Below are 115,343 nucleotides of genomic sequence, written 5' to 3'. Positions count from 1 at the left end.
CCAACGGCACCTACAGCTGGCAGCTGACGGCCCGGGCGCAGGACGGCGAGGGCGCCCTGATCGGGATCCGCGGGGAGACGTCGGTGAAGGGGACTGTGAAGATCAGCAAGTCCAAGGGCTGAAATCACCGCAAAAGGGATCTTTACCTCGTAACGATCACAGTGTTACGGTCCCATTGCATTGCTGATCAGTTCGAGAGCAACACCCTCGAGCTGCCTTTCAGTCTGCATACGGGACACCGGCCTGCCCCGTCCGAGCTACGCGCTGACGCCTCTCGAACGGAGCTACACCTGTGCCCCTACGACGTCTTCGCCTCTGGGCCCTCCTGATCCTGGCCACCGTCACGGCCGGTCTGCTCAACGCCGTACCGGCGGCCGCGACCACTGTGGCCAGGGCAAACACCGCGACCACCGCCCGACCTGGATCACTGAACGACCCGAACCTGCACTTCGCCGGCCGCTGGGACACCACCGATCCCAGCACCTACGTCGGCAATTGGGAGTCCCCTTACGTCGAGGCCACTTTCACCGGTACCACGGTCAAGGCCACGGTACGCGACGCGGTGACGGTCTACGCGAGCGTCGACCACGGGCCGATTCAGACCCATTCCGGGGTCTCCGGCACGGTCGACCTGACCCCGACCCCGCTGTCGCCCGGGCGGCACACCGTATGGCTCTCGTACCGCACCGGCGAGATCCCCACCTGCGCCACCTGGCCGTTCCCGTGCGCGACGTTCCAGGGATTCACCTTCGACCGGGGCGCCCGCACCCTGCCGCAGCCGCGCCGCAAGCTGGTCGAATTCATCGGCGACTCGATCACTGTCGGATACGGCACGGAGAAGACCACGGTCGATTCCTACAGCTGGCTGCTGGGTGAGCAACTGGGTGTGGACCACACCAACATCGCCCGCTCCGGAGCCTGCCTCGTGCAGCTGACGAACTGCTTCGGCCTCAACGAGAACTGGGACCGCACGACCATCGGCGGCACCACCGACTGGGACTTCTCCCGGTACGACGCCGACGCCGTCGTGATCAACCTCGGCACGAATGACGCCGGCCGGGGCGTGAGCAACGACGACTTCCAGGCGCAGTACACCCGGCTGCTGGAAGAGGCCCGGACGAAGTACCCGGCCGCCCACCTGTACGCCTTCCAGAACCTGCGGGGGCGCTACCCGGCGCAGACCCGGGCCGCGGTACAGGCGCGCAACGACGCCGGTGACCCGCTCGTCCACTTCATCGATACCGAGAACTGGCTCACCGCGGACGACTACGTGGACGGCGGACACCCGAACGAGGCCGGTCACGCAAAGATCGCCGAGCGACTGGTGCCGATCCTGGCCCCGGACCTGGGCATCACGGTTCCCGGGGTGCCGACCGACCCGAACATCGAGTTCACCGGCCGCTGGAACACCCAGGACCCGGCCGCGTACGTGCCCAGCTGGGTCGGCGCGTACCTCACCACCCGTTTCACCGGTACCTCGGTCACGCTGAACCAGCGCAACACCATTGACTTCTGGGCCAGCATCGACGGCGGGGACGACGTCTACTTCGCCGGGGTCAAGGGGCCGGTCGACATCACCCCCACCCCTCTGGCCGAGGGTGAGCACACGCTACGCATCTCCTACCGCAACGTGGTGGGCTCGTACAAGGGCGATGCGGTGTTCCAGGGCCTCACCCTCGACCCGGGCGCCCGCACCCTGCCGACCCCGGGCCGCCGCAAACCGATCGTCGAGTTCGTCGGCGACTCCATCACGATGGGCACGACCTCCTCGAAAACCACCCTCACCTCGTACGGCTGGCTGGCCGGGGAACGACTCGGCGCCCGGCACACCCACATCGCCTGGGGAGGTGGGTGCCTCGTGGCTGCCGCGGACGGCTGCACGGGGGTCTCTCAGCAGTTCTTCCGCAGTGGTACCGATCCCTGGGACTTCGGCACGTACCAGGCCGACGCCGTGGTGGTGAACCTCGGCACCAACGACCTGAGCCACCATGTCGCGCCGGAGGAGTTCCAGGCCGTCTACACGCAGTTCCTCCAGGACCTGCGCGCCGTCTACCCGCGCTCCGAGATCCTCGTACTGGGAACCTTCTCGGGACGCTACCTGCCCGAGACCCAGGCCGCCGTCACTGCGGCCGGCGACCGTCACACCCGCTACGTGGACACCACCGGCTGGCTGCCGAAGGAGGGCCTGACCGACGTGGTGCACCCGAACGACCTGGGCCACCGGCTGATCGCCGACCAGCTGACCCCGATCCTGCGAAAGGCACTGGCCTAGACTGTGTTACCGGCGGGTGTGGAGCCTCCCACCCGCCGGAGCACGACCAGGGGCGTGCGGTAGTGCACCACCACCCGCCCACCGAGATCGTCCACGGCCCGGGCCACCTCGTCCGCCTCGTCCGCACTCCAGTCGCTGAAGGTCGTGAACAGGTCGTGCACCTGGGCACGGTCGAACGTGATCGCCCAGGCGAACTCCTCGACCAGGACCCGCTCGAAGAACCCGCCGGCCTCCAGGGCATCGACCCAGGCCGCGGTCGCCAGTTCCCCCGGACCGGGCCGCGGCGGACCCGGCGGACGGCGCTCCACGACCTGGGCGACCCGCTCGCGGAACGGCATCACCGGCACCGATGGATCACCGAAGACGTTGCACCACATCGCCAGATGCCCGCCGGGAACCAGCGCAGCGTGCAGTTTCGGCAGAACCACCCCGAGATCGAGCCAGTGCACCGCGGTGACGATGACGGCCAGATCGAAAGCGCCCTCATCCAGTCCGGTCTCCTCGGCAGCGCCCAGAATGAGGGACGCGTCGGGGCACCGCTCGCGCAGCAGTCCCGCGAGCGCGGGGCCGGGTTCGACGGCCGTGACCTGCGCGCCGGCGGCGAGCAGCCGGCGGGTGGCCAGACCGCTCCCGGCTCCCAACTCGACCACCCGCGTACCGGGCGAGAGCCAGCCGTGGGTGCCCCAACGCGTCCACAATTGGTCGGGGTAAGGCGGCCGACTGCGGTCGTAGAGCGCGGCGTGGGCATCGAAGTGCAGTGGGCATCGAAGTGCAGTGGGCCAGGCACACACTCATCGTAATCGAACGGCGACGGATCGGACGTTTTCACCTGGCATGGCATGATGTGCGGGCTTTTACGCCGCCATCCGCCAGCAATCCATGACCGTCAGGGGCCCGTTCGTGCAGCCGTTGGAAGCCTCCGATCCATCGTCGATCGGCCGGTACCGCATCACCGGGCGGCTGGGCCAGGGAGGCATGGGGCGTGTCTATCTCGGGAGCACGCCGGGTGGCCGTCCGGTGGCGGTGAAGGTGATCAACACCCAGTTCGAGGAGAACCCGGACGTCCTGAACCGGTTCCGGCGTGAGGTCGAAATCCTCCGGACGGTGCGTAACGCCTTCGTCGCCGCGCTGATCGACCACAACGTGACCGCCACGCCCTACTGGATGGCCACGGAGTACGTGCCCGGCCCCACCCTGGCCGCGGCCATCCGCGACCAGGGCCGACTCGACGCCGACGTCACCCGGGGCCTGTTCGCGGCCCTCGCCGAGGCCCTGGTCGACATCCACGCGCACGGCATCTGCCACCGCGATCTGAAGCCGCAGAACATCATTCTCTCGGTGACCGGTCCGCGGCTGATCGACTTCGGGATCGCGCGGGGTGAGGACCAGGAAGGTCTCACCCAGACCGGGATGACGGTCGGCACTCCTGGGTACACGGCCCCCGAGGCCCTGCTCGGCCACGAGATCGGACCGGCCGCAGATATTTTCGCACTGGCCGCGACCATCGCGAAGGCGGCCACGGGCCGCGCCCCGTACGGCGGGGGCAGCGGTTTCGCCGTCAGCCGGCGCAGCATGAGCGGCGAGGTCGACGTCACCGGGGTGCCCGACGACCTGGCCACCCTGATCCGTGACTGCAGCAACCCCGACCCTGCGGCCCGCCCCGGGGCCGAAGAGATCGTGCTGCGGTGCCGACCGGAGACGGGCTTGATCGAGAACCAGCGCTATCAGCAGATAATCGCAGGCGCGAGGGCGACTCCCCCGCCGGAGCCCTCGCGGGTGACGGCACCGCCCCCGGCGCTAGGAGCCACCCGGGCCTACTCCGCCCCGTCCGTTCCATCTGCCTCGTCCGCTACATCTGCCTCACCGGCCCATGGCCGCCGACCGTGGCTGGTCGGCACCGGGCTGCTGGCGGTCGTTCTGGGGGTGGCGCTGATCGGGACCTGGCTCGTCGGTGGGATCGGCGCCGATGCGGACGACAAGGCCTCCGGCAGCCCGACCAGCTCGGCCGGTCCGGCCGACGTCACGCCGGCCGGCTCCGAAGGGCCGGCCGGGACGCTCCCGCCGGTCCAGACCCTGACCGGCCCCGACGGCAATTGTCTGGCCGCCCCCGGCAGCCTGGCCAACGGTGACCTGCCCACGATCCAGCCGTGCGACGGGTCCGAGCTGCAGCAGTGGACCTTCACCGCCGAGAATGGCCTGAAGACCGGCAACCTGTGTCTCGACCTCGGCGCCAACGAGGTACAGAACGGGCTCACGGTGCAGCTGTGGGAGTGCAACGGCACCCGGGCCCAGATCTTCGAGGCGGTCGGTGACGAGGTGCGCAACCCGTGGTCGGGGCGCTGCCTGACCACGACGACCAACGAGCCGGCGGCCGGTGACCCGCTGATCATGTGGGACTGCAGCGGCGGCAACCTGAACCAGGTCTGGCACCTGCCCGGGTGAATTCGCGCGCCGGGTGCAACATCCCTGGTCCCCGGCGCGTCGAAGGCCCATGTCCACCCCACTGATCGTGATGACGGCGCTGCTGCCCCTGGTGGCGACGCTGTTCCTCGGGTTCGTGGTCTTCGTGTTCGTGCGCGTCTTCACGTCCGGCAGCGCGACCCCGCTGGCCACGCATCCCGACGACCCCGGCGTCCCGGTTCACCTGTACGCCCGGCTCACCCGTCCCGGCACGCCGCGGGGCCCGCGCGCCCGGTTCGACAGCACACTGTCCGGCCGGCTGACCCTGGCCGGTGAGGCGATGTACTGGGACCCGGACGAAGGGCCACGCTGGGCGACCCCACTGACCTCGATCACGGTGCACACCCTCACCGGGGCCATGTCGTTCGCCGGTGATCCCGGTCTGCAGATCGAGATCGCCGGTTCCGGCCACTGGCTGCTGACGGTCTCGGACAAGCCGATCAACCGGATCATGGGTAACGACGCCAAGCGCTACCGGGAGGCGCGGCGGGCCCGGGAACTGGCCGCGCTGCTGGTCCGGCGGGGTGCCCGCGGCGCGACGGCCTGAAGCATGGAGAAATTCGCGGGGAAGTCCGTGAAGCGATTCGTGTGGAAAGGCGGCCCCGGTGACGCGGCCCGAGGATGGAGGGCATTCCCCGGCCCCCGTCCGGGGAAGGGAACGACGGCGCACCAGGGAAGGTCAGCCGGGCATGTCCACGGAGCAGGAGCACGACGAACAGCATGACCAGAAGCCTGACCAGAAGTCTGGTCAGGAGCCGGACCGGCCGGGCGGTGACCGGACCGGCGACCAGCAGACCGGTGCCCGGCGGGCGGACGCACTGATCCAGCCACCCCGGCTACGGACGGGTGAGGACCGGTCCGCGTCCCGGCTGGAGCTGTTCTTCGACCTGGCCTACGTGCTGGTGGTCGCGGAACTCACCCAGTCCTTCGCGCACGACCTGACCTGGCACGGAGCCGGAGTCTTCGCCGGGCTGTTCACCGTGGTCTGGTGGTCGTGGGTCACGACCACGCTCTACTCCAACCGCTTCGACACCAACGACGTGCCCTACCGGCTGGCGAAACTGGGCCAGACGTTCGCGGTCGCCGTGATGGCCGCGGCCTCCTCGAGCGCCACCACCTCGGGCTCCGTCTACTTCGCGGCGGGTTATCTCGGCTCGCAGGGGTTGCTGATGGCGCTGTACGTCCGGGCGCACCACCATGTCCCGGACGCCCGCCGCACCCTGGACCTCTATCTCGGCGCGACAGCCGTCAGCGTCGTCCTGTGGTCGGTCTCGCTGGCCGTCCCCGGCCCCACCCGCTACGTCCTGTGGGCCGCCGGCCTGCTGATCGAGGCCACCGCACCGTTGCTGGCGACCCGTTTCGGCAACCGCATCCCGTTGCACGAGCAGCACCTGCCCGACCGGTTCGGCCTGTTCGCCATGCTCGTCCTCGGTGAGTCCGTCGCCTCCGTCGTGGTCGGTCTGCACGACACCGCATGGCGCGCGGCGTCCTTCACCACCGCCGCGATCGGGTTCGTGATCACCGCGGCCCTGTGGTGGACCTACTTCGACCTGGGCGGGGCCGCGAGCAAGCACCGCATCCTGCAGAAGAACGACAACCGGGCCTCCAGCACCCATGACCGGTACGTCTACGGTCACCTGCCGCTGTTCCTCGGTCTGGCGAGCGTGGGTGTCGGTGTCCAGGAGTACGTGCTGCATCCGGTCGGCGACCTCTCCCCCGGCGGCCGGGCGGCGCTCTGCGTAGGGGTGGGGTTGTTCGTCGCCGGAGTCGCCCTGGTGATGGCCGGGTCGGCCGGACGCTGGAGCGCGGCCTGGCCGTGGCCGCTCGCGACGCTCCCCGTCGTCATCGGCATCAGTCTGCTGCCGCTGAGCCCGACCCTGACCGCTCTGGGCCTGGCGGTGGCGATGATCGCCGGGGTGGCCGCCGGTACCTGGCAGCAGCAGCACGGCCACATCGCGACCACCGAGACCTGAACCGGACGGTCACGAGCTGACCGGCGGACCCGCCGAAACCCCCTCACACGACGCATTCAGGGTGCAGTGGCCATAATGGCCCAGTGCTGTGCCGATGCCATCCGCAGGCGCGGGACGGCCTGGACAGTCCCTCGTCCGTTCCTCCCGGCCGAGGGACGACGATCGGGCCGGCCGCCGGCCCGGTCGAGAACGGACCGGACCGGTCAAGAACGGCATTCTTACGGCCGATGTCCCGATGAACGGACCGTCAGAAAGGCTCGGGGTGTGATCGAGGTGAACCAGCCCCGTGACGGCAAGCCGTCATCCCCCACACCTCCCATACCTCCCCTGTCTTCCACTGCCACGGGGCTCAGCCTCGGTGAGGAACGCACGCGCCTGGCGCAGGAGCTGGCGGCGCTGGACGACGCCGTCGGGCTGGACCCGGCCCGCGCCCTGGAGCGGGCCCGCGGACTTCAGGAACGGGCCGAGGAACTCGGTGATCACCACGCCACGGTGAGCGCGTTGCTCTGGCAGGCCGAGGCCCACCAGAGGGACGGGGAGCCGGCCGCTGCCGCAGCCATCGTCAACCAGGCCCGGGACGCGCACGCACCGCTGGCAACGGAGCACACCGTGCGGGCGTCCTGGCTGACGGCCCGCATCTACACCGATCTCGGCGACCGGCCGACGGCACTGGAACATGCCATGGATGCGGTCGGCGCATTCAACGACGAGGTCTCGCGCCGGCTGCGCACCCGGGTCCTCATCAAGGTCGCCGACCTGCTGGACGAGCTCGGCGCCCACGACGACTCGATGATCTGGTACGCCCGGGCCGAGGAACTGGCCACCGGTGACGGGCGCATGCACATGCTGGTGGTGAACAACCGGGCCTACAGCACGCTGGAGTCCGGTGACGGCGACGCCGCGCTGGAACAGGCCCGTCTGCTGATGTCGCTGAGCCGGCACTACGGGCGCCCGCTGAACGCCGACGCCCTGGACACGGTGGCGCGCATCCATCTCCTGCGCGACGACCCGGCCGCGGCCTCCGAGACGGCCCAGCAGGCCGTCGACGCCGCCGAGCAGCTGGAGGTGAAGGTCGGCGACGCGCTGCCCGAGTACCTGCTCACCCTGGCCGTGGCCCAGCGGGGTCTGGGTGAGGCCGAGCTCGCCGCCAAGACGCTGGGCCGGGCCCGTGACCTGATCGGCCCGGAGGCCTACGGCCGCACCAGGGCACGCATTCTCCAGGAGGAGGCCGAGGTGCGGGCCGCCCTGGGTGACTACCGGGCGGCGTTCGAGATCCACAAGGAGTTCTACGAGGCCGACCAGGAACTGCTCTCCCAGCAGCGGGAGGCCCAGGCCCGGGCCCGCCAGACCATTTTCGAGACGGTCACGGCCCGGGAGGAGGCGGCGCGCTACCGCGAGGAAGCCCGCCGCGACCCGCTCACCGGCCTGTGGAACCGCCTCTACGTGGAAGAACGTCTGGGTGGACTGCTGCGCGACCAGATGGTGTCGTCCGGCGTGCTCAGCGTGGCACTGCTCGACCTCGACCACTTCAAGACCGTCAACGACACCTTCTCGCACGAGGTCGGGGACGAGGTGCTGCGGACGGTCGCCCGGCTGCTGGAGGACGCGGTGGCACCGGTCGCGGTCACGGGTTCCTTCGCGGCCCGGCTGGGTGGCGAGGAGCTCCTGCTCATCCTCAGTACCGGCCACCGGGACGAGGCCCTGCGGATCACCGAGTCGCTCCGGGCGTCCGTCGAGAACTACGGATGGACGCCGATCACCCCGGGGCGTGTCATCACGCTGAGCGGAGGAATGGCCACGGCCGTTCTCGAGGACACCCGGTCCTCCCTGCTCGCCCGCGCCGACGCGCAGCTCTACGCCGCGAAGTCGGCCGGGCGCAACCGGATCTGCACAGACTTCTCCACGGGCCCCCGGGACTGATCGGGTCGTCGCCCGATGATTTTTGCCCACACCCACGGTCTGAACCCGTATGACCACGACACGACCTGATCCCCCGGCACCCCCGGTGGTCTCCCGCGAGGAGTGGCAGGGGGCGCTCGGTGAGCTGCTGACCGAGGAGAAGAAGCTGACCCGGGCGCTCGACGCCCTGGCCGCCCGGCGACGGCGCCTGCCGATGGTGGCAATGGCCGGGTACACCTTCGCCGGCCCGGACGGACCGCTGAGGCTGGAAGACCTGTTCCTGGGCCGCTCCCAGCTGGTCGTCTACCAGTACATGGACGCCGGCCCCGACCACCTGTGCTTCGGGTGCGCATCGATGATGGACAACGTCCCCCGGCTCGAGCACCTGAACCAGCGCGACATCAGCTGGTGGATGGTCTCGAACATGCCCCTCGAACGTCTCCACACCCTGCGGGAACGGTTCGGCTGGGAGTTCCCGTACGCGTCCTCTGCTCAGACATCGTTCAGTGCCGACTGCGGCGCGGGCGACGGGTTCGGGCTGAGCGTGTTCCTGAAGACGCCCGCCGGCGTCTTCCAGACGTACTTCACCACCCAGCGGGGTGCGGACCGGATGCGGTTCGACTTCAACATGATGGATCTGGCGCCCTACGGACGGTCCGAGACCTGGGAGAACTCCCCCGAGGGCTGGCCGCAGACACCGCCCTACGAGTGGTGGCGCCCGCACGACGAGTACTGAGACCGGCCGGGGCCGTGCAGGTCGGAGGGGAGCGCGGCCCCGGTTTTCAGGCCTGCACCAGATTCAGGCCTGCACCAGATTCACGCCCGCCTCGCGAACAGCCTGTGCATCGGCCGGGTCCAGACCGGAGTCCGTGACCACCAGCGACAGCTGCGGCAGTTCACAGACCCGGTACATGCCGAACCTCCCGTACTTGGAACTGCCCGTCACGAGCACCGATTCGGTAGCGCTGGCCATCGCGGCCTGCTTGACGGCGACCTTGTCCGGGTAGGGCGTCGTGACACCACGCCGCAGATCCCACGAGCTGCTGGAGATGAAGGCCACGTCCAGGGCGATCCGCTCGAGGATCGCGGTGGCCAGAACCCCGACGCTGGAACGGTTCTGTCGATCGACCGCACCCCCGACATGAATCACCTCGAGGTCGGCCTCCGACGCGAGCAGCTCGTCGACGACGGCGAAATCGTTCGTGACGACCGTCATCCCGCTCAGCTGCACCAGGTGCGGCACGAGCTGGGCGAGCGTGGTGCCGGCGTCCAGGTACACGGTCATCCGGTCGGTGAGCACCTCGGCTGCGGCGCGGGCGGCCATGGCCGCCTTGCCGGCCGGCTCGACCATGGCCTTGTCGTGACGTGAGGCCTCGGCCTGAAGGTGCCGGGTGGCCCCGGCGATGCGGACACCGCCGGGCACCGGCACGACCCGGCCCTCCCGCTCGAGGGTCGCGATGTCGCGGCGCACGGTCATGTGCGACACCTCGAGCAGGTCGGTGAGCTGGTGCACCGACAGCACGCGCTCGCGCTGCAGGTGCCGCAGCAGCAGCTCACGGCGCTGGTCGGGGATCAGCGGGGTTTCGATGAGTTCCTCGGACATGTTGTCGCCCAGTCCATCAGATCACCGCGCTGAGTACCACCACACCGGCCAGACCGATCAGCGACTGGATGCTGAGCATCAGCGTCCAGGTGCGGAACGTCTGCTTCACGCTGAGCTGGTAGTACTCCTTGAAGAGCCAGAACCCGGAGTCGTTGACGTGCGAGAGCATCACCGATCCGGAGGCTGTGGCCAGCACCAGCAGTTCCGGTGACAGGGTCGGGTCGGCAGCCAGCAGCGGCGCCACGATGCCGGTGGCGGCCGTGGTGGCGACCGTGGCCGAGCCCAGGCAGATGCGCAGCAGCGCGGCGACGACCCAAGCCAGTACCACGGCCGGGATCGACCAGCTGCCGGCGTGGTCGGCGATGATCGCATCCACCCCGGTGGCGGTGAACATCTGCTTCAGCGCGCCGCCCGCACCCAGGATCAGGATGATGGGGCCGACGGCGGCCAGACCCTTGCCCGACATCTTCTGCAGCTGGCCGGCGGAGAAACCGCTGCGCCGGCCCAGGGCGAAGAACGCGAAGACCACCGCCACCAGCAGCGAGATGATCGAGTCGTTGAATGCCTCGAACACGTTGTAGGGGGCGGTGCCCTCGGCGGTGTTCGCCGTGCCGATCGTGCCGATGAGCATGAGCACCGGCGGCATCAGCACCGAGATCAGGCTCAGGGCCAGGGAGACCGGGTGGCCCGGCCGTTCCGGTTCCACGTCGGTGACCGGGGCCGGGCCACCGTCCAGGTCCGGCGCCGGTCCGAACCAGCGCCGGGCGAACCGGGTGAACAGCGGACCGCAGACGATGGCCGTGGGCACGGCGATGATCAGACCGTAGGCGATGGTCAGACCGGTGTTGGCCCCGTAGGCGCTGACCGCGGCGGTCGGTGACGGGTGCGGAGGCAGCAGCCCGTGCGACACGTAGAGGCCGGAGGCCAGCGGCAGACCGACCCAGAGCAGGTGCACGTTGCGGCGCCGGGCCACGGTGTAGACCAGCGGCGCGAGCATCACGAAACTGACGTCGAACAGGTGCGGCAGACCGATGATCACGGCCGCGACGCAGATCAGCGACGGGATCCAGGCGACCGGGCGCTGACCGAGGAACGAGTCGACGATCTTGTCCGCACCGCCGGAGCCGAGCAGCAGACTGCCGAGGATGACGCCCAGACCGATGGTCGGGGCGGTACCGCCGAGGATGGCACCGACGCCGTCCTTGAACGCGTCGATCACCTCACCCGGGGTGAGGCCGTTGACCAGGCCGAGCGCGATCGCGGTGATCGACAGGGCGAGGAACGGATTCAGTTTCGCCCGCGTGATCATCAGGATCAGCACGACGACGGCCGCGAACGCCCAGAGCAGGGAGACGATCTCGGAGCTCATGCGCGCAGACCCCGGGTGTAGGCGTCGACCAGGTCGGCGTCCGCGTCGGCCAGGTCCTCGAACGTGATCAGCTCGCCGGCCCGCACCTCCCGCGCCAGGGTGGTGTGCGCGGCGAGGTAGAACGGCGCCGTGTTCTGCGGAGCTTCGGTCGTGGGCAGGAGAACTGGCTCCACACCGTCGATCTCGTGGTGGTGGCCACCCATGTGCAGCACGGTGCCCCGGGCCAGGTCGGTCCGCGCCCGCCCCGCCATCACCGCGTTCTGGCGCGGTGCGGCGACACCCGAACCAATGCCCAGCCGTACCGCCGCGAGCAGCGAGACCGGCGTCTCCACACCCATCACGTGATAGGGCAGGTACAGGCAGGCGTACTTGCCGTTCCTGCTGACCACGTGCCCCTTGCCCTCCAGCAGCTTCCAGGTCTCCGGGTCACCCGTGCGTACGATCGCGAAGACACCCCCACCGAAGCTCGCCTCGTCGGGCCTCCTCAGCACGGTGAAGACGTCCACCACACCGGTCTTCGACAGGATGCCGCCGTCCTCGCGCAGCGCGTAGATGTCGGCCAGCTCACTGATCCGGGCCAGCGGGTAGTGCATCGACTCGGTGTCGGGGACGAAACCGCCGTGGGTGGTGACGACAGCCATCTCACAGGGGTCAGCGGCCGCCCTGAGCTTGAGCTCCCGGACCGTCTGCGCCCTCTTCGTGAGCGTCTCACCGGCACTGGTGCCGAGCGTCATCAAGTTCGGCAGGTCACCCGCAGCAATCGTGGTGTCGAGGTAACGGATCTCCTCGCCGTCCAGCACCACGTCGTACTCACCGGACTTGCCGACCGCGACGATCTCCAGGCCCAGCGTGCGGACCCAGCTGACCAGGGACAGCAGGTTCGCGGGCTGGTCGCCGTCCGCGGGGGTGTAGACCACACCGTTCTCCGCTGCGACCCGGGCCAGTTCGACACCGGTGACCGAGTCGACCTCCTTGCTGACCATCGCGACATGACGGCCGGCCAGCAGGGCGGCACGGGCCATCCGGTATCCGTGGGCCGGGCTGCCGGTGCCCTCGACGAGGACGTCGTACCGCTCGGGGTCGAGAAGATCGGCGCCGGGGACGATGACGGTCGCGGCGGTGGCGTTCCGGACCTCGTCAGCGGTGCGGCAGATCGCCAGGTCGTCGTAGCCGAGCTCGACACACAGCGCGTGCACCTTCTCGACGTCGACGTCGCACAGCAGCGAGGGGCGCAGGGCGTCGATGAGAAGGGTCTGGGCCAGAAGGGTGCGACCGAAGCCGCCGCCTGCCCCGGAGAGGGCGTAGCGGACGACAGCCGGTTCGTGCTGGGACAGCAGCAACCCGAGGTTCATGGTGTTCCTAACCAAGGTCGTTCGGGCCGCCGAGGGTGTTGGGCCTCGACGGTGAGGTGTGGCGAGACGCTAACCACGATTCACATAAGCGTCAACTGATGTAACGTACTTTCACACATTGTCTCAGCGACTTCTGGAGGGACGCGTGCTCGGCGCCCTGGCCGATGACTTCACCGGCGCGACTGACCTGGCGATGGCGCTGGTCGCCCGCGGTTTCCGCACCGTGGTGTCGATCGGCGTACCCAGCCACGAGCGGCTGACCGCTCTGCCCGACCAGGCCGACGCGGTCGTCATCGCTCTCAAGACCCGCACCATCGAACCGTCGGCAGCCGTGGCGGCGAGCCGTAACGCGCTGCGCGGACTGCGCCAGATGGGTGCCACGCGCATTTACGACAAGTACTGCTCGACGTTCGACTCCACGCCGGCAGGGAACATCGGGCCGATCCTCGACGCCCTGGCCTCGGATCTGGGTACCTCGCTCACCGTCGTGGTGCCCTCGTTCCCCGCCGCCGGCCGCACGGTCGTCGACGGTCAGCTGTACGTGCACGGCACACCTCTGGGCGAGAGTCCGATGCGTCACCACCCGCTCACCCCGATGACTGATGCGGACGTACCCCGACTGCTCGCCGCGCAGAGCACGGCGAGCGTCGCGCAGGTCGGTCTGGAGACGGTGCGGTCGGGCGACCTGCGGAGCGCTCTGGAGTCCCTGCGAACAGGGGACGAGGTGGTCGCCGTGGTCGTGGACGCCGAGACCGAGGACGATCTGGTCCGCATCGCCGCCGCCACCAGCGACCTTCCGCTGATCACCGGAGGTTCCGGCCTGGTGCTCGGTCTCAGTGGTCCGGGGTCACCGCCCGTCCGGCTGTCCGCCCACGGCGGACCCAAGGCGGTGCTCGCCGGCAGTGCGTCGGCGGCCACCCGGGGCCAGATCGCGCACGCCCAGGCTCTGATGCCGCATCGTCGGCTCGACATCGCCGCGCTGCGCGCGGATTTCGAGGGTGCCATGGCCGGGCTACGGGCCTGGGCCGTGCAGGAGTGGCAGCAGGACGGCGAGAAGCCGGTGCTCGTCTACGCGGTCGGGGAACTGTCGGACGTGCAACCGGCGGCGCCGGGCGAGGTTCCGGCGTCGGACCTGGTCGAGCGGGCCCTGTCCCGTCTGGCGGCGGAGTTCGCCGACGCCGGCTGCCGCCAGATGATCGTGGCCGGCGGCGAGACCTCCGGGGCCGTGGTCTCGGCCCTGAACGTGCGGGAACTCGTGATCGGCCAGCCGGTCGCCGCGGGAGTGACCTGGACACAGGGCGACTCGCGCGGACGGGTGATGAATCTACTGTTGAAGTCGGGCAATTTCGGGGACGAGGATCTGATGAGCGGGGCCTGGGCGGTGCTGGCATGAGCAGTGTGCGGCCGGACGGGACGACAGCACCGGGGCGGACAGCACCGGGGCAGACAGCACCGGGGCAGACGGCGCCGGGGCAGACGGCGCCGGGGCAGACGGCGCCGGACGAGGCCACGGCCCGGGCCGAACTGGTCGAGACCGGCCGTCGGCTGGTCGAACTCGGCCTGAGTCCGGGCACGTCGGGCAACATCAGCGTGCGCGTCGGTGACCGGATGCTGATCACCCCGACGAACGAGTCGATGGGTGCGCTCGACCCCGCCCGCCTGGCAGTGCTGGACCTGTCCGGAAAGCATCTGGAGGGCCCGAAGCCGTCCAAGGAGTTCACCCTGCACCGGGCCTTCTACCGCCGCGCCCCCGACGCCGGCGCGGTGGTACACCTGCACAGTGTGAACGCCGTCGCGGCCGCCTGTCTCACCCCCTGGTCCGAGGCCAGCGCTGTCGCCCCGATCACGCCGTACTTCGTGATGAGGGTGGGCCAGACCCCCCTCATCGGCTATGCCCCGCCCGGCGACATCGCCCAGGCCGAGGAACTGGAGGCCCTCGACCTCCCCTTCCGGGCGGCGCTGCTGGCCAATCATGGATCGGTGGTGGCCCAGCCCACCCTGTCAGCCGCTATGAACGCCGCCGTGGAACTGGAGGAAGCCTGCAAGCTGACCCTCCTCACCTCCGGCCGGTCCCCCCGCCTCCTCACCACGGCCCAGGCCGAGGCGCTGGCCCTGAAGTACGGCAGCTACTGGGCCTCCGCCAGCTGAAGCCTCATGAGCGACCCCCACCCGTTCGGCGGCATCAGACACGACCATGAGTCACCCCGCCAGTAACGGCCGCACCTCCTGGCCGAGGAAGCGGATGAAACCCTCGAGGTCGGGCTCGTCGGACGTGGGCTGCAGGATGACCGTGGTGCAGCCCAGAGCACCGAGGCGGAGCACGTCGGCCGCGATCGTGGCCGCGTCGCCGGCCACCCCGTCGCCGGGCCCCGGCGAGCGCCCCCAGACCGGGAGTTCGGCGTCCACCCGGGCCTGAGCGTCGGGACCGGTCGCCGCAATCTGCCCGACCGTGATCTCGTGCGGGGCGAGCGCACCGGCCTTGGCCTCGGTTCCCAGGCCGTCGCGCACGAGCTGCACCCGTCGGCGGATCGACTCGTCGTCGCCGGCCCAGCTGAGCATCGTGGCGTCACCGACCTCGCCGGTCAGCGTCAGCGTCTTCGGGCCCTCACCACCGACATACAACAGCGGCACGGGGCTCAGCGGCCAGTCCAGCGCAACGTCGGTGAGTTTCACGTACGTGCCGTCCACGGTGACCTTCTCGCCGTGCAGCAACCGGCGCAGCGCGGTCGAGTACTCCCGCAACAGGGTGAGCGGCGAGGCCGGGCGATTGCCGACCTGTCCCATCCAGTCCTGCACACCGTGACCGACACCCGGCATGAGACGACCGGGGAACATCCGGGACAGGGTGGCGATCTCCATCGCCGTGAGCGCCACGTTGCGCAGGGGGGCAGGCATCAGGCCGATGCCGACCCGGATGTGCTCGGTCCAGGCCAGGGCCGCTGCAGCAGTGGCGACCCCGCTCTCCTTGAAGCAGTCCTCCCAGACCCACAGCTCGTCCAGCCCCGATTCCTCGGCGGCCCGGACCACGGAGCGGAAACGCTCGGGAGGAACGACCGGCACGAAGGCGATTCCCAGACGGGGCGGTGTCGCACTGGTGTTCTCAGCAGTCGAGGTCATGACCGACATCATGCCCCCGGCCACCGACAGTTCTGGAACCACCGCCCAGCGCCAAACGACGATCGGCTCCCGGCGTGATGCCGGAAGCCGATCGTCAGTGCCTGAATTCGCGGAATCTCAGCGAATGATCCGGCGGGCCCGCAGAGAGGCCAGAGCCTCTTCCAGGATCGCCTGGCCGTCCGCATCGCTGCGACGCTCCTTCACATACGCGAGGTGCGTCTTGTAAGGCTCGTTGCGGGGCGGCGACGGCGGCGTGGTGCGGTCCTGCCCTGCGGGGAAACCACAACGGGGGCAGTCCCAGGTCTCCGGGGGCTGCACACCCGCCTCTTCCGAGAAACTCGGCTTGGTCTCGTGCTTGTTCGCGCACCAGTAGGAAACGCGGAACCTGGGGGCCGTGTCGCCCCGCTCCGCCTCTCCCATCGGCCCGGCGCCAACTCGGCTACCGCGGATAGCGTTGCCACTCGCCACCGTGAATCCTCTCCTTCAGTACCCGGACTCGCGCCGGTTGCAGTTATGTCGTTCAGAACGCGTCGGGGAAGAACCTGTAGATCAGGTTGAGCAGCACGATCACCACTGCCCAGGTGACGCCGATCGCGATCGTGAAGCGATTGAGGTTGCGCTCGGCGACCCCGGAGCTGCCCATGCTGGAGGACATGCCACCACCGAACATGTCCGACAGCCCACCGCCCCTCCCCTTATGGAGAAGGATCAGCAGCGTCAGGATGAGGCTGGTGATGACGAGAAGCACCTGAAGGCTCAGGCGTAGCACGGACACGACGCGGACCTCTATCTCGTTGCTCGATCTGGGAAGCACTTTGAAGTCACAGCGTAGGCGATGCGCGGCCCCTGATCGGACAGATCGGAGGCCGCGCGCCGCCGGACACGCGGTTTTTACCAGACCTGAGCGTCAGACTCAGGCTGTCTTATGGTCCCGATAGCGGACAATTGACGCGAACTCACCCGGATCGATCGCGGCGCCGCCGACGAGTGCACCGTCGACATCTTCCTTCGCCATGATCCCGGCCACGTTCTGCGCCTTGACCGAACCGCCGTACAGGACCCGGACGGACGCCGCGACATCGGCCGAGTAGAGCTCGCCGATCCGCTTCCGGATCGCCGCACAGACCTCCTGCGCGTCGTCCGGGGTGGCGACCTCGCCGGTGCCGATCGCCCAGACCGGCTCGTACGCGATCACGAGCGACGCGACCTTGTCGGCGGGAACGCCGGCCAGGTCGGCGTCGAGCTGGGCCAGGCAGTGCTGAACCTGCCGACCCTCCTTGCGCACCTCGAGCCCCTCACCGATGCACACGATCGGGATGAGGTCGTGCTTGATGGCCGCCTTGGTCTTGGCATTGACCACGGCGTCGTCCTCGTGGTGGTACTGCCGGCGTTCGGAGTGGCCGACCACCACGTAGGTGCACTTCAGCTTCGCGAGCATCGCCCCGGAGATCTCTCCGGTGTACGCGCCCTTGTCGTACTGCGACAGGTCTTGTGCGCCGTACTTGAAACCGAGCTTGTCCCCGTCCACCAGGGTCTGCACGGAGCGCAGATCGGTGAACGGTGGGATCAGCGCCACCTCGACGACGTCGAAGTCGTGCTTCGCGTCGTCGAGGGTCCACGCCAGCTTCTGCACCAGATGAGCCGCCTCGAAGTGATCGAGGTTCATCTTCCAGTTACCCGCCATCAGCGGGGTGCGGCTCTTCTCGTCGGACTTGGCCATCAGCTCTCCAGGACAGTGAGGCCCGGAAGGGTCTTGCCCTCCAGGAATTCCAGGCTCGCACCGCCGCCCGTCGAGATGTGACCGAAGGCCTTCTCGTCGAAGCCGAGCGTGCGCACCGCCGCGGCCGAGTCACCGCCACCGACGACGCTGAACGCCGACGAGTCGACGAGCGACTGGGCCACCGCACGGGTGCCGTGGCTGAACGCCTCCAGCTCGAAGACGCCCATCGGGCCGTTCCAGAAGACCGTCTCGCAGTCCGCCAGCTTGGCGGCGAACAGCTTGCCGGACTCCGGGCCGATGTCGAGTCCCAGACGGTCGGCCGGGATCGCGTCCGCGGCGACCACGTCGTGCTCGGCATCGCCCGCGAAGGCCGTGGCCGCGACCACGTCGACGGGGAGCACCAGCTCGACGCCCTGCTCCTGCGCCCGCGTGATGTAGCCGCGGACGGTGTCGAGCTGGTCTTCCTCGAGCAGGCTCTTACCGACCTCGTGGCCCTGGGCCTTGAGGAAGGTGAACACCATGCCACCGCCGATCAGCAGCCGGTCGGCCGTGTTCAGCAGGTTGTCGATGACGCCGAGCTTGTCGGACACCTTCGAACCGCCGAGAACCACCGCGTAGGGCCGCTGCGGGGTCTGCGTCAGGCGCTTGAGCACCTCGACCTCGGCCAGCACCAGGCCACCGGCGGCGTGCGGCAACTTCTGCGCGACGTCGTAGACGCTGGCCTGCTTGCGGTGCACGACGCCGAAGCCGTCGCTGACGAAACCGTCGGCCAGAGCGGCGAGCTGGTCGGCGAACGCGCCCCGCTCGGCATCGTCCTTGCTGGTCTCCCCCGCGTTGAAACGGAGGTTCTCCAGCACCAGCAGTTCGCCGTCACCGAGGGCGGCGACCGCGGCCTGCGCGGACTCGCCCACGGTGTCCTGGGCCAGGGTGATGGTCACCCCGGGCAGCAGCTCCTTGGCCCGCTCGACCGCCGGGGCGAGGGAGTACTTCGCCTCCGGAACGCCTTTCGGCCGGCCGAGGTGGGCCACGACAATGACCTTCGCGCCCGCGTCCAGGAGTCGCTGCCAGGTCGGCAGCGACGCCCGGATCCGGCCGTCGTCCGTCACCGCGCCGGTTTCCTTGTCCAGCGGCACGTTCAGGTCACTGCGGACCAGGATGCGCTTGCCGGAAAGGGTTCCGAGCTCGGTAGTGAGGTCGTCGATGGTCTTCATGAAAATCAGAGACCGGTACCGACGAGCACCACGGCGTCGACGAGGCGGTTGGAGTAGCCCCACTCGTTGTCGTACCAGCCGACGACCTTGACCTGGTTGCCGATGACCTTGGTGAGGCCGGCGTCGAAGATGCACGAGTGCGGGTCGGTCACGATGTCGCTGGAGACGATCGGGTCCTCGGTGTACTTGAGGATGCCCTTGAACGCCTCGGTCTCGGAAGCGGCCTTGATCGCGGCGTTGACCTCTTCGACCGTGGTCTCACGAGCGGTCTCGAAGGTCAGGTCGGTGGCCGAGCCGGTCGGGACCGGGACGCGCAGCGCGAAGCCGTCGAGCTTGCCCTTCAGGGCCGGGATCACCAGGCTGATGGCCTTCGCGGCACCGGTGCTGGTGGGCACGATGTTGAGCGCGGCGGCGCGGGCGCGACGCAGGTCCTTGTGCGGACCGTCCTGCAGGTTCTGGTCCTGCGTGTAGGCGTGGATCGTCGTCATGAGGCCCTTTTCGATGCCGAACGTGTCGTTCAGCACCTTCGCCATCGGGGCCAGGCAGTTCGTCGTGCAGGAGGCGTTGCTGACGATGTGGTGCTTCGCCGGGTCGTAGTCGGTGTGGTTGACACCGAACACGATGGTCAGGTCCTCGTTCTTGGCCGGGGCCGAGATCAGGACCTTCTTGGCACCACCGTCGATGTGCGCCTTGGCCTTGGTGGCGTCGGTGAAGAAGCCGGTGGACTCGACCACGACGTCCACGCCGAGGTCCTTCCACGGCAGATTGGCCGGCTCACGCTCGGCCAGAACCTTGATGGCCTTGCCGTCCACGACGATGTCGTCACCGGAGACGCTCACCTCGGCGTCCAGACGACCCAGGATCGAGTCGTACTTGAGCAGGTGGGCGAGCGTCTTCGTGTCGGTGAGGTCGTTGACGGCAACGATCTCGATGTCCGCACCGGCCGCCCGGGCAGCGCGGAAAAAGTTACGGCCGATACGGCCGAAGCCGTTGATGCCAACGCGAACAGTCACTTGTCGTTTCCTCTCGTCAGCCACAGAGCGCCGGGAGGCCCGACGCCGTTTTGTGGTGTGCAGCACTTACCCTACGCGGTGCATTTCGGGAAAGGGTGTCCAGACAGCACCCTGTCGGGTCCCACGTCCGGACCCGGGATTTCAGGGTGATCAGGGGGCCAAAGGTCCATGAATGAAGGACGTCGGTCATCTGGCGCGCCGATGGCTCCGGTGCGCGTCTGGTCGCCTTTGAGATACCTGTCAAGGACTTTCAGGCGTCGAGCATGTCCGGCGTCAGGTTCGCGTCGGTGCCCGGTACCCCCAGGTCGGAGGCCCGCTTGTCGGCCATCGCCAGAAGTCTGCGGATCCGGCCGGCCACGGCGTCCTTCGTCATCTGCGGCTCGGCCAGCTGACCGAGCTCCTCCAGGCTGGCCTGCTTGTGCGCCAGGCGCAGCCGGCCGGCGGACCGCAGATGCTCCGGGACCTCGTCGCCGAGGATCTCCAGGGCCCGCTCCACCCGCGAACCGGCGGCCACGGCGGCCCGGGCGGAGCGCCGTAGGTTCGCGTCGTCGAAGTTGGCCAGGCGGTTCGCGGTGGCCCGCACCTCGCGACGCATCCGCCGCTCCTCCCAGGCCATCACCGCGTCGTGTGCGCCGAGGCGGGTGAGCAGGGCGCCGATCGTGTCGCCGTCGCGGATCACCACCCGGTCCACGCCGCGCACCTCACGGGCCTTCGCCTGGATGCCGAGCCGACGGGCGGCACCGACCAGCGCGAGCGCGGCCTCCGGGCCCGGGCAGGTCACCTCGAGGGCGCTGGAGCGACCCGGCTCGGTGAGCGACCCGTGGGCCAGGAACGCACCCCGCCAGGCGGCCTCGGCGTCGCAGGTGGCGCCGGAGACGACCTGCGGCGGCAGCCCGCGGACAGGTCGGCCGCGGCCGTCGACCAGACCGGTCTGGCGGGCCAGTGACTCACCGTCACGAATCACCCGGACCACGTACCGGCTGCCGCGTCGCAGGCCGCCCGGTGCCAGCACGACGATGTCGCTGGTGTGGCCGAACACGTCGCTGATGTCCTTGCGCAACCGGCGAGCCGCGTGGGCGGTGTCGAGCTCAGCCTCCACGACGATGCGGCCCCCGACGATGTGTAGCCCTCCGGCGAACCGGAGAGTTGCCGACACCTCGGCTTTACGGCAGCAGGGTTTAGTGACCTGTAGCCGACTCAATTCGTCTTTGACCAGTGCCGTCAATGCCATGGACAGCATCTTGCCACCGTGCGCAAGCATGGTTCGTGCGCTTGTGAAATGCGCCGGACGGGAGCCGTGCGAACGCCCGTCCGGCGTCAGCCCTTCGCCCCGGAGCAGCTCACCTGTTCGGGACGATCGCCCCACTGAACAGGTCACGGTAGGCGGCGGCCAGGCGCAGCGGGTCGTGCCGGGGCGTACCGTCACCGATCGCCACGTCGCGGCTGACGACGACCGCCCCCATAGCCCGTGCCACCCGCTCCAGTGACGCCGCGTCCTCGATCTGCGAGGGGTCCACCAGGACGGCGTCGATCCGCAGGTCGGGGGCGTGCGCGGCGAGCACCTCGAGGTGGTTCTCGGGCGAGAAGCCATCGGTCTCCCCGGGCTGCTGCCCCAGGTTCAGTGTCAGGCAGATCCGGGCCTCGGTCCGCGCCAGGGCCCGGGCCAGTTCGGGCACCAGCAGGTGCGGGAGCACGCTGGTGTACCAGGAGCCGGGGCCGAGCACGGCCCAGTCGGCGTCCCGCACCGCCTCGAGCACCTCCGGCCGCGCCGGTGGGTCGTTCGGGCTCAGCTGCACCCCGATCACCCGTCCCGGCGTGGTCGCCACCGCGACCTGACCACGCACCGTGGTGAGGCCCGCGGGGTCGTCGGGGTCGATGCCGAGCACCGTGCCCTCGATGTCCAGGGGCACCGCCGCCATCGGCAGTACGCGTCCCCTGGCCCCCAGCAACCGGGCCACCCAGTCCAGCCCGCTGACCGGGTCGTCGAGCAGTTCCCAGAGGGTGACGATCAGGAGGTTGCCGAGGGCGTGGTCGTTCATGGCGCCCGCGCTGGCGAAGCGGTGCTGCAGCACGTCGCGCCACAGCAGCCCCCATTCGCTGTCGTCGCACAGAGCCGACAGCGCCATCCGCAGGTCACCGGGCGGCAGCACGCCGAATTCGCGCCGCAACCGCCCCGACGAGCCGCCGTCGTCCGCCACCGTGACCACGGCCGTCAGCCGGTCGGTCAGGTGCCGCAGCGCCGACAGCGACGCCGCCAGGCCGTGCCCGCCGCCGAGCGCGACGACGTTCGGGCCCCGGCCGGAGGAGGTGGGGCTCACTCGCGCCCCAGGTCACGGTGCACAGCGGTGACGGCCACCCCGTCGCCCTCCAGCTTCTGGGCCAGGAGCTCGGTGATCGCCACGGAACGGTGCTTGCCCCCGGTACAGCCGACGGCGATCGTGGCGTAGCGCTTGTTCTCCCGCACGTAGCCGGCCAGCACCGGCTGCAGGGCCAGGGCGTACCGGTCGACGAACTCGGCGGCACCCTCCTGCCCCAGCACGTAGTCGGCCACGTCGGCGTCCAGCCCGTTGTGCGTGCGCAGTTCGGGCACCCAGAACGGGTTGGGCAGGAAGCGCACGTCGGCCACCTGGTCGGCATCCAGCGGCAGGCCGTACTTGAATCCGAACGACATCAGCAGGATCCGGATCGCCGGGTCTCCCTCGTCGCCGAACATCGCGATGATCTTGCTGGCCAGCTCGTGCACGTTCAGGCGCGAGGTGTCGATCAGGGTGTCCGCGTTGCCCCGCAGCTCACCCATCACCTTGCGCTCGGCGCGGATACCGTCCAGCGGCGCGCCGTCGCCCTGCAGCGGGTGCGGGCGGCGAACCGATTCGAACCGGCGCACCAGGGTCTCGTTGGTGGCGTCGAGGAACAACAGGCGGGTGCGGATACCGCTGTTCTCGGCCGTGGACACGGCATCGGCCAGGGCGCTGAAGAACGAGCGCCCCCGCACGTCGACCGCCACTGCGATCCGCCGCACCCGGGGCTCGGCCGAGCCCGCGAGCATGGCCAGCTCGGCGATCAGCTGCGGCGGCAGATTGTCGACGACGTACCAGCCGAGGTCCTCGAGGGCCTTGGCGGCAGTGCTCCGCCCGGCCCCGGACATGCCGGTGATGATGAGCAGTTCGGACGTGGTCGCCGAACCGGTCTGCTCCGTGCGACGCTCCGCACGGCCCTCCGGCTCCGTCGGCCCGTTCGCCTCCGGGGTGGTCGTCACCTTGAGCTCTCCAAACCTGTCGGATATCTGTCGATGTCGTGCCGGATTCGTGGGGGCTGGTCATTATTGCGCCCCTCTGGTCCGGCTCGTGCAGGAGGGCCCGGCTGGCCCTTGACCGGCAGGACTTCCGGTACTGGACCGGTGGGTCCCCTGGTGCGTCGCGACCACTCTTAGCCGATTCCTGGGTCCCGGCAGAACCGGCCGATCGGTGCCGGCGCCCTCCCTCGAGCGGTGGAGAGTCGATGCTCAGCCCTCAGGAAGGATCACGAGCACCTCAGTCGAGCAGTTCCCCCGTGGCCATGTCGATCGCGGGACGATTCTCCGGGACCGTACCCACCCCGGCGGTCCCGGGGTTCGCGGAGTTCTCGGGGTTCAGGCTGTCCACCACCGACTGGGCCACCTTCGGCCCCACGCCCTGCACCGAGGCGATGGCCTCGACGGAGGCCGCGCGCAGCTTCTTCACCGATCCGAAGTGCGTCAGCAGCGCTTTCTTGCGGGCCGGCCCCAGCCCGGGCACGGTGTCCAGCTCGCTGGCCGTCATCGCGGTGCTGCGACGCTGGCGGTGGTGGGTGATCGCGAAACGGTGCGCCTCGTCCCGCACCCGCTGCAACAGGTACAGCCCTTCGCTGGAGCGGGGCAGGATCACCGGCATCTCGTCGTCCGGGATCCAGACCTCCTCGAGGCGCTTGGCCAGACCGCACAGAGCCACGCCCTCGATGCCGAGCTCGGCCATCGCCGCCGCGGCGGCCGCCACCTGGGGGGCACCACCGTCGACCACGACCAGGTTCGGCGCGTAGGCGAACTTCTTCGGCCGGCCGGTCTGCGGGTCGATGCCCGGCGGCACGCCGTCCTCCTCCAGTGACGGCGCCTCGTCGAGGATCTCGCCGGTGGACGGGTCGGCACCCGCCGCCGACGCGGCTTCCTCCTCCTTCTCCCCCAGATACCGCCGGAAGCGCCGGGTGATCACCTCACGGATCGAGGCGACGTCGTCGGAGGTGCCGTTCAGGCCCTTGATCGTGAACTTGCGGTACTCGGACTTCTTCGCCAGCCCGTCCTCGAACACGACCATGGACGCGACCACGTTGGAGCCCTGGATGTGCGAGATGTCGTAGCACTCGATGCGCAGCGGGGCGGAGGGCAGCTCCAGGGCCTCCTGGATCTCCTGCAGGGCCTTCGAACGGGTGGTGAGGTCGCCCGCCCGACGGGTCTTGTGCAGGGTCAGGGCCTGCCCGGCGTTGCGGGCCACCGTCTCCATCAGCGTGCGCTTGTCACCCCGCTGCGGCACCCGGACCTCGACCCGGGATCCCCGTAGACCGGCCAGCCAGCTCTCCACCTCGTCCAGCAACGGCGGCTCGTGCGGCACCAGCACCTCGCGCGGCACCGCCTCGCCGTTCACGTCGCCGTAGACCTGCTGCAGCAGGTGCTCGACCAGGTCGGCGGTGGTGACGTCCTCCACCTTCTCCACCACCCAGCCGCGCTGACCGCGGATCCGGCCGTCGCGGACGTGGAACACCTGCACGGCGGCCTCGAGCTCGTCGTCGGCGAGCGCGAACACGTCGGCGTCGGTGCCGTCGGCCAGCACCACCGCGTTCTTCTCCATGGCCCGGGACAGGGCCTGGATGTCGTCACGCAGCCGAGCCGCCTGCTCGAACTCCAGGTCGTGCGAGGCCTGCAGCATGTCGCGCTCGAGGCGCTTCACGTAGCGCTCGGTCTTGCCGCCCATGAAGTCGCAGAAGTCGTCGGCCAGCCGCCGGTGCTGCTCGGGGGTGACCTTGCCGACGCACGGCGCCGAGCACTTGTCGATATAGCCGAGCAGGCACGGGCGCCCCACCTGCCCCGCGCGCTTAAACACACCGTTGCTGCACGTACGCACCGGGAAGACCCGCAGCAGCAGGTCGACGGTCTCGCGGATCGCCCAGGCGTGCGCGTACGGCCCGAAGTAGCGGGTGCCCTTGCGTTTGGCCCCGCGCATCACCTGCACCCGCGGGAACTCGTCGCCCATGGTCACGGCCAGGTAGGGGTAGGACTTGTCGTCGCGGTACTTCACGTTGAACCGCGGGTCGTACTCCTTGATCCAGGAGTACTCCAGCTGCAGCGCCTCGACCTCGGTGTTCACCGTGGTCCACTCCACGCTCGCCGCGGTGAACACCATCGTCTGGGTGCGCGGGTGCAGCCCGGCCGGGTCGGCGAAGTACGAATTCAGCCGCTGCCGCAGGCTCTTGGCCTTGCCGACGTAGATGACCCGCCCGGAGTCGTCACGGAACCGGTAGACACCCGGTTGCTCGGGGATGGTTCCGACGGCAGGTCGGTACGTCGATGGATCAGCCACGGCCACCACACTAAGCGCCCCCACCGACAGTTCTGTCCCGCCGTCCGCGGACGGCGGGACAGGAGAAGACCCCGCCAAGATTGTCGGCCCCCGTCCGTAGGCTCCGGCCGACATACCGGACACGGCCGACGGGGAGCCCGGACAGTGACCACCACCACCGCGAAAGAAGCTCTGCCCCCGTCATATCTGCTGTGGGTGAGTGGAACCGTGGTCTCCGTCCTGGGTAACGGCGTGCTCTACTTCGCGCTCGGCTGGACCGCGACCGGCCACAGCGGTGCGCTGGCCGGGCTCATCCTCACCGCGATCAACCTGCCGCGAGCGCTGTTCCTGCTGATCGGCGGGGCCCTGGGCGACCGGGTCGGCGCCCGCCGGGTGATGATCACCGGCGACGCGGTGATGCTCGGCATCTGCCTGCTGTTCGCGCCGGCCCTGCACCTGTCCGGCCCGGCTGTCTGGCTCCTGCTCCTCACCGGCCTGGTGCTCGGCCTCGTCGACGCCTTCTACCTGCCCGTCTCCGGCAGCATGCCCCGTCTGCTCGTCACCCCCGGGCAACTGCCCCGGGCGCTGGGCCTGCGCCAGGCCGGGGGTCAGGTGGCCCAGCTGGTCGCGGGGCCCGTCGGCGGCCTGCTCGTGGTGACGGTCGGGCTCTCCGGGGTACTCCTGCTCGACGCGGTCACGTTCGCCGCCGTGTTCGCCGTCCTGCTCCTGATCACCCCGGTGAGCGACCACGTCCCGGCCACCGGGAGCCTTGCCGCGGCCGCCCTCGACGGCCTGCGTCTCAGCCTGGCCGACCCGGTGCTGCGCACGATCCTCATGCTGACCGGGGCCGTCGCCGGCCTGGTCCTGCCCACGTTCTCGATCCTCGTGCCGCTGCTGGCCCGGGACCACGGCTGGGGTGCCCGCGGCGCGGGCCTGGTCGTGGGCGCCCAGGCCCTCGGCACGATCGCGGTGGCCCTGCTGATCGCCCGGCCCTGGCCGTCCTCGGCGCCGCCGTGTCCGGAACGGGCACCGGCCTGTTCGCCGGGCACGCCTCCCCCACGGTCCTGGGCGCCACCCCGTCGACGCATCTGTCCCGGGTGCAGGCCGTGCTCGTGATCGTCCAGACCCTGACCCTGCTCGCGACCAACAACGTCCTCGGGGTACTTGCCGACGCCGTCGCCCCCACGCCCGTCACGGTGCTGGCCGCATCACTGCTCCTGCTCAGCGGCCTGCTGGCGCTCTCCTCACGCCCGTTCCGGCAGGTGTGAGCGATGGCCACCGGGCACCCCGGGCACCCGGACTCACCCCTTCCGGGTCCGCAGCATGCGGGCGACCTCGTCCGCCCGTTCCGCCAGGGTCTTGGCGACCACCGGCGCCACGTCGCCCGCTGCGGCGGCCTCGGTCACCCGCGCCACGTAGGCCTCGTCGATACCGAAGACCGGGAACAGGTCGCGCGAGAGGTGCAGCGCCGGGATCATGCCGCCCCGGTGCAGAGTGGGCAGCAGGGCCAGGTACCGCTCGGAGTACCCGGCCAGCACGGCCTCCTGACCGGGGCGCCAGAAGGCGGAGCTGACCGCTGCGATGGCGGGGAGGGGAACACTCCGGTCGACCAGGGCCTGCCAGACCGTCGCTTTCGCCTCCGGGTCGGGAGCGGCCGCGCGCACCGTCATCGCCCGCATCCCGGAGTCCGGGTCCGGGTCGCGGTCCAGAAGATCCTGGACCGGTGCCGTCGTGTCGCCGCCCAGCTCGGACATGCGCACGAGGGTCCGCCAGGCCAGATCGATGTCGTCACCGACCTCGCCGAACAGGGCCTCGGGATCACCGGTGACGCGGGCCAGGGTGCGCAGCGCCGCACGCCGCCGGGCCGGTTCGGCCGCCAGACGACGGGCGACCTCCGCCACCTGCGCCTCGATCGCGGCCCGGTGGGCCGCCGGGGCCCAGTCACCGGCCACGTCACCGGCCAGGTTGAGGTAGGTCCCGGCCAGGACGGGCACCGTCTCCACGTCGAGCACCGCCACCAGACCGGCCACGGCCTGCGCGGCGCTCATCTCACCGGTGACCAGGGCATCCCACAGACTCGCGACGGCGACCGCGCGCGCGATCGGGGTGGGCAGTCGCCCGGCCGCGGCCGGGTCAGCCGGGCGGGTGGTGGCGAAGGTCAGATCGTCGTCGTTGACCAGGTAGAAGTCCGCGTCACCGGGCAGGTCGAGCGGCGTCCGCGCGGAACTCACCTCGACCAGGGCACGGTGCGTGCGGGTCAGGCCGTTCTCCGGGGCCAGACCGGACCGGTAGGCGCCGACCGCGAGCACCTGCGGTCGGGGTGACCCCTCCGGCCCCCGGCCGACCAGCACCGGCTGTTCCCCCGAGGTGTCCAGGGTGAAGTGGTCGGTGCCGGCCGTGCCCAGCCAACCGTCCCGCCACGCGCTCAGGTCCTGGCCGCTCGCCGCGGCCAGCTCGTCGATCAGGTCCTGGAGTGTGGTGTTCTGCCAGGCGTACTTCGCGAAGTAGGCGGCCGTCCCGGCCCGGAAAGCCTTCTCCCCGACGTAGACCTGCAACTGCCGCAGCACCGACGCACCCTTGGGGTAGGTGATCGAGTCGAAGATCGACGTCGCCTCGGCCACGTCGCGGATCGGCTGGCGGATGGGATGCGAAACCGGGCCCTGATCGGCGAGGTAGGCAGCGAGCTTCCCGGCCGCCAGGTGCCGGGCCCAGGCGTCGGTGTACTCCGTGGCCTCGCTCGCGGCCCAGTTGCAGGCGAACTCGGCGAACGACTCGTTCAGCCAGAGGTCGTCCCACCAGCGCATGGTGACGATGTTGCCGAACCACATGTGCGCCATCTCGTGCAGCAGGACCCGGGCCAGCTGCTCCTTCTCGACCGGCGTCGGATCGCTGCGGCGCAGGAATCCGTCGTTCCAGGTGACGCAGCCGAAGTTCTCCATCGCGCCACCGAACTCCGGAACGAACACCTGGTCGTAACGGGCCTGCGGGAAAGGCATCTCGAACTGCTCGCCGAAGAACCGCAGTCCCTGGGCGGTCACCGTGAACAGTTGCTCGGCCTCCCGGTCCAGCACCGAGGCCAGCGACCGGCGGCAGAGCAGGCCCAGGTCGTACCCGTCGACCTGGCGCCGCACCTGGTGGAACGGCCCGGCGTTGACCACCGTGTTGTAGGGCGAGAGCGCGGGCGTCGGGTCGAACTCCCAGACCCGCGGCCCCGGCGAGCCCTCCGGCCCTTCCGTCCCGGACACCCGCGCAGTGCCCGAATTGCTGGTCACCGTCCACTCCGCCGGTGCGGTGACGGTGAACGTGTGGGGCGCCTTCAGATCGGGCTGGTCGAAACACGCCCACACCCAGCGCGCCTGGTCCGGCTCGAACGACGTCCACAGGTAGACCTCACCGTCGGCCGGGTCCACGGCCTTGTGCACGCCGGCGCCGTCCCGGGTGTTCATCTGCTCGCACTCCACCACCAGCGTGTTCTGCGCGGCGAGGTCGTCCAGCGGCAGTCTGCCCCCGGAGGCCGGGCCCAGCGCCCGGCCGTTGAGCGTCGCGCCCAGCACCGTCGCCGCGGCGTCCACGAACGTGGCAGCACCCGGAGTACGGCAGGAGAAGGTGATCGTCGAGGTGGTGCGTACCCGTGGCCCGGTCGGCAGGCCGGTGAGATCCACCGCGATCTCGTACCTCTCCACCCCGAGCAGGTCCGCGCGTTCCTGGGCTTCCCCCTGTGTCAGGCTCTTCACGACCAGCGACTCCACGAGAATCCTTCCGACGGACGATCCGGACATTCCCCATCCTGGACGTTCCGCGACCGAACCACCCACCGGACTCACCCGCGTCCCCCATTTTCAGGTGCGGAAGTGTCGGCCGGAAAGGTATCGACCACCCCGTTGGTCCCCCGCGACTCGGCATCTGGGCCCGTACCTCGTAAACTTGTGCGTCGGCCGCACGTGAGAGGCGCTGCAACGGGCACTGCCACCAACAGAGCCCGCCACGCTCACCGAGGCTCAGAACACAGAAGGGCGCCCCTCTCAGAACATGTCGATTCCGTGTCGGAGTGGGGTTGCAAGATGGCTGAAGATCGAACCCGTGCGCTGCGTGATCTGCTGGACAGCAGGATCGCCGTGCTGGACGGTGCCTGGGGCACGATGTTCCAGAACGCGAAACTCTCGCCGTCCGACTATCTGACCGAACGTCTGGCGAATCATCCGAAAGACGTCACCGGCGATCCGGACCTGCTGAACATCACCGCACCGCACGTGGTGCTCGACGTACACCGCCAATACCTGGCCGCGGGCGCCGACATCACCACCACCAACACCTTCACCGCCACCAGCATCGGGCAGGCCGACTACGGCCTGGAGTCCATGGTGCGCGAGATGAACCTGGAGGCGGCGAAGCTGGCCCGCCAGGCGGCCGACGAGGCGGAGCGGGAGACGGGCGTACGACGATATGTCGCCGGCTCGGTGGGCCCGCTGAACGTCACGCTGTCCCTGTCGCCGAAGGTGGAGGACCCGGCCTACCGGGCCGTCACGTTCGACCAGGTGCACGACTCGTACGCGGAGCAGATCGAGGCCCTGCGCGACGGCGGCGTCGACCTGCTCCTGGTCGAGACGATCTTCGACACGCTGAACGCCAAGGCCGCCCTGGCCGCAGCCCGCGACGTGGCGCCCGACCTGCCGATCTGGTTCTCGGTCACGATCGTCGACATGAGCGGGCGCACGCTCTCCGGGCAGACCGTCGAGGCCTTCTGGCGCTCCATCGAACACGCGAACCCTCTGGTCGTGGGCGTGAACTGCTCACTGGGGGCCGCCGAGATGCGTCCCTACGTGTCCGATCTGGCGCGGCTGGCGGGCACGTACACGGCGAGCCACCCCAACGCCGGCCTGCCGAACTCGTTCGGTGAGTACGAGGAGACCCCCGACGAGACCAGCCACCTGGTGGGCGGCTTCGCCCACGACGGCCTGGTCAACGTGGTCGGCGGCTGTTGCGGCACCACGCCGGCGCACATCGCGAAGATCGCCGAGGCGGTCAAGGGCCTCAAACCCCGTCCGCTACCTCAGATTCCGCACCAGAGCCGGTTCAGCGGCCTGGAGCCGATGAACATCACCGACACCACCGGCTTCGTGATGATCGGCGAGCGCACCAACGTCACCGGCTCGGCGAAGTTCCGCCGGCTGATCGAGGCCGACGACTACCAGACCGCGGTCGAGGTGGCCGTGGAGCAGGTCCGCGGCGGCGCGAACGTGCTCGACGTGAACATGGACGCCGACCTGCTCGACAGCGAGCAGGCGATGGTCACGTTCCTCAACCTGATCGCGACCGAGCCCGAGGTGGCCCGGATCCCGGTGATGGTCGACAGTTCCAAGTGGACGGTGCTGGAGGCCGGTCTGCAGTGCCTGCAGGGCAAGGGCATCGTCAACTCGATCAGCCTCAAGGAGGGCGAGGAGGTCTTCCTCGACCACGCCCGGCAGATCCGCCGCTACGGCGCGGGTGTCGTGGTGATGGCGTTCGACGAGACCGGTCAGGCCGACACCGCCGACCGCCGGGTCGAGGTGTGCGGGCGGGCCTACGACCTGCTCACCCAGAAGCTGGGTTTCCCGGCCGAGGACATCATCTTCGACCCGAACGTGCTGGCCGTCGCGACCGGCATGAGCGAGCACAACAACTACGCCAAGGCCTTCATCGAGTCGCTGCCGCGCATCAAGGAGCGCTGCCCCGGCGCGAAGATCAGCGGCGGTATCTCGAACCTGTCCTTCGCCTTCCGCGGCAACAATGTGGTCCGCGAGGCAATGAACTCGGCGTTCCTGTTCCACGCGGTGCGCGCGGGCCTGGACATGGGAATCGTCAACGCCGGGCAGCTGGCGGTGTACGAGAACATCCCGAAGGACCTGCTCGAGCTGATCGAAGACGTGCTGTTCAACCGGCGGGAGGACGCCACCGACCGCTTGGTGACGTTCGCGGGCTCGGTGAGCGGGTCGGGCACCAAACGGGTGGTGGATCTCTCCTGGCGGGAGGCCTCCGTCGGGGACCGGCTCAGCCACGCGCTCGTGCACGGCATCGTCGACTTCATCGAGGCCGACACCGAGGAGGCCCGGCAGGAGTTCCCCCGGCCCCTCGAGGTGATCGAGGGCCCGCTGATGGACGGGATGAAGGTCGTCGGTGACCTGTTCGGCGCCGGCAAGATGTTCCTGCCCCAGGTGGTGAAGAGCGCCCGGGTGATGAAGCGCGCCGTCGCCTACCTCGAGCCGTACATGGAGGCCGAGAAGGCAGAGGCCCTGCGGCTCGGCAACGTGCCCACCGGCCGCGCCAACCAGGGCAAGGTCGTGCTCGCCACCGTCAAGGGCGATGTGCACGACATCGGCAAGAACATTGTCGGGGTGGTGCTGGGCTGCAACAACTACGAGGTCATCGACCTCGGCGTGATGGTGCCGGCGGCGAAGATCCTGGAGACCGCGATTGCCGAGAATGCCGATGTGGTGGGCCTTTCTGGCTTGATCACACCGTCGCTCGACGAGATGGTGAACGTGGCCGAGGAGATGCAGCGCAAGGGCATGACGATGCCGTTGCTCATCGGCGGGGCCACCACCTCACGCCAGCACACGGCCGTGCGCATCGCCCCCACCTACGAGGGCGCCACCGTGCACGTGCTCGACGCCTCCCGGGTCGTCGGGGTCGCGTCCGCGCTGCTCAGCCCTACTCAGTCCACCGGATTCCTCGCCGAGACCCGCACCGAGCAGGAACGCCTGCGGGTGGCTCATGCCAACCGCCGCGCCAACCCGCTGCTGCCGGTCACGCAGGCCCGGCTGAACGCCGAGAAGGTCGACTTCTCCAATCTTCCCACCCCCACGTTCACCGGTCTGCGCACCGTCGACGCCGACCTCACCGAACTGCGGGGCCTGATCGACTGGACCTTCCTGTTCCTGGCCTGGGAGATCAAGGGCAAGTACCCGGCCGTCCTGAAGGAGCCGGTGGCCCAGGAACTCTTCGACGACGCGAACACTCTTCTGGACGAGATCATCTCGGCCGGGCACTTCACCGCCCAGGGCGCGTACGGCTTCTGGCCGGCCCACACCGAGGGCGACGACATCGTGCTCGAGGGCGGTGTCCGTTTCCCGATGCTGCGCCAGCAGACGGTGAAGCCCGAGGGCCGTCCCAACCGGGCCCTGTCCGACTACATCGGCCCCAGCGGTTCGGGTGATCACCTGGGCGGTTTCGCGGTGGCCATCCAGGGCGCGGAAAAACTCGCCATGTCCTATGAGGCCCAGAACGACGACTACCGCGCGATCATGGTGAAGGCCCTCGCCGACCGACTGGCCGAGGCCTTCGCCGAGCAGATCCACCTGCAGGCCCGCCGGGAGTGGTTCGAGCCCGACGCCCAGCCCCTGCTGGAAGACCTGCACGCCGAGCGGTTCCGCGGCATCCGCCCTGCGCTCGGGTACCCGGCCTCCCCCGATCACAAGCTCAAGGAAGAGCTTTTCGACCTTCTGAAGGCCGACCAGATCGGAATCACGCTGACCGAGAGCTGGGCCATGAGCCCTGCCGCCGCCGTCAGCGGCCTGATCTTCGCCCATCCGGAGGCCAAGTACTTCACCGTGGGCCGGATCGGTGCCGACCAGGTGGCCGACTACGCCGCTCGACGGGGACTGACCCAGTCCGAGACCGAGAAGCTGCTACGCCCGAACCTCGCCTACGACCCCAAGTAACACGACACGGCGACGGGCCCGGGCCGGGTCCGTCGCCAGCAGTTCCCAGAGTGCATCCGCAGTGCACGGGTTGTGCCCTCGTACACCCCGGCACCGGGCCTGTCACATGGCACCTGTCCTGCGGATGGCCGCCGGGCGGTGCAGCAGCCGGTCCCGGCAGGGCACCAGGAGCACCTTGTCTGCCCGGTTCCCGCGGATGACTATTTCCAGGACCCCTTCGGCCAAGGTGAGGTGCCCATGGAAGTCCTGATCATCCTGCTCGTCGTCTACGTCGTGTACCAGTACTTCAAGTAGCCACCGGACCGGTCAGGGCGGATGCTCTTGAGCCCCAGGAGTTTCCGCCTTCAGCTCCGCGTCCGCATCCGTGGGCGGCCCTCACCGCTCACACACCGCGCGGATCGTGCCTCTGCGGTCGCAGGTCAACACCCCCACAGCCCCACCCCGAACACCTGCACCCACGATCCGCCGAAGCTCCGAAATGGTGGACGTCGACGAGCTTCTCGTCGACGTCCACCGCTCGGTCTACGGTCGGGTCGCGAAGGCCACGACCCGTCGCAGCTTGTCGAAGTCCTCCAGGGCCGCACGCCCCTCATCCTGCAGCGAGGCCAGCGCCAGGTCATTCCCGTCGTTCGGGGTGGTGACGGCCTCCTCGTACAGGCCTCGTTCCGCGGCCGCCCACTCCGGGCGCTCCTCGACCACGACGTCCTCAAAGCCGGCATCGGTCAGGTCCCGCCGCAGATCGAGCCGCCGGATCCGTTCCGGCACCCGGGCATCGCCCGGATCCGTGGCCAGCCAGGTGGTGAGCACGAGCCGGCCCCCACGGCGCAGCACCCTGCGGAATTCAGCGAGCGCAGCAGCCGGCGGACCGGCGAGCTGGATCGAGTCGGTGCACAGCAGGGCATCGACCGACTCCGTGGACAGACCGGTGCCGGTCAGCGTGCCGAGCCAGAACTGCGCACGGTCGGTGTCCAGGTACGGTGAGCCGGGCCAGCCGGTGTTGGCCGGTGTGCCGTGCGGGGCGTCCTGCGCAGCACTCGGGCTGTCGCCGTTCGCCCGCGGCCCCGGTAGACCGGTCCGCGCCGGCCTCCCCAGATCAGCTGCTGTCACTTCCCGCCCCAGCCGGCGGGCCGCCGTACGCCGGGCCTGCCCGAGCGCGACGGCGGAGAAGTCGACCCCCGCCAGCCGCGCATCCGCCCGCCGGGCCACTTCGATCCCGTAACCGCCCCGGCCACAAGCAATGTCGGCCAGCAAAGCACCCTCGGTCAGGGCCAGCCCTTCGGTGACCTCGTCCAGCGCCCCGAACGGCAGCACGCCGACCGGACCGAAGTCGGCCGGCATTCCGAGGCGGCGGGCCAGGATGGCGTCCTTGACCGGTGACATCTGCATGTCGGAGTACCAGCGGTCGTAATAAGCGCTCCCGCGTGAGGACGGGCTGACGACGGTGGACTCTGTTACGGATGCTTCTCGCACCGCTACAGAGTGCCCGAAAAAGCCGCCAAAGGGACACCGGATGAGTGTGTTCTTCGCCGTTCGTCCGTGAGCGGCTGGCAGAATCCCGCGGTGTGCTCCCCGACCTCTGGCCGCTGTACGGACTCTCCGTCGTCACACCACGCCTCGAGCTACGCCTTCCCCGCGAGGAAGAGATCGCCGAGATAGCGGAGGTCGCCGGCCAGGGTGTGCATCCTGCGGGTGAGCGTCCGTTCCTGACGCCATGGACGGACGGTTCCCCGGCGGACCGGGCCCGGAACGTGCTGCAGTCGCACTGGCGTGACCTCGCGGCCTGGGACGTGGCGTCGTGGGCGCTGAATCTGGGGGTTTTCCTGGCCGGACGGCCGATCGGCCTCGTGGGCCTTCGCGCCCAGGACTTCCCCGTGGTCCGGGAGGTCACCAGCGGATCGTGGCTGGGCCTGCCGCACCAGGGCCACGGCTACGGAACCGAGGCCCGGACAGGCCTGCTCGTGCTGGCCTTCGATCATCTCGGCGCCACTGCGGCGCTGACCGAGGTGTTCCCGGACAACCGCGCGTCTCAGGGTGTCTCCCGCAAACTCGGCTACCGGCCTGACGGCATCCGCGTGGACGCTCGTGACGGCGAGGCGCTGATCTCCGATCGGCTCCGCCTGACCGCAGAAAGCTGGCGTGGAGGCACCCGCCCCGCTGTCCAGGTCACGGGGATGAACTCCTGCCGAGCCTCGTTCGGCCTGACCCGGCCCGAGCTCGACCGGTCCTGAGCCGCACCACGCCGGCCCTGCGGCCCCCCTCTGCCGACTGCTGCTCAGGGACGAGGTGTCTTCGTGCCGGAGACACCCCGTCCCGCCCGAGCTAACGACGCCGCGGACTCACCGAATCCGAAGCGTCCAGATCGACCCGCTTGGATGCGGCCCGGGCCGGGGACACCACCTTCTTCGCCGGGGCCTTCTTGGCTGCGGGTGCTTTCTTCGCCGCCGTGGTCTTCGCCGTCACGCTCTTGGTGGCCGTGCTCTTGGCCGCTGCGCTCTTGGCTGCCGTGCTCTTGGCTGCCGTGCTCTTGGCCGCTGCGTTCTTGGCCGGAACCGCCTTACTGGTGGCGGACTGGCCGACACTCGTGATCGTCGCGGCGACCGACCGGGACTTCTTGATCTCCGCCCCGCGGCCCTCGATCGCGTTCGGGTTCTCGATGTCGAGGAGATCGGCGAGGAAGCGGCCCGTGTGGCTCTCCGGAACCGTCGCGACGTCTTCCGGCGTGCCCTCGGCGACCAGGGTGCCGCCGCCGCTACCGCCCTCAGGACCGAGGTCGACGATCCAGTCGGACGACTTGATCACGTCGAGGTTGTGCTCGATGACCAGGACCGAGTTGCCCTTGTCCACCAGTCCCTGGAGCACTCCCAGCAACTTGCGGATGTCCTCGAAGTGCAGACCCGTGGTCGGCTCGTCCAGCACGTAGATGCTGCGGCCGGTCGAGCGCTTCTGCAGCTCGCTGGCCAGCTTCACGCGCTGCGCCTCACCGCCGGACAAGGTCGGCGCCGACTGGCCCAGACGCACGTACCCGAGGCCGACGTCCACCAGGGTGCGCAGGTGCCGGGCGATCGCCGGGACGGCCTCGAAGAACTCGGCTGCCTCTTCGATCGGCATGTCCAGCACGTCGGCCACGGTCTTGCCCTTGAAGTGCACCTCGAGGGTCTCCCGGTTGTACCGGGCTCCCTGGCAGACCTCGCACGGCACGTAGACGTCGGGCAGGAAGTTCATCTCGATCTTGATGGTGCCGTCGCCGGAGCACGCCTCGCAGCGGCCACCCTTGACGTTGAACGAGAACCGGCCCGGCTGGTAACCGCGGACCTTGGCCTCCTGGGTCTGCGCGAACAGCTTCCGCACGTGGTCCCAGACCCCGGTGTAGGTGGCGGGGTTCGAGCGCGGGGTACGGCCGATCGGGCTCTGGTCGACGTGGACCACCTTGTCGAGGTGCTCCAGGCCCTTCACCGTCTTGTGCCGGCCGGCCACCTGGCGGGCGCCGTTCAGCTTGTTGGCCAGCACGGTGTAAAGGATGTCGTTGACCAGCGTGGACTTGCCGGAGCCACTCACCCCGGTGACCGCCACCAGACAACCCAGCGGGAACGAGACGTCCAGGCCCTTGAGGTTGTGCTCGCGAGCTCCCACCACGGTCAGCTGACGCTTCGGGTCACGCGGGCGCCGGACCTGTGGGACCTCGATCTCCTTGCGGCCCGACAGGTACATGCCGGTCAGCGAGGTGGGGTGCTCGTACAGCTCTTTCACGGTGCCGGAGTGCACGACGTAACCACCGTGCTCGCCCGCGCCCGGACCGATGTCGACCGCCCAGTCGGCGGCACGGATCGTGTCCTCGTCGTGCTCGACGACGATCAGCGTGTTACCCAGGTTACGCAGACGCGTGAGAGTGTCGATCAGGCGCCGGTTGTCGCGCTGGTGCAGACCGATACTCGGCTCGTCCAGCACATAGAGCACACCGACCAGCCCGGACCCGATCTGCGTGGCCAGCCGGATGCGCTGCGCCTCACCACCGGACAGTGTGCCCGCAGCCCGGTCGAGCGACAGGTACTCCAGGCCGACGTCGAGCAGGAAGCCGACGCGGGCGTGGATCTCCTTCAGCACCTGGTCGGCGATCTGCTTCTCACGACTGGTCAACTCGAGCGAACCGAGGAATTCTGCGGCCTCACGCAGCGGCAGCGCACAGACGTCAGCGATCGACCGGCCACCGACCGTGACGGCCAGCACCTCGGGACGCAGGCGGCTTCCCTTACAGACGGGGCACGGGATCTGCCGCATGAAGCCTTCGTACCGCTCGCGACTCCAGTCCGACTCGGTCTCCGAGTGGCGACGCTGGATGAACGGGATGACACCCTCGAAACCCGTGGTGTAGGAGCGTTCCCGGCCGAAGCGGTTCTTGAACTTCACGTGGACCTGGTAGTCCTGCCCCTCGAGCAGAGCCGTCCTCGCCCGCTCCGGCAGGGCCCGCCACGGAGTGTTGACGTTGAACCCGAGGTCTTTGCCCAGGGCTTTCATCAGGCGCAGGAAGTACTCCGCCGAACCCTGCGTCCACGGGATGATCGCTCCCTCGGCCAGGGTGAGATCCTCGTCGGGCACCAGCAGCTCGGCGTCGACCTCGAGCTTCGTGCCGATACCGGTGCACTCGGGGCAGGCACCGAACGGGTTGTTGAACGAGAACACCCGCGGCTCGACGTCGTCGATCGCGATCGGGTGCTCGTTGGGACAGGCCATCTTCTCGCTGAAGCGCCGTTCCCGGTCGGGCGCGCCCTCGGGCTCGTCCACCAGGTCGGCCACCACGATCCCGTTGGCCAGCAGCAACGCCGTCTCGACGGAGTCGGTGAGGCGCTGCTTGGAGGAGGCCTTGGCCGCCAGCCGGTCGACAACCACCTCGATCGTGTGCTTGTAACGCTTGTCGAGCGTGGGTGAATCGGCGAGCGAGACCACCTTGCCGTCGACCCGGGCCCGGGAGAATCCCTTGGTCTGCAGGTCGGCGAAGAGGTCGACGAACTCGCCCTTACGCGCCCGCACGACCGGGGCGAGCACCTGGAAGCGCGTGCCCTCGGGCAGGTCGAGCAGACGGTCGACGATCTGCTGGGGCGTCTGCTTGGTGATCGGCTCACCACAGATCGGGCAGTGTGCCCGCCCGGCCCGCGCCCAGAGCAGGCGCAGGTAGTCGTACACCTCGGTGATGGTGCCGACGGTGGACCGCGGGTTACGCGATGTCGACTTCTGGTCGATCGAGACAGCCGGTGACAGCCCTTCGATGAAGTCGACATCGGGTTTGTCCATCTGGCCGAGGAACTGCCGGGCGTAGGCGGACAGCGACTCGACGTACCGGCGCTGTCCCTCGGCGAAGATGGTGTCGAACGCCAGGGACGACTTGCCCGACCCGGACAGACCGGTGAAAACCACCAGTGCGTCACGAGGAAGATCGAGCGAGACGTCCTTCAGGTTGTGCTCGCGGGCTCCGCGAACGATCAGTCGGTCACTCACGCAGGCCATGCTAGGTGCCCCCACCGACAGTCTTCGCGTCGAGCGGGCACGCCAGCGAGAACACCGGTGCGCAAGGTGCGGCATTGACAAGATTTGCGGAAGTGAAAACCGGACCGGCCCACGTCGCCAGTCACCTCGTCCTCCGGCCCGCTGTTGCCCGACGGCCTGCCGGGGATGGCAGGGTATGGCCATGGTCTACAACGGAGAAGTCACCCCCGGAGGGCCCGCAGACGTCCGCGAGCTCCCCGACGCGGTGATCCGGAAGGCGAGCGTCTCGCCCCAGGACAACAACGCGTACCTGATCACCTGCCGGCAGACCGGCGACCAGCTGTTGATCGACGCGGCCGACGACGCCGGGCGCGTACGCACACTGATCGGTGAGGGTGGCGGCCCACTGCGCGGCATCGTCACCACGCACCAGCACTGGGACCATCACCGGGCACTGCAGGAGATCGCCGAGGTCACCAACGCCCCCACCCTGGCGGGCGAGGACGACGCCGACGAACTCCCGGTCAAGCCCGACGTACGACTGCGTCACGCCGACGCGGTGACCGTGGGCGAACTCACTCTCGACGTCGTGCACCTACGGGGCCACACGCCCGGTTCGGTCACGCTGGTGCTCACCAGTTCGGACGGCAGCGTGCACGCTTTTACGGGCGACAGCCTTTTTCCTGGCGGAGTAGGGAACACGTTCGACAACAAGGAGAACTTCGCGACCCTGATCAGTGACGTCGAGGAACGCCTCTTCGACGTCTATCCGGACGAGACCTGGATCTACCCGGGCCACGGCAAGGACACCACGCTCGGCGCGGAGCGCCCGAGCCTGCCCCAGTGGCGCGAACGCGGCTGGTAGCAGATCAGCGGGTCAGTAGTCGCAGCGCAGCGTCCATTCGCGCTGCGGCTGCTCCCAACCCCACTCCATCGTGCTGAGCCGGAAGACCGAGCCACCGACCCGCGCCATCTCGTACTCACCGTCGGCGAAGGTCGGGAAAGGTATGTTGCGACCGAAAGTGCCGATGCTGCGCCCGATCCCCCATCGGCCAGGACCGACCCGGTAGAACTCCCCATCACCGCCGTACAGCAGCGAGCTCTCGCGCACGACGATCCGGCAGTCGTCCGTCCCGGTCTCCTTCAGCGTGGTGAAGGAGGTCTGGGTGAGTGCCGCGATGCCCATGAAGAACGGCAGGGCCAGCGCAACGACGAGCGGCAGGTGCTTCCGGCGGGCAGGAAAGCCGGCGAGGCCTGCGAACGCCGCGGCGATCAGCCCCAGCGCCAGCCAGGTGCCGCTGACGACCCGGTCCCCGAACATCAGGATCAGCCCCGCCCTCCCGGAGATGATCCAGGCCACCACGGCCACACCCAGAAGAATCCAGGCCGTGCCCACCCGAACCCGACGGGGAGCCACCGTTACGACCGCGGTGTCTTGCATGTCCGGATCATTCCATCCCGTGGGTGCAGCGCGGGTACCGAACGATCGGATTCAGCGGATGAAGCTGAAGAGCCGGCGTGAGAAGTCCATCGGCACCGGGTCTCCGCTGTAGCGCACGACCCCCATCGCGGCCTGCTCGCCGCCCTCCCTGGTCTCGTAGGCGAGTTCACTGAATCCGGCCTTCGCGAACCAGCCCCGGACGGTGTCGTTCAGATCGCCGATGTCATCGTCCCGGCCCCGCGACCAGATCAGCGTGGCCCCAGGACGGCAGAACGCGGGAGCGGCCCGGATCAGACCCTCCAGATCCTCGTCGGTGAGGTTGCCGAAGATGCCCACCATCAGCACCAGGTCGGCGGGGACCAGACCGGCGTACGCCTCGGCCGCACCCGCATCGGCGGTGAGGACCTTGATCCGCAGCCCTCGTTCACCGACCGCTGTGCGGGCCCGGGCGGCCAGCTCCGGGTGTAGTTCCACCAGCGCACCCTCGACCCGGTCGGCGTCGGGGCGGGCGGACAGCACGCCGATCAGATCGCGACCGTCTCCGGCGCACAGACTCACGGCCGTGATCGGCTCGCCGGGTCTGCCGTTCAGGGCTTCCGTGATGTGGTGGCGGACCCGCGACAGCCTCCAGGACAGGGCCGAGTCAGGGTCGCTGTAGACGTCGTGCCAGGAGACATAGTCACGCATCGCTCTACTATCCTCCCCCATCGGCGAACCCTCGCTACGAAAAGGTCGTATCATTGATCCATGACTGCGTCCCCGGAAGCCACGCGCCGCGGCCCCCACACCGACGACGACCTGCTGCGGACAGCCATGATCGAGGCTGCGGAGAAGCTCCTGGCCCGCTCCGAAGATCAGGACATCGCAACCCGGGCCGTGTGTGAGGCGGTCGGCGTTACCCAGCCCCGCCTGTACCGACTCTTCGGCGACAAGCGCGGCCTGCTCGACGCGGTGGCCGACGCGGGCTTCGAACGCTACGCGCGGCACAAGGCCCAGCTGGAGCAGACCGGTGACCCGGTGGTGGACCTCCATACCGGCTGGGACGACCACATGGACTTCGCCGGCGCCAACCCCGCGCTCTACCAGCTGATGTTCGCGCCCCGTCCGCACTCCCACAGCCAGGCTCGCCGCCAGATCCTCGCCTTGCTCGAAGCCTCCCTCCTGCGCTGCTCAGCGATCGGCGCCCTGCGCATCGACGTGAACCATGCGGCCCAACTGATCCTTTCGTCCAATGTCGGCGTCGCCCTCAGTCGCATCGCCGAGCCGGACCTCTTCGACGAAGGCCTCTCCCACCGGGCGCGCGATGCCGCCTTCGGCGCGGTGCTCGCCCTACCGGCCACGAGTGCCACCGAAGACCCCGTCAGTGATGCCGCCCGACAGCTTCACTCCCAGCTCACTCTCACCGGCAGTGAGGCACTGGAACCGGCTGAGGAGTCCCTCCTGGAACGCTGGCTGGAGCGCATCGTCGAACGCTCGGGGCGGGCGCGCCCGGAAAATACCTAGAAACGGAGGTTTCCGGCCAAACTCCCGGAGGAAAGAGAGGGCCCTCCGGGGGCTGGAAGAGCTTCCAGAGCCCGGGGAAGCAAAACTCCGCGGGCACGGTTGGCCACGTACGGCGTTACCGGCACGGCACGCGGCAGATCGAGAGGCAGAATCCTGATGGCAGTAGCTGACAGTGGCACGATCGAGCTCGGTGGCAAGAAGGTGCACCGGCTCGGGTACGGCGCTATGCGCATCACCGGTGACGGCATCTGGGGCCCGCCCCAAGACCACGACGCGGCGGTCCGCGTGTTGCGCCGGGCCGTTGAGCTGGGCGTGAACTTCATTGACACGGCCGACTCGTACGGACCGTACATCTCCGAAGAGCTGATCCGGGAAGCCCTGCACGACGGCTCGGGGTACGGAGACGTCGTCATCGCCACGAAGGGCGGCCTGACCCGGAGCGGGCCGAATGTCTGGCCACCGCTGGCGCGTCCGGAATACCTGCGCCAGTGCATCCTGATGTCGCTGCGGCGGCTGGGTCTGGAGCAGATCCCGCTCTGGCAGCTGCACCGTATCGACGCCAAGACGCCGCGCGAGGAAACCTTCGCCGAGGTGAAGAAGTTCGTCGACGAAGGGCTGGCCCTGCAGGTCGGCCTGTCCGAGGTCAGTGTCGAGGAGATCCGGGCCGCGCAAGACGCCGGGCTTCCCGTGGCCTCGGTGCAGAACCGCTACAACCTGGGAGACCGCCGGGCCGAAGAGGTGCTGGACTACTGCGAGCAGCAGGGCATCGCGTTCATCCCCTGGGCTCCGGTCAACGCTGGTTCCCTGGCCCGTCCGGGCGGCCCGCTGGAGAAGGTTGCCGGGAACCACCCGGGCACCACCACGTCACAGCTGGCACTTGCCTGGCTGCTGCGCCGCTCCCCCGTGATGGTGCCGATCCCGGGCACGTCGTCGGTCTCCCATCTCGAGGAGAACCTCGGTGGGGCGGACATCACGCTCACCGATGAGGAGTTCCAGACGCTCGCCGACGCCATCTGACCGTCCGGGGAGACCCACAGAACGGAGAACGCCGGCAACTGTCGGCCGTCGGCGTCCTCCTTTCTGTTCGCAACGGATCATGGGAGCCCGGCGAGGAACTCCTCCGCCGTCGTCGGCACCGAGAACATCGGAAAGTCGAAACGTAGGGCGTTCTCGTGCTCTTCGGCTGACGTTGCCGCCATGCAGTCGGACAGTGTGATCACCCGGTACCCGTTCTCGTAGCCGCTGCGCATCGTCGACTCGACGCAGCAGTTGGTGAGGAAACCACCCAGGACGACGGTGCGGATTCCTTTGCTGCGCAACATGAAATCCAGGTTGGTGCTGGCGAAGGTATCCAGACCCCGCTTGCCCTCGACCACGATGTCGCCGGCCTGTGGGGTCAGGTCGTCGACGATCGCGGCACCCCATGATCCCTTGATGAATGCCTTGCCGTCGACGACGCCCTTCAAGATCCCGTAGGGGTGCGAGCTGATCTCGTTGTAGCCCTCGGCGAAGCTGATGGGCGCGTGCATCACCGTGATCCCGGCGGCCCGCGCGGCCTGGGCCACGGCCTTTGTCTTCTGCAGCATCCCGGTGTCGGCCATCACCGGCGCGACCGCCTCGTGCAGCACGCCACCCTGGCTGGTGAAATCGTTCTGGTACTCGATGAGGACAAGAGCGGTGCTGGATGGGTCGATGGGCATGACGACTCCTTCGGCAGCTTCATCGGGCCGGGATTTTCTTCGTCCGTGGTGACAACCATAGGTGGAGGATCGGCGTGTTGTGGGGAGACAGGGCAGGAACACACCAGGCGGGGGCGCGAGATCATGACCAGGACGGTCGGTGGAGCTAAGGCGGGGGCGGCGGCCATGGGGGTACGGAGCGGAGCCATCATCGTGGCGGCGCTGGTGTCGGTGGCCGCGCTGGCGGCTGCGGCGTGGGGTGCCAGCAACTCGGGAGGCACCTCCACGAGCCGTCCGGTCGTCACGACGCCGGTGACCACACTGCCGGGAGTCAGGGCGGCGACGCTCTCGGACACCGGTTTGGGTGATCTGAAACTTGGTGTCAGCCTCAAGAAGGCGAAAGCTTTGGGCTTCGTGGGGAACCGGGCCAACGAGGCCGGCGAGCCATGCAGCCAGTACACAGGCAAGAAAGGCATCAAGTACCTCTGGTTCACTCAGGGCCACCTGGCGATCATCGACATCCCGAAGAGGACGAGGATGAACACCGGGATCGGTATCGGTAGCACCTTTCAGCAACTGCACGACGTCTACGGAGACCGGATCGGTCCCGACGACGGAAACGCCAGGATCTATGTCAGCGCGCCGGAGGCACCCGTGAAGGCTCAATACCGGATCGGACTGGATACCGAGACGGCCTTCCGTGACTCAAAGATCGTCGAGATCGCCCTGCAGTCGACCGATGCCGCATGCTACGAGTAGGCATGAGCAGCGCTGGGCACCTCGGTATCCCCGCTGCCTCCTGGGTTGCGGAGCCCGGGGCCCGGCACAAGGTCATGGCCAGGGACGTCGACGTGGATGTCAGCAGAGTGGACACCGCCACAGCCGCCATCACCGACCTTCCCCAGGACATGATCGGTGGATCGGGTGTTCAGGGCCTGCCCTCGTTCGAGGAGTACGTCTCCGCGCGGCTGCCCGCTCTGCTCCGCCTGGGGCACGCTCTGACCGGGAACCCTCACGACGCCAGTGATCTCGTCCAGGACGTGTTGGAGAAGGTCGGGGTGCGCTGGGGCTCCCTCGAGCGGCGGGGCGTGAGTGTAGACGCGTACGTGCGCCGGGCGATGGTCAATGCCCGCACCAGCCGCTGGCGTCGACGACGGAAGGAGACGCTGGTCGCCGACGCACCCGAGGCTCCCGCCGACGGTGAGGCTCCGCATGACCGGTTCGACGACGAGCCGCTCTGGAAGGCCCTGCGGGAACTGCCGGAGAAACAGCGCGCGGTTCTGGTGCTGCGCTATTACGAAGGACTCAGCGAGTCCGAGATTGCCGAGACGCTCGGTATTTCCGGGGGCACGGTGAAGAGCCACACGTCCCGGGCGATGAGCGCTCTCCGGCGGACCCTCGACACACCGGAAAGAGGCCTCCGATGAGCCAGAACGGCCTCGAAGAACGGCTGTCGGCACTGCTCGGTGGCAATGAGCTCGACCTGCTGGCCCGCGACGGTGCGACCAGTACCGTCATGGACGGTGTGCGCCGTGCCCGGCGACGGCGCCGAGCGATGCAGGTGGCGGTTCCGACCGTGCTGGTAGTAGGCACTATCGCGGCCGGGGCGACCTTCCTGCCCCGATACCACGAGCAAGCTGCCCCCACCCTGCCCTCCTCGAAGGTTCTGAGCGGCAACGGTATCGGCGGTCTGACGCTCGGCATGAGTATCACGGACGCGCGGGATGCCGGACTGATCGGTCGAGAGACCACGGTGCCGGGCGGACGGGCGGCTTCCTGCGCCACCTATGACGGTCATGGATCGATCGAACAGATCCTTGCTCAGGACGACACGGTCGCGGCCATCACGGTCGACGCCTTCGCGGAGACCCCAGCCGGCATCAACATCGGCGACACGTACGGCGATCTGCGCAAGGCCTACCCGGACGCGCCGGATGAAAACGCGGGCACCGGAACGACTGTGCTCCAGGTCCCGAACATGGGCGGGGCCGGGTCTAGGGCTAAATCCGGGTCCGGGGCTGGGGCTGAGTCCGGGGCTGGGAGTCAGTACGAGTTCACCTTCGAGGCCACGGGTGGCGAATCGGCCGCCGGTTCCGGGGCCGACCCGCTTCCCTCGTCCACCCGTATCACCGCTCTGGCCCTGAGTAGCGGAGACAGCGGTCTTCAGACATGCCGTCTTTGACGATGCCCGGCGGGCTCAGCTGGGCACGCCGTCCCACACGGTCACCTGGACGGACAACTCGTCGGGCCGGTCCGATCCCTCACCGATCCGGAGCCACGCGACCCGGTCATCGGACGTCTTCAAACAGAACTGGTCGCCCGGGAACACGTCGAGCGACGGGAAACCCGGCTGACCGGAGGCAGCCCGTGAGGCGCAGCGGGCGGCCGCGCCCTGGGGCAGACCCTGATCCATGTACAGCTTGCCGTCGACGGGCGACAAGCCCGTCTTCTGATCCCAGTAGACGTCGAGCGCGCTCGACGTCCGGCTGGTTCGCGGTGTTGCCGTGGCTGCTCTTTCGTCAGCCTCGTCGACATCGATGCCAAGGCCGCCGGCAATGGTCATCGGGCCGTCGAACAACACCACCGGGCGGGTGGTGGCGGCGGGGATCTCCACGTCCGGGGAACCAGAAGGGGTGGGCCGCCAGAGCGGACGACCGGTGGCCGCGGGCAGGGTTCGGTCGTCGGCCGGGGCCTCGCCGTTCACGAGCGCCATCGAGCCCCAGGCGATCGCGCCGAGTACTCCGACAGTCCCAATGGTGACGACAATTTTTCTGAAACGGGCTGGTTCGTCGGGTGCGTAGTTGTCTGGCCCTGAAGGTGCTGAGGACGTCACGCGTCAATTCCCCCGATGGTCTGGAGCTTCGTCGAACACTGTCGTAGGGGCACTGCTGTAGGGGCTCACAGAGATCGGCCCGGCCGGCCGCCCCGGGGGTGAGATCGGGACGGCCGACCGGGCTGCTGACCGGATCGGACCGCGGGTGGTCCGGGCCCGGTCGTCGAAAGGCGGCGCCGACCCCGGAAGGGACCGGATCAGATACCGCCGGATCAGATACCGCCGGAACCGGCTACGCCGGGCCGGTTTCAGTTGATGGTGATGGTGATGCTGTTGCCCACCGCGCTGCCGTTGATGCTGGCCGTCACCAGGTAGTCGCCCTTCACCTTGAACTTGAGGCGTACCTTGGCCTCACCACGCCGGTCCGAGGTGTCGGTGTCGGAGTAGGTGGCCCCACCGCCGATCTTGACAGCCTGCACGGTGACGTCCAGACCCGGCTCGAGACCCGTGAGGCTGAACCGGACCTGCTCCTTGGCCACGGCCGAGGTCGGGCCCGAGAGCATCGCGTTCGGCACCACGAAATCGCTGCGGGCGCTCTCCTTCAGCGCGCAGTCGACCGTGCGAGCCCGCACCCGGTTCCGGCCGGAACCGGTGGTGGCCGGGCCGGAAGCTGTGGTCTGGCCGGGCCCCAGCGTGGCGAAGGGTGCCCCGTTGACGGTGATGGCCGTCGAGCACCGCGGATCGGCATTGCCCAGGGTGACGGTGAGCGTGGAGTTGTTGTCGTCCACGCGCACGGCCGAGGCGGAGATGGACAGTGGCACACCCGACGGATAAGCGTAGGCCGCCCCTCCGCCGATGCCGACAATGGCGAGTATCCCCACCACGGCGGCTTTTCGATTGATCCTGCTGAAGTTCATGACTCGCTGGTCCCCTCTGGTACGGGAGGCAGATCGGAGGCGATGGTCATCCCCCGACGACGGATGAGGTCTTGCAGGCACTCAGCGGCTCGGTGCTGCTGGTGGCCGGCTTCACCATGGGCTGGTTCAGCACGACCGGGATCTGCCCGGCGTCGTCCTCGACGACCGGGGTGGACATCACGACGTTCACCGTGCGGGTCTGCCCCGCTGCGATGGGCACGCTGAGGCGCCACACCGGGTGGTTATTGTCGAGACCGGTCACCGGAATGACCGTCGACCCGTCGAGCTGGGTGAGCACGGCGCTGCTCCCCACCGGGCCGTAGATGTCCAGAACGATCCGGTTGCTGCCGTCACGCGTCGCCTGGCCGGTGAAACCCCGCTGTAGGAGGTCTGTCCGAACGTTGACGTAGGACGGCAGCCCTTCCCCGTCCTTGGGAGCCGTGTTGTCCAGGGTGACCGCGATCTGACCCACCCTGGCGCTGTTCGTGCAGGTGCCCGGGTCGTACTTGGTGTCCACCTGCAGATAGGCGTCCATCTTGTTGCCGCCGCCGTTGTTGATGACGGTCATGGCGAACGGTCCGGGGTCACCCGGAATGGTGCCGGAGATGCTGAGCTGCTCCAGCCGGGCCTGAACCTCGTCGTCGTCGGCCCAGAGCAGGAGCCGCCGCTCACGGATCGGCTCGCGCAGCGATGTGATCAGCGTGGGCATGCTGAACTCTCCGCTGGAGAACTTACCGAAGACCGCCTGGACGAGCTCGGTGGTCACGGAGTCAACCACCTGCGGATCGTCCCAGCGGGCGTACACGCCCTTGCTCAGGAAGTTCCCGGCGTTCGACGAATCCACCGTCACACCGCGAACTTTCACCGGACCGGTGGCGGCGAGCAGGGAGGCGACCACATTCTGGTCGACACCGGCGACGAAGTCGGCCCGCTGCTGCGTGCGCTCGTTCCAGCCCTTGGCTGCGAGCTCGCCGGTGTGCGGAAAGTGCGGGCTGGCGTTGAACCCGGCCCACTCGGTGAGGTCTTTGCCGTAGTGCTCGCGCAGGTTCTCCGGCACCACGCTCGACCGGATGGCCGGGCCCCGGTCGAGCGCGGAGCGGGACTGCGCATCGGCCAGCACCATACGACCGTGGTCGGTCTTCAGTTCGGCGAAAGCACCGACCAGACCGCCCGTGCCACGCGCCTCCGCGTCCTGCTGGAGCAGCACGATCCAGGTCTTCTGGCCGTCAGAACCGAGCATGCCGGGCAACTGCTGGAGCAGGGGCACGGCGTCGGCGAACGGGCCGCGAGCAGATTCCAGCGCGGAGCTGAGAGTGGAGACGCCGTCGGCCACCTCGGGACGCAGCGGGCCGGGATCGATCTCCCCCACCTTCACGGCCCCGGAGGAGACCGCGGCGGACAGAGCGGGCATGGCCTCGGCGACGTCCTGGATCGCGGCCGTGTCGAGCTGCCCCTGGTTCCCGGCCGCGCCGGTGGGCCGCAGCTTCGGCAGGGCGGTCTCCAGCGGACGGGCGGACTCGGTGATGTCGTTCATGACCGCGCTGACCTGACGCGCGGCGTACAGGTCCCGGCCGAGCAGGGGAACGTAGGAGGCCGCTCCCCAGACCGGGTCGGACGTCAGGCTGCGAGCGCGCTGCGCGTCTTCGCGCACCTGGGTGAGCGTCTGGCCCGCGGCGACGAGGTCGTACGCCTCGAGCTGACTCTGCAGCAGCTTGCCGTCGGTCTTCAGTGCCTCGACGGCGACCCGGGCCTGCTGGGCGCGTACGGCCAGCCAGGTTCCGGCGGCCCCGAGGCAGAGCACAGCAAGAACCGCCACGACGACCCCTGGTCTGCCGAACCGGCCGAAACGACCCAGTCTGCCGACAGGCAGCCTGCGGCCCTGACGCTCTTCGCTCACTCGCCGCCCCACGGCGCGAGTCTGACACAGAGTGAAGGAACAGACACTCCCGGTCGAACCCTATGGGCCGAACGTCGGAGGTGCCATCAACAGCCCGCGACGACACAGGGTGACAAGCCGGACATCCGGCAGCCCTGTGAACAGGCGAACGAGCGAACCCGATTCCTCTCCGGAACCGGGAGGGGCACCGTCATCCCGACGGACGCCTCCGCGTCCATCAGTGAACAGCCACACCTGCGGTCACCACCAGTCACCAGTAGGGGTGGCCACACGGTCCCATGGGGGGCGAACGGCGGCAGGAACCACGTCGTTTGTTACATCGGTGAACCGCTTCACCATTCCCTCTCCCGTTGCGGCCCTCCGGCACCCTAATCTGCGCTCAGGGATGTGACTGAGAGGAAGATCGTTCATGACGGACGGCACTGGCCGCGGTGAGGTACTCGACCTGCTGGTGATCGGCGGCGGGGTGATGGGCCTGTTCACCGCCTATCAGGCGAGCCGTACCCGCTCCCGGGTGGCGGTGGTGGAGGTCGGTGAGATCGGCGACCCGATGACGGCGTCGTTCGGCCGCACCCGCTCCTACCGGCGGGACTATCTGGAGGCCGGCTACACCCGGTTCGCCGACGAGGCGATCCGGCTCTGGACGGAGTTCGAGACCGCCACCGGGGCCAACGTCTTGGTGCGTTGCGGGTGCATGAACATCGCCAGCACCTCGATCACGCCCGATCTTGACCACACCTACGCCACGCTGAGCACCACGGTGCTCCGGAGGTTGGGCATCCCGGTCACCTCGTACGACACCGCGGGCATCGCCGCCGAGTATCCCTATCTCAAGGCTGATCTCGGCGATCTGGACCCGGTCGGCGGTCTGGTCGACCTGCGCACCGTCACCCGGACCCTTCAGCAGTCACTCCAGGACGTCGGGGTGGCGGTTCACGAGCGCACCTCGACCACGCAGATCGCCCAGGCCGACCCCGACGCCTCAGCCGACGGGCTGGTGACGGTCACGACCTCGGCCGGCACCTTCACCACCCGATCACTGGTGATCACGGCCGGGCACGGAACCAACGACGTGCTGGCCCTGCTGCCGGGCAACCAGCTGCACGTGCCGATCACGAAGGACCGTCCCAGCGAGGCGAAGTACTTCACGCCCACCCCGCAGACGCGGCATCTGTACACGTCCGACCGGATGCCGGTGATGGCGTACCTGGACACCGGGATCTACCTGCACCCGATCGTCGAGGGCGTGATCGACGCCGTGAAGATCGGCTTCTACAACCCGCCGGACATGCCGCGGGGCACCACGAGCATCAACAGCGTGGGCGACTTCGTCGAGCAGTGCATGCCGGGCCTGCTGGAGGCCGCATCGGTTCCCGTGACGGACGTCGACGGCTGCGACTACGACCTGGTCGCCGACGACGACTTCGTGCTGGGCGCCGTACCCGGTTTCGCCAACGTCTTCGTCGGCGTCGGCTGGCGCGGGACCGGCTACAAGTACGCGCCCTGGGTCGGGCGGGTACTGGCCGAACTCGCGTGCCAGGAGGGAACCGTCTACGACGTGGCCCGTTTCGCCCCCAGCAGGTTCGTCACCGCCTGAAACCTCTTCCCAGACAGGACTGAGCCATGACCCGACCGAGCTCCCGCACCTTTACCGAGCGACTGGCCGACGGCGTGATGATCGGCGCCGAGGGCTACGTCTTCGAACTCGAGCGCCGCGGCTACATCAAGGCCGGCCCGTACGTGCCCGAGGTGATCCTCGACGACCCGGACGCCCTGCGGCAGCTGCACCGCGAGTTCCTGCGGGCCGGCGCCGATGTGATGGTGGCGCTGACGTACTACGCGCACCGGGAGAAACTGAAGGCCGTCGGCCGGGACGGGCAGCTGGAGGAGCTGAACCGCCAGGCCGTGCGTATCGCCAACGAGATCGCCGCCGAGGGCGGTGCTCTCGTGGCCGGGAACATCTGCAACACCTGGTCGTACGACCCGGCGAACCCGCAGGCCTCCGGCGCGGTGGTGCGCGAGCAGTACCGCGAGCAGCTGACCTGGGCCGTCGACGAGGGCGTGGACTTCGTGATAGCCGAGACCAACGACTTCGTCGGTGAGGCGCTGATCGGCCTGGAGGTGTGTCAGGAGCTGAACCTTCCCGCCGTGGTCACCTTCGCCAGCGTGCAGCCGGAGAAGACCTACGACGGCTACGACTACATCGACGCGTGCAAGCGCCTGGCCGATGCCGGCGCGGCCGTGGTCGGGTTCAACTGCTCACGGGGGCCCGAGACGATGATGCCGATGCTCGAGAAGCTGCGTGCGGCGGTCGACATCCCGATCGCCGCCCAGCCGGTGCCCTACCGCACGAGCCCCACCACCCCGGCCTTCGAGTCCCTGGAGTCACCCGGTGGTGGCCGGGCCTTCCCGATCGCCCTGGAGCCGTACGCGCACACCCGTTTCGAGATGGCCGACTGGGCCCGGCGCGCGGCCGATCTGGGTGTCTCGTTCGTCGGGATCTGCTGCGGCGGAGCACCGCACTACGTCCGCGCGATGGCCGAGGCCCTGGGCCGCGAGACGCCGGCCAGCCGCTACTCCCCCGCGCTCGACCTGCACCCGGTGCTGGGCACCCCGGCCGACCACTCCGCCCAGGACGTCATGGGTGACTGGAGCGCGGCCACCCCGGCCTGAGAGAGCCCCCACGATCGCGACTACCAGGGGACGCCCACCACGACGGCCGTGGTGGGCGTCCTTAGTAGTCGGTGGCGGGGTCGGGGAGCAGGATCAGCTCGGCCTCGGCCTCCCAGCGGTTGCGGGTGTCGTCGGTGTGGTGCGGCAGGCAGGCGAGCACGACGTGGAAGGGCACGGGCGGTCGGTCGTACCAGGTGTCACGCGCGGCCGGCGTGCCCCACTCCCGGGCGGCCGAACGGAAGAACTCGACGAGAGCGGCGAAGTCGGCATCCGGCCCGTCGATCAGCACCTGCTCGGGTTCCTTCAGCATCAGCACGTGCCCGGCCTGGTGCGGCATCCAGTCCAGATCGGCCAGGCAGTCACCGAAGGCGTCCCAGGTCTCCGGGAAGAACCAGGGAAACTGCAGCGCCGCCGCGAACTCGTCGAACAGTCCCTGCCGCGTGCGGCACTTACGGCCCCGTACGGCGCGGACCACGAGACCCGCTTCCGACCACCCACGCTGGGCCAGGGCGTGGGATCTCTCGTCGGCCGGGCGGAGCAGCGGGCGGAAGGTGTCCTCCGTCCGCAGCAGGATAGGCGAGGGCTTCATCAGGGTCATGCTCTCAAGCCGACCGCCCTCACGAGGCACGGACGCACGGAGCTCACCGGCAATAGTTCTACGCGTTGGCCGCCTGCATACCGCGCAGCTCCTTCTTCAGGTCGCGGATCTCGTCACGGAGCCGGGCTGCCAGCTCGAACTGGAGCTCGGTGGCAGCGGTGTGCATCTGATCGGTCAGCTGCTGGATCAGGTCGGCCAGGTCGGTGGCGGGCACGTTCTCCACACCGGCCGCACGGGCCTTGGCCCCGGCGGCACTGCTCATACCCGGCACCGGTGCCTTGCCCCGGCTGCGCTGCCGACCGCCGCCCCCGAGGAGCTCTTCGGTGTCCTCGTCCTCGCGGGCCAGAAGGTCAGTGATGTCTTGGATCTTCTTGCGCAGCGGCGTGGGGTCGATGCCGTGGGCCGTGTTGTAGGCGACCTGCTTCTCGCGGCGGCGGTTGGTCTCCTCGATGGCGAATTCCATGGACGGGGTGATCTTGTCCGCGTACATGTGTACCTCGCCGCTGACGTTACGGGCGGCGCGGCCGATCGTCTGGATCAGGGAGGTGGACGAGCGCAGGAAGCCTTCCTTGTCGGCGTCGAGAATGCTGACCAGCGACACCTCGGGCAGGTCGAGGCCCTCACGCAGCAGGTTGATGCCCACGAGCACGTCGAACTCGCCCTGACGCAGCTCCCGCAGCAGCTCGACCCGGCGCAGCGTGTCGACCTCGGAGTGCAGGTATCGCACGCGCACCCCCTGCTCCAGCAGGTAGTCGGTGAGGTCTTCCGACATCTTCTTGGTCAGTGTGGTGACCAGGACGCGCTCGTTCTTCTCCGACCGGTCGCGGATCTCGCCGAGCAGGTCGTCGATCTGGCCCTTGGTCTGCTTGACCACGATCTTCGGGTCGATCAGGCCGGTCGGGCGGATGATCTGCTCGACGAAACCGTCGGCCCGGCCCAGCTCGTACTTGCCCGGGGTGGCCGAGAGATAGACGGTCTGGCCGATCCGGTCCTGGAACTCCTCCCACTTCAGCGGACGGTTGTCCATCGCGCTGGGCAGGCGGAAGCCGTGGTCCACCAGCGTGCGCTTACGCGACGCGTCACCCTCGTACATCGCACCGATCTGCGGCACGGTGCTGTGCGACTCATCCAGCACCAGCAGGAAGTCGTCGGGGAAGTAGTCGAGCAGACAGTTCGGCGCGCTGCCGGAAGGCCGGTCGTCCATGTGGGACGAGTAGTTCTCGATGCCCGAGCAGGAACCGACCTGACGCATCATCTCGATGTCATAGGTGGTGCGCATGCGCAGCCGCTGGGCCTCCAGCAGTTTGCCCTGCCGCTCCATCTCTTCCAGCCGGTCGGCCAGCTCGGCCTCGATCCGCTCGATCGCCCGCACCATCCGCTCCGGCCCGGCGATGTAGTGCGAGGCGGGGAAGATGTACATCTCTTCCTCCTCGTGCACGATCTCGCCGGTGAGCGGGTGCAGCGTGTAGACCCGGTCGATCTCGTCACCGAAGAACTCGATGCGGACGGCCAGCTCCTCGTACATCGGGATGATCTCGACCGTGTCACCGCGCACGCGGAACGTGCCCCGGGTGAAGGCCAGGTCGTTGCGGGAGTACTGCATCTGCACGAACTGACGCAGCAGGTCGTCGCGGTCGAGCTGCTGCCCGACCTTCACCCGCACCATCTGGTCGATGTACTCCTGCGGGGTACCCAGGCCGTAGATGCACGAGACCGTGGCGACCACGACCACGTCACGCCGGGTGAGCAGCGAGTTGGTGGCCGAGTGCCGCAGCCGCTCGACCTCCTCGTTGATCGAGGAGTCCTTCTCGATGTAGGTATCGGTCTGCGGGACGTACGCCTCGGGCTGGTAGTAGTCGTAGTACGAGACGAAGTACTCGACGGCGTTGTTGGGCAGCAGCTCCCGGAACTCGTTCGCGAGCTGCGCCGCGAGCGTCTTGTTCGGTGCCATCACCAGGGTGGGCCGCTGCACCTGCTCGATCAGCCAGGCCGTGGTGGCCGACTTACCGGTACCGGTGGCACCGAGCAGCACCACGTGCTCCTCGCCTGCCTTGACCCGCTTCGTCAGCTCAGCAATGGCCTTGGGCTGGTCGCCGTTCGGCTGGTACTCGGACACCACCGTGAACGGTGCGACCGTGCGCTTCAGATCGGTGACTGGCCTCATGACGAATACCGTAAGCGCAGCCACCGACAGTCTTGTTCCCGGCTGGTCCCGGCGCGCTACCTCAGCGGCTCGATGTGGTTGCGCCAGCAGGCATCCACCTGCGCGAGAGTGGTCGCGAGCGAGCCGGAGTTGTCCAGCACCACATCGGCCACCTCGGCCCGCTGTGCGTCCGTGGCCTGTGCAGCGATCCTCGCCCGGGCGTCGTCCCGGGTCATGCCGCGGTCGTCGACCAGCCGACGGATACGTTCCTCCTCCGGCGCGAACACCACCATCACCAGGTCGTACTCGGCCCGGTGATGGTTCTCCACGAGCAGCGGCACGTCGTGCACCAGCACCGCGTCCTCGGGGGCGGCGTGCACGATCTCGTCCATCCGCGCCGCCACCCTGGGGTGCACAATCGAGTTCAACCGGGCGAGCTTCTTCTCGTCGGCGAACACGATCTTCCCCAGCGCGGGCCGGTTCAGCGTGGCATCGTCCCGCAGGATCTTCTTCCCGAAGGTCGCGACGATCTCCGCCAGGCCACTGGTGCCCGGCTCGACCACCTCCCGGGCGATCAGATCAGCATCGAGAATGATCGCGCCAAGGTCGGAGAGCCGCCGCGAGACCGTCGACTTACCGGCCCCGATGCCCCCCGTGAGAGCGGTTCGTACCATGACCGCAGTTTAGATGGCGACGCCCCGGTCGGACGGCGAAGGTCCGGGCAACACCCTCCCCCAGCCGGAAGGCCCGGCCCCTCCGAAGAGGGAACCGGGCCTTCCTGAGCTAGGGACTACACCCTGAGCAGGACCTACTGGATCAGCGGTCAGTTGCCGCCGGTCAGCTTCTCCCGCAGAGCAGCCAGCGCCTCGTCGGTGGCGAGGGTACCCTCGGCCGCCGCCGGCTCGCTGGAGTAGCTCGAGCTGGAGCCCGACGAAGAGGAAGACGACGAGGACGAAGAGGCCGCAGCCTCGTCGACACCGGCGGCCTGAGCCTCGGCCTCGGCCGCGCTCGCCTCCTCGATCTGCTTACGGTGGGCTTCCCAGCGCTCGTGGGCCGCGGCGTACTGCTGCTCCCACTCCTCACGCTGCTTCTCGAAGCCCTCGAGCCAGTCGTTGGTCTCGGGGTCGAAGCCCTCGGGGTACTTGTAGTTGCCGGCCTCGTCGTACTCGGCCGCCATACCGTAGAGAGCCGGGTCGAACGTCTCGGCGCCCGCACCGGAGCCGGCCTCGTTGGCCTGCTTCAGCGAGAGGGAGATCCGACGACGCTCCAGGTCGATGTCGATGACCTTGACGAAGATCGGGTCGTTGACCTGGACGACCTGCTCCGGGATCTCCACGTGGCGCTCGGCCAGCTCGGAGATGTGGACCAGGCCCTCAATACCCTCGTCGACGCGGACGAACGCACCGAACGGCACCAGCTTGGTGACCTTACCCGGGACGACCTGACCGATCGCGTGGGTACGGGCGAACTGCTGCCACGGGTCTTCCTGGGTCGCCTTCAGCGACAGGGACACGCGCTCGCGGTCCATGTCGACGTCGAGAACCTCGACCGTGACTTCCTGGCCGACCTCGACAACCTCACCCGGGTGGTCGATGTGCTTCCAGGACAGCTCGGAGACGTGGACCAGACCGTCGACGCCGCCGAGGTCGACGAACGCACCGAAGTTGACGATGGAGGAGACCACACCGGAGCGGACCTGGCCCTTCTGCAGCGTCTGCAGGAAGGTCTGGCGCACCTCGGACTGGGTCTGCTCGAGCCAGGCACGGCGGGACAGAACCACGTTGTTGCGGTTCTTGTCGAGCTCGATGATCTTGGCTTCGATCTGCTTGCCGACGTACGGCTGCAGGTCACGGACGCGGCGCATCTCAACCAGCGAGGCCGGGAGGAAGCCGCGGAGCCCGATGTCGAGGATCAGACCACCCTTGACAACCTCGATCACCGTACCGGTGACGATGCCGTCTTCTTCCTTGATCTTCTCGATCGTGCCCCAGGCGCGCTCGTACTGAGCCCGCTTCTTCGAGAGGATCAGGCGCCCCTCTTTGTCCTCCTTCTGGAGAACAAGAGCCTCGACCTCGTCGCCGACGGTAACGACCTCGTTGGGGTCGACGTCGTGCTTGATCGAGAGTTCGCGCGAGGGAATGACGCCCTCAGTCTTGTAGCCGATGTCGAGCAGCACTTCGTCGCGATCAACCTTGACGATCGTCCCGGAGACGATGTCGCCGTCGTTGAAGTACTTGATGGTTTCGTCAATGGCGGCGAGGAAGTCGGCCTCGCTACCAATGTCGTTGATCGCGATCTGCGGCGTACGAGCCTTCTCGGCCGTGCTGGTGGTCATAAAGTAGGGGCTCCGATGCGGACTGTTTATAGATGGGACATGGATGTGGGCGCAGCCACCCCGGCTCCCGGGATCCACCCGAATTTCTCCGGTTGATCTCGCTAGTCAGAAAGCCCAGTTGCGCCTTCCCTAGCCTATCGCTCACAGGAAGGCAGGGCAAAGCCGCACCCTCCGCGACACGCCCGGGCTCGGGACGCACGCCGACCTGAGCAACCCCCGACCCGCACGTTCTGGCGCCCGGTGCGCTTGGATGCTCCGCGTGAGCACAAGCGATCTGCGTTCGGCCGGCTACCGCGAGGCCGGGGCCGAGGAGAGTGCGCGCGCCGGCCGCGCCTGGTGGGACGAGAACGCCGCCGAGTACCAGCAGGAACACGGCACCGATCTGGCCGGCCGGCTGATCTGGGGCCCGGAACTGCTCGACGAGGCCGACGCCCGGCTGCTCGGTCCGGTCGCGGGCCAGGACGTGCTCGAGGTGGGTGCGGGCACCGCCGACAGCTCGGCCTGGCTGCGCTCGGTCGGGGCCCGCGCCGTGGCGACCGACATCTCGGCCGCGATGCTGCGCCGCTCGCCCGATCACCCCGACGGCCCGCCGCCCCGCCTGGTCTGCGACGCGAGGGCGCTCCCGTTCGCCGACGCCTCCTTCGACATCGTCTTCACCGCCTACGGCGCTCTCCCCTTCGTCGCCGACCCCGAGCGCGTCCACGCCGAGGTCGCCCGGGTGCTGCGGCCGGGCGGACGCTGGGTGTTCTCCGTGACCCACCCGGTGCGCTGGGCCTTCCCCGATGACGGGGGCGAGCCCGGCCTCACCGTGAGCCGCTCCTATTTCAACCGCACGCCCTATGTGGAGACCGACGACTCCGGCGCCGTCAGCTACTCCGAGCACCACCGCACGATCGGCGACCGGGTGCGTGAACTGGCCGCCGCCGGCTTCCGGCTGGTCGATCTGGTCGAACCGGAATGGCCGGACGATGTGCAGCGCGTGTGGGGCGGGTGGAGTCCTCTGCGGGGCTGGCTGATCCCGGGCACGGCCATCTTCGTCAGCGAGCTGCAGAACTGAGTCAGCGTGTGCATTCCTTGCCCTGATGACGCAAGGAATGCACACGCTGAGCCGAATCCCGGGGAACACCTGGCGCCCTAGCCTGCTATCTCCGCGTGGGTGGTGCGGCTGTCGCCGGGGCGTGGCTGGTCAGTGAGCCGCCTCGTGCCAGGACCGGCCGACGCCGACCGAGACGTCGAGGGGCACGTTCAGCTCCGCAGCGCCGGCCATGGCCTCGCGCACCAGGGCCTCGACCTGCTCCCGCTCCCCCGCCGACACCTCCAGCACCAATTCGTCGTGCACCTGGAGCAGCATGCGCGACCGCAGGCCCTCCTCACGGAGCTTGCGGTCGACCTCGAGCATGGCGACCTTGACGATGTCGGCGGCCGAGCCCTGGATCGGCGCGTTGAGAGCCATCCGCTCGGCCATCTCCCGACGCTGCCGGTTGTCGCTGACCAGGTCGGGCAGGTAGCGGCGGCGGCCCAGGATGGTCTCGGTGTAGCCGGTGCGGCGGGCCTCGTCGACGACCCCGCGCAGATAGTCGCGCACCCCGCCGAAACGGTCGAAGTAGTCTTCCATCAGCGTCTTCGCCTCGTCCACCGGGATGTTCAGCTGCCGGGACAGGCCGAACGCCGAAAGACCGTAGGCCAGGCCGTAGCTCATGGCCTTGATCTTGGATCGCATCTCGGCGGTGACGTCGGCCGGCTCGACCGAGAAGACCCGGCTGCCGACGAAGCGGTGCAGGTCTTCACCGCTGCGGAACGCCTCGATCAGGCCCTCGTCGTTCGAGAGGTGGGCCATGATGCGCATCTCGATCTGCGAGTAGTCGGCGGTCAGCAGGCACTCGAAGTCCGGCCCCACGACGAAGGTCTCGCGGATACGGCGGCCCTCTTCGGTGCGGACCGGGATGTTCTGCAGGTTCGGGTCGGTACTCGACAGGCGCCCGGTGGCCGCGATGGTCTGCAGATAGGTGGTGTGCACCCGGCCGTCGTCACCGACCGCCTTGAGCAGGCCCTCGACGGTCTGGCGCAGCTTCGTGGCGTCGCGGTGGCGCAGCAGGTGGGCCAGGAACGGGTGCTCGGTCTTGGCGAAGAGGTCGGCCAGCGCCTCGGCGTCGGTGGTGTAACCGGTCTTGGTGCGCTTGGTCTTCGGCATGTCGAGCTCGTCGAACAGCACCACCTGGAGCTGCTTGGGCGAGCCGAGATTGATCTCCTTGCCGATCGCCGCGAAGGCCTGCTGGCCGGCGTCGGCCACCGCCGCGGCGAAGTAGCTGTCGAGGGTGCCCAGGGCGTCCTGGTCGATGGCGATGCCGTGGTGCTCCATCACGCGCAGCACCCCGAGCAGCGGCAGCTCGACGTCGGTGAGCAGGCCGGAGGCGTTGCGCGCGGCCAGATCGGACTGCAGCGCGCCCCACAGGTCGATGACCGCACGGGCCCGCACCATGGCCAGATCGCCCTCGTCGGGGCCGGCCGTCTCGTCCATGTCGAGCGTGAGCTGCTCGTTGACCGGCGCCTCCTCGGCCTTCAGCGCTCGGCCCAGGTGCCGCACCGTGAGGTCGGCCAGGTCGTAGCTGCGCTGATCGGGCAGGCACAGGTAGGCGGCGAGCGCGGTGTCGCCGATGATGCCCTCGACGACCAGGCCGCGGTCGGACAGCGCGGTGAGCGGGCCCTTGGCGTCGTGCAGCACCTTGGGCCGGGAGGCGTCGGCGAGCCAGGTGGTGATGGCGGCGAGCGCTTCCGGATCGGCCTCGACCAGGTTCACGAACGCGGCCGGGCCGGGCTTGCCGGGCGAGGGCTCGGGAGCCGCGACGGCCAGGCCGGTGGCGTCGCCGTGGCCCGCCTTCCACGTACCGAGCACCGTGATGCCTACCGGCACGGCGGTGTTCGCCTGCAGCCAGGCTCCGACGGCCTCACCGGTGAGCTTCTCGCCGACCAGGTCGAAGCCCTCTTCGGCCTCGGGCTCAGGCGTGGCCAGGGTGGCGAACAGGCGCTCGCGCAGCACCCGGAACTCCAGGCCGTCGAACACCTGGTGCACCTCTTCGCGGTCCCAGCCGGGCAGCCGTAGGTCGGCCGGGCCCAGCGGCAGGTCGAGGTCGCGGACCAAGCCGTTGACCTGGCGGTTGATCAGCACCTGGGGCAGGTGGTCGCGCAGGCTCTGCCCGGCCTTGCCCTTGATCTGGTCTGCGCTGGCGACGATGCCGTCCAGGTCGCCGTACAGGCCGACCCATTTGGCGGCCGTCTTCGGCCCCACCCCGGGGATGCCGGGCAGGTTGTCGCTGGTCTCACCGACGAGCGCGGCCAGGTCGGGGTAGCGCTCGGGCAGCAGGCCGTATTTCGCCTCGACCGCGGCGGGCGTCATGCGGGAGAGCTCGGAGACGCCTCGGGTGGGGTACAGCACCGTGACGTTGTCGCGGACCAGCTGGAAGGTGTCGCGGTCGCCGGAGCAGATCAGCACCTCGTACCCGGCGTCGGACGCCTGGGTGGAGAGGGTGGCCAGGATGTCGTCGGCCTCGTAGCCGGGTTTCTCCAGCATCGGCACGCGCAGAGCGGCCAAGACCTCTTTGATCAGCGAGACCTGCGGCCCGAACTCTTCCGGCGACTTGGACCGATTGCCCTTGTACTCGGCGTAGGTCTCGGTGCGGAAGGTCTGCCGGGAGACGTCGAAGGCCACGGCGACGTGATCGGGCGCCTCGTCGCGCAGCACGTTGATCAGCATCGAGGTGAAGCCGTAGACAGCGTTGGTCACCTGGCCGGTGGCCGTGGAGAAGTTCTCCACGGGCAGCGCGTAGAACGCGCGGTAGGCCAGGGAATGACCGTCGATCAGCAGAAGCCGTGGGCGGGTGGCAGATGCCCCCGGGGTCGTTGTCTCGCTCACGTCTGACACCCTATGGCCCATGTCCGACAGTCTTGGTGTCCCGACGGCAGGCGACGCCGCTGCCCTGGACTTCTCCTCCGCCCTGACCGACAAGATGGGCATCGTGATCACGCAGATCAGTGCTGAGCGCACGGTCGCCACGATGCCGGTCGAGGGCAACACCCAGCCGTTCGGCCTGCTGCACGGCGGCGCGTCCGCGGTTCTCGCCGAGACCGTCGGGTCGATCGCCGCCAACATGCATGCGAGCACCATGGGCATGATGGCCGTGGGTCTGGAGATCAGCGCGACGCACCACCGCGGTCTGCGCTCCGGCACCGTCACCGGTACCGCGCAGGCCGTGCACCGCGGCCGCAGCACCGCGACCTACGAGATCGAGATTCTCGACGAGAGCGGCAAGCGGGTCTGCACCTCGCGGCTCACCTGCATGTTCCTGCCGGACCCGACCAAGAGCTGAAATTGCGGACGAAGTAAGCCCTTCCGGCCCCACCTCACCTTCCCGCCCACCCGGGTGGGCGGGCCCGCGGGCGACCTGCGCGCCCGGGCCTCCCCCGCGTCCCCTTGCTTCGTGCCGGACGACCAGGTGACCCGAGAGCCCCAGGTCTCCCGCGCGTCCCCTGTTCAGGCCGTGACCGGTGCCTCGTCGACCGGACCGCCCACAGGTCCCTGCCGACGGGCCCGGGCGCGCAGTGAGCGTCGCCGGGCCAGCAGGTTCTCCAGGGCCCCCCGCTGGGCGTCGGCGCCGGCCAGACGACGGCGCAGGGCCGTCGGAGTGGAGGCGCGGCGCAGCAGGACCGGCGCGAAACCGAGGCGGGCGAAGTACCGGTGCGTCTCCTTGGCCCAGGGCGGCACCCCGGCCACGACCTGTTCGACCCCCAGCCGCTCGGCGTGCCCGGCGACCTGGGCCAGCATCGCCCGAGCCACCCCGTGCCGCCGGTCGGCCTGCGCCACGTAGAACTCGTCGATGGACAGCGCGGTCGAGCCGGTGAGCACGTTGAGCGTGGTCTCACGCATCACCAGGAACCCCACGGCCCGCTCCCCCGAGCGCGCCACGAGCACCTCCAGCGCACCGCTACCGATCGCCTCGACCAGTCGCTCCGCGGCCTGGCCGGCCTGGCCGGACGGGCCGGCGTGCGGCGCCCGGACCGTGCGCGGGCCCTCCGCCGCGGAGGCCTCCCAGAGGGCGAGGATCTCGCCGACGTCGTCCACCGACGCCCGTCTGATCTCGACCGCCCGCCGGATCTCGACCGGTTCTCGGGACACCTTGGCCTCCTGGCCACCCGACCGGGAATCGTGCCCCGGTCTCCACGACGCCATCACACCCGGCGCCGGGTCGCGGCATCACCACGACCGAGCCACATCATGGCGAACTGCGGCGAATCAGGCGGATCGAATCGAGAAAATCTCAGCCCGCGAGATCGCCGCCACTCATCCATGCCAGTGAATTCCGCCTGGCCCGATGTTTTCTTCGACGCCTGTCGGATAAATTCATCGTGGGTCGGGAAAACGGCCCGGGAATGCCGTGAGGCCGGGTCCCGATCGGGGCCCGGCCTCACGTGTTCTGCTCTGCCCGTTCGTCAGGAAATAACCTCAGCCACCGAGGTAGGCCTTGACGATGCTGTCGTCCTTCAGCAGTTCCCGGGCAATGCCCTCCTGCTTCAGGTGACCCGATTCCAGCACGTACGCGTAATCCCCGATCCGCAGGGCGGCGAGCGCGTTCTGCTCCACCACGAGAACCGTGGTGCCCTGGTCACGGATGGTGCGGATGGTGTCGAAGATCAGGTCGACCAGAACCGGCGCCAGACCCATCGAGGGCTCATCGAGCAGCAGCAGTTTCGGGCTGCCCATCAGGGCCCGACCGACGGCGAGCATCTGCTGCTCACCACCGGACATCGTGCCGGCCTTCTGGTGGATGCGTTCCTTCAGGCGCGGGAAAAGGTCGAGCACCCGCTCCTTGTCGGCCTCGATGCCCGCCTTGTCGTTGCGCAGGAAGGCACCGAGCTCGAGGTTCTCCTCGACGCTCATCTTGGGGAAGATGCGCCGGCCCTCGGGGCTCTGGCAGATGCCGTGCCCGACGACCTTGTGCCCGGGGATACCCACGAGCGACTTGCCGTCGAAGACGACGGTGCCGGTACGCGGGCGCAGCAGACCCGAGATGGTGCGCAGCGTGGTGGACTTGCCCGCGCCGTTCGATCCGATCAGCGTGACGATCTCGCCCGGCTTGACCGAGAGCGAGACACCCTTCACCGCGGCGATGTTGCCGTAGTAGACGTGCAGATCGGTGACGGTGAGGAGGTCCTCGCCGGCCTTGCGGACTCCGGGCTGTGCCGGGGCCGCATCCGTGGGGGTGCTCACAGGTCGCCTCCGTATCCCTCTTCGGTACCGGTCTTGCCCAGGTACGCCTCGATGACCCGCGGGTCGGACTGGATCTCGGCGGGCAGACCCTCGGCGATCTTGGCGCCCTGGTCGAGCACCGTGACGCGCTCGCTGACCTTCATCACGACGCTCATGTCGTGCTCGATCAACAGGATCGAGACGTCGCGGTCGTTGCGCAGCTTGCGGATGAACTCGACGAACTGAGCCGACTCCTGCGGGTTCATGCCGGCCGTGGGCTCGTCGAGCAGCAGCACCTTGGGCCGCAGGGCCAGTGCCCGGGCCACCTCCAGACGACGCTGGTCACCGTAGGAGAGGTTGCGGGCGTAGTCGTCGGCGGTCTTGCCGATGCCCATGTAGTCGAGGAGCTCGCGGGCGAACTCGCGGGCCTCCTTCTCCTCCCGGCGCTGGCGCGGGGTGCGCAGCACCGTGCCGAAGATGCCCGACTTCAGGTGGCTGTGCATCGCCACCATCACGTTCTCCTCGGCCGTCATCAGGTTGAACAGCCGGATGTTCTGGAACGTGCGGGCCAGGCCCTGGGAGGCGATCTTGTGAACCGGCAGACCGGTCACGGTCTTGCCGTCCAGCGTGACGTTGCCCGTGGTCGGCCGGTACAGGCCGGTGAGCACGTTGAAGAACGTCGTCTTGCCGGCGCCGTTGGGGCCGATCAGGCTGACGACCGACTTCTCGGGCACGGTGAACGAGACGTCGTTGACGGCCGTCAGGCCACCGAACTGCACGGTGATGTGGTCGGCCTGCAGGGCAGGCGTGGCCTCCGCCACCGGGGTGGTCGGCTCGGACGCGGTGGTGGTCATTTCTTCGTTCCCTCCGCCGCGGTGTCCTCGGCTGTGCCTTCCATCTCGGCGCCCAGCGACTCGATCTCGCCGCGTTCGGGCTCCTGCAGCACCTGCTTGGTGCGGGTCTCGGGGATGAGACCCTCTCGCCGGAACAGCATGAACAGCACCAGCACCGCACCGAAGATCAGGAAGTTGTGCGACGCGAAGTTCACGTTCGAGCCGGTGGCGTCGTTCCAGACGTTGCCCAGCTGGGCCAGGCCGGTGGAGTTGATCCAGGCCAGCACCAGGGCGCCGACCGTGACACCCCAGACGTTGCCCATACCGCCGAGCACCACCATGGCGAGCAGCGTGATGGAGACCGAGAAGTTGAACCGGTCAGCCAGCACACCACCCACGTGCGTGGCATAGCAGACGCCACCGATACCGCCGAAGGCCGCGCCGACCGCGTAGGCGGACAGCTTGATCCGCATCAGCGGCACGCCCATCATGCTGGCGGCCAGCTCGTCCTCTCGGATGGCCAGCCAGGCCCGGCCGAGCCGGCCCTCACGGATGCGCAGCGAGACGAACATGGCCAGCGCCAGCAGCAGCGCGAACACGATGAACTTGAACGTCAGGTCGAACGTGCCGATGGTCGCGGGCACACCCGGGATCAGCTGGAACGGGCCGGTCGGGATCTGGTCGATACCGGTGATGCCCTTGGTGCCGTTCGTGATGTTCCACTTGCCGTCCGGGCCCACACGCTCACCGTTACGGAAGACCTCCGGCAGGATCTCGCCGAAGCCCAGGGTGACCAGCGCCAGGTAGTCGCTCTTCAGCCGCAGGGTCGGGGCCCCGATGATCACGCCGGCCAGGGCGCAGACCAGCGCCGCGATGATCAGCACCAGCCAGAAGTTGATGTGGATACCGCGATCCTGGCCGGGCAGCGGATGCCCGAAGATGTTGATGCTCAGGTCGGCCCAGGCCGGTGTGACCTGGTTGGCGAACGGTGCCATCAGCCAGCCGGCGACGTAGCCGCCGATGCCCCAGAAGGCCACGTAACCCAGGTCGAGCAGGCCGGAGTAGCCGACCACGATGTTCAGGCCGAGCGCGAAGATCGCCCAGATGACCGCCTCGTTGACGGCCGTCATCGGGAGCCAGTTGTTGTAGCCGGTGCGGAACTCGCCGTTGGCGTCCGGCAGGATCCACTGGTTGAACGAGAAGACGACGATCGCGAGGATCAGGAAGCCGAGCGGCCAGCCGAAACGGGACGCGAACGAGGTCTTGGGAGCGGGGGGTTTCACCACCGGCGGGGCGGCGGGAGTTGTGGTCGACATCGGCTACACCTTCTCGGTCGTCGGCGAGCCCAGGATGCCCTCGGGCTTGAACACCATCAGCAGGATCAGGACGGTGAACACGACGGTCATCGACCACTGCTGGCCGAGGAGCATGCCGTCGTTCAGGCTGGACAGGATGCCGAGCAGGAAGCCACCGAGCACCGCGCCCTGAAGGTTGCCGATGCCGCCGAGAACCGCTGCGGTGAAGGCAATCAGACCGAGCCGGAAGCCCAGGTTGTAGTTGCTCGTACCGACGGACTGCAGGTACAGCAGACCGGCGGCGCCGGCCAGACCGCCACCGAGCGCGAAGACGAAGGTGATCGTGCGGTCGACGTCGATACCCATCAGGCGGGCGGCGTCCTGGTCCTGGGCCACGGCGCGCATCGCCTTGCCCGCGCGGGTGCGCTGGACGATGTAGACCATCAGGAGGAGGAGCGGGATGGTGATGGCGATGACCGTCACGGTCGTGTAGGGCACCCGGACGTCACCGATGTTGAAACCGTCGTCACCGAACATCGTGGACCACTGCTTGGGCGCCGAACCGGTCATGAACTGACGCTGGCCGAACCACTGGTACATGAAGCTCAGGCCGACCGCGGTGATGAGGGGCGCCAGCTTGGGGGCCCGGCGCAACCGGCGGTAAGCCACCCGTTCTGCGGCCACGTTCACCAGGGCTGCCGCGGCCATCGAGATCAGCAGGGCCAGCGCCACCGCACCGACGGCGCCGAAGCCGAACGAGTCGACGTTGAACACGCTGACGCAGACAATGCCGGACAGCACCGTGGCCAGCATGAACAGGTCACCGTGGGAGAAGTTGATCAGCTCGATGATGCCGTAGACCATCGTGTAGCCGAGGGCGATCAGCGCGTACAGCGCGCCGTTGCCGGCTCCGGCGACGATCAGGGACGCGAACTCCTGGGGACTCTTGATCGCCTCGTACAGCACCCAGACGACGACGGCTGCGACCAGCAGCAGTCCCAGGGCCGATACGGCGGTCTCCCGAGGAAGCCGTCGTGGCTTCACCTCGGACGCGGCTATCGCGGTTTGGGTCATGGATGGCTCTTTTCGCGGATGGCGAGGGGTACGGGCGGACTGGGAGCCTGACGCGGACCGGGTGGGGAGCCTCCATCCTGGAGACCCCCCACCCGGGTGGAGCGTCAGGTCACTCGACCGGCTGGGCCTTGAGGAACTTCTGCTCGCCGTCCTGCTCCTGCAGCACGGAGATGTCCTTGGCCGTGGTGTCGCCGGTGGCCGGGTCGATCTTGATGTCCTTACCGGTGGCCGAGTCGGCCGCCGGGATGGTCACGCCCGCACCCTCGAACACGGCGTCACGGACGCCCTTCTTGGTGCCGTCCGAGTTCTTGATGGCCTCCAGGATGACCTGGACACCGGCCACGCCGTAGAGCGCGTAGCTGGTGCGCGGCCCCTGGCCGTACTTCTCCTCGTACTTCTTCAGCAGGTCGGCGGCCGCGCCACCCTGCTTCTGGAGCTGCTCGGTGGCCAGACCCGCGAAGGTCGCGTAGAGGCCGACAGCCTGCGGCTGCTTGTCCAGGGCCGGGTAACCGGTCCAGCCGTCCGGGACCATCATCTTGATCTTCTCGTTGTCCCCGAGGACCGAGACCTTGTCCTTCAGCAGCTGACCACCGTTGAGGTCGTAGATGCCGCCGACGTAGATGCAGTCGGGGTTCATGCCCTTGATCTTCTGGAACAGGGCGGTGTAGTTCGGGGCCTTCTCGTCGTACGCCTCGTTACCGAGGATCTTGATGCCGTTCTTCTCGGCCTGCGTCTGGAAGGCCTTCGCGATGCCCTGACCGTAGGTCTGGTTGTCGTTCAGGATGTAGCAGCTGGTGACCTTGAGGTCTTCCTTGGCGAAGTCGGCCGCCGCGGTGCCCTGGTAGTCGTCAGTGGTGACCACGCGAGCGAAGCTCTTCTTGCCGCTCGGCGCGTAGAGCTCCGGCTCGCCCGGGTCCCAGGTCTTCGTCAGGCCGGGGTTGGTGGCGGCGTGCGAGACCTGCAGCATCGGGCCGTTCGGGTCCTGGTTCAGCACCGGGGCCTCGAGCTTCGAGCAACCGGAGTTGAACTCACCCATGACCGCGACCTCGGTGTCCGAGGCCACGTGCTTCTGGGCGTTCGCCGTACAGGTGGCGGCGTCCCACTGGCCGGCCGTGGCCGTGGAGTTGTCGTACTTCTCGAGCTTGATGGTGTAGTCGCCGACCTTGTTGCCGATCGACTCCAGGTACAGCTCGATCATGTTGTTGGTGTCGGTCGAGGCGTCCGCCGAAGCTCCCTGCAGCGGGAGGTCGGTCGCGATGGTCAGGGTCTTGCCTCCACCTGACTCAGCCCCGTCAGACGAGCCGCCACCACACGCAGCAATGCCAAGCGTGGCAACCGCGACGATGGCCAATGCGCGAACCGGTTTCCCCATGTCCTACCTCTTCCCCACGGCCTGAGCCGATCGCTCTGACGCTGATGGGTGGGGAAATTACCACTGCGATGTGACGCCGGAAGGGTGGTTGTTCTCGCCAAAGGTCAAGGCTCGGCAACGATTCCCGGCGCTTTGACGCTTTTGGCGGATGGCGTTCGGTCAGAACACCTTTAGGAGGTCCCCATGTTTCCGGAAGGTTTCCGGCTTGAGCAATTCTTTGAGCTGCCCGAAACAAAGGTTTTTAGGACGGATTGAAAGTCCGTTCGGGCAACCACGCAGGGGAACAGTCCATTCATCCCACCAATTCAAGGGTCCTAACGGGCGGGCAAAGCAGAACGTCCCCGGGATCTGAAGATCCCGGGGACCACTTCTGCGCCGAGTGGTCGGCGCTCGCGCGATGTGAATCTGGTGGAACGGATTGTCACCGGAGCGATATACACGCCCGGGCGTGTCCCGCCCGCCGTCGGCCGACCTCAGCCGTCGGTGCCGGACGCGATGACCGCGGAGGCCACGTCCTTCATGGTGAGCCGCTTGTCCATCGAGGTCTTCTGGATCCAGCGGAACGCCTCGGGCTCGCTCAGTCCGTACTTGGTCTGGAGCAACCCCTTGGCCCGGTCGACGAGCTTGCGGGTCTCGAAGCGCTCGGCCAGGTCGGCGACCTCGGCCTCGAGCGCCGCGAGCTCGCCGTGACGGCTCGCCGCGATCTCCAGCGCGGGCACCAGGTCGGCGGCCGTGAAGGGCTTGACCACGTAGGCCATGGCGCCCGCGTCACGGGCCCGCTCGACCAGCTCGCGCTGGGAGAAGGCCGTCAACAGCACCACCGGCGCGATCCGGGCGCTGACAATCCGCTCGGCCGCGGAGATGCCGTCCAGGACGGGCATCTTGATGTCCATCACGACCAGGTCGGGCCTGTGCTCCGTCGCGAGCTGCACGGCCTCCTCGCCGTTGCCGGCCTCGGCCACGACGTTGAAGCCGTTCTCGCGGAGCATCTCGACGATGTCCAGCCGGATCAGGGCCTCGTCCTCGGCGACGAGAACCGTTCGTTCCTTGGAAGTGGCCGGCGCGGGGACGTCGGCCGCGCTGGGCTCGGGCACCAGCAGGCCGGACCCGTCCGGGGTGGTTTCAGTGGATGAGTCGCCAGCAGTCATAAAGCTCAGGGTAGCTATCCACAGGGCGTCAGGAGCAAGCAGGTCGGCAGCTGTCGGGCATGGTCAGTGTCACGTCAGCCTCACCTCAACCGTCACGTCCGCCGTTCGGGCAGCCGGGCAGCCCGGCCCCTAGCTCGGCCCGGCTTCCGTTAAACTCACCCTCGCGGCGGAACGAAGAGGTCTTTCGTACCGCCCTGCCCCCTGCCGGGTTGGTGGAATGGCAGACACAGAGCACTCAAAATGCTCCGTCCGAAAGGGCGTGCGGGTTCGAATCCCGCACTCGGCACAGCTGAGGCCCGCTCCCCCTGGGGGAGCGGGCCTCATGCGTGTCCAGCGGTGGTCAGACCGTTGATCAGGCCTTCGACGACGCGCGACGGTAGGCCGGGGCGACACCGCTGACGGCGTCACCGATCCGGTGCACGCGCATCGCGTTGAGCGAACCCGGGATGCCCGGAGGGGCACCGGCCACGATGACGACCAGGTCGCCCTCGGAGCACTTGCCCGACTTCATCAGTTCCTGGTCGACCTGGAGCACCATCTCGTCGGTGTGCTCGACGACATCGGTGAGGTAGGTCTCCACGCCCCAGACCAGGGTGAGCTGGGCGCGCACGGCCGGGTCGGGCGTGAAGGCCAGCAGCGGGATCGCCGAGCGCAGCCGGGCCATCCGGCGGGCGCTGTCACCCGACTGGGTGAACGTGACCAGGTACTTCACACCCAGCAGACGGCCGGCCGTGGCGGCGGCCAGGGTCACGGCGCCACCGGTGGTGGACGGCTGCGTGCCCAGCGGCGGGATCCGCTCCAGACCGTGGTCCTCGGTGCTGGTGATGATGCGGCCCATCGTCTGGACGGCCTCCAGCGCGTAGTTGCCCACGCTGGTCTCACCGGACAGCATCACCGCGTCGGCGCCGTCGAGGACGGCGTTGGCGCAGTCGGACACCTCGGCCCGGGTCGGGCGCGGCATGTCGATCATCGACTCGAGCACCTGGGTGGCGACGATGACCGGCTTGGCCAGGCGGCGGGCCAGCGAAACGGCCTGCTTCTGGACGATCGGCACGTCTTCCAGGGGCAGCTCGACGCCCAGGTCGCCCCGGGCGACCATGATCGCGTCGGAGGCCCGGACGATCTCGTCCAGGTTCTCGATCGCCTGCGGCTTCTCGATCTTGGCGATGATCGGGAGGCGGACGCCTTCCTCAGCCATGATCACGCGGACGTCCTCGATGTCCGCGGCCCGCTGGACGAACGACAGGGCGATCATGTCGGCGCGGAGCTTCAGACCCCAGCGCAGGTCTTCCTTGTCCTTCTCGGACAGGGCCGGGACGCTGACCAGGGTGCCGGGCAGGTTGATGCCCTTGTTGTTCGAGGCCTTACCGCCGACCTCGACGGTCAGGACGACGTCGTTGCCCTTGACCTCCTTCACCCGGAGGCTGAGCTTGCCGTCGTCGATCAGGACGACGTCCCCGGCTTTCACGTCGCCGGGGAGGCCTTTGTACGTGGTGGAGCACCGGTTCACGTCACCCAGGATGTCGTCCGTGGTGATCGTGAACTCGGCCCCGTTGACCAGGGTGACCGGACCGTCGGCGAACCGGCCGAGGCGGATCTTGGGTCCCTGGAGATCGACCATGACACCCACCGCCCGGCCGGAGGCCTCGGCAGCTGCCCTGATCTCTGTGTACATCTTCTCGTGGTCCGCATACGAGCCGTGGCTGAGGTTGAGCCGGGCGATGTCCATCCCGGCGTCGACGAACTCAGCTAGACGGCCTTGCGTAGACGGGCCCATAGTGCAAACCATTTTGGCGCGGCGCATGTCACAGAGCTTAGCCGGGAGCCCGGCGGGAGATTCATGCCCCGGTCGACCTCTTGCCGATGTCGCAAAGACCTTCATCCACTGGTCATCCGGCCGTAGACGTCCGGCCGATGTTCGGCCGGCGGTGGTGGCCCGCCCTCGGGACGAGCACGCGTACCCCGGTCACCCATCAGGGGTGCCGGGGTACGCGTCCTCCATCCATCAGACCGTCAGAGGCCTGGCGGTCGGTGGGATGGCCGTGGGAAGCGTGGTGGACCCGGACAGCCAGGTGTCCACCCCGGCGGCGCAGGAGCGGCCCTCGGCGATCGCCCAGACGATGAGCGACTGACCCCGGCCGGCGTCACCGGCCACGAACACCCCAGGAACGCTCGACATGTAGTCGTTGTCACGCGCGATGTTGCCGCGCGGGTCCAGGTCGACCCCCAGCTGCTCGACCAGGCCGGGCTTCTCCGGGCCGGTGAAGCCCATCGCGAGCAGCACCAGCTGGGCCGGGATCTCCCGCTCGGAGCCCTCGACCGGCGTGAACCGGCCCTCCTTGAACTCCACCTCGACCAGCTTGAGCGCCCGCACGCGACCGTTCTCGTCGCCCAGGAACTCCTGCGTGCTGGTCGCGTAGACCCGCTCGCCACCCTCCTCGTGCGCCGAGGCGACCCGGAAGAGCATCGGGTAGGTCGGCCACGGCTGACCGGGCGGACGCTCCTCGGTAGGACGCGGCATGATCTCCAGCTGCGTGACCGAGTTCGCCCCCTGGCGCAGAGCGGTGCCCAGGCAGTCGGCGCCGGTGTCACCGCCACCGATGATGACGACGTCGAGGCCGTCGGCGCGGATCTGGCCCTCGACCTCCTCGCCGAGCGCCACCCGGTTGGCCTGGGGCAGGTACTCCATGGCCTGGTGGATGCCGCCGAGCTCACGACCGGGAGTGGGCAGGTCGCGCGCCGTGGTGGAACCGACGGCCAGGACGACCGCGTCGTAGCGGTCGCGCAGCTGCTGGCCGGTCAGCTCGGTGCCGACGTCGACGCCCGGGCGGAACCGGGTGCCCTCGGCCTCCATCTGCGCCAGACGGCGGTCGATGACGGCCTTCTCCATCTTGAACTCGGGGATCCCGTAGCGCAGCAGCCCGCCGATCCGGTCGGCCCGCTCGTACACGGCCACGGTGTGCCCGGCCCGGGTGAGCTGCTGGGCGGCAGCCAGCCCGGACGGACCGGAACCGATCACGGCCACGGTCTTGCCGGTCAGGCGCTCCGGCGGCATCGGCTGCACCCAGCCGTTGTCGAAGGCCTTGGCGATGGTGGTGACCTCGACCTGCTTGATCGTCACCGCGGGCTGGTTGATGCCCAGCACGCACGACGACTCACAGGGCGCCGGGCAGAGCTTGCCGGTGAACTCCGGGAAGTTGTTCGTCGAGTGCAGCCGCTCGATCGCCTCGCGCCAGTCGTCCCGCCAGACCAGGTCGTTCCACTCGGGAATCAGGTTCCCGAGCGGACAGCCGTTGTGACAGAACGGGATACCGCAGTCCATGCACCGGCCGGCCTGGCGCTGGAGCTGCCCGGAATCGGTGGACTCGTAGACCTCTTTCCAGTCCATGAGCCGGATCGGGACGGGCCGGCGGGCCGGCAACTCACGCTGGCGGGTGTTGAGGAACCCCCTCGGGTCAGCCACGGGAAGCCTCCATGATTCGCGACCACACCTCGTCGGAGTCGAGGTCGAGTCCTTCTGATTCTGCTTGTGTACGAACCGACATGACCCGCGCGAAGTCACGCGGCAGAACCTTGGTGAACCGCGTCAGCGCGGTGTCCCAGTCCTGCAGCAGGCGCCAGGCCACCGCCGACTCGGTCTCGTCGCGGTGCTTCTGCACCAGCAGGCGCAGCCGCTCGGAGTCGGCCCCCTCGACCGGCACCAGGTCGACCATGTCCGGGTTGACCCGGCCCGTGCGCAGGTCGAGCACGAACGCCTCGCCGCCGGACATGCCGGCCGCGAAGTTCCGGCCGGTGCGGCCGAGCACGACCACCACGCCACCGGTCATGTACTCGCAGCCGTGGTCACCCACGCCCTCGGCGACCACGGTGGCACCGGAGTTACGCACGCAGAAGCGCTCGCCGACCTGGCCGCGCAGGAACATCTCGCCGCTGGTCGCGCCGAAGCCGATGACGTTGCCCGCCACGATGTTCTGCTCGGCCGAGTAGCTGGCCGCCGCGTCGGGCCGCACGATCACCCGGCCACCGGACAGGCCCTTGCCGACGTAGTCGTTGCCGTCGCCGAGCAGCCGCAGGGTGACCCCGCGCGGCAGGAAGGCACCGAACGACTGCCCGCCGGAACCGGTCAGGGTGATGTCGATCGTGTCGTCGGGCAGGCCCTTCTCACCGAAGCGCTTGGTCACCTCGTGGCCGAGCATGGTGCCGACCGTGCGGTTGACGTTGCGCACCGGCACCTCGAACTTCACCGGCTCGCTGCGCTCGAGGGCGTCGGCCGCCAGCGAGATCAGCGAGTGGTCGAGGGCCTTCTCCAGGCCGTGGTCCTGCACCGTGGTGCGCTTGCGGGACGGGCCGTACATCGCCGTCGGTGAGGCCAGCAGCGGGCTGATGTCCAGGCCGGACGCCTTCCAGTGCTCGACCGCGGCGGTGGTGTCGAGGGTCTCGACCTCACCGATCGCCTCTTCCAGCGAGCGGTAGCCCAGTGCCGCCAGGTGCTCGCGGACCTCCTGTGCGATGTACTCGAAGAAGGTCTCGACGAACTCCGGCTTGCCGCTGAACCGCTCGCGCAGCTCCGGGTTCTGGGTCGCGATGCCGACCGGGCAGGTGTCCAGGTGGCAGACCCGCATCAGGATGCAGCCCGAGACCACCAGCGGGGCGGTGGCGAAGCCGAACTCCTCGGCCCCGAGCAGTGCGGCGATGATCACGTCCCGCCCGGTCTTCATCTGGCCGTCGGCCTGCACCACGATCCGGTCGCGCAGCCCGTTCAGCACCAGCGTCTGCTGGGTCTCGGCAAGGCCGAGCTCCCAGGGCGCGCCGGCGTGCTTGAGGCTCGTGAGCGGGGCCGCACCGGTACCGCCGTCGTGACCGGAGATCAGCACCACGTCGGCGTGGGCCTTGCTCACACCGGCCGCGACCGTTCCGACCCCGACCTCGGCCACGAGCTTCACGTGCACGCGGGCTTCAGGGTTGGAGTTCTTCAGGTCGTGGATCAGCTGGGCGAGATCCTCGATCGAGTAGATGTCGTGGTGCGGCGGCGGGGAGATCAGGCCGACGCCCGGCGTGGAGTGCCGGGTGCGAGCCACCCAGGGGTACACCTTTTGACCCGGGAGCTGGCCGCCCTCACCAGGTTTCGCGCCCTGCGCCATCTTGATCTGGATGTCGTCGGCGTGCGTCAGGTACATGCTGGTGACGCCGAACCGGCCCGAGGCGACCTGCTTGATCGAGCTGCGGCGCTCGGGGTCGAGCAGCCGCTCGACGTCCTCGCCGCCCTCACCGGTGTTCGACTTGCCGCCGATCCGGTTCATCGCGATCGCCAGGGTCTGGTGCGCTTCCTGCGAGATCGACCCGTAGGACATGGCCCCGGTGGAGAACCGCTTGATGATCTCGGTGGCCGGCTCGACCTCGTCCAGCGGGACCGGCGTGCGCCCGGCCTTGAACGTGAACAGCCCACGCAACGTCATCAGGCGCTCGGCCTGCTGGTCGATGCGGGAGGTGTACTCCTTGAAGATGTCGAAACGCCGGTTGCGCGTGGCGTGCTGCAGGCGGAACACGGTGTCCGGATTGAACAGGTGCTCCTCGCCGTCGCGGCGCCACTGGTACTCACCACCGGTGGGCAGACGCTTGTGCAGGCCGCGCTGGCCGTCGGCCGGGTAGGCCATCGCGTGACGGGCGGCGTTCTCCTGCGCGACCACGTCGAGCCCGATGCCGCCCAGCTGCGAGGTGACGCCGGTGAAGTACTGGTCGACGAGCTCCTGGGAGAGGCCGATCGCCTCGAACACCTGGGCGCCGCGGTAGGAGGCGACCGTAGAGATGCCCATCTTGGACATCACCTTCAGTACGCCCTTGCCCAGGCCCTTGATCACGTTCTGCACGGCCTTCTCCGGCGTGATGCCGTCGATGACGCCGTGGCGGACCAGGTCTTCCGCGCTCTCCATGGCCAGGTACGGGTTCACCAGCGCGGCGCCGAAACCAATCAGCAGCGCCACGTGGTGAACCTCACGCACGTCACCGGCCTCGACGACGAGACCGACCTGGGTGCGGGTCTTCTCGCGGATCATGTGGTGGTGCACGGCGCTGGTCAGCAGCAGCGACGGGATCGGCGCCAGGTCGGCGGTGCTGTCGCGGTCGGACAGCACGATGAAGCGTGCGCCCGCGGCGACCATGGCCGAGGCCTCGACACAGATCTCCGCCAGCCGCTCGGCCAGCGCCTCGCCGCCGCCGTCGGCCCGGTACAGGCCGTGGATCCGGCCGGTGGCGTAGCCGGGCAGGTCACCGTCGTCGTTGACGTGCACGATCTTGGCGAGCGCGTCGTTGTCGATCACCGGCGAGGGCAGCACCAGCTTGCGGCAGTGCGCCGGGCTGGCCGAGAGCAGGTTGCGCTCCGGGCCGATCGTGGTGGTCATCGCGGTGACCAGCTCTTCGCGGATCGCGTCCAGCGGCGGGTTGGTGACCTGGGCGAACAGCTGGGTGAAGTAGTCGAACAACAGCCGCGGGCGCTTCGAGAGCACGGCCACGGGGGTGTCGGTGCCCATCGAGCCGAGCGGCTCGGCGCCGGTCTTGGCCATCGGCGCGACGATGAGCTTGAGCTCCTCCTCGGTGAAGCCGAAGGTCTGCTGGCGGCGGGTGACCGACTTGCGCGTGTGCACGATGTGCTCACGCTCGGGCAGGTCCTGCAGGCGGATGCGGCCCGCGTGCAGCCACTCGTCGTAGGGGTGCTGACCGGCGAGGGCGGTCTTGATCTCCTCGTCGTCGACGATGCGGCCGTGCTCGGTGTCGACGAGGAACATCTTGCCGGGCTGGACGCGGCCCTTCTTGACCACGGTGGCGGGGTCGAGGTCGAGCACGCCGGCCTCGGACGCGAGCACGACCAGGCCGTCGTCGGTGACCCAGTAACGCCCCGGGCGCAGGCCGTTGCGGTCGAGGACGGCGCCGATCAGGGTGCCGTCGGTGAAACAGACGTTGGCGGGACCGTCCCACGGCTCCATGAACATGGAATGGAACTCGTAGAACGCGCGGCGGGCCGGGTCCATCTCGGCGTGGTTCTCCCACGCCTCGGGGATCATCATCAGCACCGCGTGGGGCAGCGAACGACCACCCAGATGGATCAGTTCCAGCACCTCGTCGAACGAGGCGGTGTCGCTGCCCTCGGGGTCACAGATCGGGAAGAGCTGGTCGAGGTCGCCGGGGATGACGTCACTCTTGAGCGTGCTCTCCCGCGCCCGCATCCAGTTGCGGTTGCCCTTGACCGTGTTGATCTCACCGTTGTGCGCCATCATCCGGAACGGGTGCGCCAGCGGCCACGACGGGAAGGTGTTCGTGGAGAACCGCGAGTGCACGATGGCCAGCTCGGAGGCGTACCGCCGGTCGGACAGGTCCGGGAAGAAGGGCTCGAGCTGACCGGTGGTCAGCATGCCCTTGTAGACGATGGTGCGGCAGGACAGCGACGGGAAGTAGACGCCGGCCTGGATCTCCGCACGCTTGCGCAGCCGGAACGCACGGCGTTCCAGGGCCATCCCGACCACGCGGCCGGGGGTGGAGGCCACGAAGACCTGCCGGAACACCGGCTGGCAGGCCGCCGCGGTGGCGCCGACCAGGCCCGGGGTGATCGGGACGTCGCGCCAGGCCAGCACGGCCAGACCCTCTTCGGCCGCGATCCGGTCGATCTGTGCGGTGGCGGTGGCCCGCTCCGCATCGTCCTGCGGGAGGAAGGCCGTGCCCACGGCATAACTGCCCTGAGGCGGGAGCTGTACCCCGAACTGCTCTTTCAGGACCTCACGGAAGAACGCGTCGGGAACCTGGGTGGTGATGCCGGCGCCGTCGCCGGTGTCGACCTCGGCGCCGACGGCGCCGCGGTGGTCCAGGTTACGCAGCGCCGTGAGGGCGGCCTCGACGATGTCGTGACCGGGCTCTCCACGCATGGTCGCGACGAAGGCGACGCCACAGGCGTCGTGCTCGTGCTGACCGTCGTAAAGGCCCACGGGTTCGGGCCGGGCGGAGTACCGCCGGTAAGGGGAGACCATGATCTGCACCTCGTGGTCGCTTGGGGCTCAGAAGCGGGGTAACGACCCGTGTGCCATGTCGATGATCACCGCGATGAGGGTCAAGCGAGCCGCAAAGATGATCCGCGCAGGGGGACGCCTATGGCCCTCGGGTTGTCGACACTGTAACGGGTCGGTACGGCATTTCGAAACCTTTGTGAAACCTGCGACTTCGCCGATTTTCCCGGCCCATCATGCCCCATTCACCTGGGGCGATGCCGGGCCTGGCGGTCACCTGACGATCAGCTTCGTTTCACGGCTGTTTCGCCGTAAGACGTACGGTGCAGACCCGTTCCCTCACGCAAACAATCCGGTTTACTTGCCGGATTCCGGGACCGCGGTCCTGACCTCGTCGCCGGCGTCCTTGCCGTCGGACGTCGCCCGGCTCTCGGTCTTCGCGCCCTCACCGGCGTCCGCGCCCACAGTGATGGTCTCGTCCGTCGTGGTTCCGGTCGCATCCCCGTCGACGGGCCCGCCCTCGGGAGCCGGGTTCCGGTACAGGGTGGTGTCGCGACCGGGCCGGAGCCGGGACGAGATGATCAGGTAGACGAGGCTGCCGGTGAACAGAAGGATCGATGTCCACACGTTCAGTCTCAGACCTAGGATGTGGTTCGCCTCGTCGATGCGCAAGGTCTCGATGTATCCGCGCCCGATGCAGTAGGTCATCACATAGAGTGCGAAGACCCTTCCGTGGCCCAGCTTCCAGCGGCGATCCACCCAGAGGATGAACAGCGCGGCGAGAATGTTCCAGCCGCACTCGTACAGGAAGGTCGGTTCGAAGTAACCCTTCACCACCGGGTCACCGGCGGCGTTGCGGATGGCCTGGCCGGCCCCGGTGTCCCACTCGTAGATCTTCAGGGCGAACGGGTTGTCCTCGCTCAGCGGCTTGCCGTAGAGCTCGTTGTTGAACCAGTTGCCCCAGCGGCCGAAGGCCTGGGCGAACAACAGCCCGGGGGCCAGCGCGTCGGCGAACACCGGCAGCCGGATTCCCCTGCGGCGGCAACCGATCCACGCCCCGATACCACCCAGCGCGATGGCGCCCCAGATCCCCAGGCCGCCCTCCCAGATGTACAGGGCCTTGACCGGGTCACCGTTCTCGCCGAAGTACTGCTGCGGCGAGGTGATCACGTGGTAAAGACGCCCGCCGATCACCCCGAAAGGCACGGCCCAGGTGGCAATGTCGAGCACGACCGTGGGATCTCCCCCGCGTGCCTTCCAGCGCACCTGGGCGGTCCAGATCGCCAGGCCGATGCCGATGAGGATGCAGAGCGCATAGCCCCTCAGCGGCAGCGGGCCCAGATGCCAGACGCCCTGGTCCGGGCTCGGGATCGACGCCAGCACAGCGGCGTTCATCCGACGGCCTCCATGTCTTGGATGATTCAGCTAGGGGTGTGGTTCAGCTGCGGGAGGGTTGACCGGCGCGGACGCCCTCGGCCAGCGAGGCGGCCACGGTGGCGACCGCGCGGACGCCCTCGGCCGGGCTCGAGGCCGATGCCAGAGCCCGCACGAAGGCCGACCCGACGATCACTCCGTCGGCGAAACCGGCCACCTGGGCGGCCTGTTCGGCCGTGGAGACGCCGAGGCCGACACACAGCGGCAGGTCGGTGGCGGCTCGGGTGCGGTGCACCAGTACCTCGGCGGCGTCGTTCACGCTGGAGCGGACGCCGGTGACGCCCATGGTGGAGGCGACGTAGACGAAGCCCCGGCAGGCGGCGGCGGTCATCGCCAGGCGGCCGTCGGTGGAGCTGGGAGCGACCAGGAAGACCCGGTCCAGACCGTGCTCGTCGGAGGCCTCGATCCACTCACCGGCCTCTTCGGGGATCAGGTCCGGGGTGATCAGACCGGCTCCCCCGACGTTCGCCAGGTCGGCGGCCATCCGCGCCACGCCGTAGCGGTCGACGAGGTTCCAGTAGGACATCAGCAGGGCGGGCGCCCCGGCCCGGGCCACGGCCCCGGCGGCGGCGATCGCGTCACGCGGGTGCGCGCCACCGGCCAGGGCGGCCTCGACAGCGTGCTGGATGACCGGCCCGTCCATCAGGGGGTCGCTGTACGGCACACCGATCTCGACGATGTCGACACCGGCCTCGACCATGGCCACCATCGCGGCGACCGAGGTCTCGTGATCGGGGAAACCCACGGGCAGATAACCGATCAGGGCGGCCCGGCCCTCGGCCCGCGCGGTGGCGAGGACCGACGAAACGCTGCTCACAGTTCGTCCTTCAGCTCGTCGGTGGCCACCACGCGCTCGGCCTCGGAGGCGACCAGATCGGGCGCGGAGACCAGGCCGAACCAGCGGGCCGCCGTGTCCACGTCCTTGTCGCCCCGGCCGGAGAGGTTGACCAGCACGATGCCGCCCTCCCCCAGCCGCTTGCCCTCACGCAGGGCACCGGCCAGGGCGTGCGAGCTCTCGATCGCCGGGATGATGCCCTCGGTGCGGCACAGGAGCTGGAACGCATCCATCGCCTGGGTGTCGGTGACCGGTTCGTACCGGGCCCGGCCGGACTCGGCCAGCCAGGCGTGCTCCGGGCCGACTCCCGGGTAGTCCAGGCCGGCCGAGATCGAGTGACTCTCGATCGTCTGGCCGTCCTCGTCCTGCAGGATGAAGGTCCGGTTACCGTGCAGCACACCGGGTGCGCCGCCGGTGATCGAGCTGGCGTGGCGCCCGGTCTCGACCCCGTCGCCGCCCGCCTCGAGGCCGAGCAGCTCCACCTCGGGGTCGTCGAGGAAGGCGTGGAAGATGCCGATCGCGTTGGAGCCGCCACCGACGCAGGCCGCGACCACGTCGGGCAGCCGGCCGGTCAGCTCGAGCACCTGTGCGCGCGCCTCCTCACCGATGATCCGGTGGAACTCGCGGACCATGGTGGGGAACGGGTGCGGGCCGGCGACCGTGCCGAGCAGGTAGTGGGTGGTGTCGACGTTCGTCACCCAGTCGCGCATCGCCTCGTTGATCGCGTCTTTCAGGGTGCGCGAGCCGGCGGTGACCGGGACCACCTCGGCGCCGAGCAGACGCATCCGGGCGACGTTGAGCGCCTGCCGCCGGGTGTCTTCCTCGCCCATGTAGACCACGCACTCGAGGTCCATCAGCGCGGCGGCGGTGGCCGTGGCCACGCCGTGCTGACCGGCCCCGGTCTCGGCGATCACCCGGGTCTTGCCCATGCGCTTGGTCAGCAGGGCCTGCCCGAGCACATTGTTGATCTTGTGCGAACCGGTGTGGTTCAGGTCTTCCCGCTTCAGCAGCACCCGGGCGCCGCCCGCGTGCTGCGCGAACCGGGGGGCCTCGGTGAGGATGCTGGGTCGGCCGGAGTACGTGCGGTGCAGGTGGTCGAGCTCGGCGATGAACGCCGGGTCGACCACCGCGGCGCCGAACGCGGCGTCGAGCTCGTCCAGGGCGGCCACGAGGGCCTCCGGCACGAACCGGCCGCCGAAACGGCCGAAGTACGGGCCGACGGCGTCACGCAGACGGGCGGAGGTGGGCAGAGAGTCCGTCATCGCTTTCAGTTCTGTTCGAAGGGGTGACCCGGGAAGAGGGTCAGGAGCGCCCGGCCCGCAGGGCGGGGTGGGACCCGGCGGCGACCAGGTCGGCGACGGCACCACGCGGGTTGTTGCCGACCACGAGGCTCTCACCGACCAGCACCGCGTGGGCGCCGGAGCGGGCGTAGTCGAGCACGTCGTGCGGACCGCGCACCCCGGACTCGGCGACCCGGACGATGCCGCTGGGGATCTTCGGCGCGAGTTTGGCGAACGTGTTGCGGTCCACCTCGAGGGTCTTCAGGTTGCGGGCGTTGACGCCCACCACCCGGGCGCCGGCATCGACCGCGCGCTGCACCTCTTCCTCGTCGTGCACCTCGACCAGGGCGGTCATGCCGACCGAGTGAACCCGCTCGATCAGCGAGACCAGAGCCTCCTGCTCGAGCGCGGCCACGATCAGCAGGATCGCGTCGGCACCGGTGGCCCGGGCCTCCCACACCTGATAGCTGGTGAACACGAAGTCCTTGCGCAGCACCGGCACGTCGACCGCGGCCCGCACACTGGCCAGGTCTTCGAGGCTGCCGCCGAAACGGTGCTTCTCGGTGAGCACGCTGATGACGGAGGCGCCACCGGACTCGTACTCGGTGGCCAGACCGGCGGGGTCACCGATCTCGGCCAGGGAACCCTTGCTCGGGCTCGACCGTTTCACCTCGGCGATCACCTTGACGGTGTCGCCGTGGCGCAGAACCGATTCCGCCGGCTTCGCCGAGGGCAGTTGTGCGGCCCGTTCCTGGAGCTTCTCCAGGGGTGTGGTGGCCTGGCGTTCTTCCAGGTCAGCTTTTACCCCGACGAGGATCTGATCGAGCACAGTCACACAAGGCTCCCTCGTCACGCGGCGGTGTCAACCCGTCGATGGTACCTATTCCCAGAGGGTGCTCCGGCCCCTACCGTCCGCCATGACTCGCAGGTCCCGTCTGATATGGACCGTTTCGCCCGAGCCGATCAGCGGCCGATCAGTGGCTGATCCGCCACCGATCCATCACCGGATCGGTCACGGAGCGAGGAACTCCCACCCGGGAATGTTCCGCAGCACCCCGAAGAGGATAAGGCCGAGAACGACCGCGACCGGCCCCCAGAGCCGGATACCCGCACGTAAGCGCCCTTTCGGGTCACCTGCGAACAGGGTTTTCGTGCTTGAGGACGAGGTTCCCGGCGCGGGGCCGCCGGTGCTCCCGGGGAGGGGGCCCGTGGGGAGGGCGCCGGGGTCGGCGAGGCGCCGGAACCAGCGCACCCAGAGCACGACGGCCACCGGCGCCACGAGCGTCACCAGCAGGTTCGAGGACAGCGCGGCCGGTACGTCGCCGTGGGCCAGGTCGTGCACCGCCCGCAGACCGCCGCAGCCGGGGCAGTACACGCCGAGCAGCGCACGGAACGGGCAGCCGGGATAGTGCCCGGGACGATTCGGGTCGACAACCGCCAGGTACCCGGTGGCTGCGCCGGTGACGGCGGCGACGACCAGCGGGCGCACCAGGTGCCGGGAGGGCCGCCAAGGCCGCTCCGGTGCGCTCACAGGCCGTCGCACGACGTTCACGGACGAGTCACGGTCGGCCGGGACGGGTCACGCACAGGACGACCGTGTTCGGAACCGACCACAGCCGGCACGGCACGGCACCGTTCGACACGTCCCGGCACGGCACCGTTCGACACGTCCCGGCACGGCGCGACATGGCTTGTCTCGACACGGCTCGCCCCGACACGGCTCGCCCCGACACCGCCGGTCCCGACACCGCTCGTCCCGACACCGCTCGACTCAGACCCGGATCACGACGGTCTTGGCGGCCATGTCGTGCCAGCCCTGCCGGCGGCCGCTGGAGTCGAAGAACGGCGAGAGGTACACGACGATCTGGCCGATACCGCAGAAGAGGCCGCCCGCGAACGGGATCAGCCAGCGCAGGAGGGCCGGGACCCAACCGGGCACCTGGCCGTCCTCGACCTTCACGACCCGTACGCCGAGCACCATCTTGCCGACCGTGGCACCCCGTGTGGCGATCATGGTCACCTGGTAGATCAGCGGGATCAGGAAGGCGATGGCATAGAACGCCAGACCCATGACCGTCTCGCCCGCACTGGTGCCGTCCATGGTCGTACTGGAGTCCAGGCTGTCGTCACCCGACCAGATCGCGAGCCCCAGGAGCACGAACAGGATGGCGAAGATCACCGACAGGAGCACCCCGTCGATGAGCTGCGCCGCGAGCCGGCGGCCCATCGAGGCGAACTCGATGTTCGCGGGGATGTTGCTCGCGTTGTTCTGCATCGGGTTGCCGTACGCCCCGTAGACAGGCGGCTGCCCGTACGGGTTGGAACCGTAGGCCCCCGGCTGCTGACCGTACTGACCCGGCTGGCCGTACTGACCCGGCTGCTGCTGGCCGTACTGGCCGGGCTGCTGCTGGCCGTACTGGCCGGGCTGCTGCTGGCCGTACTGGCCGGGCTGCTGCTGGCCGTACTGGCCGGGCTGCTGCTGGCCGTACTGGCCGGGCTGCTGACCGTACGGGGGCTGGTGGCCGGGCGAACCGTACTCGGGCGGACCCGGCTGCTGGGGCTGACCCGGCTGCTGGGGCTGGCCGTACTGACCCTGCCCGTACGAGGGCTGGCCCGGCTGGTTCTGCCCGTACTGCGGCGGCTGGCCGTACGTCGGCTGCTGCCCTGCGGACTGCCCCGGGTGCTGTGCCGGGTCGCCCTGCTGTTCCGGATTGCCGGATTCGCCGTTGTTCGGGTCGCGCGGCGGGTTCGAGCCGTACTCGGACATCGTCACCTCATCGTCGGTGCGGGCCTACCTGGCCCCGGTCGACACGCAGGCTACCGGCGGGTCGGCCCGGTTCGTCCACCGGCGGGTGACCGCCCTCCTCCGAGGAGGAGGGCCCGGACCGCTTGCCCTGTCACTGCCCTGTACCTGCCCTGTCACTGCTCTGTTCGCCAGGTCTTCTCCCCGGCCAACGTCAGCGGTCGGCCGGAGGTGCCCGCCCGGCCCGATGCGGTCCGATGTCTCAGTGGCTGGAGTGAGGCTGAGCGCCGAACCCCATCGCCCCGAGGACCTTGCCGACCACGGGACCGACCACGACGGCGATGACCATGCCGACGATGAACAGCCACAGGTACTCGTTGATGCCGAAGCCGACGGCGATGGTCGCCAGCAGCGAACCGATCAGCACGACCACGACCGCGACCCAGGCCGCGACCGAGTGCCCGTGGCCGTACGGGTCGTGGAAGTCCTGCTCCGCAGGCTTCGGGTGTTGTTCCTTGGTGCCCGCCATGACGTCCCCTTTCAGACGGCCCACATTCTGTCAGCTCTCTTCAGCTCAGGCCGGTAGGGACGATATCGGTTCGCCTCCACCGGGTCGCGGTGCACCCCGTTCGGGCGAGCCGCGACGTCAGTCGTCCCGGTTGTCCGTGCTGTCCGAGGTGAGGTCCTCGCCGCGGTTCTGGGCGTCCCAGACATCGGCCGAGCTGGACCAGCCACCGGCGGCGGTGGCGCCGGCCGCCGCGTCCGGCGTCGTGGTCCTCGCGCCCTGGCGCTCGAACCGGCGTCCGCCGACCGGCCACGACCGGCTGCCCACGACCCCGAGTAACCCGGCCAGCGCGATCACCACGGCACCGGCCACGTGGATCCAGCCCCAGCCGTTCAGACTGATGTTCAGGTCGAAGCTCTCGGCCAGGTCGCCGCCGAGGCTGAGGGTGTCGCGCAGCGCGTCGGAGGCCGCGCCCTGCGGATCGCTCATCGTGCGTACCCCGCTGACCGCGAGCGCGACGCCGCAGACCAGCACGCCGACGGGGATCACGAACCGGGCCAGGCGTCCGGCGATGGTCAGGACCAGGGAGGCGGCCGCGACCGCGACGGCGACGGCCGTCCCGGCGGGGGCGGCCTGGCCGCCGGTGATGTCGATGTCCCCGAAGGTGGCCAGCGCGGCCACGTTCACGGTGCCCCAGGGACGCGATCCCCCCAGCAGCACCAGACCGGCGCCGAGCAGTCCGAGCAGCACGACCGTTCGCCGCCCGGTCAGGGCCCGGGGACCGCCCGGCCGCCCCGGTGTGACCGATCCCGGGACCTGCGGAAGCTGGACCGAACTCATGCGGGAGTCCCGTCGTCCTCAATCGTGGCCCGGACCGGCCGGACCGTGGTGGCCACGTGGACGGCGCGCAGGACGGCGGCCGCCTTGTTGCGGCACTCCTCGTCCTCCTTCTCCGCCACCGAGTCGGCCACGATGCCCGCGCCGGCCTGCACGTGGGCCACGCCCTCGCGCAGCAGGGCGGTGCGGATGGCGATCGCGAAGTCCATGTCGCCGGCCACGTCAAGGTAGCCCACCACCCCGCCGTAGATGCCGCGGGTGACCGGTTCCAGCTCGTCGATCAGCTGCATGGCCCGGGGTTTCGGGGCGCCGGAGAGCGTGCCGGCGGGGAAGGTCGCGCGCAGCACGTCGAAGGCGGTGCGGCCCGGGGCGAGCTCCCCCTCGACGGTGGAGACCAGGTGCATGACGTGGCTGTACCGCTCGACCTCCATGAAATCGACCACCTCGACGGTGCCCGCGGTGCAGACCTTGCCCAGGTCGTTGCGGGCCAGGTCGACGAGCATCAGGTGCTCGGCGCGCTCCTTGGTGTCGGCGAGCAGTTCCACGGCCAGGTCGTTGTCCTCGCCCGCGGTGGCCCCGCGCGGGCGGGTACCGGCGATCGGGTGGGTGATCGCGCGCCCGCCGGTCACCTTCACCAGCGCCTCGGGGCTGGAGCCGACCACGGCCAGCTCGCGGCCCGCGGAGTCCTCAGTCCGGTAGAGGTACATGTAAGGGCTGGGGTTGGACGCCCTTAGCACCCGGTAGACGTCGATCGCGTCGGCCGGGCAGTCCAGGTCGAAGCGCTGCGAGATGACCACCTGGAACACCTCGCCGTCGACGATGGCGCGCTTGCCCGCCGCCACGGCATCCAGATAGTCCTCGCGGCGGGTGCGCTCGCGGGGCTGCACCTTCTTCGGCGCCGGCTCGTGCACCGCGACCGTGCTGGGGGCGGGCTCGGCCAGCTGGCGGGTCATCCGGTCCAGGCGCGCGACGGCGTCGGCGTGGGCCTCGTCCACCCGCTCGTCGGTGCCGTCGTAGTTCACCGCGTTGGCGATGAGCATCAGGGTGCCGTCGGTGTGGTCGAGCACGGCCAGGTCGGTGGCCAGGCTCATGGCCAGTTCCGGCACCTCGAGCTCGTCCTGGGGCGCGTTGGGCAGCTTCTCCCAGCGGCGCACGGCCTCCCAGCCCACGTAGCCGACCATGCCGCCGGTCAGCGGCGGCAGCCCGGGCAGGCGCGGGGCCCGCAGCGCCTCGACCGTGTCGCGCAACGCGACCAGCGGGTCGCCGCCGGTCGGGACGCCGGCCGGCGGATCACCGATCCAGTGCGCCACGCCGTCCCTCGACGTCAGGGTCGCCCGGCTGGCGGCACCGATGATGCTGTAGCGCGACCAGACCCCGCCGTGCTCGGCCGATTCGAGCAGGAACGTGCCGGAACGGTCGCCGGCCAGCTTGCGGTACACACCGATCGGGGTCTCGCCGTCCGCCAGGAACCGCCGCACCACCGGGATCACCCGGCGGTCGGCGGCCAGGCGCCGGAACCCGTCCAGGTCCGGCCAGGTGCCACCGAAACCCAGATCGGTGGGGATGTCGGTGGGGCGCTCGCTCGTGGCGGTCACGCGGGTGACTCCTCGCTCTGGGAAGGGTTCTGGGAAAGGTTCCGGGAAGCGTTCGGGGTGAGGACCGGTCCGGTGACGACCTTGAGCCGGTCGGCGTCGAAGCAGGTGCGGTCACCGGTGTGGCAGGCGGCCCCGACCTGGTCGACCGTGACGAGCAGCGCATCGCCGTCACAGTCCAGCGCCACCGCCTTGACCCACTGCACGTGCCCGGAGGTGTCGCCCTTGCGCCAGTACTCCTGGCGGCTGCGGCTCCAGAACGTCACCCGGCCACTAGTCAGGGTGCGGTGCAGGGCCTCGTCGTCCATCCAGCCGACCATCAGCAGCTCGCGGGTGTCCCACTGCTGGACGACGGCGCAGACCAGGCCGTCGGGATTGCGGGTCAGGCGGGCGGCGAGGCCGGGGTCCAGCGGCGAGTTCTCAGCCGGTTTCTCAGAGGTCGCACTCACCCGGCCAATACTGGCACCGCTCCCGGGGCAGCCCGTGCCACCCCACCCCGAGGCTCCTCACCGGTCCCGGCACCGGTCCGGGAGGTTGCGATTTGGTCGCGGAACCACCTACGCACAGTCTTTTCACATCCCGTTGACGTGCATGGAGGCATCCGTTCACTGAATGATGTCGGGATGCCCACCTTGCTGCACATCGGTGCCCCGAAAACGGGGACGACCGCCATTCAGGCGTCCCTGGAGGATCTCAAGCACCACACCGAGGGTGGGCTGGAGATGTACGGCCTGAGCATGCCCGGCACACCGTTCGAGCAGGCCAAGGGGGCACTGGCGGCACTCGGTCAGGGCACCGGCTGGCAGGCCAGCGACCATCCGGTGAAGGACCGTCACTGGCAGCGGCTGCTGCTCCAGGTCTCGGCGGCGCCGGGGCTGCGGTTCGTGTCCAGCGAGTACCTGTGCGAGGCGTCGGAGGAGTCGGCGCAGCGGATCGTGGACGACCTGCGCGAGCACAGTTCGGACGACGAGGTACGCGTGGTGCTCACGCTGCGCCCGCTGACCCGGATCATGCCCTCGGCGTGGCAGCAGTACCTGAAGAGCGGCCACCAGCTGCCCTACCCGAAGTGGTGCCGGGCGATGCTCTCGTCCCCGCCGAAACGGGGCGTGACACCGTCGTTCTGGCGTCGCCACGACCAGGGCGACGTGTTGCGTCGGTGGGCTGCCGCGGTGGGGCCGCAGAATGTCACCGCGGTGGTGCTCGACCCGGCCGACCGCGGTCTGCTGATGCGCACCTTCAACGATCTGCTGGGTCTGCCCACCGGCACCCTCACCGATGGCGCGGCCGGACGGCAGAACCGGTCGATGTCGGCGGCCGAGACCGAGCTGTTCCGGCGGCTCAACGTGCAGCTGCGCGAGCGTGACTTCCCCTGGAAGGACTACGCCGACCTGATCCGTTACGGCTCGATCCTGCGCACGGTCGAGCTGATGCCTTCCGAGGGCGGCCCCGCCGTGCGCACCCCGGACTGGGCCGTGCAACGCGCCGTCGAACTCGCCACCGGATACCAGGAGACCATCGGCGACCTGGAGAAAGCCGGGATGACGGTGATCGGCGACCCCGCCCTGCTGACCGAGGCCTACGCCGGGGCCGACGAGGAGCGCCCGGCTCCCGACCTGGTGTCGATGGACACGGCCGTGCAGGCCATCCTCGGTGTCGTGTCCCGCTCCAGCACCGGCAACGCGTTCTTCCCCGACGAGGTGGCCCAGGGTCTCGGCGAGCAGGAGGGTCTGCCCGGCTCGCAGCGCACGGAGAAGGAGATCGTCCGCATCCAGGACCTGTCCTCCCGCGAGATCAGCGAGGTCCTGGCCACCCGGCTGCGCAAGGGCGTGCGCAAGCAGTACCGCACCCAGAGCCGCCGGATCCGGCGCATCGCCGCCCGGGGCACCCTGACGCCGCAGCAGAAGGCCGCGGAGCTGGAGCCGCTCGAGGAAGAGTCTTCCACCCGCTCCGCGACCGGTCACGGCACCGATCAATTCGGATGATCCGCGGCGGGCGCGTCGCTAACGTTGTGTGGATCATGAGCATCACACCGGTCCGCCAGGTACGTGCCCTCCACGACGACGAGCGCATCACGGTCTATCAGGCCTACGACTCCGCCATCGCCGAAGCAGCCCTGGCCGCAGGACGTTTCGTGCCGCCGTTCAAGACGGAGCGCATGACCTGGATCAAGCCTTCGTTCCTCTGGATGATGTACCGCTGCGGATGGGGCCGTAAAGCCGGCCAGGAGCGGATTCTCGCGATCCGGATCACCCGGGCCGGTTTCGAGCAGGCCCTCGCCCAGGCCTGCCTGAGCCACTTCGAGCGCGACGTGCACAACACGCAGGACACCTGGAAACGCCTCACCCGGGAGCGGCCGGTGCGGGTGCAGTGGGACCCCGAACGCTCGCTCTCCCTGGCCCCTCTGGAGCACCGCTCCATCCAGATCGGCCTCGGTGCCCCGGTCGTGCCGGACTACGTGGACGGGTGGACGACGGGCATCACCGACGTCACCCCCCTCGCCCACGCGATCCACGCCCGGGTGCGGGCCGACGACCTGGACGGCGCCCGGGCCCTGCTGCCGGCCGAACGCCCCTACCCGCTCCCCGCGGCGATCGCCCGGGACCTGCGCGTCACGGGATGAGGTTTTGCCACCCGGTGGATCCGGGTGACGGTGGCCTGGTTCATCCGTGGGCCGGCTGAGACGTCTGGCTGCGCCAGGACGCGTACATGCGCTGGTAGGGCTCGCAGCGTTTCAGCAGGTCGGCATGATGGCCGACGTCGGCGACCTCGCCGTGGGCGACCACCACGACCAGGTCGGCGGCCTCGGCCGTGCTGAGGCGGTGGGCGATCGTGACCGAGGTGCGGCCCCGGGTGACGCCGTCGAGGGCGGCCTGCAGCTTCACCTCGGTGGCGGGGTCGACGGCGGACGTGGCCTCGTCGAGCACCAGCAGGTCAGGGTCGGCCAGGTAGGCACGGGTCAGGGCCAGCAGCTGCCGCTCCCCCGCCGACAGTGACTCGCCCCGCTGCCCGACCGGGGTGTCCAGGCCCCGCGGCAGACCCTGCGCCCAGTCCAGCAGGCCGAGCTCGCGCAACGCACCCTCCACCTGCTCACGGGTGGCGCTCTCGCTGCCCCAGGCGATGTTGTCGGCCAGGCTCAGGTCGAACAGGAATCCTTCCTGCGGCACCATCACCACCCGCGAGCGCAGGTTGGCGAAGGTGATGCGGCGCAGGTCTTCCCCGTCGAGGAGCACCCGCCCGTCGGCCGGGTCCATCAGGCGGGTGAGCAGTTTCGCCAGGGTGGTCTTGCCGGAACCGGTCTCGCCCACCACCGCGACGCGGGCCCGCGGCGGGATGCTCAGGCTGACATCGCGCAGCACCGGCTCGCCCTCCGGGTAGGCGAAGGTGACGTGCTCGAACTCCACGGCGATCGGCCCGCGCGGCAGGCTCACACCCTCCTCGCCCGGGTCGACGATGTCGGCCGGGGTGTCGAGCACGCCGATCACACGCCGCCAGCCGGCCGCGGCGTTCTGCAGCTCGTTCAGCACCTCGGTACCCATCTGCACCGGCGTGGTGAACAGCTGCACCAGGAACAGCACGGCCAGCAGCTCGCCGAGGGTGAGGCCGCCGTCCACGCCCAGGGCCGTACCGGCCACCACGACCGCCGCGACCACCAGGCCGGACATCAGCACGCCACCGGTGAACGAGACCGCCACCAGCATCTGGGCCCGCACGGCCGAGTGCTGATGAGCCTCGATCGCCGTGTCGATGCGCCGCTGGGTGCGGGTCTGCACCGCGTAGGCGCGAATGGTATCGGCGCCGACCACGGCCTCGGAGATCGAGCCCAGCATCTCGCCGACCCGCTCGCGCACGGTGCCGTAGGCCACGGACACCCGGCGCTGGATCGGCCGGACGATGATGAACAGCGGCAGGAAGCAGGCCCAGACCAGCAGGGTGAGCTGCCAGGAGTAGACGGCCATCACGATCGTGGCGATGAGCAGCTGACCGGCCGACAGCACCAGCAGCAGCCCACCCCACTGCACGAACGTCGAGATGGTGTCGACGTCGCTGGTCACGCGCGCGACCAGGGCGCCGCGGCGCTCGCTGTTCTGGGTCAGCACCGACAGGTCGTGGATGTGCCGGAACGCCTTCACCCGCAGCGTCGCCAGCCCGGCCTCGGTGGCCTGGAACAGCCGCACGTTGCTCACGTACGAGGCCACCGCGGTCAGCAGGACGGCACCGGCGACCACACCCACCAGGCGCAGCACCAGGCCCAGCCGTACGCCGTCGTCACCCGAGATCCCGGAATCGATGGTCTGCTGCACGGCAATCGGCACGAGGATCCGGCCACAGGTCGCGACCAGGGCCAGCAGCAGGGTCAGCCAGACGCCCCGCACCAGCTCCGGGGAGATCTCCGCGCCGCGCCGCAGCACCTGCCAGGCACCCAGGCGGTTACCGGTCAGGCCGGGGCGGCGGGCCGGGGTACCGGCGACCGCAGCGCCGGTGCCGCTGCCGGTGTCCGCGTCTGTGCCTGTGTCTGTGTCTGTCGTCGTGCTCATCGCCGTGTCATCCCCGTGAGGTCGTCCAGGTCTTCGTCGAGATCTCGAGCTCGGTCATCGGGCTGGTCCTGGAGCTGGTCGCCGGCCGCCGGTCGGGGTTCCGGTGCCTCGTCCTCCTCGTGGTCGTAGGCCGTGACGAGCCGTCGGTACCCCTCGCTGCGGACCAGGAGCTCGGCGTGTGTGCCGCGGTCGGCGATGCGGCCGTTCTCCAGGTAGGCCACCTCGTCGGCCAGGGCGATCGTGGCGCGGCGGTAGGCGATCACCACCACCGTGACCGAGGGCCCGGTCTCCACGGACGGGGAGGACGGAGCGTCGGACAGGCTGTCGAGACCGCTCAGGATCTCCGCCTCGATGCGCGGGTCGATGGCCGAGGTGGCATCGTCCAGCACCAGCAGGCGGGGCCGGCGCACCAGTGCCCGGGCGAGCGCCAGCCGCTGCCGCTGCCCGCCGGACAGGTCGGCGCCCCGCTCACCGATGACCGTGTCGAGGCCGTGCGGCAGGTGCCGCACGAAGGCCTCGGCCCGGGCCACCCCGAGCGCCCGCCACACGTCGTCGTCGCTGAAACGGGCATCGCCCAGCGTGACGTTGTCGCGCACGGTGTCGTTGAAGACGAACGTGCCCTGCGGCACCAGCGCGGCCAGCTCGGCGACCCCACCGGCCCGCAGCTCGCGCACGTCGGTGCCGTCCAGGCGGATCTCGCCCTTGGCCGGGTCGACCAGCCGCACCAGCAGGGTGGCCAGTGTGGACTTGCCCGAGCCGGTCGGCCCGACCAGGGCCAGCGTGCTGCCCGGGCGCACACTCAGGTCGACGTCGTGCAGCACCTCGTAGCGCCCGCCGTCGTTGTCCTGGTAGGCGTAGGCGACCTCGGACAGCTCCACGCCGACCGCACCGCCCGGAACCGGGGTGACGTCGCCGTAGGGCATCGCGTCGGTCTCGGCCAGCACGGCGCTGGTGCGCTCCCAGCCGACCACGGTGCGCGGGATCTCACCCAGCACCCAGCCCATCGAGCGCAGCGGGAACGCGACAAGGCTGAGCAGATACGCGACCTGCACCACGTCGCCGGTGGCGATGGCTCCGGACCGCACCCGCCAGGCACCGACCGCGAGCACGGCCAGGGTGCCGAGGGTGGGGATGGCCTCCATCAGCGGGTCGAAGGCCGCCCGTAGCCGTCCGGCCCGCACGTTCGCCACCCGCAGCCGGTCGGCGTAGACGGCGAACCGCTCGGTCTCGGAGGCCTCCCGACCCAGGCTCTTCACCACGGCCGCGGCCTCGAGGCTCTCGTGCGCGACCGAGGAGACCTCGCCGCGCTCGGCCTGGGCCCGCGTCACCGCCGGAGACATGTAGCGCTGGTAGACGGTGTTGAGCAGCACCACCCAGGGCAGCACCAGCAGGCCGACGGCGCCCAGCACCGGATCGGCCACGAGCATCGCGGCCGCCGCGACGATCAGCATGACGACGACACCGATGGCCATCGGCAGCGGTGCGAACACCTGCCAGGTGGCCTCGACGTCGGCATTCGCGTTGGACAGCAGCACCCCGGCCGGATGGCGGTGGTGCCACTCCAGCGGCAGGCGCAGGTACTGCCGGGTGAGCAGGCGCCGGTACCGCGCCTGCAGGCGGAACGACGTGAGCCCGGCCGCGACCCGGCGCCCGACCACCCCGACGGCCGTCAGGGCCGCCACCCCGGCCAGCACCAGCCCGGTGGTGAGCAGGTCGTGACCGCTGATGCTGCCCGCCTCGAAGGCCGGCGTCAGCACGTGGTCGGTGAGCCGGCCGAGCACCCAGCCACCACCGGCCGTGCCCGCGCCGTAGAGCGCCGACATCACCACCGCCACCGAGAAGATGGCCGGCTCCTGCCGGATACCGATGCCGATCACGCGCAGACCACGCAACAGCGTGCTCGGCTCCCGATCAGCCCGTGCGACCCGCTTCACCACGCGGGTACCTCCTGTCAACGCTCACGCAACGATCGTGGGCAGGGATGTGCCCTGCCCACGAGAGAACCCGGTCGCCCGCCCGCGTTCCCACGCACAGGAACGTTAGGCGGCACCACCGACAGAATCGGAAGGGACGGCACGCGCCGGAACGGGCGTAACGTCACCTCGTCGGTAACTTCCCCCTGTGTCAAGGTGAGCGCATGCCCTCGCATTCCGCAGCAGAACGTCAGGCTCTCGCCGATGCCCTGGCCGGGGCCGGCCCCGGCGCACCGACCCTGTGCGCCGGCTGGACCACCACCGACCTGGCCGTGCACCTGGTCCTGCGAGAAGGGCGCCCGCACGTGCGGCTGGCCGGCTCGATCGGCCCGGCCAAGGACTGGGCGGCCCGTCAGGAGCAGGCGACCACGGCCCGGCCCTACGAGGACCTGGTGACGACCGTGCGCAACGGTCCGCCCCGCCTGTCGCCGATGGCCCTGCCCGGCGTGGACTCCCTCGCCAACCTGCTGGAGCACTTCGTGCACTGCGAGGACGTGCGCCGCGCGGCCCCGGACTGGGAGCCGCGGGCCCTGCCCGGCGACCGGCAGGCCGCCATCTGGAAGAACGTGACCAGCCCGTTCGGCAAGGTGATGGTGCGCAAGGCCGCGATGCCCGTGAGCCTTCAGGTGCCCGGCGGCGAACCGGTCGTGCTGAAGGCCAAGGGGGAGGGCCCGGCGGTCACCCTGGTCGGTGAGCCCGGCGAGATCGCGATGTACCTGTTCGGGCGTAAGGAGCACGCCCGGGTCGAGCTCCTCGGCGACCCCGCGACGGTCGCCCGGTTCCGCGAGACCCCGATGCGAACCTGACGGACCCGACGGGTCAGCGGACGGGCACCCCGCCCGCCCGCAGCTCGTCCTTGACCTGACCGATCGTGAGCTGCTGGAAGTGGAAGACGCTGGCCGCGAGGACGGCGTCGGCCCCGGCGGCCACGGCCGGCGGGAAGTGCTCGACCGCACCGGCACCGCCACTGGCGATCAGCGGTACGCCGACCTCGTCCCGCACCAGGCGCAGCAGTTCCAGGTCGAAGCCGGCCTTGGTGCCGTCGGCGTCCATCGAATTCAGCAGGATCTCACCGGCACCCAGTTCGGCACCGCGCGCGGCCCAGTCGACCGCGTCGATCCCGGTGCCACGGCGGCCACCGTGCGTGGTGACCTCGAACCCGGACGCGGTGTGCGTGCCGGGCGGGCAGCGCCGGGCATCGACCGACAGGGTCAGTACCTGCGCCCCGAACCGGTGCGCGACCTCGGCGATCAGCTCGGGCCGCTGGATCGCGGCCGTGTTCACCCCGACCTTGTCGGCGCCCGCGCGCAGCAGCTTGTCGACGTCGTCGACCGAGCGCACACCGCCACCGACCGTGAGCGGGATGAAGATCTGCTCGGCGGTGCGGGAGACCACGTCGTACATCGTCTCGCGACCCGAGGACGAGGCGGTGACGTCGAGGAACGTCAGTTCGTCGGCGCCCTCGGCGTCGTAGCGGGCGGCGAGCTCGACCGGGTCACCGGCGTCCCGCAGGCCCTCGAAGTTGACGCCCTTGACGACGCGCCCGGCGTCGACGTCCAGACAGGGAATGACTCGCACGGCAACCGGCACAGGTCACAGCGTAGTGTCCGCCCGGTGACGTCCGCCCCCCAGCCCGATCCTGCGGTCATCGACCTGCTCATCGGTCTTCTCGAGCGGGCCGGCGCGCACTCGCACCCCTCGGCCACCACGGTCCTCGCCATCGACGGCCCCAGCGGGTCCGGGAAGACCACACTGGCCGACGAGCTGACCCGCGTCCTCCATCAGCGAAAGCCGGGGACGGCAGCCCTGGTGCGCCTGGAGGATCTCTACCCCGGCTGGGACGGACTGCGGGCGGCCACCGGCCGGCTCGCCACCGAGGTACTGCCCGCGCTGACCCGGGGCGAGACCGCCCGCTACCGCCGCTGGGACTGGACCGCCGACCGCTTTGGGGTGATTGAGGACGAAGTGCCCGCCAAAGAGGTGACCATCGTCGAGGGCGTGGGCGCGGGAGCCCTCGCCGCCGCCCCCATGGTGCATGCCCTGGTCTTCGCCGACGCCCCTGAACAGGTCAGACATGCTCGCGCGATGGCCCGGGACGGGGAGGGCTACCGGCCCCACTGGGAACGCTGGGCGGCTCAGGAACGGGCCTATTTCGCGGACGACCACCCGCACGAGCGGGCAGACCTGCTCGTGCTGCCCGGACTTCCAGGATCTGTCCAGGGTCGCGCACTACGCTGAATGCCGTGTCCATGCGCGGCGAGAGTTCCCCGGGTGTCCTGACCACCGGCACCACCGGCAGCAGTAGCACCAGCACAACCGGCAGCACCGGATGGCAGCAGTGGATCGGCCCGCTGGTCCGCGTGCTCGCCGGTGGCGTGTTCCTGTACACCGGCTGGGCCAAGATCCAGGACATCGACGACACCATCCGCTCGGTACGCAACTACCAGTTGCTGCCCGAGGCGGTCGTGCCGACCGTGGGCACGGCGCTGCCGGTGGTCGAGCTGATCCTGGGGGTCCTGCTGATCGCCGGTGTACTGACCCGGTTCGTGGCGATCTTCACCGCGCTGGTCAGCCTGGCGTTCTTCATCGGGGTGGCCTCGGCCTGGGCGCGGGGTCTGCAGATCGAGTGCGGTTGCTTCGGAAACAGCGGTTTCACCAGCAATCCGGTGCCCGGCTACGTGCGTGAACTCGCGCTCAACGGCGCGATCATGGCCGGCTGCGCCTGGCTGTTCCTGCGGGGCGCCGGCCGCTACTCACTCGACCGCACGCTGGGCCTCTCCCCCGCCACGGACACGCCGTAAACGAGAACCTCACGATCGGAGTCACAGGTATGGCGAGCGGCAGCTCGACCCGGGATGCACGTCAGGCCAAGGCCGCCGAAATGCGCGCGGCCGCGGCGAAGGCCGAGGCCAGGCGCCGCACCCTCATCGTCGGCAGCGCGGTGCTGGTGGTGGTGCTGGCGATCGTCGGCGTGTTCGTCGTCGTGCAGCAGGCCAACCGCAGCAGCTCGACCTCCAGCGCCGCCAATCCGGCCAACCTGAGTGCGGACAACTCGATCGTCGACGGCCAGAACACCGCGCCCGTCAAGGTCGTCATCTACGAGGACTTCCAGTGCCCGTACTGCGCGCAGTTCGAGGCCGCCAACCGCGAGCAGCTGGCTCAGATGGTCAAGGACGGTGACGTGCAGGTGCAGTACCGGCCCATCGCCTTCCTGGACCGCGCCTCCACCACCAACTACTCCACCCGTTCCCTGAACGCGGTGGCCGCGGTGGTGAACTCGAGCCCGGACTCGTTCCTGGAGTTCCACAACCTGCTCTTCGAGAACCAGCCCGAGGAGGGCGGCGCCGGCCTCACCGACGAGCAGCTGGTCACCTACGCGGTGCAGGCCGGGGCCGACGAGACAACCGTCAAGAAGGCTGTCGCCGACCAGACCTTCAAGGGCTGGACCGAGCGGGTCACCGAGGCCTCGTCCAAGGCCGGTATCTCCGGCACCCCGACGGTGAAGGTGAACGACACCACCCTGGAGAACCTCGACGCCGCCTCGCTGAAGAAGGCCGTGGACACCGCCCTGGCTGCTGCCAAGTAATGGCCCGGGTCTCCGTCACCTACTGCACCCAGTGCAACTGGCTGCTGCGGGCGGCCTGGGTGGCCCAGGAACTGCTGCAGACGTTCGGCACGGAACTGGACGAGGTGGCGCTGGTGCCGGGCACGGGAGGCGTCTTCCGGGTCCACGTCGGCGAAACCCTGGTCTGGGACCGCAAGGTCGACGGCAGTGCCGCCGACATGGTCGAGATCAAGCGCCGGGTGCGGGATCTGGCTGTTCCGGGTTTCGCTCTGGGACACGCTGACCGGGCCCGGAAGCCGAACTGAAAAAATGAGGGACGCGGGTACTCACCCGTGTCCCTCATTTTTTTGTTGGGGTTACCGGGCGGTGGTGTGGTGGTACTCGATCAGTGTCGCCAGGCGCTCCGCCTCGGACCGGGCGAACTCACCGTCGGCGCGCTGGATCGCCATCACCGCGAGCGGGTCGCCGTCCTCGGTGTTCAGCGTGACCCAGGGGTCGCTGACGCCGAAGTTCAGCCCTTCGACCTCACGCCAGGTCAGGGTGCGAGTGATCAGCAGGTTGCGCACCACCAGGCCCTCCGGCGAGGGAAGGGCCCGTACGCCGCCGAACCGGCTCATGCCCCAGCCGATGAACACGGCGATCACGAGCAGGCCGATCCGGTCGTTGATGCCGACCTGATCGACACCCGACCAGGGCAGCAGCAACGCGCAGGCGACGAAGGCCAGGGCCTGCCCGACCCCCATCACCCAGGCCACGATGCGGCCCTTACGGGAGACGAAAGGTCGGTGCAGGTCGGCGATCGCCTCTTCTCGGCCCGACTTGCCCGACTGACCGGCCGAGACCGTCACAGGTGCTTATAGACGTCGTCGAGGCTGATGCCCTTGGCGATCATCATCACCTGGAGGTGGTAGAGCAGCTGCGAGATCTCCTCGGCGGCGGCCTCGTCCGACTCGTACTCGGCCGCCATCCACACCTCGGCGGCCTCCTCGACCACCTTCTTGCCGATGCTGTGCACACCGGCGTCGAGGGCGGCAACCGTGCCGGATCCCTCCGGCCGGGTCTGCGCGCGGTGGGTCAACTCGGCGAACAGGGTCTCGAACGTCTTCACGGGTTGAGGGTATCCGGGGTCAGGCCAGGACCGGCGAGGGCAGGTCCTTCAGCACCAGCGCCGCGGCGATCGCGGCGGTGGCGGCCTCGTGACCTTTGTCTTCCCGCGAGCCGGGCAGACCCGCGCGATCCAGGGCCTGGGCCATGTCGTCGCAGGTGAGCAGACCGAACCCGACCGGTACACCGGAACGCACGCTGACGTCGGTCAGACCGTTCGTCGCGGCCTGGCAGACGTAGTCGAAGTGCGGGGTGCCACCCCGCACCACCACGCCGAGCGCGATGACGGCGTCGACACCGGACGCGGCCAGCCGGGAGGCTGCGACAGGGAGCTCGAAACTACCTGGGACCGGCACCTCCACGACGTCTTTCACACCGGCGTCGGCCAGACCGCGTCGCGCACCGTCGATCAGGCCGTTCATGACCTCCTCGTGCCACGAGGCCCAGACCAGACCGACCCGCAGTTGCGAACCGTCCACCGTGATCGTGGGCGCACCCTCGCCACTCATGGCGTTCTCCTTCATTCGTTGCTCGTTGTTCGTTGCCGCTGTGTGTCAGCGCGCGTTCAGGTCGTCCAGCTGGTGGCCCATCAGGTCCCGCTTGCTGGCCAGGTAGGCGGTGTTGTGCGGGTTCACGCCGACCTGCAGGCCGATCCGCATCGTCACCGTGATGCCGTGCTCGGCCAGTCCGGTGAGCTTGGCCGGGTTGTTGGTCAGCAACCGGATCGCGTCCAGGCCCAGGTCGTCGAGCACGGCCGCGGCCGCGCCGTACTCGCGGGCGTCGGCGGGCAGGCCCTGCGCGGTGTTCGCGGCGACCGTGTCGAGCCCGGAGTCCTGCAGCTGGTAGGCGGTGAGCTTGGCCAGCAGGCCGATGCCCCGGCCCTCGTGACCGCGCAGGTAGATCACCACGCCCCCCTCGGAGGCGACACGCTCCAGGGCCGCGTCGAGCTGCGGACCGCAGTCGCAGCGGCTGGAGCCGAACGCGTCACCGGTCAGGCATTCGGAGTGCACCCGCACCAGTGCACCGGTACCGGCGGGCTCCCCCGCGACCAGGGCCACGTGCTCGTGTCCGGTCAGCATGTCGCGGTAGGCGACGGCCCGGAAGTCACCGTGGCTGGTCGGCAGCAGGCTGTCGGCCACCCGGCGCACCCGTGGCGGCGCCGCGACCGGGGCCTCCGGAACGGCCCCCGGGTGCTCCCGGCGGTAGACCACCAGGTCTTCGATGCTGATCAGCGGGAGGCCGAACTCGTCGGCCAGGGCCCGCAGACCGGGCAGGCGGGTGACCGGGCCGGCGTCTTCCACCACCTCGGCGAGCACCCCGACCGGCGGCAGCCCGGCCAGCACACACAGGTCCACGGCCGCCTCGGTGTGGCCACGGCGTTCCAGCACCCCACCCGGTCGGGCCCGCAGCGGGAAAACGTGCCCGGGACGCACCAGGTCTTCGGGCCCGGTGCGGCCGTCAGCCAGCAGGCGCAGGGTCACCGAGCGGTCGGCGGCGCTGATACCGGTCGAGATGCCCGACCGGGCGTCGACGCTGACCGTGTAGGCCGTACGCAGCGACTCCTCGTTGCGCTCCACCATGTGCGGCAGCGCCAGCGCGTCGGCGCGGTCGTCGAGCATCGGGGCGCAGAGCACGCCGGAGGTGTGCCGCACGGTCCAGCCCACCCACTCCGGCGAGGCGTTGACGGCCGCCAGGATGACGTCGCCCTCGTTCTCCCGGTCGGCGTCGTCCACCACCAGAACCGGCAGGCCGGCCCGCAGTGCCTCCAGGGCCTTCTCCACCGGGTCCAGGGCGATGTCGCCGTACCGAACCTCGTTCTCGTGCACCTGCAGGTCCCCGCTCATCGTGGAGCCACCGTCTCTTCCGTGAATGTGGGAGCGGTGCTCAGCCGCTCCACGTACTTCGCCAGCACGTCCACCTCGAGGTTCACCGGCTCTCCGACGGCGCGGTGCCCGAGCGTGGTGCGGGAAAGAGTCTCCGGGATCAGCGAGACGGTGACGACCGTGGGGCCGTCGGTGAGATCAGCGATCGTCAGGGAGACGCCGTCGATCGTGATCGAGCCCTTGGCCACCACATAACGGGCCAGCTCGGCCGGGATCTCGACGCGCACCAGCTCCCAGTTGTCGCCGGGCACCCGCTCGACGACGGTGCCGGTGCCGTCGACGTGGCCCTGCACGACGTGACCGCCGAACCGTCCGTTCGCCGCCAGCGGGCGCTCGAGGTTCACCGGGACGCCGGGGGCGGCAGTGCGCAGGGAGCTGCGTTTGAGCGTCTCGGCCATCACATCGGCCGTGAACGTGTCACCGGCCAGTTCGACCACCGTGAGGCAGACACCGTTGACCGCGATCGATGCGCCGGGCACGGCGTCGGAAGTCACCAGCGGCCCCCGTACGGTCACCCGGGCGGAGTCCGCCCCGGGCACCAGTTCGACCACCTGGCCCAGCTCTTCAACGATCCCGGTGAACATCAGTGACCCTCCTACCACGCCGTGGGGCGGGCTCCGGGGGTCACGACGGGAAGAGCTGCCGGCCCATCCCGTCATCGGGAGAGGCTGACGCGTCGTATCGGTACCGAGGCAGCCCTCACCGAGGGCACACCAACGGCACCGCGTGCTGCCTCCCATCCGGACTTTCACCGTCGGTCCCGGAATTCCACCAGGTCAACCGCCCGCATCACGAGGACACGGTCGGGTCGCGGACTGTCACCGCCGGTTCGGAATTACACCGACCCCGGAGCACGCACTGCTATCAGTTACTGAACTGCCCAACAGTCTGCCACCGAACGTTGTTCCCGGGAACGGCGGGTCTCGCGATCAGCAGGCCGCAGCGGCGAGTTCACGCAACTGGGTGATGCTCGCCGCGGCATCCTGTGCCCCGTACACGGCCGAACCGGCCACGAACACGTCGGCCCCGGCGTCGGCACAGCGCTCGATCGTCGCCACCGACACGCCGCCGTCGACCTGGATCCACACGTCCAGGCCGGAGTCCTTCACGGCGGCCCGGGTGCGGCGGATCTTCGGCAGCATCGACTCCAGGAACGGCTGGCCGCCGAAACCGGGCTCGACCGTCATGATCAGCAGCATGTCGATCTCGGGCAGCAGCTCGAGATACGGCTCGATCGCGGTGGTCGGCTTCACCGCGAGCCCGGCCCGGGCCCCCTGCTTGCGCAGCTCGCGCGCCAGGCGGATCGGGGCGCCGGCGGCCTCGGCGTGGAACGTCACGCTCTTGGCACCCACCTCGGCGAAGGCCGGGGCCCAGCGGTCCGGGTCCTCGATCATCAGGTGGCAGTCGACCGGGACCGGCGACACCTTCAGGATCGACTCGACGACCGGCAGACCGAGCGTGAGGTTCGGGACGAAGTGGTTGTCCATCACGTCGACGTGCGCCCAGTCGGCGCTCGCGATGCGCTCGAGCTCACGGCCGATCTGGGAGAAGTCGGAGTTCAGGATGCTGGGAGAGATCTGGATGCCCACGGCCCCAGAGCCTAGTGCGGAGTCAGGAGCCGGTCGCAGGCGGTAGGTCCCCGGAAGCTTGACCTGAAGTCAGGTTCATCTTCGAGGATCGGTCCATGACCACGCGCCCCGAGACCGCCCACGACGAGTTCACGCCGCCGATCGTCGCCTACATCACCACGCAGACGCTCGGCCGCCTGGCCACGGTCGACGCGAACAACGCCCCCCAGAACAGCCCCGTGGGATTCACCCACAACGCCGAACTGGGCACCATCGACATCCGCGGCTGGAACCTCGGTGATTCCCGCAAGTTCCGGAACATCGAGAGAAACCCGGCAGTATCGTTCGTGATCGACGACATCCCTTCGGTCGACCCGTGGCGGGTACGCCTGGTGGAGATCCGCGGCACGGCCGAGGCTCTGCGCGGCATTCCGGCCGAGGGCGGCACGAGCGGCGAGATGATCCGCATCCACCCGCGCCGCATCATCACCTTCGGCCTGGACGGCGAGCCGCCGCCCCACGACTGAGGATTGCTGGGGCTTGTCCTAGGCCTTGCGGCGCAGCAGGGACAGGTACATCGAGTCGGTGCCGTGCAGGTGCGTCCACAGCTGCACGCCCGGGCCCTCGCCGAGGTACAGGTCGTCGGTGCCGGGCAGGCGCCGCGAGCCGATCAGGTCACGCATCACGGCCGGGGTGTCGAGGCGCTCCACGTCGTCCCGGCCCCGCAGCACGTCGTCGACCACCATCCGGGTCTCGGCCGGGTGCGGGGAGCACGTGGCGTACGCCACCACTCCGCCCGGCCGGACCGCGGCCAGCGCCGACTCCAGCAGCGCGCGCTGCAGCGGGGCCAGCGAGGTGAGGTCGGACGGGGTGCGGCGCCAGCGGGCCTCCGGACGACGGCGCAGCGCGCCCAGCCCGGTGCACGGAACGTCCACGAGGACCCGGTCGTAGCGGCCCGGCTCGGCCTCCCCGACGGTGCGGCCGTCCCGCACCCGCACGTCGTAGGCGCACTGCACGGCGGCCAGCGACTGCTGCACCAGCCCGGCCCGGTGCTCGGCCGACTCCACCGCGACCAGCTCGGCGTCGTCACCGACCAGGCCGGCCGTGTGCCGCTCGGCCAGCAGCGCCGCGAGCAGCGCGGCCTTGCCGCCCGGCCCGGCACACAGGTCGAGCCACCGGCCCCGGTCGGGGCCCACGGTCGACGCGGCCGCCGCCCCGAGCGCGACCAGCTGGCTGCCCTCGTCCTGCACGCGGGCACGGCCCTGACGGATCGCCGAGACGTCGTCGGGCGCGCCCTTCAGGATGGCCGCGACCGGTGACAGGACACCGGGCTGCGCGTGCTCCCCGTCGGTCAGCTCGGCCACGTCGGCGAGCCCGGGCAGCGCCGCGGCGACCACCGACGGGCGGGCGTTGTGCGAGGCCAGCAGCGCCGGCAGCTCGTCGGCCGGACGGCCGCTCCCCCGCAGCGCGTCACGCAGGGAACGCACGATCCACTCCGGGTGCGAGTACCGCACCGACAGGTTGCCGTCCGGGTTCTTCGCCGCGTCGGGCGCCACCCGCTCCATCCACTCGGTCTCGTCGCGCTCGCCGACCCGGCGCAGGACGGCGTTCGCGAACCGGGACGCGCCCGGCCCGGCGACCGAGCGCACCAGGTCGACCGTGGTGGAGACGGCGGCGTGCGGCGGGACCCGCATGTGCAGCAACTGGTGGACACCCAGGCGTAGGGCGTCGAGCACAGCCGGGTCGATCTCGGCGATCGGGCGGTCGGTGCCGGCCGCGATGATCGCGTCGTAGCTGCCCCGGCCACGCAGGGCACCGTAGGCCAGCTCGGTGGCCAGGCCGGCGTCGCGACCGCGCAGCCGGGCCCGGCGCAGCATGCCCGGCAGGATCAGGTTGGCGTAGGCGTCGCGCTCGGTGACGGCCCGCAGGGTCTCGTAGGCGACGCCCCGGGCGGGGTCGACGGCGGTCGGGCGACCGCCCGTCGGCCTGCTCTCGGGGCTGCCCGAGCGCGAGGAGTCCCGGCCACCGGCCCGGCCGGGTTTGCCGCCCACACGGCGGGGCGGGCCGGAAGGCCGGCCGGCCGAAGTCTGCTTGCTCATGACGCCCTCTCGAAAGCCGAGGCCAGGCGCACAGGCGCCACAACGTCCTCAAGCACGTACCTGCTACCCCGGCCGGCGACCGGGGCAATGACTGTCAGCAGTCCTTGCAAAAGCCTGTTATCACGAGCCGGGCGGGCCGGGCCGCTCACGCAACACCACCGGGAGCCGCGGTGACCGCGGCGTCCTCGGGTGCGTCCTCAAGCCCCAGACGTTCATCGCCGGCCGGGCGCGCACCGCGCGCCCAGTCCACGGCGGCCATCGCCTTCTTACCCGCCGGGCGCACCTCACCCAGCACCACGGGCCCCGTGGCGGTACCGACATGCACGGCCTTCTTCAGCACGCGCAGTTCACCCGGAGCCAGCGGTTGCGCGCCCTCCTCCGTCTCCACGACGAGGAGGGACACCGGGCCCAGGCCGAGGCGAGCCCCCCGGAACGTGGTCCAGGCCCCCGGCGCGGGCGTGCAGCCACGCACCCGGCGGTCGATGGCCACGGCGGGCTGCGCCCAGTCGACGCGAGCCTCCTCGACCAAGATCTTGGGCGCCAGCGACACACCCTCCTCGGGTTGCGGATGGGCCTCGATCTCGCCCGTCTCCAGGCCGTCCAGCACCGCGACCAGCAGGCCCGCACCGCCTTCGGCGAGCCGGCCGAGGAGATCACCGGCGGTGTCACCCGCATGCACGGTCTGGGTCATGACGCCGTAGACAGGACCGGTGTCCAGGCCCTTCTCCAGCTGGAACACCGACGCACCGGTGACCTGGTCACCCGCCATCAGCGCACGCTGCACCGGGGCCGCGCCGCGCCAGGCGGGCAGCACCGAGAAGTGCAGGTTCACCCAGCCGTGCCGCGGCACGTCGAGCGCACGCTGCGGCACGAGGGCGCCGTAGGCGATGACGGCGACACAGTCCGGGGCCAGTTCCTTCAGCAGTTCCAGAAACTCCGGGTCACCGGGTTTCGCCGGCTGGAGCACGGGCAGGCCGTGCTCGTCACCCCACTGCGCGACCGGCGAGCGGGAGACCTTGCGGCCCCGCCCCGCCACGGTGTCGGGCCGGGTGAGCACGGCGATGATCTCGTGGGGCGAGGCATGGATCGCCTCTAGTGGCGGCAGGGCGACCTCGGGGGTGCCCGCGACGATGATGCGCACGGTGGAGTCTCGCTGACGTTGGAGCGGGCGAACTAGACGGCGCGCCCGAAGGTGGCGTGCGGGCTGACCTTGACCTGCGGCGGGGCGCCGCCGGCCCATTCGGCCTCGCGGATGGCCTTCAGCGCGAGCTTGCGGGTCTCCCGGTCGAGCCGGTCGATGAACAGGATGCCGTCGAGGTGATCGGTCTCGTGCTGGATGCAGCGGGCCAGGAGCTCGGTGCCCTCGATCTCGACGGGTTCACCGTGCTGGTCGAAACCCTTGGCCACGACCCGCAGCGAGCGCTTGGTCTCGAACACCAGGTCCGGCAGCGACAGGCAGCCCTCGCCGCCCTCCTGCTCCTCGACGGACAGGTCGAGGTCGGGGTTGATGAGGTGCCCGAGCAGGCCGTCCACGTAGTAGGTGAACACCCGCAGCCCGACACCGATCTGCGGCGCGGCCAGGCCGGCACCCGGCGCGTCCATCATCGTGTCCTGGAGGTCTTTGACCAGGGTGCGCAGCTCGCGGTCGAAATCGACGACCGGCTCGGCCTTGGAGCGCAGCACGGGGTCGCCGAACAGGCGGATGGTCTGGATAGGCACCGAACGAGTCTACGGGCCGGGCGCAAATTCCCCGTCCGGAGCGCGGCCGGACCTGACATAAGATCGGAACATGGTGAAACAAGGCCGCAATCAGCCGCTCCTAGCCTCAGCCGATCATAGTTGGTACCTAGATCGGAGCACCATGTCGCGTCGTCCCGAACCCGCCCTGCTCGGCCGTCGTCGCCTCTTCCAGGCCGGGGCCATGGTGCTGGCCGGAGTTCCCCTGCTGGCGGCCTGCGGTTCGGACAGCGACGCCGCCGCGACCCCCGGCGACGGAGGCAGCGCGAGCTTCGGCGAGATCGCCGTGCAGCTGTCGTGGATCAAGAACATCGAGTTCGCCGGTGAGTACATGGCGACCACGAAGGGCTACTACGAGAAGGCCGGCTTCACCAAGGTCGAGCTGGTCGCGGGCGGCGCCTCGGGGACCACCGCGGAGTCGGCACTGGCCACCGGTAAAGCCTTCGTCGGCCTCTCCACCCCGACCGTGGTCGCCCCGGCCATCCTCAAGGGCGCGCCGCTGAAGATCGTCGGCACGACCTACCAGAAGAACCCGTTCTGCATCCTGTCCATCGACAAGAAGCCGATCGCCTCCCCCGCCGACATGGTGGGCAAGAAGATCGGCGTGCAGACCGGCGCCAACCAGGTCATCTTCGCCGCGCTGCTGAAGGCCAACGGCATCGCCGAGGGCGACGTGGAGATCGTGCCGGTGCAGTTCGACCCGACGGTGGTCACCACCGGTGAGGTCGACGGCTTCATGAGCTACATCACCAACGAGCCGATCCTGCTGGCCGCGCGCGGTTTCGAGGTCACCACGTTCCTGATGGCCGACCACAAGCTGCCGTTCGTCGCGGAGACGTTCACGGTGCTGCAGGAGTCGATCGACAAGGAGCGCGACAAGGTCAAGGCGTTCCTCAAGGCGGAGATCCAGGGCTGGACCGACGCCGTGGCCAGCCCGGAGGACTCGGCCGAACTGGCCGTCACCAACTTCGGCAAGGACCAGGGCCTGAAGCTCGAGGAGCAGGTCAAGGAGGCCACCGCGCAGAACGACCTGATCGTCAGCGACGACACCAAGGCCAACGGGCTCTTCACCATGACCCAGGAGCTGATCGACGCGAACATCGAGGTGCTCGCGCTGTCGGGTGTCACGATCACGGCCGAGCAGCTGTTCGACCTGTCCCTGCTGGAAGAGGTCTACGCCGAGAACCCCGAGCTGAAGACCGCATGAGCACGGGCACCACCCCCGACGCCACCTCCGAGGTCACCTCGGGCGTCACGTCCGGCATCACCCTGGAGGGCCTGGGCAAGACGTTCCGGATGGGCCGCCGCACCGTGACGGCCCTGGAGAACGCCGACCTGAGCACGCCCCAGGGTTCATTCCTGACGTTGCTCGGGCCCTCCGGCTGCGGGAAGTCGACGATCCTGCGCATCCTGGCCGGTCTGGAGACACCGACCACCGGCCAGGCGCTGGTGCACGGTGAGACCCCGCAGCAGTTGCGCGGGCGTCATCACCTGGGCATCGCCTTCCAGGACTCGGCCCTGCTGCCCTGGCGCAGTGTGCGCACGAACATCCGTCTGCCGCTGGAGATCTCCGGTCTGAAGGCCGACCCGGACTACATCGACGAGCTGATCGAGCTGGTCGGGCTCACCGGGTTCGAGAAGGCCCGGCCCGCGCAGTTGTCCGGCGGTATGCGCCAGCGCGTGTCGATCGCGCGGGCGCTGGTGGTGAAGCCGTCGGTGCTGCTGCTGGACGAGCCTTTCGGGGCGCTCGACGACATGACCCGCCAGCGGCTCAACCTGGAGCTGCTGCGGATCTGGACGCAGAAGCCGGCCACCACGCTGATGGTCACGCACGGCGTGGCCGAGGCGGTGTTCCTCTCCGACGTGGTGGCGGTGATGAGCCCCCGGCCTGGTCGCATTCTCGAACTGGTGCCCGTGGACCTCCCCCGTCCCCGGACACCCGAGATGATGCGGACGCCGGAGTTCCACGCGATCCACGACCGGCTGTCCGACCTGCTGTTCGGCAAGGGCGGCGCCGCGATGGGTTCCGAATGACCACGGTCGACACGTCCCGCCGGGTGTCCCGGGTCCGGATGCCGGCCTGGTCGGGTGGTCTGGTCGGCACCGTGCTGCTCGTAGCGGTCTGGTGGCTGCTGGCGCTGACGGTCTTCTCCGGGTCGGGGTCGGTGCCGACCCCCTGGTCGGTGGTGACCCAGATGGCGGACGACGGATGGGACTTCTACGCCACCAACGCCGGCATCACGCTCCGCAGTGCCTCCCTGGGATTCCTCTGGGGCAACGCCGCGGCCCTGGCCGTGGCCGTCCTCGCACTGCTGCTGCCGCCGCTGGAGACCGTGGCCACGCAGCTCGCGGTGATCAGCTACTGCATGCCGCTCACCGCGATCGGCCCGATCGTGCTGGTGATCTTCGGCGGACGGGCTCCCTCGATCTTCCTGGCCGCGCTCTCGGTCTTCTTCACCACGCTGATCGGCTCGCTGCTGGGGCTCAAGGCGGCCGACCGCACCAGCCTCGACCTGGTCGCGGCCTACGGCGGCGGCCGGTTCCAGCAGTTACGAAAGGTTCGCGTGGTGGCGGCCTTGCCCCACGTGTTCAATGCTCTCAAGATCGCCGCACCGGCCGCCATGCTCGGCGCGATCCTCGGTGAGTACCTGGGCGGCATCGACAACGGCCTGGGGGTGGCGCTGACCGTGGCGCAACAGCAGTACATCGTGCCCCGGACCTGGGCCCTGGCCCTGGTCACCGGGGCCCTGGCCGGACTCGGTTACGCGTTCTTCGCTGTGCTGGCCCGGTTCGCGACACCGTGGCGGGTCTCATGAGCCGCGCCCTGGCCCGGGCCCTGGCCCCGCTGCTCGTCTCTGCCGTGGTGGCGGTGGTCGCGTGGGAACTGTTCCTGCGGGCCTTCGACGTGAACCCGCTAATCGGGAAGGACCCGGCCGCGGTCTGGGAGTACCTGTTCACCGCGCCCGAGGCCGCCGCGAACCGCACGTCCGTGATCGATCCGCTGCTGGTCACGCTGAAGGACGGCGCCCTCGGGTTCGCCGGGGGCATGATCGCGGCGGTGCTGGTGGCCGTGACGTTCGTGCTGTTCCGCAGCGTCGAGCAGGCCTTCCTGCCGGTGGCGATGCTGCTGCGCTCGGTGCCCCTGGTCGCGATGACACCGCTGGTCACGCTGGTGTTCGGCCGGGGCCTGACCGGGGTCTCGGTGATCGCCGGGATCGTGGTGTTCTTCCCGGCCCTGGTGACGATCGTGTTCGGGCTGCGCTCGGTGAACCCGCTGGCCCGCGACCTGGTCGCGGCCTACGGCGGGAGCAGCCTCACGGCCCTGCGCAAGGTCGCGTTCCCCAGTGCCCTGCCCTCGCTGTTCGCGGCGATGCGGATCTCCGTGCCGGGTGCCCTGATCGGCGCCCTGGTGGCGGAGTGGCTGGCCACCGGCAAGGGCGTGGGCGGCGAGATCCTGCGGGACATCGGCGCCTTCGGCTACGACCACCTGTGGGCGTCGATCATCGTGCTCACCGCCGTGTCGGTGGTGCTGTACACCGTGCTGGGGCTCATCGAGCAGATCGTGCTGGCCCGGTTCTCGGACCAGCACTAGCCCTTCTCGTTCATCCCCTTCTCGTTCATCACGTAGCCGTCGCGGGCCAGACCGGGCTTCAGACCGGGATGGATCGCCGGGGAGGGCAACCGGATGCGCCGGGCGCGGGCAGCCTTACGGGCTCCCCCGCCCGGGCTCTTCGGCCGGATCAGCCGCACGAACTCGTCCCGGTCCTCCACACTCACGACGAGGGTGGTGAGGGGAACCTTCCAGCCCAGCACGCGGGCGTGGATGCCGATGCCGAGCTGGATCCGGACCAGGTGCTGAGTGCTGCCGTTCACCAGCCAGGTGCCCCGCCAGCCGTGCACGCCCAGACTGATCACGGTGCGGTCGTCGGTCTCCACAGTGGCGATCGCGTGCCGCGGGATCGTGGCCTGGAAGGCCCACCCCAGCCACACCCGCACCTCGTCGTCCGTCACGACGATGCCGCTCACCGAGGGACCGCACGCCAGCACGCCCAGCAGCCGGCGCATGCCTCGCGTGTAGGCGATCCGGAACGTCGTCTCCGCCATCTCCACCACCTCTTCGTCCGACACTACGGTGATGGAGGGACGATGGCGAGGGATCCGGACACCCTGCGGGCAGGTTCACCCGGGGTTCAGCGGATCGAGCTGGATGCGGGTGGCCCCGGGTTCACGGCGTGAGCTTCGGATCGCCGCGGCCGCGTGCAGGGCCCGGGCCAGGTTCGCCAGTTCTCCCCGGGGCGCGCGCAGCAGCACGCGCACCTGGGTCTCGTCGATCTCCTCGGGCTCGTCCCGCTTCTCCTCGAGGCCGGCCAGGGTGGCGGCCCGTGGGATGTGCCGGCGCGGCGGTTTCGGTCGCGGTTCATCAGCAACGGACGAGGTGAGCACCTCGGTCGGTCCCAGGGTCTGGGTGCCCTCCGGGAGCTGGGCGGTGCGGACCAGGGAGTTCACCGCGGTCGCGGTGCCGGTGACGTCGACGAGCACGACCGCCGGCGGGAATCCCAGCTCGCTGCGCTCGTCCAGTTCCCTCTCGGCCTGACTGCCCGGGTCGATGCGGACCAGCGCCTGCACGGCCGGGGCCTGCGGGTCGGCGGTGATCACGACCGCGCCCCCCTCCTGCGAGGGACGCACCTGTGCCGACGCACCCAGCCAGCGACGCAGCGCGTCCTCGCTGGCCCGGAGGTCGGGACGCTCCAGCAACCGGCCGGCGTCGAGCAGCACGGCAGCGGCGTACCCGCCCTCGACCGGAGGCTCGATGCCCGGTGTGGAGACGACCAGCGCATGGGCCGGCACGTGCGGCGTGGGCCCGTCGGCCTGCGGCACCACCACCGCGGCACCCGGGAACGCCTGGCCGAGTTCCTCCGCCGTGCGCCCGACCCCGACCGTGGTGGCCCTCAGCCGGCGGCCCTGGCAGGTGGTGCAGCGCCACGCCGCCGTGACCCGGCCGCACCAGCGGCACTCGGGCAGGCCGGCCTGATCCCCACGGGCCGCGGACGGGAAACCGAGCGGCCCGTGACAGTGCTCGCACCGGGCCGGGTGCCGACAGTCCTGGCAGGCGAGGCCGGGCAGGTAACCGGCGCGCGGGACCTGCACCAGCACCGGCCCGCGTTTCAGGCCGTCGTTGATGGCACGCCAGGCCGGGCTCGGCAGACGGCCGTGGGCGCCGGGATCGTCGCCGCCGCCGAATGCGGTGGCCGCGACCTGGATCCGCGGCCAGGCTCCGCGCACCACGGCACGGTCGGCCGCGACGGGCCGGGCCCAGCCGGCGCGCAGCCAGGCCGCGCACTCCACCGACTGCGACCAGGAGCCCGCGATCAGGGCCGCACCCTCCAGCCCGGCGCGCAGGGCCAGTACCTCCCGGGCGTGCGGGTAGGGCGCGCGCGGTTCGGCGTGCATCTCGTCGCCGTCGTCCCAGATCACGACCAGGCCCAGGTCGTGCACGGGCGCGAAGGCGGTGGCGCGGGTGCCGATCGCCACCTTCACATCGCCCCGGGAGACCGCCAGGAAGTTGCGGTACCGGGTGGTGGGACCGAGGTCGGCCTCCAGGCGGGCGTGCCGCCCAGCACCCAGCCGCCGGGTCAGGGTCTGGTCGAGGGCGTCGACGTCACGTTTGTCGGGCAGCACGACCAGAGACCCGCGACCGGCCCGCAGCGCGGTCTCGATCGCGGCGGCCAGATCGTCGCACCAGGCCGGGCCGGGCAGAGCCTGCCACACCGCGCGGGGGGCATCACCGGCAGCGATGCGGGCCAGCAGGGCCGGACCGGCGCGGTAGCGCTCCCAGCCGGTGACCGGTTCCTGCCCGAGGGGCTCGAGGGGCTCTGGACGAGCGGCCTGCTCGACGCGGGCATGGCGGGGCGGCACGGCCAGACGCAGGACATCGGTGAGGTTGCCCGCGTAGCGCTCGGCCACCGCCCGGCACAGGCGCAGCACGGCCGGGGCAAGGACCGGCTCGGGCGACACCACCCTGCGCAGCGGCGCCAGCCGCCCCTGGTGCTCCGACTCGTCCACCCGCTCGAGCAGGTAGCCCTCGATGTCCTGACCGCCGAACCGCACCCGCACCCGCACCCCGGGCTGCGCCGCGACGGACATCGGCTCGGGCACCAGGTAGTCGAAGACCCGGTCGAGGTGGGGCAAGGGCACATCAACGGTGATCCGGGCGACGGGCAACTGCGCGGCCGCGGCCGCAGGCGGCTTGGGCTTACGGCCCCGGGTCGCGGCGCGCAGCAGTTCCAGCTGGTCGCCGGAGCTGCTGGCGTCGGATCCCGTGCTCATGGGTCCCAACCTAAAGCAGAACGGCCGCCACCCTTGCGGGTGACGGCCGGGCTGTGGACAACTGGCGGGTCTTGCCTACCTGACGCTGCCTGAAGCTGTCCGACGCCTACCCGATCGCTGCGCGGAGCGCGTCGACGCGGGTGGTCTGTTCCCAGGTCATCCCCGGAAGGTCGCGGCCGAAGTGACCGTACGCGGCGGTCTGGTGATACTTCGGCTTCAGCAGGTCCAGATCCCGGATGATCGCGGCCGGCCGCAGGTCGAACACCTCACGGATCGCCGCAGTGATCCGGGCCGGGTCCACGCTCTCGGTACCGAACGTCTCCACATACAGACCCACCGGCTGCGCCTTACCGATCGCATACGCGACCTGCACCTCGCACCGCTTGGCCAGACCCGCCGCCACCACGTTCTTGGCCACCCAGCGCATCGCGTACGCAGCTGAACGGTCCACCTTGCTCGGGTCCTTCCCCGAGAAGGCGCCACCACCGTGCCGCGCGAAACCACCGTACGTATCCACGATGATCTTCCGGCCCGTCAGACCCGCATCCCCCATCGGGCCACCGACCTCGAACCGGCCCGTGGGGTTGATCAGCAACCGGTAGTCGGACGTATCGATCTCGACCCGGTCCAGCACCGGCTTGATCACGTGATCGACCACATCCGGCTGCAGCAGATTCTCCAGACTCACATCCGCCGCGTGCTGGCTCGAGACCACCACCGTGTCCAGACGCACCGCCCGGTCACCGTCATAAGCAATCGTGACCTGGGTCTTGCCGTCCGGCCGCAGATACGGCACCTCACCCGACTTACGCACCTCGGTCAGACGCTCGGCCAGACGGTGCGCCAGCCAGATCGGCAACGGCATCAACTCCGGCGTGTCATCGTTCGCATACCCGAACATCAGACCCTGATCGCCAGCACCCTGAAGGTCCAGCGGGTCCGCACCGGCCTCGACCCGCGCCTCGTACGCCGTGTCGACACCCTGCGCGATGTCCGGGGACTGCGCCCCGATACTCACCTCGACCCCACACGAATTACCGTCAAAACCCTTGGTCGAGGAGTCATACCCGATATCCAGGATCGTCTTGCGCACGATCGCCGGAATATCGACGTACGACTTCGTGGTCACCTCGCCGGCCACATGCACCAGACCAGTCGTGACCATCGTCTCGACCGCCACGCGGGACGTCGGATCCTGCTCCAGCAGGGCATCAAGAATCGCGTCACTGATCTGGTCACAGATCTTGTCGGGGTGCCCCTCAGTGACGGACTCAGAGGTGAACAGGCGATCGGACACGGCACTCCCGAAGGGTGTGATGACGAGCAGAGTTGTGAACGGTTACGGGCGGCAAGACGTCAGCCGCGCCGACTACTCTAACCATCCTGGTCGACAAGGGGCGCCGGTGGTCGGCACACCCCGGGTGAACTACGGGGCGAGCAGGGGGACGACGGCTTCCCAGATCGCTCCGGCCACCGTCTCCTTGGTACCCGCCGGAACGGAAGTCACAGTGCCGTCCGCGGACAGTAACGTCACCTCGGTGTCGTCCTTGCCGAACACCTTCCCGGCCGCGACATCGTTCAATACCAGCAGGTCACAGCCCTTTTTGGCCAGTTTGGCAGTGGCGTGGTCGAGCGCGCTCCCGGTCTCGTCACCGGTCTCGGCGGCGAATCCGACCACCACCTGACCGGCCCGGCGGGACGCCACGAGCCCGGCGAGGATGTCGGGATTGCGGACGAGGGTCACCACCGGCGCGTCGTCCGCATCCGCACTTTTCTTGATCTTGTGCTCGGCCACCTCGGACGGACGGAAGTCGGCCACGGCCGCGGCCATCACGACCACGTCGGCGTCCTGGGCGGCGACGGTCATCGCCTCGCGCATCTGCAGCGCGCTCTCCACGCGCACCACGTCGGCGCCGTCGGGGGCAGGCACCTCGATCGGGCCGGCGACCAGGGTCACCCGGGCGCCCCGTTCGAGGGCGGCCTTCGCCAGGGCCACCCCCTGGCGGCCGGACGAACGGTTACCGAGGAACCGCACCGGGTCGAGGGGCTCGCGGGTGCCGCCGGCCGAGACCACCACGTGACGGCCGGCGAGAGCATGATCGGAACGCCGGCCGCGGGTGCGCTCCTCAGCGGGTCGGGCACCTTCACGGCTGCGCTGACCGCTCTCCCCGCTCTCCAGCAGGGCCAGGGCGGCGGCGAAGAGGTCTTCCGGCTCGGGCAACCGACCCGGGCCGGTGTCGGCACCGGTGAGACGGCCGCTGGCGGGTTCCACCACGGTCACACCACGCTCGCGCAGGGTAGCGACGTTGGCGACGGTGGCCGGGTGCGTCCACATCTCGGTGTGCATCGCCGGGGCGAGCAGCACCGGACATCGCGCAGTGAGCAGAACGTTCGTGAGCAGGTCGTCGGCCAGACCGTGAGCGGCCTTGGCCAGGAGGTCGGCGGTGGTGGGAGCCACCACGACCAGGTCGGCCTGCTGGCCGATCCGGACGTGCGGCACCTCGTGGACGTCGTCCCACACCGAGGCCGAGACCGGGTGCCCGGAGAGGGCCGCCCAGGTCGGAGCCCCGACAAAGGTCAGCGCCGCCTGGGTGGGAACCACCCGGACGTCGTGACCGGCCTCCTTGAACAGGCGCAGCAGGAGGCAGGCCTTGTAGGCGGCGATACCGCCACCTACGCCGAGAACGATCTTCAGGGGATGGCCCTGGTCAGTCGTGCTTCTCGGCGGTCAGCAGGCCCTCGTTGATCTCCCGCATGGCGACGGAGAGGGGCTTCTCCTGCACGTGCGTCTCGACCAGCGGGCCGACGTACTCCAGCAGGCCCTCGCCCAGCTGCGAGTAGTACGCGTTGATCTGACGCGCGCGCTTGGCGGCGAAAATGACCAGCGAGTACTTCGAGTCCACCGTCGACAGCAGGTCGTCGATCGGCGGGTTGGTGATGCCTTCGGGGCTGGCAACAGTTCCGGACACGCAAACTCCAGGCTTCGATGGTGCGGTGTGAGCTCGACACGAACAGGCCGCGTCGCGACCAGGGTAGTTCAGTGGTGCGAATCGACCCTGCTGACCGGGCTGTCGGTCGGGGTCAGACCCATCCATGATACGAGCTCGTTCGTGGCGCGCAGGACATCGTCGTTCACGATGCTGATGTCGAACTCTGACTCGGCGGCCATCTCGACCTCCGCCGTGCGCAGCCTCCGTGCGCGCTCCTCACTGTCTTCGGTGCCTCTCCCGACCAGCCGGCGGACGAGTTCGTCCAGGCTGGGCGGCTTGAGGAAGACGAAGAACGCGGAGGCCATGTTCTCGCGAACCTGCCGGGCGCCCTGCAGGTCGATCTCCAGCAGGGCCGGACGGCCCTGCGAGAGAACCTGCTCGACCGCGGCGCGCGGGGTGCCGTACCGATGCCGGCCGTGCACCACCGCCCACTCCAGGAGCTGATCGGTCGCGATCAGCTCGTCGAACTTGGCGTCGTCCACGAAGAAGTAGTGGACGCCGTCAACCTCTCCCGGCCTCGGGGGCCGGGTGGTGACCGAGACGGAGAGCCAGATCTGCTCATAGCGGCGGCGGATATCGGCCGCGACCGTTCCCTTCCCCACCGCCGTGGGCCCTGCCAGTACTGTCAGCCGTCCTGGCCGAACCTCCCCGCCCCCCGACGGGTTCTGCCGCTCCGTCCCGATCACCGGTGGTTCAGCTCCCGAAGCGCTTGATCAGCGCAGCGATCTGGTTGGAGCCGAGACCACGCACACGCCGGGACTCGGAGATGCCGATCTCTTCCATGATCTGACGGGCACGCACCTTGCCCACACCGGGCAGAGCCTCGAGAAGCGCCGACACCTTCATCTTGCCGATCACCTCGTTCTCCTGCCCCTCTTTGATCACTTCCCCGAGTGAGCCCTGCGAGTACTTGAGCCTGTTCTTGATCTCGGCACGAGCACGCCGAGCCTCGGCCGCCTTCACCAGGGCGGCGGCCCGCTGCTCGGGAGTCAGGGGGGGCAGAGCCACTTGAGTCACCTCAGTTGTTCGTCGAACTCAGTAGGTAGTTGAGCCATACCGGAGTAATTCCGGCCGTCCAGCCGATCATTCCTATCCGATCGGCGCAGGCAGACCGCGAAATCTGGTCCGAACCTAGCGAGTCGGTATCCCGGAGGGCAACGCGGGGGGCCGTGTCGCCACTTCCCTGATCCGCGGGCCTTTCGTTCGCCCGTACCGCCAGCTTCCAGCCGTGTTCCGGTCGCCACGGAGCACCGATCGAGAATGATCGGTGCACCGTTGGGAGCCGACACTAACGGCTAATCCAGACATACTGGTATTCATGTCCGCCAGGACGCGCCGTGAAACCGGCATCCGGCGATTGTTCAGCGGTCCTGACCGGGTTTTTCTCCAGGATTGCCTGGCTGGATCCTGCCAGAGCGTTGTCAGGCCCCCACCGGCGGTATCCATTGACCGCTGGTTCGGGTGGGCGAAAAGAATTCTCCGGAGCACCTCGGAGCCGGTCTGGTCGGCCTCTGGTCGGCCTCTGGTCGGCCCCCAGCCAGCCGCCAGCCAGCCCCCGGTAAGTCCCCGGTCAGTCCTGTTCAGTCCGGGTCAGTCTCGGTCAGTCCCTGGTCCGCCTCTGGCCAGCCCAACGACTGCGACCGACAGCCCGCGCCGAACCCTAGAATCAGCCTGCACCGGGCCGGACCTGCACCG

101 protein-coding genes, 1 tRNA gene, 1 pseudogene and 1 riboswitch (1 of these 104 only partly in view) are annotated in these 115,343 nt (G+C 69.3%); of the genes and pseudogenes, 36 read left to right on the top strand and 67 right to left on the bottom strand.

Going from position 1 to position 115,343, the window contains the following annotated elements; genetic code table 11:
- Positions 1-122, top strand: the 3' portion of a protein-coding gene (locus QSK05_RS20030; RefSeq protein ID WP_285598780.1) for a FlgD immunoglobulin-like domain containing protein. It extends 2,158 nt beyond the left edge of the window; 122 of the gene's 2,280 nt are visible here — the last part of the coding sequence; its start codon lies off the left edge, out of view; it ends in the stop codon at positions 120-122.
- 170 nt (positions 123-292) lie between these two features.
- On the top strand, positions 293-2,272 hold the full coding sequence (locus tag QSK05_RS20025; protein ID WP_285598779.1) for a GDSL-type esterase/lipase family protein: 1,980 nt from the start codon (positions 293-295) through the stop codon (positions 2,270-2,272).
- Here the strand turns inward: QSK05_RS20025 and QSK05_RS20020 are convergent.
- Entirely contained in the window at positions 2,269-2,970 is a 702-nt protein-coding gene (locus QSK05_RS20020) for a class I SAM-dependent methyltransferase (protein ID WP_285598778.1), read from the bottom strand. The genes QSK05_RS20025 and QSK05_RS20020 overlap by 4 nt on opposite strands.
- Positions 2,971-3,172: 202 nt before the next feature.
- Here QSK05_RS20020 and QSK05_RS20015 point away from each other — a divergent pair, with 202 nt between their 5' ends.
- The 5 genes from QSK05_RS20015 (at position 3,173) to QSK05_RS19995 (ending at position 9,340) form a co-directional block, all read left to right on the top strand.
- On the top strand, positions 3,173-4,714 hold the full coding sequence (locus tag QSK05_RS20015) for a serine/threonine protein kinase (protein WP_285598777.1): 1,542 nt from the start codon (positions 3,173-3,175) through the stop codon (positions 4,712-4,714).
- Positions 4,715-4,763: 49 nt separating this feature from the next.
- Positions 4,764-5,279, top strand: coding sequence for a hypothetical protein (locus QSK05_RS20010; protein ID WP_285598776.1), 516 nt, complete (start codon positions 4,764-4,766; stop codon positions 5,277-5,279).
- 142 nt (positions 5,280-5,421) lie between these two features.
- Positions 5,422-6,705 (top strand): low temperature requirement protein A, encoded by a 1,284-nt coding sequence (locus QSK05_RS20005; RefSeq protein WP_285598775.1) that lies wholly within the window; start codon positions 5,422-5,424, stop codon positions 6,703-6,705.
- A gap of 264 nt (positions 6,706-6,969) precedes the next feature.
- Positions 6,970-8,625, top strand: coding sequence for a GGDEF domain-containing protein (locus QSK05_RS20000; protein WP_285598774.1), 1,656 nt, complete (start codon positions 6,970-6,972; stop codon positions 8,623-8,625).
- Between the two features lie 49 nt (positions 8,626-8,674).
- Positions 8,675-9,340, top strand: a complete 666-nt coding sequence (locus QSK05_RS19995) for a DUF899 family protein (protein WP_285598773.1) — start codon at positions 8,675-8,677, stop codon at positions 9,338-9,340.
- A gap of 63 nt (positions 9,341-9,403) precedes the next feature.
- Here the strand turns inward: QSK05_RS19995 and QSK05_RS19990 are convergent, their stop codons facing one another.
- From QSK05_RS19990 to QSK05_RS19980, 3 genes are read right to left on the bottom strand one after another with little or no spacing between them, the layout of a single operon-like run.
- A complete protein-coding gene (locus QSK05_RS19990; protein ID WP_285598772.1) occupies positions 9,404-10,207 on the bottom strand; it encodes a DeoR/GlpR family DNA-binding transcription regulator in 804 nt (267 codons plus the stop codon).
- 16 nt (positions 10,208-10,223) lie between these two features.
- Positions 10,224-11,576, bottom strand: coding sequence for a GntT/GntP/DsdX family permease (locus tag QSK05_RS19985; protein ID WP_285598771.1), 1,353 nt, complete (start codon positions 11,574-11,576; stop codon positions 10,224-10,226).
- Positions 11,573-12,928 (bottom strand): hypothetical protein, encoded by a 1,356-nt coding sequence (locus tag QSK05_RS19980; RefSeq protein ID WP_285598770.1) that lies wholly within the window; start codon positions 12,926-12,928, stop codon positions 11,573-11,575. Before QSK05_RS19980 ends, QSK05_RS19985 begins: the two co-directional genes overlap by 4 nt.
- A 118-nt stretch (positions 12,929-13,046) precedes the next feature.
- Here QSK05_RS19980 and otnK point away from each other — a divergent pair, with 118 nt between their 5' ends.
- Positions 13,047-14,321 (top strand): 3-oxo-tetronate kinase, encoded by a 1,275-nt coding sequence (otnK, locus tag QSK05_RS19975; RefSeq protein ID WP_285598769.1) that lies wholly within the window; start codon positions 13,047-13,049, stop codon positions 14,319-14,321.
- Complete coding sequence (locus QSK05_RS19970; protein WP_285598768.1) at positions 14,318-15,076, top strand: class II aldolase/adducin family protein; 759 nt, start codon at positions 14,318-14,320, stop codon at positions 15,074-15,076. Before otnK ends, QSK05_RS19970 begins: the two co-directional genes overlap by 4 nt.
- 51 nt (positions 15,077-15,127) lie before the next feature.
- On the opposite strand, the gene QSK05_RS19965 is transcribed toward QSK05_RS19970, so the two are convergent.
- From QSK05_RS19965 to uvrC, 10 genes are all read right to left on the bottom strand, one after another.
- Entirely contained in the window at positions 15,128-16,045 is a 918-nt protein-coding gene (locus QSK05_RS19965; protein WP_285598767.1) for an LLM class flavin-dependent oxidoreductase, read from the bottom strand.
- 117 nt (positions 16,046-16,162) lie between these two features.
- A complete protein-coding gene (locus QSK05_RS19960; RefSeq protein WP_285598766.1) occupies positions 16,163-16,513 on the bottom strand; it encodes an RNA polymerase-binding protein RbpA in 351 nt (116 codons plus the stop codon).
- Between the two features lie 52 nt (positions 16,514-16,565).
- On the bottom strand, positions 16,566-16,820 hold the full coding sequence (secG, locus tag QSK05_RS19955; RefSeq protein ID WP_231481725.1) for a preprotein translocase subunit SecG: 255 nt from the start codon (positions 16,818-16,820) through the stop codon (positions 16,566-16,568).
- 138 nt (positions 16,821-16,958) lie between these two features.
- On the bottom strand, positions 16,959-17,765 hold the full coding sequence (gene tpiA, locus QSK05_RS19950; protein WP_285598765.1) for a triose-phosphate isomerase: 807 nt from the start codon (positions 17,763-17,765) through the stop codon (positions 16,959-16,961).
- Positions 17,765-18,976 carry a phosphoglycerate kinase gene (locus QSK05_RS19945; protein WP_285598764.1) on the bottom strand — a complete coding sequence of 404 codons (1,212 nt, stop codon included), beginning with the start codon at positions 18,974-18,976 and terminating at the stop codon, positions 17,765-17,767. The genes tpiA and QSK05_RS19945 overlap by 1 nt, the downstream gene beginning before the upstream one ends.
- 5 nt (positions 18,977-18,981) lie before the next feature.
- A complete protein-coding gene (gene gap / locus QSK05_RS19940; protein WP_285598763.1) occupies positions 18,982-19,989 on the bottom strand; it encodes a type I glyceraldehyde-3-phosphate dehydrogenase in 1,008 nt (335 codons plus the stop codon).
- Between the two features lie 250 nt (positions 19,990-20,239).
- A complete protein-coding gene (whiA, locus tag QSK05_RS19935) occupies positions 20,240-21,220 on the bottom strand; it encodes a DNA-binding protein WhiA (protein WP_231481708.1) in 981 nt (326 codons plus the stop codon).
- Positions 21,221-21,329: 109 nt separating this feature from the next.
- The gene (locus QSK05_RS19930; protein WP_285598762.1) at positions 21,330-22,307 is read right to left on the bottom strand and encodes a gluconeogenesis factor YvcK family protein; all 978 of its coding nucleotides are present in this window, start codon (positions 22,305-22,307) and stop codon (positions 21,330-21,332) included.
- Positions 22,304-23,245, bottom strand: coding sequence for an RNase adapter RapZ (gene rapZ, locus QSK05_RS19925; RefSeq protein WP_285598761.1), 942 nt, complete (start codon positions 23,243-23,245; stop codon positions 22,304-22,306). The genes QSK05_RS19930 and rapZ overlap by 4 nt, the downstream gene beginning before the upstream one ends.
- Positions 23,246-23,519: 274 nt before the next feature.
- Positions 23,520-25,574 (bottom strand): excinuclease ABC subunit UvrC, encoded by a 2,055-nt coding sequence (gene uvrC, locus QSK05_RS19920; RefSeq protein WP_285598760.1) that lies wholly within the window; start codon positions 25,572-25,574, stop codon positions 23,520-23,522.
- 144 nt (positions 25,575-25,718) lie between these two features.
- Between uvrC and QSK05_RS19915 the strand changes: the two genes are divergently transcribed.
- Positions 25,719-26,669, top strand: coding sequence for an MFS transporter (locus QSK05_RS19915; RefSeq protein ID WP_285598759.1), 951 nt, complete (start codon positions 25,719-25,721; stop codon positions 26,667-26,669).
- On the top strand, positions 26,660-26,821 hold the full coding sequence (locus QSK05_RS19910) for a hypothetical protein (protein ID WP_285598758.1): 162 nt from the start codon (positions 26,660-26,662) through the stop codon (positions 26,819-26,821). Before QSK05_RS19915 ends, QSK05_RS19910 begins: the two co-directional genes overlap by 10 nt.
- 33 nt (positions 26,822-26,854) lie before the next feature.
- Here QSK05_RS19910 and pepN read toward each other — a convergent pair whose 3' ends face one another.
- A complete protein-coding gene (gene pepN, locus QSK05_RS19905) occupies positions 26,855-29,332 on the bottom strand; it encodes an aminopeptidase N (protein WP_285598757.1) in 2,478 nt (825 codons plus the stop codon).
- 282 nt (positions 29,333-29,614) lie between these two features.
- Here pepN and metH point away from each other — a divergent pair, with 282 nt between their 5' ends.
- Positions 29,615-33,250 (top strand): methionine synthase, encoded by a 3,636-nt coding sequence (metH, locus tag QSK05_RS19900; RefSeq protein ID WP_285598756.1) that lies wholly within the window; start codon positions 29,615-29,617, stop codon positions 33,248-33,250.
- A gap of 522 nt (positions 33,251-33,772) precedes the next feature.
- Here metH and QSK05_RS19895 read toward each other — a convergent pair.
- A complete protein-coding gene (locus QSK05_RS19895) occupies positions 33,773-34,720 on the bottom strand; it encodes an SAM-dependent methyltransferase (protein ID WP_285598755.1) in 948 nt (315 codons plus the stop codon).
- Positions 34,721-34,812: 92 nt separating this feature from the next.
- Here QSK05_RS19895 and QSK05_RS19890 point away from each other — a divergent pair, with 92 nt between their 5' ends.
- Positions 34,813-35,478, top strand: a complete 666-nt coding sequence (locus QSK05_RS19890) for a GNAT family N-acetyltransferase (RefSeq protein ID WP_285598754.1) — start codon at positions 34,813-34,815, stop codon at positions 35,476-35,478.
- Positions 35,479-35,569: 91 nt separating this feature from the next.
- On the opposite strand, the gene uvrA is transcribed toward QSK05_RS19890, so the two are convergent.
- Complete coding sequence (gene uvrA / locus QSK05_RS19885) at positions 35,570-38,740, bottom strand: excinuclease ABC subunit UvrA (RefSeq protein ID WP_285598753.1); 3,171 nt, start codon at positions 38,738-38,740, stop codon at positions 35,570-35,572.
- 190 nt (positions 38,741-38,930) lie between these two features.
- Here uvrA and QSK05_RS19880 point away from each other — a divergent pair, with 190 nt between their 5' ends.
- The gene (locus tag QSK05_RS19880) at positions 38,931-39,593 is read left to right on the top strand and encodes an MBL fold metallo-hydrolase (protein WP_285598752.1); all 663 of its coding nucleotides are present in this window, start codon (positions 38,931-38,933) and stop codon (positions 39,591-39,593) included.
- A gap of 12 nt (positions 39,594-39,605) precedes the next feature.
- On the opposite strand, the gene QSK05_RS19875 is transcribed toward QSK05_RS19880, so the two are convergent.
- Positions 39,606-40,169: a hypothetical protein gene (locus QSK05_RS19875; protein ID WP_285598751.1), complete on the bottom strand. Its 564-nt coding sequence runs from the start codon at positions 40,167-40,169 to the stop codon at positions 39,606-39,608.
- 51 nt (positions 40,170-40,220) lie between these two features.
- Positions 40,221-40,856 carry a class I SAM-dependent methyltransferase gene (locus tag QSK05_RS19870; RefSeq protein WP_285598750.1) on the bottom strand — a complete coding sequence of 212 codons (636 nt, stop codon included), beginning with the start codon at positions 40,854-40,856 and terminating at the stop codon, positions 40,221-40,223.
- A gap of 60 nt (positions 40,857-40,916) precedes the next feature.
- On the opposite strand from QSK05_RS19870, the gene QSK05_RS19865 reads away from it, so the two are divergent.
- Both QSK05_RS19865 and QSK05_RS19860 read left to right on the top strand, forming a co-directional pair.
- Positions 40,917-41,672 (top strand): TetR/AcrR family transcriptional regulator, encoded by a 756-nt coding sequence (locus QSK05_RS19865; protein WP_285598749.1) that lies wholly within the window; start codon positions 40,917-40,919, stop codon positions 41,670-41,672.
- Positions 41,673-41,828: 156 nt separating this feature from the next.
- Entirely contained in the window at positions 41,829-42,689 is an 861-nt protein-coding gene (locus tag QSK05_RS19860; protein WP_285598748.1) for an aldo/keto reductase, read from the top strand.
- A 77-nt stretch (positions 42,690-42,766) separates the two neighbouring features.
- Here the strand turns inward: QSK05_RS19860 and QSK05_RS19855 are convergent, their stop codons facing one another.
- Positions 42,767-43,372 (bottom strand): cysteine hydrolase family protein, encoded by a 606-nt coding sequence (locus tag QSK05_RS19855; RefSeq protein ID WP_285598747.1) that lies wholly within the window; start codon positions 43,370-43,372, stop codon positions 42,767-42,769.
- A 192-nt stretch (positions 43,373-43,564) separates the two neighbouring features.
- Here QSK05_RS19855 and QSK05_RS19850 point away from each other — a divergent pair, with 192 nt between their 5' ends.
- The 3 genes from QSK05_RS19850 to QSK05_RS19840 all read left to right on the top strand — a co-directional run bounded on the left by QSK05_RS19850 (position 43,565) and on the right by QSK05_RS19840 (position 45,533).
- Positions 43,565-44,110 carry a hypothetical protein gene (locus QSK05_RS19850; protein ID WP_285598746.1) on the top strand — a complete coding sequence of 182 codons (546 nt, stop codon included), beginning with the start codon at positions 43,565-43,567 and terminating at the stop codon, positions 44,108-44,110.
- 149 nt (positions 44,111-44,259) lie between these two features.
- A complete protein-coding gene (locus QSK05_RS19845) occupies positions 44,260-44,778 on the top strand; it encodes a SigE family RNA polymerase sigma factor (protein WP_352301939.1) in 519 nt (172 codons plus the stop codon).
- Positions 44,775-45,533, top strand: coding sequence for a hypothetical protein (locus tag QSK05_RS19840; protein WP_285598743.1), 759 nt, complete (start codon positions 44,775-44,777; stop codon positions 45,531-45,533). The genes QSK05_RS19845 and QSK05_RS19840 overlap by 4 nt, the downstream gene beginning before the upstream one ends.
- A 15-nt stretch (positions 45,534-45,548) precedes the next feature.
- Here the strand turns inward: QSK05_RS19840 and QSK05_RS19835 are convergent, their stop codons facing one another.
- The 3 genes from QSK05_RS19835 to QSK05_RS19825 form a co-directional block, all read right to left on the bottom strand.
- Positions 45,549-46,064 carry a hypothetical protein gene (locus QSK05_RS19835; protein ID WP_285598742.1) on the bottom strand — a complete coding sequence of 172 codons (516 nt, stop codon included), beginning with the start codon at positions 46,062-46,064 and terminating at the stop codon, positions 45,549-45,551.
- Positions 46,065-46,432: 368 nt separating this feature from the next.
- Positions 46,433-47,041: a hypothetical protein gene (locus QSK05_RS19830; RefSeq protein WP_285598741.1), complete on the bottom strand. Its 609-nt coding sequence runs from the start codon at positions 47,039-47,041 to the stop codon at positions 46,433-46,435.
- A gap of 46 nt (positions 47,042-47,087) precedes the next feature.
- A complete protein-coding gene (locus QSK05_RS19825; protein WP_285598740.1) occupies positions 47,088-48,857 on the bottom strand; it encodes a DUF4012 domain-containing protein in 1,770 nt (589 codons plus the stop codon).
- Between the two features lie 490 nt (positions 48,858-49,347).
- Between QSK05_RS19825 and QSK05_RS19820 the strand changes: the two genes are divergently transcribed.
- Both QSK05_RS19820 and QSK05_RS19815 read left to right on the top strand, forming a co-directional pair.
- Entirely contained in the window at positions 49,348-50,535 is a 1,188-nt protein-coding gene (locus tag QSK05_RS19820) for an NAD(P)/FAD-dependent oxidoreductase (protein WP_285598739.1), read from the top strand.
- 26 nt (positions 50,536-50,561) lie between these two features.
- Positions 50,562-51,611, top strand: coding sequence for a homocysteine S-methyltransferase family protein (locus QSK05_RS19815; RefSeq protein WP_285598738.1), 1,050 nt, complete (start codon positions 50,562-50,564; stop codon positions 51,609-51,611).
- Between the two features lie 61 nt (positions 51,612-51,672).
- On the opposite strand, the gene QSK05_RS19810 is transcribed toward QSK05_RS19815, so the two are convergent.
- The 4 genes from QSK05_RS19810 to rpsA form a co-directional block, all read right to left on the bottom strand.
- Positions 51,673-52,200 (bottom strand): barstar family protein, encoded by a 528-nt coding sequence (locus QSK05_RS19810; protein ID WP_285598737.1) that lies wholly within the window; start codon positions 52,198-52,200, stop codon positions 51,673-51,675.
- A 67-nt stretch (positions 52,201-52,267) separates the two neighbouring features.
- Positions 52,268-54,373, bottom strand: a complete 2,106-nt coding sequence (uvrB, locus tag QSK05_RS19805; RefSeq protein ID WP_285598736.1) for an excinuclease ABC subunit UvrB — start codon at positions 54,371-54,373, stop codon at positions 52,268-52,270.
- A gap of 56 nt (positions 54,374-54,429) precedes the next feature.
- Positions 54,430-55,026: a dephospho-CoA kinase gene (gene coaE, locus QSK05_RS19800; RefSeq protein ID WP_285598735.1), complete on the bottom strand. Its 597-nt coding sequence runs from the start codon at positions 55,024-55,026 to the stop codon at positions 54,430-54,432.
- A 149-nt stretch (positions 55,027-55,175) separates the two neighbouring features.
- On the bottom strand, positions 55,176-56,687 hold the full coding sequence (gene rpsA / locus QSK05_RS19795; RefSeq protein ID WP_285598734.1) for a 30S ribosomal protein S1: 1,512 nt from the start codon (positions 56,685-56,687) through the stop codon (positions 55,176-55,178).
- A 250-nt stretch (positions 56,688-56,937) separates the two neighbouring features.
- On the opposite strand from rpsA, the gene QSK05_RS19790 reads away from it, so the two are divergent.
- Positions 56,938-57,744, top strand: a complete 807-nt coding sequence (locus QSK05_RS19790) for a class I SAM-dependent methyltransferase (RefSeq protein WP_502879787.1) — start codon at positions 56,938-56,940, stop codon at positions 57,742-57,744.
- Positions 57,745-57,873: 129 nt separating this feature from the next.
- Here the strand turns inward: QSK05_RS19790 and polA are convergent, their stop codons facing one another.
- A complete protein-coding gene (gene polA, locus QSK05_RS19785; protein ID WP_502879786.1) occupies positions 57,874-60,618 on the bottom strand; it encodes a DNA polymerase I in 2,745 nt (914 codons plus the stop codon).
- Here polA and QSK05_RS19780 point away from each other — a divergent pair.
- Positions 60,617-61,051 (top strand): hotdog fold thioesterase, encoded by a 435-nt coding sequence (locus QSK05_RS19780; RefSeq protein WP_285598731.1) that lies wholly within the window; start codon positions 60,617-60,619, stop codon positions 61,049-61,051. The genes polA and QSK05_RS19780 overlap by 2 nt on opposite strands.
- A 164-nt stretch (positions 61,052-61,215) precedes the next feature.
- Here the strand turns inward: QSK05_RS19780 and QSK05_RS19775 are convergent, their stop codons facing one another.
- From QSK05_RS19775 to QSK05_RS19745, 7 genes are all read right to left on the bottom strand, one after another.
- Entirely contained in the window at positions 61,216-61,857 is a 642-nt protein-coding gene (locus tag QSK05_RS19775) for a GNAT family N-acetyltransferase (protein WP_285598730.1), read from the bottom strand.
- Positions 61,858-62,184: 327 nt separating this feature from the next.
- Positions 62,185-62,871: an ABC transporter ATP-binding protein gene (locus tag QSK05_RS19770; protein ID WP_502879791.1), complete on the bottom strand. Its 687-nt coding sequence runs from the start codon at positions 62,869-62,871 to the stop codon at positions 62,185-62,187.
- Between the two features lie 74 nt (positions 62,872-62,945).
- Positions 62,946-63,782: an ABC transporter ATP-binding protein gene (locus QSK05_RS19765; protein WP_285598728.1), complete on the bottom strand. Its 837-nt coding sequence runs from the start codon at positions 63,780-63,782 to the stop codon at positions 62,946-62,948.
- Positions 63,779-65,077, bottom strand: a complete 1,299-nt coding sequence (locus tag QSK05_RS19760) for a branched-chain amino acid ABC transporter permease (RefSeq protein WP_285598727.1) — start codon at positions 65,075-65,077, stop codon at positions 63,779-63,781. The genes QSK05_RS19765 and QSK05_RS19760 overlap by 4 nt, the downstream gene beginning before the upstream one ends.
- 3 nt (positions 65,078-65,080) lie before the next feature.
- The gene (locus tag QSK05_RS19755) at positions 65,081-66,130 is read right to left on the bottom strand and encodes a branched-chain amino acid ABC transporter permease (protein ID WP_285598726.1); all 1,050 of its coding nucleotides are present in this window, start codon (positions 66,128-66,130) and stop codon (positions 65,081-65,083) included.
- Positions 66,131-66,239: 109 nt separating this feature from the next.
- On the bottom strand, positions 66,240-67,502 hold the full coding sequence (locus QSK05_RS19750) for a branched-chain amino acid ABC transporter substrate-binding protein (RefSeq protein ID WP_285598725.1): 1,263 nt from the start codon (positions 67,500-67,502) through the stop codon (positions 66,240-66,242).
- A gap of 473 nt (positions 67,503-67,975) precedes the next feature.
- Complete coding sequence (locus QSK05_RS19745; RefSeq protein ID WP_285598724.1) at positions 67,976-68,650, bottom strand: ANTAR domain-containing response regulator; 675 nt, start codon at positions 68,648-68,650, stop codon at positions 67,976-67,978.
- A gap of 203 nt (positions 68,651-68,853) precedes the next feature.
- On the opposite strand from QSK05_RS19745, the gene QSK05_RS19740 reads away from it, so the two are divergent.
- A tRNA-Leu gene (locus QSK05_RS19740) sits at positions 68,854-68,936 on the top strand.
- 66 nt (positions 68,937-69,002) lie between these two features.
- Here QSK05_RS19740 and pyk read toward each other — a convergent pair.
- The 13 genes from pyk to hisI form a co-directional block, all read right to left on the bottom strand.
- On the bottom strand, positions 69,003-70,454 hold the full coding sequence (gene pyk, locus QSK05_RS19735; protein ID WP_285598723.1) for a pyruvate kinase: 1,452 nt from the start codon (positions 70,452-70,454) through the stop codon (positions 69,003-69,005).
- A gap of 201 nt (positions 70,455-70,655) precedes the next feature.
- The gene (locus QSK05_RS19730; protein ID WP_285598722.1) at positions 70,656-72,113 is read right to left on the bottom strand and encodes a glutamate synthase subunit beta; all 1,458 of its coding nucleotides are present in this window, start codon (positions 72,111-72,113) and stop codon (positions 70,656-70,658) included.
- Positions 72,106-76,665 carry a glutamate synthase large subunit gene (gene gltB / locus QSK05_RS19725; protein WP_285598721.1) on the bottom strand — a complete coding sequence of 1,520 codons (4,560 nt, stop codon included), beginning with the start codon at positions 76,663-76,665 and terminating at the stop codon, positions 72,106-72,108. Before gltB ends, QSK05_RS19730 begins: the two co-directional genes overlap by 8 nt.
- A 333-nt stretch (positions 76,666-76,998) precedes the next feature.
- Positions 76,999-78,036, bottom strand: a complete 1,038-nt coding sequence (gene lgt, locus QSK05_RS19720; RefSeq protein ID WP_285598720.1) for a prolipoprotein diacylglyceryl transferase — start codon at positions 78,034-78,036, stop codon at positions 76,999-77,001.
- Between the two features lie 43 nt (positions 78,037-78,079).
- On the bottom strand, positions 78,080-78,892 hold the full coding sequence (gene trpA / locus QSK05_RS19715) for a tryptophan synthase subunit alpha (RefSeq protein WP_285598719.1): 813 nt from the start codon (positions 78,890-78,892) through the stop codon (positions 78,080-78,082).
- The gene (trpB, locus tag QSK05_RS19710) at positions 78,889-80,172 is read right to left on the bottom strand and encodes a tryptophan synthase subunit beta (protein WP_285598718.1); all 1,284 of its coding nucleotides are present in this window, start codon (positions 80,170-80,172) and stop codon (positions 78,889-78,891) included. The genes trpA and trpB overlap by 4 nt, the downstream gene beginning before the upstream one ends.
- Before the next feature lie 40 nt (positions 80,173-80,212).
- A complete protein-coding gene (trpC, locus tag QSK05_RS19705) occupies positions 80,213-81,025 on the bottom strand; it encodes an indole-3-glycerol phosphate synthase TrpC (RefSeq protein WP_285598717.1) in 813 nt (270 codons plus the stop codon).
- A 177-nt stretch (positions 81,026-81,202) separates the two neighbouring features.
- Entirely contained in the window at positions 81,203-81,721 is a 519-nt protein-coding gene (locus QSK05_RS19700; protein ID WP_285598716.1) for a DUF2752 domain-containing protein, read from the bottom strand.
- Positions 81,722-81,961: 240 nt separating this feature from the next.
- Positions 81,962-82,957, bottom strand: a complete 996-nt coding sequence (locus QSK05_RS19695) for an RDD family protein (protein WP_285598715.1) — start codon at positions 82,955-82,957, stop codon at positions 81,962-81,964.
- Between the two features lie 238 nt (positions 82,958-83,195).
- Positions 83,196-83,462: an HGxxPAAW family protein gene (locus QSK05_RS19690; protein ID WP_285598714.1), complete on the bottom strand. Its 267-nt coding sequence runs from the start codon at positions 83,460-83,462 to the stop codon at positions 83,196-83,198.
- 117 nt (positions 83,463-83,579) lie between these two features.
- Positions 83,580-84,278 (bottom strand): Trp biosynthesis-associated membrane protein, encoded by a 699-nt coding sequence (locus QSK05_RS19685; RefSeq protein WP_285598713.1) that lies wholly within the window; start codon positions 84,276-84,278, stop codon positions 83,580-83,582.
- Positions 84,275-85,870 carry an anthranilate synthase component I gene (locus QSK05_RS19680; RefSeq protein ID WP_285598712.1) on the bottom strand — a complete coding sequence of 532 codons (1,596 nt, stop codon included), beginning with the start codon at positions 85,868-85,870 and terminating at the stop codon, positions 84,275-84,277. Before QSK05_RS19680 ends, QSK05_RS19685 begins: the two co-directional genes overlap by 4 nt.
- Complete coding sequence (gene hisI / locus QSK05_RS19675) at positions 85,867-86,316, bottom strand: phosphoribosyl-AMP cyclohydrolase (RefSeq protein WP_285598711.1); 450 nt, start codon at positions 86,314-86,316, stop codon at positions 85,867-85,869. Before hisI ends, QSK05_RS19680 begins: the two co-directional genes overlap by 4 nt.
- 174 nt (positions 86,317-86,490) lie before the next feature.
- Between hisI and QSK05_RS19670 the strand changes: the two genes are divergently transcribed.
- The gene (locus QSK05_RS19670; protein WP_285598710.1) at positions 86,491-87,849 is read left to right on the top strand and encodes a hypothetical protein; all 1,359 of its coding nucleotides are present in this window, start codon (positions 86,491-86,493) and stop codon (positions 87,847-87,849) included.
- 35 nt (positions 87,850-87,884) lie between these two features.
- Positions 87,885-88,487: a DUF4291 domain-containing protein gene (locus tag QSK05_RS19665; RefSeq protein ID WP_285598709.1), complete on the top strand. Its 603-nt coding sequence runs from the start codon at positions 87,885-87,887 to the stop codon at positions 88,485-88,487.
- A 40-nt stretch (positions 88,488-88,527) separates the two neighbouring features.
- On the opposite strand, the gene QSK05_RS19660 is transcribed toward QSK05_RS19665, so the two are convergent.
- Positions 88,528-90,402 (bottom strand): ABC transporter ATP-binding protein, encoded by a 1,875-nt coding sequence (locus tag QSK05_RS19660; protein WP_285598708.1) that lies wholly within the window; start codon positions 90,400-90,402, stop codon positions 88,528-88,530.
- Positions 90,399-92,339 carry an ABC transporter ATP-binding protein gene (locus tag QSK05_RS19655; RefSeq protein WP_285598707.1) on the bottom strand — a complete coding sequence of 647 codons (1,941 nt, stop codon included), beginning with the start codon at positions 92,337-92,339 and terminating at the stop codon, positions 90,399-90,401. The genes QSK05_RS19660 and QSK05_RS19655 overlap by 4 nt, the downstream gene beginning before the upstream one ends.
- Positions 92,340-92,539: 200 nt before the next feature.
- Here QSK05_RS19655 and QSK05_RS19650 point away from each other — a divergent pair, with 200 nt between their 5' ends.
- Complete coding sequence (locus QSK05_RS19650; protein WP_285598706.1) at positions 92,540-93,181, top strand: TIGR03085 family metal-binding protein; 642 nt, start codon at positions 92,540-92,542, stop codon at positions 93,179-93,181.
- A 13-nt stretch (positions 93,182-93,194) separates the two neighbouring features.
- Here the strand turns inward: QSK05_RS19650 and hisF are convergent, their stop codons facing one another.
- On the bottom strand, positions 93,195-93,965 hold the full coding sequence (hisF, locus tag QSK05_RS19645; RefSeq protein ID WP_285598705.1) for an imidazole glycerol phosphate synthase subunit HisF: 771 nt from the start codon (positions 93,963-93,965) through the stop codon (positions 93,195-93,197).
- A 24-nt stretch (positions 93,966-93,989) separates the two neighbouring features.
- On the opposite strand from hisF, the gene QSK05_RS19640 reads away from it, so the two are divergent.
- From QSK05_RS19640 to QSK05_RS19625, 4 genes are read left to right on the top strand one after another with little or no spacing between them, the layout of a single operon-like run.
- Positions 93,990-94,613 carry a nucleoside/nucleotide kinase family protein gene (locus QSK05_RS19640; RefSeq protein WP_285598704.1) on the top strand — a complete coding sequence of 208 codons (624 nt, stop codon included), beginning with the start codon at positions 93,990-93,992 and terminating at the stop codon, positions 94,611-94,613.
- 11 nt (positions 94,614-94,624) lie between these two features.
- Positions 94,625-95,176 carry a DoxX family protein gene (locus tag QSK05_RS19635; protein WP_285598786.1) on the top strand — a complete coding sequence of 184 codons (552 nt, stop codon included), beginning with the start codon at positions 94,625-94,627 and terminating at the stop codon, positions 95,174-95,176.
- A 29-nt stretch (positions 95,177-95,205) separates the two neighbouring features.
- Complete coding sequence (locus QSK05_RS19630; protein ID WP_285598703.1) at positions 95,206-95,961, top strand: DsbA family protein; 756 nt, start codon at positions 95,206-95,208, stop codon at positions 95,959-95,961.
- The gene (locus QSK05_RS19625; protein ID WP_285598702.1) at positions 95,961-96,245 is read left to right on the top strand and encodes an Rdx family protein; all 285 of its coding nucleotides are present in this window, start codon (positions 95,961-95,963) and stop codon (positions 96,243-96,245) included. Before QSK05_RS19630 ends, QSK05_RS19625 begins: the two co-directional genes overlap by 1 nt.
- Before the next feature lie 51 nt (positions 96,246-96,296).
- Here the strand turns inward: QSK05_RS19625 and QSK05_RS19620 are convergent, their stop codons facing one another.
- The 6 genes from QSK05_RS19620 to rpe form a co-directional block, all read right to left on the bottom strand.
- Positions 96,297-96,788 (bottom strand): PH domain-containing protein, encoded by a 492-nt coding sequence (locus tag QSK05_RS19620; RefSeq protein WP_285598701.1) that lies wholly within the window; start codon positions 96,786-96,788, stop codon positions 96,297-96,299.
- On the bottom strand, positions 96,785-97,048 hold the full coding sequence (locus tag QSK05_RS19615) for a phosphoribosyl-ATP diphosphatase (protein ID WP_285598700.1): 264 nt from the start codon (positions 97,046-97,048) through the stop codon (positions 96,785-96,787). The genes QSK05_RS19620 and QSK05_RS19615 overlap by 4 nt, the downstream gene beginning before the upstream one ends.
- A 19-nt stretch (positions 97,049-97,067) precedes the next feature.
- On the bottom strand, positions 97,068-97,553 hold the full coding sequence (ribH, locus tag QSK05_RS19610) for a 6,7-dimethyl-8-ribityllumazine synthase (protein WP_285598699.1): 486 nt from the start codon (positions 97,551-97,553) through the stop codon (positions 97,068-97,070).
- 45 nt (positions 97,554-97,598) lie between these two features.
- Positions 97,599-98,888 carry a GTP cyclohydrolase II gene (ribA, locus tag QSK05_RS19605; protein ID WP_285598698.1) on the bottom strand — a complete coding sequence of 430 codons (1,290 nt, stop codon included), beginning with the start codon at positions 98,886-98,888 and terminating at the stop codon, positions 97,599-97,601.
- On the bottom strand, positions 98,885-99,511 hold the full coding sequence (locus tag QSK05_RS19600) for a riboflavin synthase (RefSeq protein ID WP_285598697.1): 627 nt from the start codon (positions 99,509-99,511) through the stop codon (positions 98,885-98,887). The genes ribA and QSK05_RS19600 overlap by 4 nt, the downstream gene beginning before the upstream one ends.
- A 138-nt stretch (positions 99,512-99,649) precedes the next feature.
- A riboswitch (FMN riboswitch) is annotated at positions 99,650-99,786 on the bottom strand.
- A 70-nt stretch (positions 99,787-99,856) separates the two neighbouring features.
- Entirely contained in the window at positions 99,857-100,516 is a 660-nt protein-coding gene (rpe, locus tag QSK05_RS19595) for a ribulose-phosphate 3-epimerase (RefSeq protein WP_285598696.1), read from the bottom strand.
- 95 nt (positions 100,517-100,611) lie between these two features.
- Between rpe and QSK05_RS19590 the strand changes: the two genes are divergently transcribed.
- On the top strand, positions 100,612-101,022 hold the full coding sequence (locus tag QSK05_RS19590; RefSeq protein ID WP_285598695.1) for a PPOX class F420-dependent oxidoreductase: 411 nt from the start codon (positions 100,612-100,614) through the stop codon (positions 101,020-101,022).
- 18 nt (positions 101,023-101,040) lie between these two features.
- Here QSK05_RS19590 and QSK05_RS19585 read toward each other — a convergent pair whose 3' ends face one another.
- The 3 genes from QSK05_RS19585 to def form a co-directional block, all read right to left on the bottom strand.
- The gene (locus QSK05_RS19585) at positions 101,041-102,594 is read right to left on the bottom strand and encodes an RsmB/NOP family class I SAM-dependent RNA methyltransferase (RefSeq protein WP_285598694.1); all 1,554 of its coding nucleotides are present in this window, start codon (positions 102,592-102,594) and stop codon (positions 101,041-101,043) included.
- A gap of 145 nt (positions 102,595-102,739) precedes the next feature.
- Positions 102,740-103,735 (bottom strand): methionyl-tRNA formyltransferase, encoded by a 996-nt coding sequence (gene fmt / locus QSK05_RS19580; RefSeq protein ID WP_285598693.1) that lies wholly within the window; start codon positions 103,733-103,735, stop codon positions 102,740-102,742.
- A 32-nt stretch (positions 103,736-103,767) separates the two neighbouring features.
- Positions 103,768-104,313 carry a peptide deformylase gene (gene def / locus QSK05_RS19575; protein WP_285598692.1) on the bottom strand — a complete coding sequence of 182 codons (546 nt, stop codon included), beginning with the start codon at positions 104,311-104,313 and terminating at the stop codon, positions 103,768-103,770.
- Between the two features lie 142 nt (positions 104,314-104,455).
- Between def and QSK05_RS19570 the strand changes: the two genes are divergently transcribed.
- Genes QSK05_RS19570 through QSK05_RS19555 form a run of 4 tightly spaced genes read left to right on the top strand, consistent with a single transcriptional unit; the run spans position 104,456 to position 107,923 of the window.
- Positions 104,456-105,538, top strand: a complete 1,083-nt coding sequence (locus QSK05_RS19570; RefSeq protein ID WP_285598691.1) for an ABC transporter substrate-binding protein — start codon at positions 104,456-104,458, stop codon at positions 105,536-105,538.
- Entirely contained in the window at positions 105,535-106,365 is an 831-nt protein-coding gene (locus QSK05_RS19565) for an ABC transporter ATP-binding protein (RefSeq protein WP_285598690.1), read from the top strand. Before QSK05_RS19570 ends, QSK05_RS19565 begins: the two co-directional genes overlap by 4 nt.
- Entirely contained in the window at positions 106,362-107,147 is a 786-nt protein-coding gene (locus tag QSK05_RS19560; protein ID WP_285598689.1) for an ABC transporter permease, read from the top strand. Before QSK05_RS19565 ends, QSK05_RS19560 begins: the two co-directional genes overlap by 4 nt.
- The gene (locus QSK05_RS19555; protein WP_285598688.1) at positions 107,144-107,923 is read left to right on the top strand and encodes an ABC transporter permease; all 780 of its coding nucleotides are present in this window, start codon (positions 107,144-107,146) and stop codon (positions 107,921-107,923) included. The genes QSK05_RS19560 and QSK05_RS19555 overlap by 4 nt, the downstream gene beginning before the upstream one ends.
- Here QSK05_RS19555 and QSK05_RS19550 read toward each other — a convergent pair.
- The 7 genes and pseudogenes from QSK05_RS19550 to mihF all read right to left on the bottom strand — a co-directional run bounded on the left by QSK05_RS19550 (position 107,920) and on the right by mihF (position 114,656).
- Positions 107,920-108,435: a hypothetical protein gene (locus QSK05_RS19550; protein ID WP_285598687.1), complete on the bottom strand. Its 516-nt coding sequence runs from the start codon at positions 108,433-108,435 to the stop codon at positions 107,920-107,922. The two genes, QSK05_RS19555 and QSK05_RS19550, sit on opposite strands and share 4 nt — an antisense overlap.
- A 75-nt stretch (positions 108,436-108,510) precedes the next feature.
- Positions 108,511-110,658: a primosomal protein N' gene (locus tag QSK05_RS19545; RefSeq protein ID WP_285598686.1), complete on the bottom strand. Its 2,148-nt coding sequence runs from the start codon at positions 110,656-110,658 to the stop codon at positions 108,511-108,513.
- A gap of 106 nt (positions 110,659-110,764) precedes the next feature.
- The gene (gene metK, locus QSK05_RS19540) at positions 110,765-111,955 is read right to left on the bottom strand and encodes a methionine adenosyltransferase (protein WP_285598685.1); all 1,191 of its coding nucleotides are present in this window, start codon (positions 111,953-111,955) and stop codon (positions 110,765-110,767) included.
- A gap of 129 nt (positions 111,956-112,084) precedes the next feature.
- Positions 112,085-113,356: pseudogene (locus tag QSK05_RS19535) on the bottom strand (bifunctional phosphopantothenoylcysteine decarboxylase/phosphopantothenate synthase); the annotation flags it as partial.
- A gap of 10 nt (positions 113,357-113,366) precedes the next feature.
- Positions 113,367-113,627 (bottom strand): DNA-directed RNA polymerase subunit omega, encoded by a 261-nt coding sequence (gene rpoZ / locus QSK05_RS19530; RefSeq protein ID WP_231481587.1) that lies wholly within the window; start codon positions 113,625-113,627, stop codon positions 113,367-113,369.
- Between the two features lie 68 nt (positions 113,628-113,695).
- A complete protein-coding gene (gene gmk / locus QSK05_RS19525; protein WP_352301930.1) occupies positions 113,696-114,331 on the bottom strand; it encodes a guanylate kinase in 636 nt (211 codons plus the stop codon).
- Positions 114,332-114,341: 10 nt separating this feature from the next.
- The gene (gene mihF, locus QSK05_RS19520) at positions 114,342-114,656 is read right to left on the bottom strand and encodes an integration host factor, actinobacterial type (RefSeq protein WP_231481585.1); all 315 of its coding nucleotides are present in this window, start codon (positions 114,654-114,656) and stop codon (positions 114,342-114,344) included.
- Between the last annotated feature and the right edge of the window lie 687 nt (positions 114,657-115,343).

It is taken from the genome of Kineosporia sp. NBRC 101731 (genome assembly GCF_030269305.1).
In the GTDB taxonomy this organism is placed as follows: Bacteria; Actinomycetota; Actinomycetes; order Actinomycetales; family Kineosporiaceae; genus Kineosporia.
This window is presented reverse-complemented; position numbering and strand designations above follow the sequence as displayed.

Bases quoted from the DNA above. Each gene is read 5' to 3' on its own strand.
- QSK05_RS19625 (WP_285598702.1), top strand. From the start codon at position 95,961: ATGGCCCGGGTCTCCGTCACCTACTGCACCCAGTGCAACTGGCTGCTG.
- QSK05_RS19760 (WP_285598727.1), bottom strand. From the start codon at position 65,077: ATGTCGACCACAACTCCCGCCGCCCCGCCGGTGGTGAAACCCCCCGCT.
- QSK05_RS19875 (WP_285598751.1), bottom strand. From the start codon at position 40,169: ATGCAAGACACCGCGGTCGTAACGGTGGCTCCCCGTCGGGTTCGGGTG.
- QSK05_RS19830 (WP_285598741.1), bottom strand. From the start codon at position 47,041: ATGAACTTCAGCAGGATCAATCGAAAAGCCGCCGTGGTGGGGATACTC.
- QSK05_RS19665 (WP_285598709.1), top strand. From the start codon at position 87,885: ATGAGCATCACACCGGTCCGCCAGGTACGTGCCCTCCACGACGACGAG.
- QSK05_RS19570 (WP_285598691.1), top strand. From the start codon at position 104,456: ATGTCGCGTCGTCCCGAACCCGCCCTGCTCGGCCGTCGTCGCCTCTTC.
- QSK05_RS19840 (WP_285598743.1), top strand. From the start codon at position 44,775: ATGAGCCAGAACGGCCTCGAAGAACGGCTGTCGGCACTGCTCGGTGGC.
- trpB (WP_285598718.1), bottom strand. From the start codon at position 80,172: ATGACGGACTCTCTGCCCACCTCCGCCCGTCTGCGTGACGCCGTCGGC.
- QSK05_RS19845 (WP_352301939.1), top strand. From the start codon at position 44,260: ATGATCGGTGGATCGGGTGTTCAGGGCCTGCCCTCGTTCGAGGAGTAC.
- coaE (WP_285598735.1), bottom strand. From the start codon at position 55,026: ATGGTACGAACCGCTCTCACGGGGGGCATCGGGGCCGGTAAGTCGACG.
- uvrB (WP_285598736.1), bottom strand. From the start codon at position 54,373: ATGAGGCCAGTCACCGATCTGAAGCGCACGGTCGCACCGTTCACGGTG.
- ribH (WP_285598699.1), bottom strand. From the start codon at position 97,553: ATGAGTGGCGAGGGTGCGCCCACGATCACGGTGGACGGTTCGCAACTG.
- QSK05_RS19880 (WP_285598752.1), top strand. From the start codon at position 38,931: ATGGTCTACAACGGAGAAGTCACCCCCGGAGGGCCCGCAGACGTCCGC.
- QSK05_RS19870 (WP_285598750.1), bottom strand. From the start codon at position 40,856: ATGCGTGACTATGTCTCCTGGCACGACGTCTACAGCGACCCTGACTCG.
- QSK05_RS19745 (WP_285598724.1), bottom strand. From the start codon at position 68,650: ATGACTGCTGGCGACTCATCCACTGAAACCACCCCGGACGGGTCCGGC.
- QSK05_RS19650 (WP_285598706.1), top strand. From the start codon at position 92,540: ATGCCCTCGCATTCCGCAGCAGAACGTCAGGCTCTCGCCGATGCCCTG.
- QSK05_RS20010 (WP_285598776.1), top strand. From the start codon at position 4,764: ATGTCCACCCCACTGATCGTGATGACGGCGCTGCTGCCCCTGGTGGCG.
- QSK05_RS19970 (WP_285598768.1), top strand. From the start codon at position 14,318: ATGAGCAGTGTGCGGCCGGACGGGACGACAGCACCGGGGCGGACAGCA.
- QSK05_RS19815 (WP_285598738.1), top strand. From the start codon at position 50,562: ATGACCCGACCGAGCTCCCGCACCTTTACCGAGCGACTGGCCGACGGC.
- QSK05_RS19820 (WP_285598739.1), top strand. From the start codon at position 49,348: ATGACGGACGGCACTGGCCGCGGTGAGGTACTCGACCTGCTGGTGATC.
- QSK05_RS19600 (WP_285598697.1), bottom strand. From the start codon at position 99,511: ATGTTCACCGGGATCGTTGAAGAGCTGGGCCAGGTGGTCGAACTGGTG.
- whiA (WP_231481708.1), bottom strand. From the start codon at position 21,220: ATGGCATTGACGGCACTGGTCAAAGACGAATTGAGTCGGCTACAGGTC.
- QSK05_RS19985 (WP_285598771.1), bottom strand. From the start codon at position 11,576: ATGAGCTCCGAGATCGTCTCCCTGCTCTGGGCGTTCGCGGCCGTCGTC.
- QSK05_RS19945 (WP_285598764.1), bottom strand. From the start codon at position 18,976: ATGAAGACCATCGACGACCTCACTACCGAGCTCGGAACCCTTTCCGGC.
- lgt (WP_285598720.1), bottom strand. From the start codon at position 78,036: ATGAACGCCGCTGTGCTGGCGTCGATCCCGAGCCCGGACCAGGGCGTC.
- tpiA (WP_285598765.1), bottom strand. From the start codon at position 17,765: ATGGCCAAGTCCGACGAGAAGAGCCGCACCCCGCTGATGGCGGGTAAC.
- QSK05_RS19670 (WP_285598710.1), top strand. From the start codon at position 86,491: ATGCCCACCTTGCTGCACATCGGTGCCCCGAAAACGGGGACGACCGCC.
- QSK05_RS19590 (WP_285598695.1), top strand. From the start codon at position 100,612: ATGACCACGCGCCCCGAGACCGCCCACGACGAGTTCACGCCGCCGATC.
- QSK05_RS19555 (WP_285598688.1), top strand. From the start codon at position 107,144: ATGAGCCGCGCCCTGGCCCGGGCCCTGGCCCCGCTGCTCGTCTCTGCC.
- metH (WP_285598756.1), top strand. From the start codon at position 29,615: ATGGCTGAAGATCGAACCCGTGCGCTGCGTGATCTGCTGGACAGCAGG.
- QSK05_RS19855 (WP_285598747.1), bottom strand. From the start codon at position 43,372: ATGCCCATCGACCCATCCAGCACCGCTCTTGTCCTCATCGAGTACCAG.
- QSK05_RS19685 (WP_285598713.1), bottom strand. From the start codon at position 84,278: ATGAGTTCGGTCCAGCTTCCGCAGGTCCCGGGATCGGTCACACCGGGG.
- QSK05_RS19860 (WP_285598748.1), top strand. From the start codon at position 41,829: ATGGCAGTAGCTGACAGTGGCACGATCGAGCTCGGTGGCAAGAAGGTG.
- QSK05_RS19810 (WP_285598737.1), bottom strand. From the start codon at position 52,200: ATGAAGCCCTCGCCTATCCTGCTGCGGACGGAGGACACCTTCCGCCCG.
- QSK05_RS19690 (WP_285598714.1), bottom strand. From the start codon at position 83,462: ATGGCGGGCACCAAGGAACAACACCCGAAGCCTGCGGAGCAGGACTTC.
- QSK05_RS19750 (WP_285598725.1), bottom strand. From the start codon at position 67,502: ATGGGGAAACCGGTTCGCGCATTGGCCATCGTCGCGGTTGCCACGCTT.
- rpsA (WP_285598734.1), bottom strand. From the start codon at position 56,687: ATGACCACCAGCACGGCCGAGAAGGCTCGTACGCCGCAGATCGCGATC.
- QSK05_RS19980 (WP_285598770.1), bottom strand. From the start codon at position 12,928: ATGAACCTCGGGTTGCTGCTGTCCCAGCACGAACCGGCTGTCGTCCGC.
- QSK05_RS19550 (WP_285598687.1), bottom strand. From the start codon at position 108,435: ATGGCGGAGACGACGTTCCGGATCGCCTACACGCGAGGCATGCGCCGG.
- pyk (WP_285598723.1), bottom strand. From the start codon at position 70,454: ATGCGCCGCGCCAAAATGGTTTGCACTATGGGCCCGTCTACGCAAGGC.
- QSK05_RS19695 (WP_285598715.1), bottom strand. From the start codon at position 82,957: ATGTCCGAGTACGGCTCGAACCCGCCGCGCGACCCGAACAACGGCGAA.
- QSK05_RS19790 (WP_502879787.1), top strand. From the start codon at position 56,938: ATGCTCCGCGTGAGCACAAGCGATCTGCGTTCGGCCGGCTACCGCGAG.
- QSK05_RS19865 (WP_285598749.1), top strand. From the start codon at position 40,917: ATGACTGCGTCCCCGGAAGCCACGCGCCGCGGCCCCCACACCGACGAC.
- ribA (WP_285598698.1), bottom strand. From the start codon at position 98,888: ATGAGCGGGGACCTGCAGGTGCACGAGAACGAGGTTCGGTACGGCGAC.
- pepN (WP_285598757.1), bottom strand. From the start codon at position 29,332: ATGTCCGGATCGTCCGTCGGAAGGATTCTCGTGGAGTCGCTGGTCGTG.
- QSK05_RS19990 (WP_285598772.1), bottom strand. From the start codon at position 10,207: ATGTCCGAGGAACTCATCGAAACCCCGCTGATCCCCGACCAGCGCCGT.
- QSK05_RS19585 (WP_285598694.1), bottom strand. From the start codon at position 102,594: ATGAGCAAGCAGACTTCGGCCGGCCGGCCTTCCGGCCCGCCCCGCCGT.
- QSK05_RS19780 (WP_285598731.1), top strand. From the start codon at position 60,617: ATGTCCGACAGTCTTGGTGTCCCGACGGCAGGCGACGCCGCTGCCCTG.
- QSK05_RS19995 (WP_285598773.1), top strand. From the start codon at position 8,675: ATGACCACGACACGACCTGATCCCCCGGCACCCCCGGTGGTCTCCCGC.
- QSK05_RS19965 (WP_285598767.1), bottom strand. From the start codon at position 16,045: ATGACCTCGACTGCTGAGAACACCAGTGCGACACCGCCCCGTCTGGGA.
- gltB (WP_285598721.1), bottom strand. From the start codon at position 76,665: ATGGTCTCCCCTTACCGGCGGTACTCCGCCCGGCCCGAACCCGTGGGC.
- polA (WP_502879786.1), bottom strand. From the start codon at position 60,618: ATGGGCCATAGGGTGTCAGACGTGAGCGAGACAACGACCCCGGGGGCA.
- QSK05_RS19755 (WP_285598726.1), bottom strand. From the start codon at position 66,130: ATGACCCAAACCGCGATAGCCGCGTCCGAGGTGAAGCCACGACGGCTT.
- QSK05_RS19765 (WP_285598728.1), bottom strand. From the start codon at position 63,782: ATGACCACCACCGCGTCCGAGCCGACCACCCCGGTGGCGGAGGCCACG.
- QSK05_RS19560 (WP_285598689.1), top strand. From the start codon at position 106,362: ATGACCACGGTCGACACGTCCCGCCGGGTGTCCCGGGTCCGGATGCCG.
- QSK05_RS19565 (WP_285598690.1), top strand. From the start codon at position 105,535: ATGAGCACGGGCACCACCCCCGACGCCACCTCCGAGGTCACCTCGGGC.
- QSK05_RS19635 (WP_285598786.1), top strand. From the start codon at position 94,625: ATGCGCGGCGAGAGTTCCCCGGGTGTCCTGACCACCGGCACCACCGGC.
- QSK05_RS19545 (WP_285598686.1), bottom strand. From the start codon at position 110,658: ATGAGCACGGGATCCGACGCCAGCAGCTCCGGCGACCAGCTGGAACTG.
- QSK05_RS19835 (WP_285598742.1), bottom strand. From the start codon at position 46,064: ATGGCGCTCGTGAACGGCGAGGCCCCGGCCGACGACCGAACCCTGCCC.
- QSK05_RS19660 (WP_285598708.1), bottom strand. From the start codon at position 90,402: ATGAGCACGACGACAGACACAGACACAGGCACAGACGCGGACACCGGC.
- QSK05_RS19630 (WP_285598703.1), top strand. From the start codon at position 95,206: ATGGCGAGCGGCAGCTCGACCCGGGATGCACGTCAGGCCAAGGCCGCC.
- QSK05_RS20005 (WP_285598775.1), top strand. From the start codon at position 5,422: ATGTCCACGGAGCAGGAGCACGACGAACAGCATGACCAGAAGCCTGAC.